An 89834-nucleotide genomic window follows, 5' to 3' on the forward strand; every position below is an offset into this window, starting at 1 on the left:
CTTGTATAAAAAAAGATTGGTTCATACAGTGTGTATGAACCAATCCAGTCAAATGGCTCGATCAGACTTCAAGACTCTCGAGAACGCACTTAATACATCAGGATCTGAGTAGAGTAGTCAGTATTGTCGTAAAGCCAGGCAACATCGGCAGTACGCATATTCACGCAGCCATGGGTACCATTATTAGCACTGGCATTGCCACTCGAGTCATGATGGAAGAACTGAGTATAGGGACCATAATCATTGCGCCAATAAGAGTCGTGAATAAAGTACCCACCAGTGTGATACATAATCGCATAATTGATAGGAGTATCTTCATACCAATAGGGCGATCCTTTGGGATAGGGCGACTTAAAGACGGTCTTGTACTGCCGCCACAACACAGACCAGAGACCTGGAACTGGTGGCAACTCTGGACGACCTGCCGTCACCTGGAAAGAGCGAATCAACTGGCCATTCACATAATAGCGTAGTGCATCCTCAATAAATGAGACAACAATCACATGTGAACCACCAAGCTGATAGTGATCAAGCAAGGCTTTATCGGTTGCATGAGGCTGATCATATGACGTCGAATCACTGGCATCGGTCTCAAATTGCTTCAGATGAAAGATAGCATTCTGGGTATCCGTCAGAACCTGCTGATAATCATCCTCAGTCTGAGCAGCATTGAGCTCGCGATCGATATCTTCACCCAACCCTTTTGTCATATAAGGTCCATCCAGAGGATACGTTATACCATTATAGGGATCAGCATAGGTATGAGCATTCCCCCAATTCGTAACCTCTTGATGATATTGTTGAACAAGAATAATCGTCTGAGCTTTCACAAGATCCAGATGCATATCTAAAACATCCGCATCAACTTTCTTTGAGAAAGCCTGATAGTCCTGTAACGTTTTGACACTGTTTGTCTGGGCTCGATCGGCATCTAATTGTTGCTGATATTTTGTTGCATCAATACCGGCCTGTTTGATCTGATCAACCTTCCCACTCAGTTCATCAACCTTGGCCTGGACAAGTTGGGGAATAAGCTGATTAAAACGCGAAGCAACCTGCTGGCTCTGATCATCAATCTTCTGACTCGCAGCCTCCATATCTTTCGGCTGAGTTGCTTTAGCCACATCGGCTTTATCTGCATCATATTGCTGTTGCAGATCCCCAATATCCTGTTTATTGGTTTGCAAAATTGAAATGATCTGATTTAACGACTGCAATTTTTCGACTGTTGCTGGCAATAGATTGAGCGTAGAGATCGCAGTGTTCACATTAGCACTAATCGTTAGATAGTCTTTCGGAGTCTTCGCATCTTTCAGACTAGCCTGATTTTGTGTGTAGACTTGCGTCAATGTATCAAGAGAAACTTCTGGATTCGCTTTTGTCGCAAGTGAATGTTGTAAGTTCTGAAGATCGGTCTGAGCCTGTTGCTGGGATTGTTCAGTTGCAACTTGAATAATCCCTTTCATTTGTGTCTTCAAAACCCCATAGTTTGTGGCAAGGTTCTGATAATAATCGGTCACGGGCTGCTCATTGAACAATGCTAGAGGAGCATTTGTAGAGCTAAGAACCTGCTTCTGCTTCAGAACCGATTTCAGCAAGGATGAAGGAACGCCAATATCTTGCGCTTGCTTAATAGATTGATTAAGGGCTGACAGATTCTGAGTTGCCGTCTGCTGGACACGTGGATCACCGCCTCCGCAAGCACTCAAAAGAGACAGCATAATACTTAAAACCAGAATGGCAGGGAGAATTCTTCCAGCAACCTGCCATCTGCCATACCTGGATATGTGTTTTCCAGGGAAAGCAGAAGAAGACTTCATTTGCATGTAGCACCTGCTATATATATTTAGATATTCAGATAGAAAGGTTTAGTAGGCGTCTCTATATTTCGCCGCGCAAAACCAGCGTACAGTTAAAGAAAGAACAGCGTATAGATTATAGTCTACCATAAATCTTCAAGTAGTGGGTGTTTTTGCCAAAAGAGTGCCTCAAAATACTATGCAACGCTTTACTCGGACGAGCTGCAGTATTTTCTTCAACGCAGCTCTCCTTCTATCCTACAACGACCGATCCATCAGCTTGCACATGAATCGGAACCGCTTTCAGAGGGGCTGAGGCTGGTCCAGTGACCACAGTTGCCTGATGAGCTGGATCAAAGGTCGCATGATGACGAGGACAGACCAGTTTCTGGCTTTGAGGATCATACTGTACAGCCACTCCCTCGTGAGTACATGCGCTTTCATAAGCATAGAAAGCACCATTTGGTAAGCGAACTAACAAGCTTTCCGCTTTATCGACTGGATTCGTAAACGCCTGGGCACTGTTATTAGAGATGCTCTTTAAGACTGTAGCTGCTTGTTTCTGCTGGTGTATCGGTGTAACCTGGGCCTGAACAGAAGGCTGCCGCAGATAGTGCAGAAGGCCAAAACCACCTATCCCTGCCAGACTGGCTGCGGCAATACTACTAGCAGCTTGTACAAATTTACGTCGCCCCGAAAGAACGGGTTCCTTCGTTACAGGGAGGGGCTGCATTGAAGGGGCGATGGAAGGTTTCACTGTCTTCCACCAGTCAAATGGATCAAACCGCTGCTCCTGCTGGCCAGAGGTTTCTGGGTCAACAGGATCTATCGACGTAGTGAGAGGTGTTCTCTCTGATATGCTGTGAGCGCTCATCTTCTGAGGAAGATTGACAGGGGTTACACTCAGGCTTGCCAGGGAGGCCGTGGCAAAACTCGGGGTGCCAAATGCGTAGGGAGCGACTGATATCTCTTCGACTAACCATTGAGAATCTGAACGCTTCATAACTGGTTGCCACGGCTGGTGTTGGGCAGCTCCTTCCAATATGCTTAACGTTCGCTCAAACAGGTTGACCAACTTGATAGCTGAAGTTAAACGCTGCTCAGGATTACGCTCTAAAGCACGCTGAAGGACAAGATCAAAAGCGGCTGGAACATCCGGATTAATAGTATGAACAGACGGAATACTCTCTTCCACGTGTTGCCGTAGCGTCTCAATCGGATCATCATGTACAAACGGTGGGCGACCAGTTAAAAGTTCAAATAGTATACATCCTAAAGCATATATATCAGCTTTTACATCAATAGGAGCGCCCTGAACAACCTCTGGAGCAATATAAGCGGGATGCGTTAAAAGTGTACCAGCAACACTAAATAAATGATCTGATGACTGCTGCAATGTCCCAATGCCGCTCATCTCAAGCATACGAGTCAAACGAAACCCTGCAATCTGGATCCCTCCATCTGTCCCCAATAGCACAGCCGAAGGCTTCAAACCACCATGAACAACTCCTGATTGGTGAGCATATTCCAGGCCAGCAGCAATCTGGCGTATGATAGCAAGCGCTTGTGCAGGGGTAAAAATCTGCTGCTTCAAAAGGACAGACAGCGATCCACCTTCTCCCAAGGGAGTAACAAGATAAGAAAAGCCAGCATACTCCCCAAAGTCATAAACAGGCACGATATTGGAGTGACTCAATCCAGGCAACGGAGAAGCTTCCGAGATAAAACGGTCCATAAACCGTCTGCGAGCATTTTCCCCACATGCTTCAGGCAAGACAAAGAGCGTCAACATACACTGAAACTTTTGTTCCAATGAATGAGCACTATAAGCGACACTAATACTTCCTTGTCCAAGCAGGGCATCTACATGATATGCCCCAAAGGTCCTACCTACTAACCAATCCATGGTGCCTTGCATAGATTCCATCTCCAGTATTGCTGACAGTCTTATTAAAAGGTAGGACAGCACAAAAACGTCACTCTAAACATTTTGCAAACAAATTTTGTTGCCGCATAGTCCCAAAGGAGCATGGCAGAAGATAAAAAAAGTGGATGTACTAGCAACGAAAGACAATGGCACCTTCTTCTCCAATAATCCCTGTACAGAAGTGTATACAGAAGGCTGGTTCATCGTCAATAGCATTTCTGACAAACCAGGACTTGTGGGTAGGGTGAAACAAAATTTTTTTTGGTCACATATTTATTGTAAGGAATCTGTGAGATTCAACTGTAACCATCTAAAGTTAAGAAGAGACAGTGATAAAATACACTTTAAATCTACTAACACATGCACCTCAGAACAACATTAGCCATCACTAAAAGAACAACTCTCTTCAGCAGAACTATATAGAGCAACCTGTTCTCTCTATGAAAGTGCAGTTATTCGACGATAGTGACGTCCGCAGGTTTGACATCCCCTAGGGATAGTACTAGAATATGAACACACCACAGCAACTATCCCCAAAAATGCTTCTGCTCATAGTCGAAACTTTCCATCATATACAATAGGGTTACCGTTATACAGATACAATTGTTTTTTTACTGCTTTACAAATAGGGAATTGTGTTATACAATATCTACACAAGACGATCCTATGCATTCCTCATTTGGACCACTGCATAACGTTCTCACTTGGTTAAACTCACCAGATTATATGGTGATCTTATATCACAATTTGATAAGGAGTAAAAAAATGAGTGATCTTTTAACTGTATCTGAAGTTGCCGATATTCTTCGTGTTGATGATACCACCGTTCGCCGCTGGGTAAAACAGGGCGCGCTCGAAGCAGTCGTATTGCCTCACGTGAATACCCGCCAGGCCTATCGCATTAAACGCGAGACCCTGAACCGCGTCATCGGAGATACAAACCAGACAGCTGCCAAGTAAAGCTGCTTCTACGCATCAAACATACAAAGCCATCTATGCATAAGTGAGCATAGGTGGCTTTCAAACTGTTAGTGCGCTACTTCTTCTGGTCTTCTTCAACTAACTATGCTATTGTAAGGGTCTATTATTAAGTAACTCCTACTCTATAGATACAGATAAAATAGCTACAAATTTTTCAAACTTATGGTATACTAGCAATGTATCAACGACGACGCACAATGACGCATTCTACTATAGAGCTGACTGGATAAAGTCATCCCCCATTCTTAACTGCTGAGAATTATCCTGAATTCCGCATCATAGATGTGCCTGTTTAAAACAAACACCCTCTCAGAGGCATCCATAGACGAACATGCCAGGCATGTTCAGCTCTTAAAGAGGAAGTTGTTTGAAGTTGTAGACGAAACCACGTAGATTTATAATCGGAACCAAACACATGCCTACTATCCTGAGTAATTTCAAAGCTGCTACTCGTCAGCAAATGAAGACTATTTATGAATTGATACACTTAAGTGTCTCTCTCAATCAAGATGCTTTTTTAAGCGGGTTAAGAATTACACTGATCTCTATCCCACCTCTCCTCCTTGGCCTGATGATGAAACGCCTGGACGTGACTGGAATGGCTTTTCTCGGAGGTCTTTATGCTTGTCTGGCTGATGTAGGAGGGATCTATCGGCAGCGTGCTCTTTCGATGGGCCTGGCGACCATATGTATGGCGCTTGCTGCTTTCATTGCCACACTGGTTGGGGGTATCTTCTGGTTGGCGATACCCCTTATGTTTCTCTGGGCATTCTGTTTCTCGATGCTAAGCGCCTATGGCAATTTGGGGGCGAAAGTCAACTTTGTTGTGATTGGTATTTTTATCATTACACTGGGCCAGCCTGCTCATCTGCTGATGGCTTCAGAGAGGTGTCTGGCATTTCTGACTGGTGGGGCCTGGGCGATGCTCCTTTCATTAGCCTTCTGGCCTTTTCGCCCTTATCAACCAGTCAGACGATCAGTTGCCGATTACTATCGATCTCTGAGTAGCTTTATGCAGCAGGCCTATGATGTAGTAACCAGGCTTGATACACAACAGCGTTGGAGTGAGCTTGTGACATCCGAACGAGCTCTTGTAATGGCCGCCCATGATCAGGCCCATAAGGTGGTTGTGCAATCTCGCGTGCAACAGGAAAGCTCCAGTTCAATCGAACAACATCTTTTGATGTTGACGTTCAATGCTGATCGGCTCTTTGAAGAGACAATCGCTCTGGTGGAAAGTATAGAAGCCGTTACACGTCAGACGAATCTTGCAGATATGCGAAATTTGTTAGCGGATACAGTCCAAAAGATTGCGAAAGAGCTTCTGCATCTCGCAAAATCAATTGACCAGGATATTTTACTGGATCGTGCATCGCTTCAAGAGACATACACCAGTATCGAAACAAGTCAGGATAATCTGCGCATGCACCTGGCACGATTGATGCACCATCCTTCAGCACTTTCAAAGGTTCGTGCCACTATCGTTTCATTGGGCCATCTGAATAATTCGCTCAAAACAATTGCCGCTTCCGTTCAGCAGGCTCATCCATCAACCGTGCCACAAGTAAACACGAAGCAGGCAAAGCAATGGCGTGAAGCGTTTTTGACCTTAAAAAATAATCTGACAGCTCGCTCGCTCGTCTTTCGACACGCGCTTCGTCTGGCGACGGTTACGACCATCAGTGTCGCTATCTATCTCTTTTTTCATCTGCACAATGGTTTCTGGATTCCTCTGACCGCTCTTTTTATCCTCAAGCCAGAGTTTGGAGGCACTCATCAACGAAGCATTCAACGCATCAGCGGCACAGCCTTTGGAGGTATGCTAGGAGGAGCGATTGCATTGACAGTTCACAATGAGCTACTGCTCGTGGCCTGTCTGATTGTCCTGGGCTTTATGGCGTTTGCTCATCTCAAAGGAAACTATGGGATCTTTGTCTTTTTCCTTACCCCCTTTGTCGTTATCATGCTGGATCTCTCTATGCCTGGAAATTGGCAGATCGCTGTCATACGAATTTTTAATACATTTATTGGTGGCTTGCTAGCTTTTCTCACGGGCTATCTCTTCTGGCCACTTTGGGAGCGTGAACGTTTGCCGGAACAGTTAATCAGAACCATTGCAGCTAATCGTGCATTCTTACGAGGGGTCCTCCAAAGCTATCAGGCTACCGCTCTAGCGCCGGATAATGTGCAACGGACAAGCCATGAGGCATATAGAGAGAACGCAAATGCAGCCGCAGCTTTTCAGCGTCTTCTTGGTGAGCCGCTCAATCAACGCGGGAATGTTGAACTCTTCTATGCTCTAGTAACCTATAATCAGCAGTTCTGCGATAGTATTACAACGCTGGCCACTCATATCCGTAGTCTGGATGGAAAGCCATCGACCAGGGATGTGGAAGAATGGATGCGAAGAATAGATACTATGCTACTGTCTATTGAGCGTTCGATACGTTCAGGGTCTTATCTCCATCAGCACAGTCAGCTTGAAGAAAAGCTACAGGATATCCAGATTTCATTACAGCAGCTCATTGAAGTTCCCTGCAGTGCCGCTTTACACTGGGAGGCTGCATTTCCTGCCATCGCCCATCAAAAAATCTAGAGTTGCTGGCTCAGGTCGATCTTACCTTCGGGTTCATCAGTTGCGGAAGGTGTTCAGAGGCAAATTGAAGATAGGCAGGAAATGCAGCTTGAGTTGTAGGAGTAGAAGATGTCCACAAATAATGCATGCGTTTCATAATAGTAATAGCTGTAAAAATATGAAGGCGTTCTTCATAATGGGCTGGTAGAGCACGGATACGTTTGTATCCCTTAAAAAAAGTCTTACGCATGGCCTGCTCGTCTGGTCTCCCGGCGATACCACCTAATGTGATCGCAATGTCAAACAGATAATAATTCCAACAACAATCATTGAAATCAATCGCTCTTACCTCGCCCTGATGGAATAGATAGTTCTCCTGTTGAAGATCAAAATGAATAAGCCCATAATTATCGGGATCGCGAGGAAGCGACTGAAGCTCCTCACGAAGCCATTCACAGGTTGTATGGAGAAGATGTTGAACTTTTGGAGTAATAAGCTTCTGATGAGGGGAATCTATCAACGAAGGTTCAAAAAATATCGCTCTGCCAAAGGTCTGCTCCCATTCCCAACGTGGACGAATAAATCCAGCTGGTGGAGTAAAATAACGGGCATGTTGGTGAAGGCGAGCCATAAAGGTTCCCACTCTTTCCAGCAAAGAAGGAGACAGCCCTCCATCAACAAAACGACCTTCCACCCAACGAAAAAGCATTGCATACCGTACTTCTGACACATCCTCAACCATCACCTTAAAGACCAATTCACCTGTACGTGTAAAAACAGGTTCAGGCACTACTAGCTCGGCCTCTCGTCGCAGTGCAGCCAGCCATATTAGCTCAGATTGCAACATTGGCATTTCCAGACTCGATGGATCACAGAGACGGAGGACAAATCGCCCACTCTCGGGCAGAACACTCTCCTCTCCCTCCTCAAACACTCTCTGCCTGTTCATAGCAGTCACACGAAAAATCGTATTCCCACGGTGGGCCAGTAAGCTCAATCGCACAGTACCAAGATCATAATGTGTCAATGCAGCTTCGGCAAGAATACGCATCTGCCTTAACTGACTGGTATAATTTACCTGTTCCTGGGTATCCATCCATCCAAACCTCTTCTTGATTTAATGACAAAACAGGAGAAAGATCCCACATTCCACAAGAAACTTTTAAGGTAGCATCTCAGACTATTTCGGAATGCAGAGATCACGAGTATCTCCACAATGTGACCTGGCCTGGAGCTTAAATTTAAAACATCAGGTGCGGAATGTTAGAAAGATAACAAGGAAAGTATACAATAGAACATGAAGAAAAGCATCGGCCATTTGGTCGATGCTTCATAAACATATTTAAGTATATTTTCTTGCATAAAAATCTGCTTAAATATCTAACGATGGCAACTGATCACAATGGCGCTCATATCATCATTTTTTGCGCGCAGGCTCCCGCCATTTTCTAATGAGCGCTGAATAGCTTTCATAACCAATTTATAAGCAACACGTGTTCTCGTAGCTGAACGCATGATGGTCTCAATCTCTTCATCTATGAGATTATCATGGATTCCATCCGAACAAATGAGAACACGATCGCCAGGAAAAATCTGTATCTGATCCAGGTGAAGAGCAAGATCTTTATCGCCTAAGGCCTGTGTAATGCCGTTGCGCTTATCAAAATAGCTTCGCTCAATGTGGGTTAACTGGTCAACCGTCAATGCCTGATCAATACGTATAATATCAGCAGGAGTCAGGGCCCCTTCCCTCAATAAGAGAGAGAAATACCCATCGTCCTCAGTCAGACGCAGTAGATGCTCAGTCTCTCGTAGCAGATAGATCCGGCTATCTCCTGCATGGGCATACGTCATTGTATAGCTCTGTTGCCCCGTTTGCGCGCAAAGAGCAATCAGGGCCATTGTTGTAGCAGGGCGTGCTTGCGGACGAGTACCTTTCCCTGCTAACCGATCCCCCTCTAAAATAATCTCCTGGTTTACCTCACTGATCAGCTGTTGTATTACAGAGGAGATCTCAAGCTGCTCACAGGAAAGGCAGGGCAATTGCTCGTCGATGACAAGAGCGTCCAGAACATGCCGCCAACGGCTGCGCAATGTACGAACAGCCAGCCGAGATGCGATCTGTCCCTGATTGGAGCCAACGCCATCAAAGACAGCAGCCAGTCCATGCTTTTCATCCACCAAAAGAGCATCTTCATTGCGCTCACTATGCTGAACATGTGGAACGCTATGACGGGCATAGGTAAAAGCAGTAGAGCTATTATCTGCTGCTCGGCGCGTTGTTTTCTTTCCTGCATCCGCTACCATTGATCAACTCCTTTTGCTACATTGATTTAATACCATATACAATACTACAATATAACGCATAAAGTGATAGTTCGGCAATATGATAATGGCAGTGATATGATCCTCTTCTCATTTTTTTAATAATGCTCTAAACGACAAAACTGCCCCCTTCTTTTGCAATTTTCACGTCTTGTGTGTATAATAAATAAACATTGTTCAGCTGCTGGTATGCCATTTTAATGCTGTTTGCGGAGCCTAATTGGAGACACAAAAGTTAATGGTGAGGAAAATGAATGAACATTGCGGTTCTCGATGATAATGCGGCCATCCTAGACTATGTCGAGACTGTTCTCGTCATGGATAGCCACACAGTCTCCAGACATCTTTCCAGTCAATCCCTATTAGACGCTATCTTTGCACATGTTGATGCAACTGGACAGCTCCCTTATGATCTTGTGGTGCTTGATCTCATGCTTCCAGGAAAGCTTTCTGGAGCCGATGTCTTCATCCGTTTGCGCAAAAATTTCAGCGAAACACAGCTTCCACTTGTAATTATTACTGCAGTTAGCAACGCGACCCTGGAGCAATTTCGTCAGATACTTCCTGATGATGTGGCACTACTTAGAAAACCCTTTAGCCCTCGAGCTCTGCGCCAACTTATTAAGCAATACGAACATCCATCAGGAAGACTTCAACTAAAAATGTGATTATCAACTCATTTTTCAGGCAATGATCGACACCCTCTAGCTGTTCGAATGCACTGAACGGCTAGAGGGATGATAGGCATCACTATCAATGCCCCAACTGGTAATATGCGTGGACGTGATACGCAAGATCTCAGCATCCATCCCTTCCTGCATCGTTTCTTGCAGCGTCTCAGCCCTGGCCAGCCCTCGCACTTCAACTCCCCTGGGCTGCCATGGTGGCAAAACATCATCAACGACAAAAGCTACACGTCCATGTTGCACGGCTTCACGAAATTTCTTGCTCTTAGAGAGGTTAAAACCTCCAATATCAATTGTATCCAGCTCTGCATTAAAGCGAAAACTGACAGGGACAACATGCGGATCTCCCTGCGAATTGACCGTTGCTAGACGTCCAAGCGGCTGGCTCGAAAGATATTTGATCTCGTTTGGTGTGAAATGGCTCATGTTATCCAACCCTCCAATCACTACTTTCAGCCTTGTAAAGCTGACTCTAATGCGCTATTGAACGTATCGACGTCGTAAGAGTCGTCATAAAAAACTCCGTTGATAAAAAACGTTGGGGTCCCCTCAACCCCACTGTTTAAGCCACTCTGCAAATCTTCATGCACACGTTGTCGATAAGTTTGCGACTCCAGATCATGCAGCAATTGCTTCCGATCCAGTCCAATTTCTTCTATATAGGTAGCCAGCTGGTCATCTGAGAGCTCTTGCTGATGGGCAAACAGCTGCTCGTACATCTGCCAGAACTTTCCCTGAGCTCCCGCTGCTTCAGCTGCCTCAGCCGCATGTTGAGCGTGAGGATGAACCGTTGAAAGCGGAAAATTGCGATAAACAAAACGGAGTTTATCCCCAAATTTCTCTTTGATTGCCTTGACAACCTGATAAGCAGCACCACAATCTGGACATTGATAATCCCCATACTCAACTAATGTAAGAGGAGCATCATCTGAGCCCTGAGCATGATCACGCTGGCTCACTGGTAGAACTAGATCTAAAGAGCTCTGTTCTTGCTTCATAATCGTAATCTCTCCGATATAACTCCCATTAACCTGGGAACGAATTTACTCATCAATTCGTACGAATTTCTCTGTACTTAGAATACGAACAGAACTCATTCAGGCAATACAAAGAGCATTACTTTCACTATACTTTGAGGCGACAAACAAAAAACCCACAGGTCATCAAACTGACTGTGGGTTTTAACTTAAAGCAACCAGGTGCGAAAACTACTGGGAAAGCTCATAAGAGCTGATCATAGCGCTAAACCATGAAAGAGAGACCAGAACCAATCATGCTGACTGCTTCATCTCCACGAACAAGCTCTCATTGGTACAACGTTCGTTGAAATAAAACGAGCGTCTGACCAGGTCCATCATAATCTGTTGAAACAGGAATACCACCCAGTTCTTTATCTCCTGGCAAGAGACGAAAGCCCATCTTCTGGTGAAATTGAATTGAACCACTATTCGTTGGTGAAGTCAAAGAATACACTTCATTACACCCCCATTCTCTCATTTGTTTAAAAAAATGTTGATAGAGTTGACGAGCAATTCCTTGACCCCGATAAAGTGGATTGGTAGCGACAAAATGGATATAGGCCTGATTTGCATGGGTCTGTGAACGGAAACCTACAAGAAAGCCAGCAATCTGTCCCTCAATTTCGGCTACAACGCTCCCAGATTGGAAATGAATAAAGAAGAGGCGCGGCAAATGAACTGCCATTGGTTCACCTCCCCACCATTCATCCACAACAGTGATAATTGGTTGATAATCGTTGACGTTAAGTGGACGCAACTTTACACGCATAGATACCTCTTTCTTGCATTCGATTTCACACTCCTCCTCCCCACGCATTATTACTATACCTAATGACAGGATAGACGTCAGATTTCTCCCCCAATTGGCAGGGCGTTCCAATTCTAAACGACATGGCATGTTCCCTTCTGAACCAGAAGAAAAGCCTGGGTAGGGTCCTGCTGAAACCAACGGATTTGGTCGGGAACATTTTTGACCCCCAAGCGATCCATGAGGCTCAGCACACAGGTGTTCAAAAGGGTTAACACATGGGGAACGCTTTGGGTCCGTGACTGACAACCATCTTCCCCCAAGGTCACATCTCGACGCCAGTGCAGTCGATTTTCGATCGCCCAATGCTTTCTCACTACGTCCAACAGACGATCCGCTGACGCGTGTCGCATGGGCACATTGGTGAATCCATAGACCACTTCTTGTCTGCGCTGTCCTGTTTTGCTGATCACCGTGTCACGGGTGAGGCGAAAGACTTGCTCAATGCCACACCAGGTGGCGGCAAACCAGTCATTGAGGTCGGGGCTACAGACGATCTCCCGCCTCTCCACGCGCCCATGACCTTTCTCACACGTCTGGGCTTGCTTCCACCGTCGACGATCAGGGGAGGGATCTTCAAAAAAATCGGCAATATCTTCTCGCAAGGATGGTTGATTGCCTTTGGCTATCAAGACGTAAAACCCACCAGCGTGATGAATCAGGGAACAAAAGTGCCGTTGGGTATGCATCGCATCAGCGCTGACAATGCGTCCTCTAAGTACTGCCGGGTTGAAGAGCGTCTTGGCCGCACTGATCTCATTTTGCTTGTCTCTCACATTGCACTGGGCCAGCATGATCCCTGTGTTGACTTCATACAAGCTCAATTGATGGACCGGGGTCTCTTCTGAGGTCGTTGCCCGAACGGTCTTGCCATCCAGGGCCAGATGGGCATGCTCGTAGGCACCTGCGGGTGTTCGTAAACGACTCGGTTCATCCTGGCAACGACCTTGCGCTTCCCATCGCACAAAGAAATCAGCCAGCAGTTGACTCAACTGTGCAGGATCGACCATGGCCAGGTGATTGCTGTAGGTGGTTTGGCAAGGCATCGTCTTTCGCGTGAGCCCAAAGTGCTGCGCAATGAGCATCCTGCGATAGCGTGCCCATTGAGTGACTCCTTTGAGGGTTTTTTCTCCACAGATCTTGGCGACGACGACCAACGTGAGCACGAAAGCCAGTTCATAGCGTTGTCCCTGACCTCTTCGGGGATCGGGAAGGTGTTGAAAGAGATGATACAAAGAGAGAAAGAGTGCTGGGTTGTTGATTTCTGCCTTCCTCTCGGGAAGGGAAAATGTGGTATAGTCCATGCAGAGTTTTCCTTGAGAGTGTGATTGGTTTTTCTATTCTACAAGGAAAACTCTTCTTTTTCATCTCCATTTTTAGAATTGGAAAGCCCTGCCCAATTGGTCATTCTATACACAGACTCCCCTCTCTTCAGTATTGAAAAGAGGGGAGTCTGTGTAATCTTGAGCTGGCTTATACCACTATTTTACGATTATTCTTTCTGCTAACCACTATTTTACGATTATTCTTTCTGCTAACCACTATTTTACGATTATTTCTCTCTGGTATGAGAGCGACTCATTCTTTCGTTATTTTGTTGGAAGCTGAATAAATGGCACTCCATCTGTTGCGCTCGGCAATTTGCCATCCCATTTTTGAATTGCTAAGAATTGCAGGTACTCAGGCGTAAGACTGCCAGAATCTTTGAGCGCTTTCTGTGCGTCAGCCTGACCCTGAGCCTGAATCAAAGCTGTCTGCGCTTCAATCTGAGCCTTCTCCTTGTTTTGTTCGGCAATAGTTTTTTGCTCAATTGCGGCATTGAATTCTTGTGAGAAGGAGAAGTTCACAATATTCAGATCATCCATAATGATGTCATACTTGCCAAGGCGATTCTTCAGTTCAGTATAGGCAATCTGTTTGACTTCCTCGCGTTTCCCAATTAAATCGGACGCAGTAAATTGCGAGGTGGTCGATTTAAAGGCCTCCTGTGCAGCAGGGGCGATGATCCGATCGACATAATCAGCACCTATATTTTGATAGACATCAACAGCCTTCTCCCCTCTTAAATGATAGTTAAGGGCAATCGTAGATGTGACCTGTTGTAAGTCTTTCGAAGCAGCCAGGGCCTCAACCTGCTCCTTTTGGGTTCTAGTCTCCATAGAATAGACGCTTTCCACAAAAGGTAGTTTGAGAATAAAGCCCGGCGTTACCACACGATTGACAGCACCAAACTTTGTCACAACTCCAACATGACCAGCATCGACGGTGGTCCAGACGCCAATGCCTGGAAGGAGGGCAAAAAAAGCGAAGATTGCTCCCAAAAAGATGAGGATACTTGCTAATCTATGTCTTTGAATAACATTTCTAATCATTACATCCTTCTCCTTTTCAATGCATAAATGTACGTATAATCACCATTGCATACAAAATCATGGATATACACATGATGGATATTGCAGTTAAAAACATCAACGATTTTAGACACAACTACTACGTGTCACAGCAGTAGCTCATTGCTTCTAAAGTACGGTAACAATCTTCCTTCAATAGGTAAGACGTCACTTTTTTACCAAAGTAAAATGAGCCTTCTCTTGATGCACACCCAACTTTTCTTGACAGAGCATCCATTTCATGGGGCCAAATGTGCAGGCTACTTCATAAACACATTCACCAGCAACAAAACGCCACTAAAAAAGAACATAAGAGCTGTTGCCGCCGCCAACCAGGGATCGCGATAACGGCGATATCCATGAAGACGAACACTAACAATAGCAAACGTAAACAGGCAACCCATGATAAAAGTGAGTCCGGCCATCCAGCTAGCATATTCTTTCTGTCTAAAAGAGGGCTGAAAGAGGAGGAATATCAACACCATCACAGCATCACCACCAAACAATAACCAGCGAAAAGTAAGGATCGGATGACGATAAATCGAGCGTCTCAACATTTTTAAAGGGGAGGCAACAAAATCAAGCAGTAATTCCCAGAACATAGCAGTATCCCTTTCAGTTATGCTAAGGATTACAAGCAACTAAATACGCGATCTACTTGCTACACTCATCATAAAAAAGTAGCTAATTCAGGGATAGTACAAAAAACTTTCTTCACACTTATATTACCATAAAATGGCTTGATCTTGCCAGGACTTTTAAACATAATCACTCGTTTATTGTACTGCTTTATCCTGTCATCTTTGCATCTCGCGACACCCTTGACAGTTTATTGACTTTGACGTAAAATAATGACCAATAAGTCATATTCTTACCATCAATTCAACCAAAGTAGCAGCCAGCCATGAATCAGCATTGCAGAAGATGAGAGAGGTACAATAATGCAAGAGGCATATGTCGCACAATCGCTAAAAGAGAAGCATCGTCAGGAGCGAGAGATGTTGATTTTGGAAAAGGCTGAAGAGGTTTTCCTGGAAAAAGGCTACTATGACACCTCGATGGAAGAGATTGCTGCGCGGGTAGGCATTGCAAAAGGCACCATTTACCTGCACTTTGCACGTAAAGATGATCTGGTTGTCGCAATTATCCAAAGGGACCTGGAAATATTTTTAAATACCATTGATGCCCAGATAGCACTGGTACCCACTGCACGCGAAAAACTAGAAGTATTTATCCGTGCCATCTATAGCGGACTTTTCAGTAAACATACATATCTACTCTCCAATATGTATAATGCAATCGATATTAAGAGGATGATAGAAGAGAAACAGGGCTGTCTGCGTGGCCTCTGGGAAGGACTTTCATCACGCGTGACTTACTTACTTGATGAAGGCAAAGAGTGGGGAGAATTTGATAAGCAGATTTCAACTATAACGATGCTGAGAGCTTTTTTTGCCCTCTTTACACCACGGAGCTATATTCACATTTATAAGCAAGAGAATCCCGAAGAAATCGTTACCTCACTCATCCATATATACTTCCGTGGTATTGCAGCTCCATCTCCTTGCTGATAAAGGCACCTCTCCATTTTGTATAAAAAAAGAAGATGAACACTTCTATAAATGAAGCATCCATCTTCTTCAATGCAAAAAAGAAGATTTTAAGCGTGTGTGACTTCCTGATTAATAGTTTCACCCAACATTTTATCAAGGGTCTCACGTTTAATACGATAAGCCTGACGCTCGTTGAGATGAGGTAATACGACTGCATCAAGCACGCCGAGCTTTACCCAACGGCGGACGGTTGTTCCATCAACGCGCAGAATATCAGCAACTTCGGCAACGGTCAATAATTCACTGCTCATAAAATATATACTCCTTTAGAGATAAACTAATCAGATGGCACCATTCTAGAAAGAATCTGCCTACCCACAGAAATTCCAGTAGAACTATCCATGGATGTTTTTGTACTTCTCTATGTAATACGATTTAGAGATCGAGCTAGATACATTATTAATATTTAGTACTATAATCATACTTCATTACCTTCATCAAAATAATCAGACAAAAATAAATTGATAATCAGAGAAGTTCCTCCCTCGGTCTTCTTATACGCATAGAAAAATTCTCATATTAGATAAAGATTTATCGCTTTTTTTAGCAAGCGCAAGAGGAACAAATTTTTTATAGGAAACACATAATAGTGTAGTTAGGTACAGAATAGCATAAGGTCGTGACTCTTTTGCTCTATGGCTGCCTGGTGCTAATGGAATGGATAGAAAGGAAGAAATAGCAGGGTGCCTAGTCTACGCTATTCTGCTCTGATGGCTGTTTGTGGGGAGTTGAAGAGAAAGGAGAAGAGGATTCGGTACTGAGCAGGCGAACTAATACATGCTGCATCACCGATCCACCTACAGAATAAAAAGAATCAGCTATACTAAGGGTGTAAACATCACCATATGGAGCAACACTTTCCACTCGAACGAGGGCACCTGGGATTAATCCTAATGAAGTGAGATAACGCAAAAGTTCCGGGTCATCATCATTGACGCGCTGGACAACAGCTTGTAGTCCAAGCGGCAATTGCGATAATGGCTGCGTTGGTGTAACAACAACGACACCTTTTTTGCTTGGTATAGGGTCACCATGTGGGTCTTCTGTTGGATGCCCTAACATCTCATCCATGCGATCTTCAAAAGCCTCTGAAATAGCATGCTCCAATTGTTCGGCTTCTGCATCTACCTTATCTAAGGGAAAGCCCATAAATTTGACGAGGAAAAGCTCTAACAGTCGATGATGCCGTACTAATTCCGCAGCAGCTAACTCTCCATCGGTCGTCAATGCTACCCCATAATAGGGAGTATGCACGACATAGCCATGTTCAGCCAACCACTTAAACAATTGTGTAATTGTTGCATCGCTCAATTGTCCGGTTGGCTCCAGGGCTTGTAGCCGCTCGCGCACACCCTTTGTCGTAATACGCTCACCGCGCTCGTGGAGTTTATAACAAAGTTTAAGACAATCAACTGCACGAATAGGCAATGTGCGTAATTCAGGTGACATAACTGACTCCTCATTCAACTAATAAATCGGGGCTTTGCTACCTCTAAAAATTAATTATCATAAATCGTGACAGGTGTGTCAACCCTGAATGAGAAGGGATTGCAATGAAGAGGTGAAAAGGGGTCGCAGATTTATTGGAGAGTCAGGTTGGAGAACAAGAAACACCAGCAAAAGCATCTTCCTATTAACATCTCTCTTCACGCATATTCTTGATGGCAAAACTTCCTATCTTGCTCTCTGTCGAATGGCTGCCTCTAGAGATCTGCCTTTACTGGAGTCAATGCTCTGCGACCCATCCTTAGTATAGTAGAGATACGGCATGAATTGGTGTCGAAAAGATCAACAATATCTCAAGATCTTGTTAAGATGCAAGATCTCAGCAAGATCCGCGCAACGAATTGCTGGCTACAACGATTATCTTAATTGAGTGACCTATTTCTAATTAGCATGATCATCAACGACCCTCATCAAACCGATCGTTTGCTTCATTGATATGAAGCGGCTAATTGCTATACGGCAGACTCCTTCTTGTTCTCTAGCTCGTCTGCTATTGCAGGTTCATGTATGACTATGCTTTACAGCTGGCAGGCAATGAGAGAACAAGAGGGGATCACTCCTGTCCTATTGCATGCTCTTTCCTCTCAATACCCTTTGCAGCTTGCTAACAAAAAGGTTGTCAATGGGCTTCCAGCGCCATTTTATACCTGACTTAAATCACTTATGATATAGGCCCCCGTCGCTCAAGCGTGGCCTTATTTCTCTAGTTTGACAGTTAAGGGCTTCAAAACACTGCTTTGAAGCCCTTATTGAAAGAATATCACATCTATTATTCTCCAGATGATAAGGCTCGCTACCCAGACGCCGAGATACAGTCGATTATGAGTGAAAAGTGGTTGCATATCCATGCTCTTTTCCTGGAACCTACTATGAAAAGCTTCGCGAGGTGTGAGACGTGGAGTAACATGCAAGATTCTTCTATCTTACGTGATCCTCCCTGATTCAGGCAAGATATTTTGCAGTGGAAAATCCTGCAAAAAAGAACTTACCAGTAAAAGTCGATACGTTCCTTTTTTGCATTGCCACCATACAAAGTTCTAGTCCGAAAAAAAAATGCTTCAGTACAGTTGCCAAAAAGCAAATGACACCCTTACTGATACAAAGACTTGATTTTTCCACTCGGATAGTGTACTGTATATTATGTACATTCTTTCTATAACTTCCTGCTTGCTTGCTATTTTTGAAAGAAGGTACAATCTAATGCACTGATCACATTTTAACCAGATGCATTGTTGACGGACATATTGATATTCATCAACCAACCCTCCCATCTACTCTACCCGAGGCATCCAGGCGTATACATGCCTTCATGGAAGATATGGGTCAAAGGTTCATTGAGAATAGCTAAATACGTTGCCAGCCAGACGAGGAGCACCCATATGCAAAAAGTTTCTCTGCGCAAGGTGAAAGCCCCAGCTAGCTATCTACAAGACAACGTAGAAGAGGTTCTACACTTCTCATTACAAGGGCTTTTGCCAGCAGGTCATACCCTGGCCTTAAATACGACCATAGGCACGCTCTCTCACCTCACCATTAAACAGGACCGACCACACATGCTGGTAGAACAGCAGTTTACAACCAGCGAGATCTGTGTCCTGCTCCCCCTTCTAGAGGCCTATCCTTACTATTGTCCCTATGAAATACTACTTGCTAGCTTTAATATGGGGCGCGTGAGCGAGAGCGCAGTCGCTCGCAGCCGCCAAAGACTACAAGAAGCTCTTGAGGCTGGTGTCTGGGATCAGGAGATGCGACCAGTGCGCAATGTTCTTTCCCGTACAAGGCTTAAGACACGCGCATTTGGAATTGAGATCTCATCAATCTTAGAGACTGGCTACATTTTAATGTTTATGCCAAACAAATATCGCCAGGATCCAGAGTAGCAGCCATACTTCTTTCAGCAATCTTTTTCTTATGATTATCTTCTCTCCAGCAGAGAAATAATCAGATGGGACTTGCTGCCCTTCAATACCAGACTTCACACCCATTATCTCTGCTTACGCTCTCGTGACTGCATCTTCACTAGTATATGCTTCAAAACAGATGAGAGGGTATGACGTACTTGAAGCTTAACACATTTCACACACTTTGTCCATCCTTGCAAGATTAATTTCGCGTAAAAATTGTTGTGCAATGTGCGACAAAGATAACAAATAGCAAACAACGTCAACCGAAATGTTATGATACGCTCGTATAAGAAATCGCGATATTCTTCAACATTGTTGAAAGATAGTATAAGAAAATTTCTTATACCGTCTTACTCATTTCTCATTTTCTTTTGTGGACAACCCTCTTACTCATCTGTCTTTATCTCCTGGTAATAGGTATTTTCACCTTACTCTTAGATGCTCCTATCTCTCGCTTCAAAGCGCCTGGGTAGCCCGATCAGGCCCATTTCTTACCCTCATGGTGCGTTCCTGCATATCCACATGAAGCGTCTTTCATTTCAAGATAACGATCAGAAGTTATCTGGGAGACTACCGCAAGTTCTTCAACATATACTCCTTACAGTTACTGTGTTTGTAGAAGCAACGCATTGCTTGATCTATGATCGCTCATTTTGTTGAGAGTGTTCTCAGTAAAAACACTATCTAGATACCTTGTAACTGCGTTGGGTCAACAGTTTTGTAAAGGATGGATCTTGTGGGCTACGAAACTGTACCATCGTCTCACGTTCCTAAAACGCGTCCAAAAAGTTCTTCTGGTTATTCTGTGAATGGGCAAAAAAGCTTATCACGCGCAGCTAAACCAAAATCTGTGCCAAGAAAACAAGTAAAACTGTTGATGCGAACAATACAGTCATATGAGGGAACGCCTTCTCAATCCTGGTTGCGTGCTGGACATTCCTCTTATCAGAAGAGCCAACAGGTTCTTCGTCGCCAACAGACGGTTGCGGCACTCAGGATTCTGTTTGGGGTGCTCTGGGCCTGGGATGCCTGGCAAAAATGGCAGTCGCCTTTTGTTGCACATGTGGCCCGCTATCTAACTGAGGAAGCCTACTATGCATCCCCATTCTTTCGTAGCTGGCTTACCTTCTGGGGATCGATTGGAAGGGCACAACCTTCTGGTTTTGCGTACAGTCTGGCTATTGGCGAAGCATGTATTGCTTTTGGATTGATGAGTGGGACGTTGACCAATCTTACCTGTTGCACAGGCATTCTCTTTACACTTGCAGGCTGGTCAACACTCAATCTATTTGGCGGGCTCATTGGGAATAGTGGCAATGACCCTGGGATTATCCTTGTGTATCTGCTGGCTCTCCTGGGCCTCCTGGTAAGCAATGCCGGCAAGACATGGGGAACCGATCGTTATCTTCACGGTCTGCTAGGGCAATGGAATTTTCTAGCGTCTCACGCTAAGCTTCCATTTCAGATCTCTACACCAGCAGATCAGACGGTGAGCAATCGCTTGCCACAACGTTTGCGTTGAGTTCAAGAGGAGCAGTTATGTCTTACAGTGACGCACCGCATTTTTCTGGTCCGCTGGGCCAGCTCAATGTTCCAGCCTTTGGAGCAGATCCATCGAATACAGTGAATACGGTCCCTGACAATCGCTCAAAAAACCCTAGATTGCGTCAGAGTTCATCGACCCAATTCCATGGAGAAGCTCTGGCTCGTGATGCCTGGGGAGAACGTTCAGCTCCCTGGATTGTACTGATCTTTGCCGCTGGTTTCTCTTTGTTTCTGATCTTTATGGTGCTCTTTGGACAGACACCCGGCAAAAGTTTCTTTCTCAAAGGAGCTTCTGATATCTTCCAATTTGTGGGAGAAGGAATGGGCTTCATTTTCTGTACACGTATTGCATTACGATTGAGAACGGTTGCTCTCCAATTACGGCGGGCCTTACTGCAAACAACCAATGAGCGACGTTCTCCCAATGAGATTGCGATAGCCCACGCTGAAGCACAGGCGGCTCAGAGAGCTTTCTATGCCTGGGGAGCTCTAGCGATCGGGATTGCGCTCTACGCCAGCGGCCAGGCGATCTGGACCAGTTATGACATTCGTATGAATAGTGCCGATGTTCCATTCCCTGGTCTCTACGATATCGGTTTTGTTCTTAGTTATCCTTTCTTCTTATTAGGTACGTTGCTCCTTACACGTCGCAACAAGGCTTCTGTTGGACGGGTTCGGCTCTTGCTCGATTCACTCGCTTTTATTGGAGCTGCACTGGCGATCTCCTGGTTCTTCCTGTTAAGCCCATTGATTGCCGGACTGGCTCAAGCACCAAGTACGGGCGCAGCCTTTCTCTCTATCTACTTTCCCACTGGTGATCTGTTCCTGGTTGCAGTTGGTGCCTTCCTGATGTTTAGTCCTCTGGCCAACCGTATGCAGCAATCAGTCTTTATGCTCCTGTGTATGGGATTGTTCTTTCTGGCGATTACCGATAGTCTGCTGGCATTCTATTCGCTGAGTGGGAGCTTTAATACAGGAACGGTTCAGGATGTGTTATGGCCGCTAAGCATGGCCTTAATCGGGCTGGCAGCCATTGAGTATCCACGGAGTATTGCACGCGAACAAGAGCAGGAAGAGCGGACAAAAAATTCTGGACGCACTATTCCATCGCTGATTCTTCCTGGTCGATGGGCGCAGTTTAGCACTACAGCTCAGACGATTGCGCCATTTATCCTTGTCATCGGTACTTGTGCCCTATTGCTGACAAACGTGACCACGCGTGGTGGATCGACAATCATTCAAGCCGATCTGGTTGCTCTGGCACTGATTCTGATTGTTATTGTTCGCCAGGCTCTAACGCTCCTGGAGAACAACCGCTTAACGATGCAGATGCGTGGTGAATTGGTCATCTCGCGCCGAGAGCTACAGGTCACACGCCGTGAAGCAGATGAGGCAACGCGCTCGGCTCAAGAGAAGCAGATTATGGAACAAGGCATTGCTACGCTCCGTGAAGTCCATGCTCGCGTTGCGCGTGGTGATATCTCCGCTCGCGCCCCTACCATTCCTGGCCCATTGCTTCCTATCGCTATCAGCCTCAATCTGATGTTGGATCGCATTAGTGCCCTCTCACAGCGTGGAGCAAAATATGACCAGTTACTTCAAGATAGCAAGATGCTACAAGCAGGCGTAGAACGTCTGGGACAGGGTCAGATCCCCTGGTCGTCTGAACAACAACCACCGAGAAGTGCTGCGGAGCTACACTCTATCTTCATGGGTATTGCGCACTTACACCGTATGCAGACAAGCCAATGGAATCGCTTTGGCGGGGCGATAGAGTATATGCGGAATCTGACACGACGCATTCGTGAATCGCTCTTTGAATTTAAGCAGACTTCAGCGATAACCGATCTTCATCCCGGGAGTTATGAGCGTATGAGTCTGGATCGTATGCTCCGTGAGATTGATCTGTTGCTACAACAACAGCGCAGCGTTCTCTCTCAGGTAACTCAGGTCGCACAGTCTGCTCATTCATCAACCCGCAGTATGACACCGCAAGTAGCTCAGGAGCCATTTCCAGAACAGGCATTTCTGAAATCTCCATCTCAGCATCTACGCTCAGAAGATGCGGAATACATTATGAATGAAATAGATGGCTATCGACCTGAGCCCATTTTTCAACCGATACAGGATCTCGAGCACGATTCATACCGACAACGTATGCATCAAACTCAACGTTCCTATCAACTACCATTTACCGATTAAATCACCCGTGGCTGTGGTGGTATTGAATCACTGGTTCAATGCCACCTGCCCAGGCAAGATACATTGATCATAATTTTATGTACGAAAGAGTGCACAAAGGTTGTAAGAAGTGGGATTTCGGATGGTAGGTGCACAGGAAAGGCAGTAGACAGTGGAAGATACTCACAACAGACAAAGTCAGGAAGGTGCACAAGCGTTTTGTCTGGGACATCCTGCACATCCATTGCAGGCTGGTGAATTGGTCTGCCCTATCTGTGGCACTCTTGCAGCTAGCGCAACGATTGGGATGTATCGCATTCAGCGAAATCTTGGTACTGGAAGAAGCGGACATGCCTATCTGGCCATTCATCAACGTTCTAATCAGCCTGCTGTCATTAAGTTGATTGCAGCAGATAACGCAAGCGTTCATCTCTGGGACGCAGCGCGACGCGAAGTTCGGGTGATTACGACGCTTCGTCATCGCTCAATCCTTCCTGTCTTTAGTTGTTCTACCTGGGTACCTGGTGAAAATGGAAGTATGCAGCCAACATCTGAGATGAATACATTTCATTCTGGACGTGGCACCTATTTGCTGACTCTTTGCCAGTATCTCCCTGCTAATATCAGTACGTTTGCAACCTATTACCAGAAGAAGGAAGTTCAGCAGCAGCTTTTATCTCAAGGAGTGTCTTTATCAGCTCTTTTGATGCATCTGGTTCAGCAGGCGGGTTCAGCCTTAAGTGCGGTCCATGGCCGAGGGCTTGTGCATGGTGCTTTAACGCCTGGCAATATCCTGTTATCACAGCAACATCACCTCTGGCTGGCAGATTTTGGTCTGGCTCGCCTACATCCTCCTACCGCTCCCTATCTGGCACCAGAGCTTTATCAAGCGAATAGCATGAGCATTCAGGCGAATGATATGCGCATCTATTGGAACGCGGCTAAACCTTCTAGCGATCAATATGCTTTGGCTATTATCTGTCAGCAGCTTTTTTCACAGTTATTATCGGCAACTGATTACCAATATCTGCTGCCTGTCTTACAGCGAGCAGCCCAGCAACGACCTGAACAGCGCTATCCAGGTGTGGATCTGTTCGTGCAGGATCTTATGGCTTTAATATCTCGCTCTACGACATCAAGCAGCCAGACTCAGACACGAAATGAAATAAGAGAGCGGTCTGGAGGTGTGCAGAATCCAGTCACGCCACCACCACCTACTGCTCATACTGAGCAGCGATCAACTACAGGTACAGATAGATCATCTCTGTCTGGAATACAGGCAACGCCTATTCCTCATTATCTGTCCGATTCTCAACAGATGACGCCTCCTTTATCTTTGACACCGCTCACTCCACTCTCTAATAACACCGTAGAAGATTGGGAGAAGCGAGGCGATAAATTGTTCACAACCCATGATTACGATGGAGCTCTACAGGCCTATCATCGAGCATTAGAGATCCATGGAAATAAGTCTTCCCTCTGGCTGGCTTTAGGGGATACTTATTTTGCTCTGGAGCGCTACAAAGAGGCCTTAATGGCATATGAACAGGCTATGTATCTCAATCCTAACGACTCTCAAGCCTGGTCGAACAGAGGAACAGTGCTAGATGCCCTTGGGCGCAGGCAAGAAGCAATGGATTGTTACGAGCGTGCTGAACAATTAAGTTAATAAAGTATTGGAGGGTTGCACCAGTATGATTATGTACTATCAAGAGGAATGTTCGCTCTCTTTTACGAGTGGATCGAATATCAGGTATACTGGGGAAGCCAACAGCTATCGAAACAATGGAGAACTTTCAGGTGCTCCATTCTCAAAAAATTTCACACATTCCGATAAATAATACCCCATAATGCTCGTGAAATGTAGTTTATTAGTGTAGGTAGTTTGTTTATTTAGTTTAACATACCACAAGAAAGGTCCAGGCAATTATGGAAGAATCTTTACAATCGACGCCTATTGAACAGAATGAAGTCGTTTCGCCAGCTCTACCTGAATATCCTGATGAGCCACCAGCTATTGAAGGCAATGCTTCAACCAGGATCAACTATACGTTACGCTTTACAGGATGGCCAAACCTGCCACAGCTCGTTGTGATCGCCGCAGCTACGGCTGTTTATACAGTGCTTTCCTATTTCTCGGTTGGTACACTGCCCAGTGTGGCTTCATACGTAGGAACGGTGTTTATCGCGATTGGCTTTGGTATTCCTTTTGCGATCTGGTTCGGGGGCTGGGCCTTCGTTATCGCTTATATTGGTAATTTTGTTGGTGCTGGCCTCTTAACTGGTATGCCAATCGCGGTGGCTATTCCCTTTGGGGCGACTGATTTTATTCAGCTTTGTATACCTATGATCCTTTATCGCGTCTTCGCACCCCGGTTTGGCGTCAGTTCAATTGGCAAAGACGTCTTTACTTTGCGTGGCTTCCTGTTCTTCCTCGTCTGTGCAGTTATTCCAACCAATATTATTGGCGGACTCTATGGTAATTCTATTTTGTTGGCCTTTGGTTTTACAGCACCGAACGTGTATCTGGTGGCCTGGCTCGTCTGGTCGCTAAGCAATATTGTGATTGTTCTCGTGATTAGTTCGATTCTACTGGCAACGTTAGGACCTATTGTAGAACGCTTTGGTCTGACCGTTCGCGACGCCTTAAGCTAATCTACCTGAGCATCACTTACTATCAGAGACTGAGATCCAGAATGGGTCAGTAACAATAAAAGTTACTGGCCCATTCTTCATTCGTGAAGGCCATTAATAATCTCTATTTTTATAGCAATTATCTTCAATTGATTGACAATATTTAACAAAATATGGTACTATATCAATAGGATATACACAAATTCACATTTTTATTGGAGATTATTCACAACACAGGTGCATAATCTGATAGTACCATCAAACATAATGGTTGCCCTGGCTTTGGTTACTGTTTGACTGGTGATAGCTCTACAAATGGAAAAGTGTGTCAAAATGAAGGAGTAAAAGATGCAAACGCTTGTACAAAATCAGACATTTCCAGTTCATTCTCATCCTACAATCCTGGTGAAAAATACTGCGGGTTTTATCCATGTTAGCGTTGGAAGCAATGAATATGTTGAAGTAAAAGCAACTACTCTGGTCAGAAATGATGCTATACCAGAGATTGTCATGCAAAATAATGATAATCGTGTAAGCATTGAGGTGCGGTATCCTTCTTTTTCCCCAACAAAGCATCCATCTACCATCGATTTTGAAATACTTGTTCCCAGATTGGCCAATCTTCAGCTTTACAATACGGCTGGAACAACGCTTATACATGAGGTTACTGGCGAGATAACGGCCCATGCGACAGCTGGTACTATCGAGGCCACTGGGATTACTTTACAGGGTCAGGCAAGTATAGAAGCTAATGCGGGCTCGATTCATTTTACTGGCTCGTTCAATCCAGATGCTCATTATACATTTAAGACAAATGCTGGAAGTATTGATGTAACACTAATAGATACTACTGTGCTGAAAGTCGAGGCAAAAACGAATGTTGGAAACATCTACAACGACTTTCCAGAGATACAACTTCAGCACAAAATGATGAGTTCACAGGGGCGTGGAACCATTGGTGTTGGTGCACCAGCTTATCTTGAACTTGTCAGTAATGTTGGAACCATTTCAATTCACAGAGCTGCTGTTTCTTAAAATGTTCATCATAGTGTCTCCTTTACACCATTTATGATGCGCCCTCGTACATTCTCTGTTGCGTCTCGTAGTAGTAAGAAAAAAGGACGCGATTACCAGACACTCTTTGAGGCAGCCTGGCAATGCGATCAGGGCATGCCAGCTCGCCACATTAAGCAGCGAGGTGGTAGCTGGCATCCCCAACAAGAGGAGTGTAGCTGCATCAGTTCGTAAATGAGAGATAACTCATAAACTACGCAACCCAACCATTTGCGAGAAAAAGTAACGCATGAAAAGTAAAAAGAACGAGGGATGCTCCAATTATTATACTTCTCAACCGTGGATTTTTTTGCGACCAAATTGCAGCAATGATAAATAAAGGAAATATAATCATCATGAACCGGGGCATTGAAGAAAGCGGATATCCAATGCCTTGAATAGGAGTGCTGAGCGAGCACATTAATAGAATTAATGCAAAAAATCTATAATGCCAGGGTAGCGTCTTCCATCCAACGCAGAGAGTGAAAATAGAAAGAATAGTAAAAAACAAGTCCAACAGATTCGACTCAAAATGTTTATCTGGCTTAATAAATGACATAATATCGTTAATGATACCCTTCCAGGGAAAATCTAACATACGACCCCACTGATGTGCTTCCGTGACACTAAATTCAAACGGATTTCCAGTGATAATAGCAAGGTATACCATGTAGATCAAAAGTCCTAAAGGAACCAGGCATAAAGGCAATGTAGCATTGAAAAATAAACGCCAGTGTGCTAATAATGTCCTACGATAAGGCCAGAGATACTGTAGAAGAATAACTAAAAAGGGAATAACAAAGACAATCCCAAGCGCACGAGTTAAGCTTGCACATAGACCACAGGCTCCAGCCAGCCACCAATCCAGCGGTTTTTGACGTTCTAAAAAGAAAAACATCATCATACAGAGGAGAAAAAAAAGGGACTCGCTATAGCCAACAAAGAAAAAAAGGCCATAGGGATTAATAGCCAGTAATAACAACGTATCTCGTGCTATAGCGGATGTAAAATAACGAGAAACATTGTGATAGAGAAAAACTAAACCAAGTATAAAGCAAACATTAGCTACGATTAAACCTGTATAAAAAAGGGCTGTATACGGATGCGGAAAACTACCTCCAAATATATGTACCAGCAGTGGAAATCCTGGGAAAAAGGGAGTAAGAGAATTATCACTCTTCCAATAACCAGCACGGGCAACATCTACAAATACTCCTACATCCCAATGATCCCAAAGTTTTATGCATTGTCTGGCTTGCGAAATGCAGATGAATGGATTTTCCCACCGTTTATCATCACTAGACCAGTAAGCAAAGACACCAGGACCGAGAAACGTACATGCTATTAAAATAAGACGGCTGATCAAAAATACCCAACTAGCTTCTATCCAGGCATTTTTCCAAAGTGAAGACTTCCTTTCTTTAGATGATAGTAAGGCTCCATCCATGGTTTTCGTATCTTTTATAGCGAAATTTTTCATTTTTTCCTTACTTCTGATAAAAATTCTGAAATCTATTACAAATATTGATGATCTTTAATTTAAGAAGATGTAGTTTTTAGCTTTAATTTTCAACCAACAGCAAAAATTTATTAAAAGGTAGATAATACTATCGTTAAATTTTTGCTTACTATTCATGATAGCTAAAGAGTTTTTTTGTTTGTAACGATGAATATATACCTCTCCTAGATTGCAGACTACATGTTCTTACTGTACCTGCATTTAAGTTTTTTTGCAAGCTTTAAGAAGCCTGAATAGTTCGTAATATACCCTTCTCATGCTTGATATGCTGAAAGGGATCATAACCGCACAACATATGCTTTAGACACAGCAACAAGCCGACCTCCTACTTAAAGTATAAATAGGAGGTTGGCTTGTTGCTATCTGGCTTTTTGTCTATCAGGAAGGTACTGAGGCACAATCATAGAGCTGCGTTCCGGATGAGCTTCCTCGGCTCTGGCTCTGCCACTGACTGGCTGGCACAATACGACAATGGCTTGTCACCCAACCAGTCGCAACATTTGTACCAAAGGCTCCAAAATTAAAACCACCGCCTTGATTAGCGTTCTCACCTTCTGGCACCAGATCTGCAATGGCTTGATTGATGCGAGGTGAATTGAGCAAGAAGAAACGAATAGTGTTATCGTGAATCAGATTCTGAAGATCCTCAGTTGTAAGGATTGGATCTGAGCCGCCAAAGCCTCCCAATGCCATCACCGGCTTATTGGCCGTAAGGATAATTGGATCAGCAGTCGCAGAGCTCGGAGTGGCAACTAGAAACTTTGTATTCCCCTGATGAGCTTCCAGGTATGAGATTAAGGCTGGATCCGCCTGGGCTGATCCCCCACCCAGAAAACCACCAAATGCGCCTGCGAATGCGTTCAGGCCAGTTTGCTGATTGCCATCTCCACCACTTCCATTGCGACGACTCAGTCCATCTCCATTCCCGCCCTGACGTCCAAAACCAGCAGCACCAGATCCTCTACCATATTGGTTCCCACCTGAAAAGGCTCGGACACCGACCCCACGAGCCTGATCATTCAACCCATTGGGGCCTGCTGTGGGAGCAGAGTTTTCGGTATTCTGAATCACTGAGTAGCCAGACCAGATGGTAGGTGCCAATAAGAGCATGAAAAAACCTGCACTTACGACTGCGCCAGTCACTCGCAAGGAAGGGCCTGGTCTCGCTGACACCCCTGTTCCTCTCCATGAGAGATCTGGTTTTAGCCGAACAACTATCAGCACGAGGGCTACAATGACGATCACCAGACCTATCAACGGGCTCATCCATTGCGACCAATCGGGAAAACTGGAGAGCAGATAGATCTGTGTTCCAGCCGTTACAATGAATGCCAGAGGTAGCAGCCAACCACGCCACCCAACACGAAGGTAATCCTTCCACAGTACAACGGTTCCAATTCCCACCATTGCGGCCAATCCGGGCGACATTTCAGTCATATAATACTGATGGAAACTGCCATTGAGTGTAAAGAAAATGGTCATAGTAAGCAGCCAGAAACCCCATAATAATAATGCTAGCTGCTGCCTATCTGTCTGAAACCGAGGCCGACGCTGCCAGGCCAGAGCAACGATCGCCAGCAGGCCAAAGGGGAGTAACCAGGCAATCTGAGGGCCCAACGAGGGGCCAAACAGACTAAGAGGACCAGAGGCCCCTCCCTGCATATATTGATTGGCTAATTGTTCAATCTGCTGACGATTGAAGGTTCCACCAGATCCTGAAGGGATATTGTTTGGTTGAACTGTAGCTGCAGGGGTAGGAGTCGCAATTGCCTCTGAAGCAAACTCGGTCGTTCGATTGCCCACCCCACGATTACGGCCACCATACCCGTTGTTTCCTCCAATGTGCAAGCGATTTAAGCCATTATAGCCAAAAGCCAGACTGAGTTCGGAGTTATCCTTCGTCGATCCGACATAAGGGCGCTGACTGGCTGGAATCAGGTCGACTGTAGCCGCCCATGAGAGCGAGAGTAAGAGCAGTACAAGCAGGGCAACGGCAAGATGCCAGACGCGTGTCCAGATCTTTCCTGGCGCACAAAGCAAATAGGTTATGCCAAGTGCGGGAACGACGAGATAAGCCTCAGCCATTTTGATATTAAAACCAAGTCCAACAAATGCCGCACTCAAAAGCAACCAGCGAAGCTTTCCACTTTCAGCAGCTCGAATGACTGCCCAGGCCGCTAAGATCAGAACAAGAGCTAATGTCCCATCAATGGTATTATTGCGATCAGTCACAACACTGATCGGCGTCACAGCTAGCACCAGAGCAGCAATTAAGCCTGCTATCTCTCCAAAGTGACGTCGCACAAGGAAGTAGAGTAACAGAACTGCAAGGAAGCCACAGAGAGCTTGTGGCAAGAAAATGCTAAACGGAGTAAAGCCAAAGATCTTTGTACTAATTGTCTGCAACCAGAAACCAACTGGTGGTTTATCTACAGTTACAAAGCCACCTGGATCAAATGAAACAAAGAAAAAATTATGGAAATTATCGGCCATGCTCCTTACACCAGCAGCATAGTAAAGGTTTCCATAACCGTTCTGTCCCAATTGAAAGAAATTCATAAACAGCGAGAGCAACAAGACTCCCCCTAAAGCAATCCTGCTCCACCAACGTGGGAGTTGTAGCCGAGGCACAGAAGGCAAGCTCGCCGGATTCTCTACAGTTGAAGCATTGACAATATCTGCCATGCTAACCCTCTCCTTATATTAGATCCATATCAAAGTATGAGAAAATTCTATGCAAAGAATTTCCATACAGAATCCTAACTAAAGCTGGCATCGCTTTATACAATACAAACACACCATAAAAACTGCAAAGAAATATGCAATTCCTTTGCAGTGAATGATGTCGTCACTTCTCGTAGCGCTATGTCTGTATACTACAAGCAACTATAACGACCAGACCTCAATAAAAGTACAGACAATTGTAAATAAAGTATGAAGATATCTTTATGCAAACAGCTCTGCTTCGAGAGTAGCTATTCTCAAGCTATAACGGGCCGAGGCTCATTCTGCGATAGATAGATATTGGTAAGAGGGTGCATAATAGATCTATGGGTTCTTACTCAATGGTTCAAAAAGGAAAAAAATTGTGGTGTTGGGGGAGGGATAGGAATAGTAGCATGCTACGTGATATACATACAGCTTTACAAAGGTTATTTTATCAATGTGGAAATATCAGTCCACAAGAAGTCGATATTCGCTTTGATGCCCCGACACGCGAATGCATAGAGCAGCTCACACGTCCGACGATCTATCTCTTCCTGGTAGCATTACAAGAAAATATTGGCCTCCGGCAGCCCAAATTCGAGGCAAATTATCAACACAATCGAACAGAGCGCAGGCCTATGCCCCGCCGTTTCGATCTTCGTTATATGGTCTTTACACTCACTAGAGAGATTGAAGATGATCATCTTCTCCTCTGGAGAGCCTTATTAACGCTCATCCGTAATCCCTATATCCCTTCTGATCTGCTTTCGGACGAGCTGCGTCGCCTGAACCCTCCGCTTGTAACAAGGATCGAACAACGAGATGAGGAGCCGACTTTTTTAAACTTCTGGAATGCTTGTGGAATCCCGCCTCGTCCAGCGCTTTCGTATATCATCACCATTCCTGTCAATAGTGAAGTACTTACTGAAGAGCCGCTAGTCCTTACCCATTCAACGCGCCCCAGTCCTAAATGGGCTGATCGACCACTTCAAGAAATCAAACAGCAGATTGGGGGGATAGTCCATGGTATGGATAGCGCCCCGCTTATGGGTGCCAGAGTAGCGTTAGAAGGGCGTGCCAATGAGAGCTGTATCACTGACCATGAAGGACGATTTAGTCTGCGTCATGTCCCAACCGGGCTGATCCGTCTACGCATCACACTTCCGGACCGAGGTCATAAAATTGTCCTTATTGAAGTACCATCAACCTCTACAGAAGCGCAAGATGGAGAGGTCCTTTATGACATTTTTCTTAAATCCAGTTCAACTCGAGAAGCCTGATATGTTATATCAAGCTCCTTCAAGTTCTGACTTCAAACAGCTTTCACTCGTGAAGACATGTTTTGAAATGTTTCTCTAGCCAAGAGATGCATGCGCCTGGGCCTCTCTTTTTGCATCTTCACTGGCAGGTGCTTTCGGGCGATGTAACAAAAAGGCGATCAAAGCGGCCAGAACACCACTTAGCGCAAAGATTGATGCAGACCACCAGGCGCTCTTAAATGAATTTGTGACCTGATCCAGAAACTCGGCTGAGATCTGATCGCCCAATACCTTGAGATCGCTTCGAATCGCCTCTCTAGTTGCAACTGGGACCTGTGGCGGAAGCTTATCAGCCAGTTTTGTGAGATCAACGCTCTGGGTTGTCGAACCGCTACTTCCAGCTTCAGATGTTTGATTACTGGTCGTATGAGAATTCTGCAATCCTGTGATAATACCGCTGCGAAGCTGCTCAGGCAAGGCAGTATGACTGTTCACAATAGCTACAGAATGCGTCTGAGCTGTCTGTAAATTTGGTGTAAGCGTTCCTGTAAAAACGCTAATCAGAACAGCCACCCCCAGTGTAAAACCAATCTGGCGGAACGTATTAAAAACGCCGCTGGCAACCCCGAGCTTGGCGGGAGGCACTTCGGAAAGTGCAATAGCTGGTTGGCTCTGGAACAGCATGCCCATGCCAAGGCCCAGGAAGATACTGCGCCATGCTACATCAATATAGGCAGTGTCAGAGTTGATAAAGCACAACAAGACAAAGCCAATCGTAATAGCCACCATACCAATAATCCCCATAATGCCAGGATTGACGCGGTGACTCAAACGGCCACTAAGAGCCGACACAACAAATGCAGCCAGTGGGACCGGCAAGAGAGCATAAGCCGCATGTAATTGATCGTATCCACGGGCATTAATAAAATAGAGCACCAGAATTAAAAATGCTCCCTGAATAGCAATGCCAAATAAGAACATTGTCAGATTGGCGCCGGTAAAACTTACAGCCTTAAATAAAGCAAAATCAATCATAGGATCTGCCTGCTTTATCTCCACAATCCCAAAAGCTATCAGAGAGATTACAGTCAGCCCGAAGAGACTTAAAATAGGAAGGGAGGCCCAGCCCCAGGCATTGCCCTCAATAATTGCCAGCACCACACAGAAGATAGCAAGCGAAAGTGTCAATGCCCCAAGAATATCAATGTGCTTGCTCACTCGGATATCGCGCGTCTCTGGTACATTTAACCAGACCATGATCAGGCCTATCAAGCAGAAAGGCAGATTCACAAAGAAGATCCAGCGCCAATCAAAATTCTCTACCAGGAAGCCACCAAGAATAGGGCCAACAGCAGCAGCCAACCCGGAAAGGGCTCCCCAGACACCAATCGCAGCACCCCGTTGCTTCGGAGGAAAGATAGAAATGATGATAGCCAGACTAATTGGATTCAGGCCCGCTGCCCCAATCGCCTGCAAAGCACGAAAAGCAATGAGCCAGTTAATGGCTGGCAGTCCCGTCAGGCTACCAAAGGTCTCTGCTAATGCACAGAGCAACGAACCAATACTAAAGATAATCATACCAATCATAAAAAGGCGTTTACGCCCATATTGATCGGCAAAACGGCCAACAGTTATAAGAAGAACAGCAAAAACCAGGTTATATGCATTTAACGTCCAACTTACTGTAGGGAGATCCGTTTTAAGCGCACTCTGAATCGAAGGAATAGCAATATTAACAATCGTAGCATCTAATAATGCCATAAAAAAACCAAATACGAGAGAGATAAGAACTATCCAGGGTCGTATAGGTCTACCGTGCACCATCAATGCGGAGGAAGAAGCAGTCTGCTTTTGCTCCTGTTGCCCAACCACCTGCTGTATCTCTTGCATGAAGCTTCCTTTTCTGAAGTATGAAAAAAGTAAAACTACTCTATCCTACGCTTCTTGATGTATAACGAAAGGAGAATAGCCATAAGCGGAATCCAAAAAACTCCACAAATGTTATCATACAGGCTAGTAGCAAAGTTAGCAATAGGAGCAAGAAGTTATATTCGTCTTGCCTTTTTGTGCTCTATGTGTACTTTATCCCGGTGTACTTTATCTTGCTCAAACATATGGGGTGGTAAAAGAGCCATTGCAAGCTGATCAACGATAGTTCCAGAGGGATGATATGCAGGGCCCTGGTTTTGATTCTGGATAATCGTATGCAGATTTGTAATAGCTTTTATAACACGCTCATTGTTTTGTTGTAACTCCTGCTGGCGTTGAAGACGGACAAACAGATTGTTCAGAGCACCAGCAACCGGCCAGAGAACATTATTGGAGGTTAAAGGGACGCGAATGTCCATCTCGCCATTAGCGAAACGTGCTTGAGCGTCATTAATGAGTTGAATACTGTAATCAAGCTGTTGTTTCTCACGAGCTTTCGCTTCAGCAACAATAGCTAACTGCCGCTCAAGTTCAGCAATCTCTTCAGCACGATTACGTTGCGCCAAAGCTGTCTGTAATCCATCGACTAACACAAATGAGATGCCAGCAGCCAGAAGCAATACAGAGACCAGAATAAAGAAGTATGAAAATACAGCGAATGATGTAAAGCCAGCAACCGCAGGCTTAAGCTCGATAATTGCTAGCATAAATATGCTATTCAACACGGCTAAAGCTAAAATAGACAGAGCTGGTAATAAAGCAGCAGCCAGAAGTTCTGGAATGATGAGCAACGCAAAAAGTGGAAAGACACCAGTAGAGATATGCTGTACAGGAATGATACTTGCCATAATGCCAGAGGTATATGTCAATGTAACAATAATCCCTGCAAGCAAGACCTTACTCCTACGATTGAAAAAGATTGCAACAACTGTCAAGACAGTCTCAATCCCTAGCACTGAGAGCAGATAGATGCTACCACTGAGAATACCTGATGCTGCATAGAAAATATTATCCAGGAGAAGTAAGAAAACAACCAGGCTAAAAATACGTGTTTTCCTCTCGATTTCTCGATCCGAACTCATCGGAGTGGTAAATTGATACCACCATTTTACAGCCCACAATAATTTCTCTTCTTTCTGGTTCAGCCTTGATGTTGGTTTTAACATACTTATTCCTCACGTCTTCATGCTGCTTACACATCTTTAAGCCTTTTATACTATATCATCCATTGAAACATTTTCATATTAAAATCATGTAAATCCATGTTACACAACTTTTGATCATCATACTTCCCACACTTTGATCTACCTGCTGATCTACCAGAAAAAGAGAGGCCATCAAGCCTTGTGAGGAGCATAGTAAGTCTAGGGCAGCTAAAACGGGCTGCCTTCATAAGTTGATATGGTAAATATAAGACCAGCTCATTGTAAAATAGAAATCAATTAGTAATAATGATAGCTATAGATATCAATTAGTAATAATGATAGCTATAGAAATCAATTAGTAATAATGAATAGAGCAGGTAATGGAACTTGCTCCAACAACGTGCAATCCCTGGCTCCCACCGCCAATATCAGCAATAAAAGTGGCAATTGCTCCTTTCCTGACACGTATTTGAACTCCCCCCTGCTTAAACAGAACTCCCTTCATAATCACACGTCCTGAAATAATAGTAGCCGAACCAACGTCAAAGGCCGCACCCTGTATGAGCAGATTCCCCTCATTTATCTGAACGGCTTCAGGATCTATTCCACCTTGACTATTGAAGCCAAGCACATTAAGCATAGTCAGGTTTCCTCCATGCATCGTAATCTGTGTTCCATAATGGCAGCAGATCTCTGCATTTATAATGGTAATCACTCCCTTTCCAGATCCGATCGTCGTTATAGTATTTCTGCTCATGTCTGCGGCAATATTTTGCGCACTTATATGGGCATTTCCTGAAAAGGTGTAGGCAGCCAGGGAATCATAAATAAAGTTATTTGCTAAAAATGCTTGCTGGATATGATCTCCGATCGTAAAGGCGTGCAAAAAGAGCGATTGGTAGGCTGTAATAACGCGATCGGAAGTTTCTTGTCCGGGTAGACCATACGCACGTTTCCAGAAGTTAAGGTTAAAATGACTATCAAGAAGCCATCCTTCGCCTTCACCTTGCAGATTGATACCTTCATTTAGAGGAGAACCCATTATCTCTTGCAGAGATTGTTGAGCTGCTCCAATGGTGGCAGTTTCAATCGCTTTATAAGCATTTGGTAATGTAATATCATGGAGATAGATCTGACTCCCGAGACCTCGTATGCTCCATGGATACGAAGCAACTGTCTGAACGCTCGTTGGAAGCTGTTCGGGGTAATAGATAGTTATCCCTCTCACTCCTCCACTGACCAGGGTGAGGAAGGCTGGTGCGCTCTGAGGATTCTGCGAATTCCGGCCTTCATAAGCATACAAAATTGTGCCTGTAGTACTGGAGCCATAGATCGCTCCTCGGTGTTGGACATCATCGCTGCCACGTAACATGACGCCAACCGGAATGGTCAGGTGCGATCGTATCGCATAGATAGCAGGAGGCAAATACACTATCCCTCCACCTGCTCTGGCGGCATCATTCAATGCTGACTGTATTGAGATAGTATCATCTGTAATACCATCTCCACTAGCATTATATGGAGCTAACTTTACATTATAAAAGGCTACTGCACTAAAAGTTGCGGCAATACGCTGCGGTAACGAGCTATCTGGACTGGGAGCAAGCAAAGCCTGTTCTGATAATGCAGGGTGACTACTATCAATTTTGACATCAGCCATACTTCGATTATCCACCTGATTACTATCATTTTCTCCAGACGCAAATTGATTGCTGACAATAGCAGCTGAGGAGAGTCCTGGTTGCAGGCCGATAACTCTAACAGTGGAAGACGGTGATCCAAGAAAATGTGAATCCTGCACAATCAGATTCCCCTGTCGAGCAATAATCGCGGCAGAGCTCTTCATGGTCTCGAATGTGCAATTTTGAAAGTTAGCCGTCACGTGACCAGCCAGGACAACTGCCTGACCAGTTCCGCCACCAAGAAGCACCGCATTGAAGAGTACGCTCGGAAAATGTCTGTTGTTGCGCAAACTATTATGGATGAGAATAGCCACAGAGCCGGCCTGCCCATCTGTCTGAATCTGAGAATTTGCGATCATTAAGCCATTGGCATTATTAATATAATCAATCGCCATTCCAATAAAGCTGTTTGTGATTTTGATTCCAATCAGAGCGAGTGATGAACTATTATATGAACCCAATCCTGGACCAAAGGTATGAGCAGGCAAAAATGAAAGAGCAATACGATAATTCGACAACGTAATCTGTGCAAACTGGTCCCAATCCAGTCCGCTGAGCAAAATACCATAACCGTTTGTATGCGTGAAGAGATCAAGATCGGTGCGTGCTGGCCTCTCAGTACTCACCGAGGGGTCTAATTGGGCCCAATATGCATTGCTCAAAGTAATCTGTTCAACTCGTCCAATATCTGTGGCATTCTGAAGCACCAGGCCTTTGTAAAGAACCGTTCCAACGATATTGCGTAGAGTCGCCATCTCCTGACTACCAACCTTACCGACTATAATACCTCGATAAGAATTGAGCATCGTAATATTCTCAATGGTAAAATTCTCAAGTGCAGCATAAGGGGACCCCGCAAAAGCACCCGCAATCTCAAAGGTATAAGGATATGCCTGTACATGGCCTAGCGATTGCTGAGGATAATAGATGGTTAAGCCCTTCACGCCAGAACTCTCCCACAACCGAAAGAGCCCTGGTGCATTATCATCTGCGGAAGGCGCTGGAGAAGCCAGGATTAGTGTGCCATAACCCGCCTGACCAGAAGGTTTCTGCTGATCTGGATCACGGCGGTCTCCACGCAAGGTACAATGCGGCGGAATATCAATACTCTGCGTTACTTTATACCTTCCAGCAGGCAACCAGACAACACCTCCACCATCGGTGTAGCAGTCGCGCAAAGCCTGATTCAGTACCTGTGAGATATCAGTATGTCCGGTAGCATCGGCCATGTACGGACTGGCCGTAAGGACGCGGTTGGCGATCACAATATCCTCAGTTGGGTAAATGGTTGGAACTGGCCGAGCCCAATCAGGTTTTTCAAGCAATGAGAGATCATCAATATAGCCTCGATACCCTCCAAAGAGAGGATGCTGTTGTTCATAGACAAAAGCAATACTATCTACTGTCTTGCCAGCGAGTTTCTGGCCAAGATTGACACTCACATAATTCCAACTGTTCAGTATCAGATGATCGCCTTTGCCCTGCTCTTGTGGACTCAAACGGACGCCATACTGATCAGTCGCGCCAGAATCGCTCAAGGTACTATTATCAGTAAAGTGAAGGTCAATTGCCACTGAACGACTATTCTGTCCGACAATATATTCGCTTCCATTATTCGCTTGTGGATAGATCCAATAAGCAAGCGTTGTGTTGCGATAGATTGGAATATTCACTCTATACAGCAACTGATAGACATATGAATGGAGATTGGCAGTTGGAAATCCCGCATAGACGAGAGCCTGCCGACCTTCATGATGTGGCTCACTCATACCACGTACACCGATTTCAGGGCCAGTTACGCCACAACAGATACCATGAACATGGAAGGTTCTGCTGCTCACAAGCGAATGTGAGTTCATAATTGGAGGATCGCTGGCTTCAAAACCAGTAATCAGATCATTTGTAAACTGAATATTATCTATATATCCACGATAGCCACCTGGTTGAGGTGCAGATTGTGCGTAGCTCACGCTGATTCGATCCACTATTTTTCCGGCAAAGCTTGCTCCTAGCGTCGCACTTACATAATTCCATTGATTCAGCTGTAAGTGTCCGCTGCTCCCCTGAGCCTGAGGGGTAAGCCTGGTTCCATTCTGATCAGTGATACCAGCATCATTCTGACCATCAGTAAAATGCAGATCGAGGACTACATAGCAACTATTCACACCATTCACGAATAGCTGACTGGCGCTCTGAGTTGGATAGATCCAATAGGAGAACGTTGTGCTACTGGTGATAGAGATATGTACACGGTAGATCTGCAAAGATGATTGTGAAGGGATACCAGTCTGAGGCATACCAGAATAGAGTAAGGCTCGCTCTCCTTGAAAATGCGGCTCGTTGCTCCCTCGTAAAGCGACCTGCGGCCCTGTCAACTGACAACAGATTCCTGTTACATTTTTTACTACATTGTTTTGTTGTCCATCTGTATCAGCCTTTACAAGCGGTGGATCAGTAGCCTCGAATCCAGATGAGAACAACAGATATTGAGCCGGTGCAGGCAAAATCTGAGGACTCCCCTTACTAATCTTTTGCGTCACAGCCAGAGGAAAAACAGCAAATATCATAGCGCATGGCACAGCAATAATCATTATCACTGCATAATGAAAGCAAAAAAAGCTCTGTCTCTCCCGCAAGATATGCCCCCTCATAAGTAGAATGTTTTCGCCAGCCCTCTATCACATCTCCTCGACCAAACAGAGCAATACCATAAATGTATATGCACATTCACGCACATTCACACGTACAGGTGCATGAAAAGAAGCGAGCAAAGACAGGTGAACTTGACAATTGCCCGAAGCTGGCTTATACTATGACTCGTAAGTCACAAATAGAAGGGCGTTTACAATACGATTCGCTGTATGTAACTGGTTCAGGAAAGGTTCATAACACATGGGAAACGAGAATGCCCCGCTCTCCTTGCGTGAGAAACAGCGAAAGGAGCGGCTGGAACTGCTATTGCAGGTGGCCGAAGAGGTATTTGTCGAAAAAGGGTATCTGGACACCTCAATGGATGAGATTGCCGCCCGTGTAGGAATTGGAACCGCAACCATTTATTCACACTTTGCGAGTAAAGAAGAACTCATGGTTGCAGCAATCCTCGAACAAAACTTCCAAAAAAATACTCAACGTGTAGTAGAGATCTGCTCAGACGCAGAAGGCAATGCGACAAATAAGCTCACACGCATCTTTCATTTTCTCGTCTCAAGTGACTTTTTTCGTCGCCGCGTCGAGATGCTCTATATTTTACGAGGCAATGCTGAGGCACAGAGAGCCCTTCTCGCTCGTCAAGAAAAGATTACAACATCTGTAGAAACCTTCTCTCAAACGCTAACCGCCTTGATTGAACAGGGGAAGGCTACAGGTGAGCTACAGACCAGCACTCCGACTTCTGCTATGGTCAAGGCCTTTATCGGGCTTATTCGGACCCAGGGCATTACAGATACCCTTATTAGCAAATATTCTGCATCAAATGACGAAATTTTACAGGTTTACTTACACGGAATCGCAACACATGAGCAATAACGCTCTTGATGTCCAGGCTATTTTGAAGTAAGTACGCTGTTTCTCTCAATTACTGTTTTTCTGTATCATCATCTTTTCTTCATCGATTCACCTTTTATTGGAGTCTGAAGCATGGCACAAACGATAACAACAACGAAGGTTGGGCCAAATTATAAATGGGTAGTGCTCTCCAACACGACCCTGGGCATATTGATGGCTACTATCAATACCAACATCGTCTTAATCTCTCTCCCTTCCATCTTTCATGGAATTAACATCAATCCCCTTGATCCGAGTAAGACAAATTATCTGCTCTGGATGTTATTGGGATATATGGTCGTCACAGCAACCCTACTGGTAACATTGGGACGCATCTCCGATATGTTTGGGCGCGTCCGCATGTATAACCTGGGATTTGCAATTTTTACGTTGGGTAGCATCCTGCTTTTCTTTACGCCCGGAACCGGCGATACGGCGGCGATCTCTATGATCTTATTCCGCGTCGTTCAGGCCGTTGGAGCAAGCTTCCTCTTTGCCAATAGTACAGCGATTATTACGGATGCGTTCCCTGCTCACCAGCGCGGTCTGGCTCTAGGTATCAATCAGGTTGCTGGTATTGTTGGCAATGTGCTTGGTCTGATTCTTGGAGGTATCTTAGCGGCGATCAACTGGCGCTATGTCTTCCTGGTAAGCGTCCCTTTCGGACTCTTCGGAACATTCTGGGCCTATTGGAAATTGCGTGAAACCGCTCTTGTCAATCGACATCAAAAGATCGATTGGTTGGGCAATGTTACGTTCTTTGTCGGTCTGATTGTGCTCCTGTTTGGTCTGACCTATGGTATCGAGCCATATGGCGATGCACCAACTGGCTGGGGAAGCCCATTTGTGCTGGGAGCGGTCTTCCTGGGTCTCCTGCTGTTGATCATCTTTGTGATCATTGAGCTCCGAGTTCCTGATCCAATGTTCCGTCTGACACTCTTTAAAATTCGAGCATTCTCGATTGGGAATCTCTCCAATTTCTTGTCAAGCCTGTCACGTGGTGGCTTACAATTTATGCTTATCATCTGGCTACAAGGTATCTGGCTACCGTTACATGGCTACAATTTTGAAGATACTCCGCTATGGGCTGGCATCTATATGTTGCCAATGATGGTTGGAATGATTATTGTCGCTCCATTTAGTGGCTGGTTGTCAGATCGTATTGGCGCAAAAACCCTGGCTACGCTGGGCCTGTTTTTACAGGTGGCAGGCTTCTTATTGCTTACATTCTTGCCTGCTAACTTCGACTATACGGTGTTTGCTCTCTTGCTTGCTCTCATGGGTGTGGCGCAGGGGCTCTTCTCGGTTCCTAATACTGCGGCCTTGATGAATAGTGTTCCAGCCAATCAGCGTGGTGCTGCCTCTGGTATGAACTCGACGGCCACAAATGCTGCATCTGTGATCAGTATGGCAGTCTTCTTCAGCATTGTAACGCTTGGTCTGGCGGCCTCCCTGCCTACTACGCTCACCAATGGTCTGACCGGGGTAGGTCTACCACTTGAAATCGCCACGAAGATTGGTCATTTACCTCCAATTGCTGCCCTCTTTGGAGCCTTCCTGGGCTATAATCCAATGTCAACATTGGTTCAGCCAGCGGCTCTCCAGCAGCTTTCACAGGCAAATCAGAATGTTCTGCTAGGAAAAACCTTCTTCCCGAATCTGATCTCAGATCCCTTTATGGTTGGTCTCCATGCCGCCTTCTATATCTCGGCTGGCCTCTGTCTGATTGCTGCGATTGCTTCGTTCTTCCGTGGCAAGCACTCACCAGCTCTCGCACAGGAACCTGCTGCTGATGAGGCTGTCTACATTCTAGAAGATGAAGCTGTCCTGACCGGCGAAGCGTAAACTATCGTAAACTATTAGGAAGACTCTCTACGGCCATCATGATGATGTGTGTCTAGATAACAAAGGCACACAACCATCATGATGGCCGTGTTGGTAATAGTCATCTTCTCGCGCTCTCTTTGGATCTCGTCTCGAGGCCTACTGGCTGTAACTGTGATGATAGACAAGCAAGCAGTGTCAAATCAGGAAGAGTAAAAAGAGAAAGCAGAAAATTTGGTCAAAATTAGAGCTCGAGATAGTATTCATGTATTTGCATAAATGTTATTATATCTAACAGAGCTTTTACATAGTTGTAACGGTAGGAGAATAGATAGAATGGCTCAATGAGAGGCTAGCAGGACTTTCTGGATGGAGAAAAAATGAGTGATATCGATAATACAATTCATGCGTTACTCGAGGCTCTTCAGTTTAGTCCAACCAATATACGTTTACGTAAACATATTGCTGAAATGTTAATGCAGGCTGGACGCTATTCAGAGGCAATCGAACAGTGGCGTGAGGTGTATCAACAGACTGAAGATCCCGATAGTGCTTTATCGCTAAGTGAGGCATACTATAAAAACAATCAGTTTATAGAGGCAAAGAAGACACTAAAGCCTTTTCTGACCGCAAAATCAACTGCTGATAGCTATCTTCTGTTCTCGCACATTTGCTATGAACTAGGTGATGATCAGGAGGCAGGCGATGCATACCAGAAGGCCATTGAACGCGATCAAGAATTATCAGATCCAGAGTATCTCGTCCAATTACTAGCACGAGGAGCTCAAGTACCGCAAAAAATCCTGGTTGAAGGAGATCATGAAGATTTTATGCCGGAGGATATCGTTGAGCGACCGAAGATTACGTTTCAGCAGGTGGGAGGCTTAGAAGCTGTTAAAGATCAGATCAAGATGAATATTGTCTATCCATTTCAGCAGCCAGCTCTGTTTAAATCATTTGGCAAGAAAGTGGGCGGCGGCCTGCTGATGTATGGCCCTCCTGGCTGTGGAAAGACATATCTGGCTCGTGCGACTGCTGGAGAATGCCAGGCCCACTTTATCAGCATCTCTATTCATGATGTCCTTGACATGTATATCGGCAATAGTGAGAAGAACCTCCACAATATTTTTGAGCTGGCACGACACCATACACCAACGATTATCTTTATTGATGAGCTAGATGCTCTCGGTGCAAGTCGTCAGCAGATGCTTCATCATCATGGGCGTATGCTAACCAACCAATTATTAACTGAGCTGGATGGGATCGATTCAAATAATAGTGAAGTTCTGGTTCTAGGTGCAACGAATAGTCCCTGGTTTGTCGATGCCTCTTTGCGTCGACCCGGACGTTTTGATCGCATACTTTTTGTTCCGCCACCTGATCTTGAAGCTCGCATTGAGATCCTTCAGCTCCATCTACTGGGTAAACCCATTGACGCCATCGATTATGCCAGGGTCGCTCGACCAATGGAACGGTATTCTGGAGCAGATATTCAAGCAGTCTGTTCGATAGCAGCTGAGCGTGTAATCACACAGGTCATGAAAAGTGGGAAGATGCGCCCTATTCGGACAGAAGATCTCCTCGAAGCACTAAAAGTGTGTAAGCCCTCTACACTTGAATGGCTGGCTACTGCAAAAAATTATGCGACATATAGTAATGGTGCTAACGCTTATGATGATATTCTAGCGTACTTAAAGAAAATCAGGTAAAGGTCGTGAATAATGGAACAAAGAGACCTGGATTACGCCTCTATTCTAGATATATTTATGAAGGCTGAGTATGCGATCACTCTCCACAAATATGAGCTCGCTCTTGAACTTGTCCAGATGGCATTGAGCCAGATACCAGAAAGCAGCGTTGCTCATTATACAATGGCAAGAATCCTGCTTCTTCAAAGACGGTTTGAAGCAGCTGAAGTGGCTTTTGTGGAGACACTACGGCTTGATCCCAATAATGATCTTGCACATATGCTCTATGCAACACTCTTGCAAGAGCTTAAACGTGCTTCTCAGGCTGAACAAGAATATAAAATAGCGCTGGAATTGAATCCTCAAAGTGCAGATGCTCACTTTTATTACAGCCAATTCTTGTTGATGTTCCGAAATGCACCTTCCACTGCAAAAATACATTGTCTAAAAGTACTGACGCTAGAACCAATGAACGCCGCCGCTTATGCCGTATTGGGACAGATTGCAACCAGGGAAGATGAGATCCCAGAGGCAGAAGCAGCTTACCTGAAAGCACTCAGTCTCGATCCTGAAAATCCGACAATCCACAATAGTTATGGTGTATTCCTCTGTGATAAAAAACGAAATCCAAAATCTGCGCTCGCGCATTTTCGTATCGCTTTAATGAAAGATCCAAAGGATGAAGGCTATAAGCATAATTTGTTGTTAGCATTAAAGGTCAGCCATTCGTTCTACTGGCTGTTTTGGCGCTTCGCTTCTTTGCGCCATTACAACAAAGGGTTCACCCTTTTCTTTATTCTTACTACGATTATCCTTGTGCGTACCCCCTGGTTCCTGGCCCAAAACGATAGAGTCTGGCTACCAATAGCAGTTGTCTCTATATCTATCTTCATTCTCTTTATGCTCTACATTTTTACGATCAATCCGCTGCTAGACCTGTGCCTCAAAAAAGGTTGGATAAGATAGTTTAGACTTGTTATATTCCCCTCTTTAAAACACATAGCCCATTAGGACTATGTGTCATTGTGTTTCAACATATATCAATCTGAACTGTGTTATGATTGCCCCAACAAGAACGAACGCCTTCCAGTCGGAGAGGACCGGTGACACAATCTTTCGACTACTCAACAGAAGGTGTTCGCGACGAATACTTAACCCGCCTACTTTTTGTTAGCTCAAACCAACAAGTCTGTTGGCTAACAGAAAATACGTTGTCATCCAGACAATATGTAGGTATGCCTATCCTATGTGAGGTCATCCGAATGAGTATGCAGGAACCCAACGCCACCATGAGAGAAATTGAAAATCGTATCTCCGTTCAGAAAAAATCAAGAAAGATGCATCGACATTCTTTGACAGTTACACTGTCTTTGATCGCTCTTTCGCTCGTACTTTTCGCAACCGACTCGCTTGTAGCACATTTTTCAGGTTCTCCGCTGGCTAATGCATCTGCCCATTCTGAGACTAACCTGCCTGTTCATCTCGCCAAACAGAAACACCTTGTCAACCCAACATCCGGTGCACTGACTCCACAAGATCTCTGGAAGATGTACAACCTTCCAGGCCTAAGTGGCGGAGCCGGTCAGACAATCGCTGAGATTATCGATGGCGATCTACCAACCGCAGACGCCGATCTTCAAGCATATAGTAAGCGCTTTGGGCTTCCTCAATGTACTGTCGCTAGCGGTTGCTTGACGATCAAATATCAGGGTGGCCGGAAGGTTCCACCTGCCAGTGATCCGATTGAAGGTCTGCTTGACATAGAAATCATGCATGCTACCGCTCCACAGGCGAAAATCCTGCTCTACATTACCAGCGAGAAAGGGAATGCTCTGGCGGTAGGACCTGGCGATATTCTCAAAACTCCTGGCCTCCGCTCAATCAATATGAGCTATGGCTTTAATGGGACTGGTAAGCAGTTTGAGCATCTCTATGCTGATAATCCCAATCATGTTGCGATGTTTGCAGCTTCGGGCGATAGTGGCAATGGTGTGATTTCACCTCCATCGATCTATCCAGAGGTGATTGCAGTTGGTGGTACTGTCTGGAATGGTAAGACGGAGACTGCCTGGAGCGGTGCTGGCGGTGGTCTGAGCTCACTCTATGCGGAGCCTGCTTATCAGAAGGCTTATGGTATCCCACAGGCACGTGGGCTACGCGGCAATCCCGATATCGCTGCGGTGGCTGGTACTCCGATTGTGACCCGCGAGATGGGCAAATGGAGCAGTGAGACAGGCACCAGTATTGCCTCTCCTATCTGGACTGGTATCGCTGCCCTGGTCAATAAACCAATCACCAATGATATGTTGTACTCTCTGGCTAAAACTCATCCTGATTCGTTCAACGATATCACGGTTGGTACAAATGGTCGTTGTGGCTTCATCTGCACTGCCCATCCAGGCTACGACTACATCACTGGCCTGGGTACACCAAAGAACTTTGTGGCAAATGTCAATGCCATGGGGAAATAAATAGGTGAGGTCTTCACTGTAAAAGATCTTGTAACCCAACAAAAAAGGGAGCCACATATTGAAAGTGGCTCCCTTTTTGTTGGATTTTTTACGCTTAATCCTCAGCATCCACACGATCCAGGCATTGTTGCAGGCGCATAGCCAGACCTGCCACATGAGGATCAGCCATCATGGTAAGATGATCGCCTGTAACTATATAGTTCTCGATTGGTTCAGTGGTAAAAGGGCTCCATGCTTCAATTGGATGGTAGCTTACATCATCTCGTGAGAAAAAGGTGATGCGACCTTGATAGGGCTGTGGCTGGTAGTTCCGACGGCTATTCTCATTGGCCTTGATGACCCGTAAGAAACGCCGAACCTGTGAAGCGTGGGTATCCTGTGGGATTAATGCTGCCTTCAACAGGAGGCTCAGGAGATAACGCCACTGATTATGAGTGGCTTGCTCGCTCAGTTGCTCCTGGAGTGTAGAGGCGATGATATTGGTATAACTCTGGGTGAGGCGCAAGAAGCTAATTCCACTCGTACTCTGCTTGCTTCGTCGATTGATGGTTAGTGAGCGTAGCCAGTGCAAAGGGCCCTGTGGCTGCCGCACATAAGGGATGGCATCAATCATAGCTAATAGATCAACCCTGCATCCCTGTGCCTGCAATTGCTGTGCCATCTCAAACGCTACAATTCCGCCAAACGAGTATCCACCCAGTAGATATGGCCCCTCAGGCTGGATCGCACGTAGCTCCTGAATATAGTAGGCAGCCATCTCTTCAACACTAAGATGAGGGAGCTGACCCCGGTGCAGTCCTTGAGCCTGGATTCCATAGAATGGACGATCATGGGTGAGATATTGAGCCAACTTGAGGTATGTATAGGCCTCACCCGAGACTGGATGAACGCAGAAAAATGGTCGCTTACTACCCATGGATTGAATCGTTACGATTGGCGAGGGCATGAATGACAACTCTTGCTCTTCCTGCTGTAAGAGCTCTGCCTCTTGTGCGATTGTGGGAACCTGGAAAAGTGTGGAAAGCGGCAGGGTGACTCCAAATTGCTGCTTAATCCGATGGAGCAGTTGCATTGCAAGGAGCGAGTGCCCACCGAGCTCAAAGAAATTATCGGTGACGCTGACCTGCTCCAGTCGCAATAGATCGATCCAGATTGCAGCCAGGGTCATCTCAATTGCATTGCGTGGGGCAACTCCTACCTCTTGATGCAGAGCTCGGGCCACTGGAAGGAGGCTGAGCGCTCGTCGATCAACTTTCCCATTTGCATTGAGAGGCAAGGCATCAAGAAAGATCATAGCTGTAGGAATCATGTAAGCAGGAAGATGCTGTGCCAGATAACTTCTCATCTCCTCGCGGGTCAGAGATGCACGAGGCTGAAGTTGAGTATAGGCAACGAGAAATTTCTGCGTGCCTTTCTCTTCTCGCAAGAGCACTACTGCATCCTGTACAAGTGGATGCGATTGGATGACTGCCTCAACCTCGCCCAGTTCAATGCGAAAACCTCGTAGCTTGATCTGCTGATCGATACGGCCCAGATATTCAATCGCTCCATCTGACCGATAGCGCGCAAGATCGCCTGTTCGGTAGATTCTTGCAGCAGGATCAGTATGAAAAGGATCGCGAATAAAACGCTCGGCGGTAAGCTCAGGCCGCTTGAGATACCCACGAGCCAGGCTCCTCCCTCCAATATAGAGCTCGCCTGGGACACCGATGGGGACTGGCTGATGATGAGCATCCAGGATATAGAGCTGCGTATTGGTGATCGGGAAACCGATCGGGACCGTCGTCTCCTGGCTCTCGCGCTGACAGATCCACCACGTGACATCAATGGCTGCCTCTGTTGGACCATAGGTATTATAGAGAGCGGCTGGATGGCTGGCAAAGAAGCGCTGTTGCAGCTCAAAAGGTAGGGCATCGCCGCCACAGATAACCAGACGAAGGGTCTTGCAATGCGCAAAATCCGCTTCCTCTATTAATACTTGAAGGAGCGAAGGGACAACTTCCATTAAGGTCACGCCAGACTCTTGAATGAGATGCACCAGATATGCACTATCTTTGTGCCCTTCAGGTTTTGCAACAACCATGGTTGCACCTACCACTAGAGGTAGAAAAAGCTCCCAGACTGAGACATCAAAGCTCAAAGGGGTCTTCTGCAAGATGCGATCCTGGGGCGTAACCTGATAGGCCTCTTGTTTCCAGAGCAGGTTATTGCAGATCCCTTGATGAGTATTCATCACGCCCTTTGGTCTACCAGTTGAGCCAGAGGTGTAAATCAGATATGCGAGATGGTCCTGCATGACAGCACTGACTGGATTCATCGTTGACTCATTGGCAAAACGTTGTCCGGCAGCATCCAGGTAGAAGACATGCGAAGCTGGCGGACAGCTAGCACGTAGATGCTCCTGAGTGAGAATAAGAGCAGGTTGAGCATCTTCCAGCATAAAGGCCAGGCGCTCAGTTGGGTAGCCTGGATCAAGTGGCATGTAGGCACCGCCTGCTTTCAGGATTCCCAGCAGGGCAATAACGAGCTCAAGCGAGCGCTCCATATAGACGCCAACAATGACATCAGGCCCTACGCCCACACGTTGCAGAACGTGCGCCAACTGATTGGCACGCTGATTGAGCTGTCGATAGCTAAGTGAGCTTTCGCCATACAGGACGGCAGGGGCCAGAGGGGTCCGCTCAGCCTGCTGCTCAATTAATTGGTGCAGGCAGATCTCTGCTGGCTGACTACTGGCGGTCCGATTCCACTCGATGACGACTTGCTGGCGCTCGGCAGGAGTTAAAAGAGGGAGCTCCTCAATTGGTTGCTCAACATCCTGCACAATAGCTTCTAAGAGGACCTGCCAGTGACCAAGCATCCTTTCAATAGTTGCAGCCTCAAACAGACCAGTATTGTACTCTAATTCGGTCTGTAGGCCATTGTTATCCTCGATCAATGTCAGGCTAAGATCAAACTTCGCCGCAGTCTGCTCCACTTCAAGCGGCTGCCAGCTAATCTGATCCAGATCAAGCTGGAGAGAGGGGCCGTTCTGCAGGGTAAAAAACACTTGAAAGAGGGGAGCATAACTCAGTGAACGCTCGATCTGAAGCGACTCTAGCAACTTCTCAAATGGTAAGTCTTGATGCACATATGCTTGAAGAGCCACCTCACGCATGCGCAAGAGGGTCTGGCGAAAGGTTGGATTGCCCGTCAGATCTATTCTCAGAGCCAGTGTATTAATGAACAGGCCCACCAGGTTCTCTATCTCTTTATGGGTGCGATTCGCAATCGGAGCACCAACCACAATATCTCTCTGACCACTATAGCGCATCAGTAGCACTTGAAAGGCTGATAGCAATGTCATAAAGAGAGTGACACCCTCGCGCTGGCTCAACGCTTTCAGGTCTTGTAGCAAAGTTGGGGGCAGTTGAAGAGACTGATGTGCCCCGACATAATGTTGCAGCGCGGGACGTGGGTGATCAGTTGGCAGATCTAACATGGTCGGGGCATGGGCCAATTGCTGCTGCCAATACGTAAGATGGTCTTGCCAGACGCCAGTCTCCCACCATTCCCGTTGCCATAATGCATAATCAGTGTAACGCAAAGGAAGCTCTGTTAACGACAGGGCCTGTTCCAGAATGGAGTCAGACTGAACATCAGCAGCGATTGTTTCTAAACGATCATCACTACGAGTATAGGTATTGTAGAGCGCCGAAAGCTCCTGTAGAAAGATACTCATCGACCAACCATCGATAACAATATGATGGATGGTAAATAAGAAAATATGCTCCTGTTCTGCCAGACGCAGGACTTGAAGTCGCAACAAGGGCCCTTTCGCCAGGTCAAAGGGACGCTCCGCCGCCTGTTTTGCCAGTGTCCGAAGCTGCTGTTGTTGCACGTCAGCAATAAGCGAAGAAAGATCCAGCACCGCTACTGGCAAGGTTAGCTCTGGGGCAACCAATTGATAAGCGAGGCCATCATCTTCATGAAAAGTAGTACGCAATACATCGTGACGTTGCACCAGTGCATTCAGACTCTTCTCAAGAGCTGGCAGCGAGAGGGGACCATACAGACGGCGAAAAATCGGCACATTGCAAGCTGCATTGCTGGGAGCAAACTGATCCAGAAACCATAATCTTTCCTGACCAAAGGATAAAGGCGTTCTCTCTAACCGTTCACGAGGGACGAGGGCTGGCATCTGAACTGCTGTATTTCCGCCTAGCTGCTGCTCAAGCCGTTCAGCCAGAAGAGCCACGGTAGGAGCCTCAAAAAGCCAGCGCAGAGAAATATCTAAAGAGAGTGTCTGGCGTAAGCGTGAAACAAGTTGTGTACCAAGCAACGAGTGTAGGCCCAGATCAAACAGATTCGCATCGACGCTTACCTGCGAAAGATGGAGCAATTCACAGAGCTGCACAGCGATGATCTCTTCCAGCGGAGTCTGGGGAGCCACATGGTCATGGCCCACGGGACAGACCTGAGTCTGAGGTGCAGGGAGAGCTCGTCGATCAATCTTGCCCGACAATGTCAAAGGCATCTCGGCAAGTGTCACCACAACTGCTGGAACCATATATTCAGGAAGGCGCTGGCGCAAATAATCACGCAACTCTGTCTGTGTCAGAGTACTGCCTATCTGGAGGACAACATAGGCCGTCAGGTATTTATCACGCTCAGGCTCTTCGCGCAGAACGACCACACCCAATTGTACCGCCGGATGACTGATCAGAGCCGCCTCAATCTCACCCAGTTCGATACGAAACCCGCGCAGCTTCACTTGTTGATCAATACGCCCCTGATAGTCAAGCAAACCATCCCGACGTCGGCGCATCAGATCACCAGTACGATACAAGCGTGCATCAGCCTGAGCAGCAAAGGGATTGGGCACAAAACGTTCAGCCGTCAATTCTGCCCGCTTCAGATACCCACGTGCCAGCTGAGTCCCGCCAATATACAGCTCACCCACCTCCCCATCAGTCACCAGCTGGCCGCGCTCATCCAACACATACAGATCCACCCCATCAATAGCCTCGCCCAATGGAACCGTCGTCTCCTGACTCTCTTGCTGACAGGTCCAGCACGTCACTTGAATTGCAGCCTCAGTGGGACCATACAGATTATAGAGAGTCGCCGAATGACGAGCAAAGAAGCGAGCCTGCAATTCAGGCGAGAGCGTCTCTCCCCCACAAAGGACCTGGCGCAGACTCGTCAACTGCTTTAGTTCAGGCTCTTCTATAAATGCTTGAAGCATTGAAGGCACAAAAAAGAGAATGGTAACGTGCCATTGGCGAGCCAGCTCTAACAGATAGGCACTATCTTTGTGCCCTTCAGGACGAGCAATAATCATGCGTGCCCCTGCTAAGAGCGGCCAGAATAACTCCCACAATGATGCATCAAAGACAAACGGCGTTTTGTGAATAATGGCATCGCTCTGATCGAGTTGAAACTTTTTCTGCATCCAGAATAAACTATTGCAGATGCTTCGATGAGAGACCATCACTCCCTTTGGCAGGCCCGTTGAACCAGAAGTATAGATCACGTAAGCCAGATGAGCGTCTTGAACAGGGCTCATGGGATTAGATACAGGAAAAGTATTCCAGTATGTCTGCTTGTCGTCAACACTCACATACTGGGCTGCAGAAGATGGCAATCGCTCTAAAAGATGGGCTTGTGTCAGTACAAGAGCAGGCTGAACATCTGTTACCATCCAGGAGAGCCGTTCTTGAGGTGCACCGGGGTCAAGAGGAACGTAGGCGCCACCAGCTTTTAAGATCGCTAGCAGGCTTACCAGCATCTCAAATGAGCGCTCCATGCAGACTCCAACCAGAACATCGGGGCCCACCCCAGACTCAACCAGAAAATGGGCCAGCTGATTTGCTCTGACATTTAAGTCGGCATATGTGAGAGCCTGTCCATCAAAAATCGCAGCAGTCTGTTCAGGCAGGCGTTCAACCTGCTGCTCAATCAAATGATGCAAGCAAAAGGATGGAAAAGAAGGGGGCTCATCTACGAGAACCGAGACGACAGCACGCGGCACAGGGCGCATCGTTGACACCGTATGTTCATTAATAGTCTCCTCGTTATGAGGAGGATGTGATTGTCTTTGCTCGACCATAACAGTATGTGGTATGACCTCTAGCATGTACTTGCCCTTTTCTCGTCTACGTTTCCTGGTGAGAGGTTGCCCATTGCTCTATATACTAGCGAGCTAGCGCTATAAATAATTTCTCTCATTGCTCTCTATCACAGCACAAGGATATATAGAGAAACCATCGAAACATCTGACATAATTCTCTACAGTTGTATACCGAAGGTACCACTAATCATACCCCCAAAACGCAAGTTCTTCGGTGGTTTGGGGAAAAACATGGGAAAAAGAGGCCAGAGCAGGAGGAATAGAATGAAAATAAGATACTTACAAAGGGATATCTTTACGCCTGAAACGCAAACGATTGTGAATTCACTCAATTGTCGAGGTATTATGGGGGCTATACATCTTTTTTTCCATGCTGCCCTTATAGCATAGATGCTATAGCAGTGAGAGAGTATGTTCGATACGGATTGCACTATGAAGAATGGCCTGTTTATGAGCAAATTGAGATGTATTCTTGGATTGTTTTTTGGTATAATGCACACATGAGTTACCAGATTTTGTTATATTACAAATATGTCGAGGTTACTGATCCCACTGCGATCAAGTTGTGGCAGCGAACGCTCTGCCAGCAGCTCGATCTCAAGGGGCGGATTATTGTAGCCCCTGAGGGGATCAACGGCACAGTTGAGGGTCCCATCGACAACATTAATCAGTATGTACGGGCAATGAGAGAGTATCCTCCCTTCAACACTATCAAGTATAAAAGAAGTGAAGGGACAGGAACGGCATTCCCCAATCTCTCTGTGAAGGTGCGCGCCGATATTATTAGCAATAGTGTCGCGGAATGGGATGTCAATCCTGCTCACATGACTGGCAAATATTTAACTGCCGATGAGCTCCATGAGTGGTATGAAAGTGGTAAGAAATTTTATCTCGTTGATATGCGCAATGACTATGAGCACAAAAGTGGTCATTTTGAAAATGCGATCTTGCCCGAGCTGGAGAATTTTCGCGATCTTCCAAAGGTCCTTCCTCAGCTTCAACAGTTAACAGATGCGCCAGTGGTCACGGTCTGTACTGGAGGCGTGCGCTGTGAGAAGGCGACAGGATTTCTGGTAAAACATGGCATGCAGGATGTCTATCAGTTGCAGGATGGAATTGTAACGTACATGGAGAAATATCCCAATCAGCACTTCAAAGGGAAGCTCTATGTCTTTGACGATCGTGTCTTGATGGGATTTGATACAGATTCGCCACAGCATGAGATTGTTGGTCGCTGCTCCGTCTGCCAGAAGCCTTCTGAACAATATGTCAATTGTACCAATGATGAATGCCACCGCCATCTAATCTGCTGTGAAGAATGTCTATCTACTCGCACTCCCTTTACGTGCCCACAGGGTTGTCGCGCTTAGACCTTCGCTCCGCATACTTCACTGAGAACCTTCCTGGCTGTAATATGGCTGGCCCCCTACTGAGTTTGTGGCATACAATGGGCCAGCCAGACTATAGCAAGCTTCTAAGTAGGATTAGACGTGAGCTGGATTGCTCTGACGGCCCATCTCTTCGGATCGCTGCGTAGCACGCTTGACGGCCTGCACAAAATGATTAAGCACATCTCCCTGTTCAAGGACCGAAATACCGGCCATGGTTGTTCCATTCGGAGATGTCACCTGCCTGCGCAGTTCTGCTGGCTCTTTACCAGTTGTTTTGAGCATCTTAGCTGCTCCGTAGACGGTTTGTAGCAGCAATGTGCGACAGGTCTCTTCGGGGAGACCACACTCCAGGCCAGCCTGGATCAGCCCCTCAAACACATAGTAGAAGTAGGCCGGACCTGACCCTGACAGTCCGGTGACGGCATTCATCAGTCCTTCCTTAACGACAACTGAGATGCCAATAGCAGAAAATAGATTCTCGGCCAGAGCAATGTGCTCTTGATCCGCCCAGCGTCCTCCACAGAGGGCGGTGGCTGACTCCTGGACAAAGCTGGACGTATTTGGCATGGCTCGGATCACTGGCACCTGCTCACTAAAACAGGACTCGATATCTTCGGTGGCTATACCTGCCGCAACAGAGATAACCATCTGCCGGGCTGAGATACTTTCTCGCACCTCCTGTAAGGCCGTTGCAACATCAAACGGCTTGACAGCGATAATGATGATATCTGCGGCTTCAATCTCTGCTCGCTTATCCTGGCAGCGATGAATTCCATACGTTGTACTGAGCTCCTGAAGGTGTTCCGTACGTTTGCGGGTACTGACAGAGATCTGTTCTGCTGGCAATAATTGAGCAGCCAGCAGACCTTTAATCATTGCCTCTGCCATCGAACCTGCTCCCAGGAAGAAAAGCCGTTTCTTTGTAAGCATACGTTATCCCTTTCTTCTATCAACCACCATTTGGGCTGGTGACGTTACGCTATCATGCTCTTACTGCACAATCTGTCCATTCCCATATCCAATGTATTTATAGCTGGTCAGCGCCTGAAGGCCCATAGGACCACGAGCGTGCAGTTTCTGGGTGCTAATCCCGATTTCAGCGCCAAAGCCATAGACAAAGCCATCTGTCAGACGGGTCGAGGCGTTATGATAGACGGCAGTGGCATCAATACGCTGTAAAAAGAGGGCTGCTGTCTCTTCGCTGCGTGTTACGATGCTCTCTGTATGCCGCGTTCCGTAGTTGGTTATATGCTCGATAGCTTCTTCGACGTCGGCGACAATCTTCACGGCAAGCTTGAGGTCCAGATATTCGGTGGCCCAATCGTCCTGATTAGCCGGGATGATTGCAAGCTGAGGAGCAAGAGCGCGTGTACGCTCACAGCCATGCAGCTCAACTCCATGCTCATGCAGGTGTGTGAGCATCTGTGGCAGCCAATCAGGAGCAATCTTTTCATGGACTAAGAGCGTCTCGGTGGAATTGCAGACAGAAGGGCGCTGCGTTTTTGCATTCAGGGTAATCCGAGTTGCCATCTCTGGATCAGCCTCGCTATCAACATAGACATGGCAGTTCCCTACACCAGTCTCAATCACTGGAACGGTCGATTTCTGAAGAACTGATTGAATCAGGCCTGCTCCGCCTCGTGGTATGACCAGATCGACGGTCTCGTTCATACGTACAAGATAGTCGACCGCTTCATGTTCGGTAAACTCAACCAGTTGAATGGCATCAATTGGCAGATGACTGTGTTGAAGCGCTTCGCGCAAGGCTTTTGTGATAGCACGATTGGTACGAAGGGCATCCGAGCTGCCCCGTAATACGACGGCATTACCAGTTTTAATCGTTAAGGATGCTGCATCGACGGTGACATTGGGACGGGCTTCGTAGATCATAACTATAACACCTAGAGGAACGCTGCGCTTCTCCATCTGCATACCATTACTCAATTGCCAGCTGGCAAGCGTTACTCCGATTGGATCGGGAAGGGCCACAACGGCCTCAACACCTGCTGCTATGGTCTGGAGCCGCGCTGGTGTGAGCGTTAAACGGTCTAATAGGTTCTGTTTCATCCCTCTCGCAGTGGCCTGTTCAATGTCAAGAGCATTGGCCTCCAGGATGAGTGACTCGTGGCGAAGAAGTTGAATGGCCATCTGCTGCAAGGCTGCGTTTTTACTGTCACTGCTGGCATTGGCGAGGAGACGCGATGCGTGCTGCGCTAAGCGCGTCTGGGCAAAAAGCTGCGCATAGAGCTCGCTATTCTGTGCTGACAGATTGGTCTTCTGCAAGGTCATAGGGCATCCTCCTGAGATAGACTAGCGGAGTGCAATTGTCGATGAATAGAGCGCGAGATCATTGCGATGAACAACTTCAATACTCGCGTTCAAAAGTGTCGGAACAAGTGAGAGAATCTCTTGCGAGTTCTTTCCTTTCAACAAATAGAGATCAGAGGACGTATAATTACTAATGCCTCGACCTAGCTCTTGTCCGTCAGGACCGCAGATCTCGACAACGCTGCCAACAGAAAATTGTCCTTCAATCGCCGTTACACCAGTGGCTAACAGGCTACGATTATCTTGCACAACAGCCTGCACTGCACCTGCATCGATGAGAATACGTCCTTCGACACGCGAGCTAAACGCAATCCAACTCTTTTTACCAGGCAACCGCTCTTTCTGGGCGAGAAAACGTGTTCCCACTCCTGTACCTTGCGCTAGCTCTAACAGAATATTGGGTCGCTCACCATTTCCAATCACCACCTCAATTCCGGCTGCCGTGGCGATTCTCGCGGCTTTGATTTTTGTACGCATTCCACCTGTCGCCCCAACCGAGCCCTTAGCTCCACATAGAGCCTCGATTTCAGATGTAATTGACTCAACGGTAGGGATAAAGGTCGCGTCTTTATGCAAACGTGGATTGGCCGTGTAGAGACCATCGATATCTGAGAGAATGATATAGCGCTCGGCATCAACGGCAGTGGCAACCAGAGCTCCCAGGGTGTCATTATCTCCAACCTTGATACCATCTACTGTGACGGTATCATTTTCGTTCACAATTGGCACCACGCGATTCTGTAGGAGCATCTCTATAGTGTTGCGGATATTCACAAAGCGAGGCCTGACACTAAAATCATCCTGGGTCAGGAGGATCTGAGCCACATGGAGATGATAGCGAGCAAACAGTTGCTGATAGAGATGCATCAGAGCAACCTGTCCTACTGATGCAGCAGCCTGCTTTTCAGGAATTGTCAATGGATAACGAGGCCAGCGCAAGACGCCATAACCAGTAGGGACGGCACCCGAGCTTACGAGAATAGGGGTATATCCCTGTAAGGCTAACTGGGCAATCTCACCTACAAGTATACGTAAACGTTTATGGCGGAGAGCATACTGTGGCGTTGTGAGAGTACTGCCGCCAAGCTTGATGACAATTCTGCGCTGTCTGCCAGACATCTCTTGCTGCCTTTCACTATAAAAAAAACGCTCAATCGCCGTAAAGGACGAATGAACGTAGATTCGTGGTACCACCTTTGTTAGTAGTTCTCAGGCTAGAATAGACAGAGTCCTACCATCTCTTTTCCTGATAACGGAGGAGTACCCGCATGACTTCTCGCCATCTGCTCAAGGGTGGGTTCGGACTCTACTGCGATGGCCTCTTTCAGCTGCTAGAAGACCACTCTCTGTGCACAGCACAAGACGTACTGATCCCTCTCGGTGCATTGCTTATTGTCTGTCAATCACTATTGGCGATTGACACGATGTCTTGTACCTATGATAACAAGCTTAGGCAGTAGCGTCAATAGCCTATGAGGGGTGTACAGCACGCCATTTTAGGATAAAGCCCGGGTATAACAAAATTGTGGGTGATTTCGCCGTAAAACGGTCAGACCCTATAGTGATTTTACACGCTCTATTCCATCTGGCTCAGCCGGGCATCCAGACGGGAAAATACGTGTCCCATCCGCTGCTGTTTGGTAAACAGATACTGAAGATTTGTGCTGGTTGGACGCGTCTCCAGCGCGACACGCTCAATGGTTATGCCACCTTGCTCCAATGCTTGTATTTTCTCAGGGTTGTTGGTCAGTAGACGAGCACTCTTGATGCCCAGATCGAGCAGGATTTCCAGGGCACAGCGATAGTTACGTGCATCGACTGGATAACCAAGCTTCTGATTCGCTTCGATGGTGTCGGCTCCCTGTTCCTGGAGGAGATAGGCCTGTAGCTTACCTGCCAGCCCAATACCACGCCCTTCCTGTGGCAGATAGAGGAAGATGCCACGTCCTTCGTGCGCAATCTCTTGCAGGGCGGTATGCATTTGTGCCTGACAATCACAGCGCTGAGAACCAAAGAGGTCGCCTGTTACACAAGATGAGTGGACCCTCAGCAGAGGGGGATGAGCTGGATCTTGAAGAGCTGAGCTTTCCCCCAATAATAAAGCTAGATATGGCTCCTCGGTTGCTAACTCTTGATAATGGCGAAGACGGAACGTTGCCAACGCTGTAGGAAGCTGAATCTCGGTCAAAAGGCTAACCAGATGCTCCTGACGATAACGCTGAATGCTTTGTACAGAGATAAGCGCGGCCTGTACAGAGTCGCTATTGATCACCTGTCCAACGATCGCTGCTGCTTCCAGTCCTGCAATGCGCAACAGATCCAGCACAGCCTCTGTATATCCTGGCCGCTGCAGGGTTCCGCCAGGATGCGCCCGTAGATAGCGAAAGACTGGCCGCTCGGGTAGATCTTCTGGTTTCGTCGTAGGATCAACCAGGCTACGAGCCGCTTCTGCATAGATTTCAGCCGAAAAATGAGCCTCGAGAGCCTGGGACTCAGTCGATAGCTTGGATTGAAAGGGATCGTAAGAGTCAGGAGTAAGATAGAGGGCATCTAATTTTGCACCAGAGAGCAGAGCATAGAAGCGACCAGTTGTGAGAGCATTTACTACATCCATTTGAGCAGGCAGAGCAAATTGGGCAGCCAGGCAGGCACAGATAAGCTGTGGTTGCTCTTCATTAAAGAGAAAAACAATATGGCCTGCCCGCAATTCTTGACAGGCATCAGAAATAGTCAAAAGAGAAGGAGCGATAAGTTCTTCCATTAAGTTACTCGCTTTGCTAAAGACTTCGTTTGTTGCTAGTGATAAAATTCGCCTTCAAGGAGAATATCCTCATCAAAGAGATGACTTTGTATAGAATGTAGACGCGTGGCATCTTGCATCCATGTCACAGAGGAACCAATCAGAGGCGAAGGAGCTGCGGCATCACCCAAAATTTTGGGGGCGATAAACACTGCCACATGGTCAATAACCTGTTGCCGAAACGCGCTACCTAACAGTTGAGCCCCCCCTTCGATCAGGAGATGCATAATGCCGCGTTGGGCAAGCGTGCTTAAAGCTACCTCGATATCCACCTTCCCCTGCTCATTAAGAGGGACAGGAATTACCGTTACCCCCAGACTGGATAGGACCTGTTGCTGCGTCAGCATACAGGTCTCGCCCACCAGTACCCATGTGCCCGATGCCAGGTCAGGCTGCAACAGACGAAGCGAGGATGGAAGTTCACCATTTGTTGATACCACCACTCTTATCGGTCCAGAGCGAGGCTGGCGGACTAATCCTTGCTCTTCTACAGGGAGTCTTACCGTCAATTGTGGATCATCAACAAGAGCTGTATGGGCTCCAACCATAATCGCATCAACGCGATCACGCAACTGATGTACCCAGAGGCGTGATCGTTCTCCACTAATCCAGCGTGCATCGCCCGACGCTGTCGCAATCTTACCATCCAGCGTCATCGCCCACTTGGCTGTGACATAAGGCCTTCCCTTCTTGATTAGAGTGGCAAAAGGGCGAATAATGTCTGTTGCAACTTCTTCAACCTCAATGAATACCTCAATCCCCGCCTGCCGTAACAGTTCCACTCCCTGTTGATAGACACGAGGATTAGGGTCTAATGCAGCAATAAAAACGCGGCGAATACCTGCTTGAATGATCGCATCAGTACAGGGCGGAGTATGAACAGTAATGCAGCAGGGCTCAAGCGTCACATAAAGATCTGCTCCATAAGCAGCCGATCCAGCAGCATTCAAGGCATGAACTTCTGCATGAGGACCATAGGGAGGTGAAGTTGCTCCAGTCCCCACCACCGTCCCATCCTGCACAACAACAGCCCCAACAGGGGGTCGAGGGCTGGTCCGCCCCTCAACCGAGCGGGCACAGGCAATAGCAAGCTGCATAGCAGCATGATTATCCATTTATTGTGATCCATTCATTGACACAAAGATTTAATTTACGGCCAGACCACAGGGCGTTCCCATTCCTGGTTGGTCCACTCATCTCTCTTGGGCTTTCGAAAGCAGGGCACAGTATTCAGAAAGGGTACATGCTGGATTGTGTTCGTTTCTCGGGCGCGACTGCGGTCTGGCCCGTGTCGTCAGCCACAATGAATTGATCCCTGAACGGCGTCAATTCATTGTCTCCCCGGACACGGACCCGACCGCAGTCGCGTCCGCTGAGCTTGCCCACCTGCCTCTCTCACCCATCCTCACACATGTGCCCACCCAACTCTCTCTCCTTCTTCCCAACATAGAGCCTCAACTCAGGCATGGTTCTTTGCATATCGCTTGCTGGGCGTCAGAATGATAGGCTGAAGATCGGCAGCCTGAAAGGCAGCGGTATGACGCTCATCAGAAGCTGCCTGATAAAGCGTTGTGCGTTGCTGAGGAATGCGTCCAATCGATGTAATCAACGCCTCCATCTGAGCAGGTGGAAGCTCCTGGCCCATCTCCCCACCAGCCGCGCGAGTAATGCTCTCATTCATGAGCGTGCCGCCCATATCATTAGCACCGGCCTGTAACACAAACTTAATGCCTTCCTGACCCAACTTGACCCAGGAGACCTGGATGTTGGTAATATGAGGATAGAGAACCAGACGAGCAACCGCATGCATAAGGACAGCCTCACGGAAAGTTGGTCCTTTCCGAGAACGACCTTTCCAGAAGACAGGGGCCTCCATATGGACAAAAGGCAGAGGAACAAACTCTGTAAAGCCGCCCGTTCGCTCCTGCAAAGCCTTTAAACGCAGCAGATGACGTGCCCAGTGCTTTGGCTCCTCAAGATGCCCATACATAATCGTAGACGTTGTGCGCAGGCCAATACCGTGAGCCTCTTCCATAACTTCCAGCCATTCATCCGTCTTAATCTTATCAGGACAGAGCGTTGCTCGCACCTCATCATCAAGAATCTCTGCTGCCGTCCCTGGTAACGTGCTCAAGCCAGCTTCTTTCAACTGGGCCAGGAAATCGTGCACACTCAGGCCAAGTGTCTGAGCACCTTGCCAGACCTCAAGTGGCGAAAACGCATGAATATGCATCTCTGGCAACACTTTTTTAATCGCGCGGCACATCTGTAGATAAGTCTCACCAGTGTAGTCGGGATGAATGCCTCCCTGCATACAGACCTCGGTTGCGCCCCGCTCCCATGCCTCCTGAACGCGCCGGACCACCTCATCCAATCCCAGATCATAGGGGACGCCGCGCAGGTTCTCGCTCAGTTTCCCTTTAGAAAAGGCACAGAACTGACACTTAAAATAGCAGATGTTTGTGTAGTTAATATTGCGATTCACTACATAGGTAACAACATCACCATTTAAGCGGCGGCGCAATGCATCTGCGGCCTGGCAGACCAGGGTAAACTCCTCACCTCGTGCCTGAAATAAGCGTACAACCTCAGCCTCTGTTAATGGCTCAGCAGCTACAGCTTTATCAATGAGCGCCTGCACTTCGGGATAACGATCAGACTGGACCGGAGTCGTACTTACTGCAATAGGAATGCCGCCCAGTGCTCCTGGCGACCAGGGATCAGTGCGGGCAAACCCCTCGCTATCACAGGCCTGAAGGACATGGGGGATCAGCGGCTTCTCTTGCCAGATCTGAGAATTGAGAGCATAGCGTGGGTAGACAGCGAGACGCTCAACCAGAATCTTCCCAGAATGAAGGGTAAGCTGCTCTAACTCCGTCAAATGAGGCCAGCGCGCCTCTGGATTCACATGATCGGGGGTAACAGGGGAGATACCACCCCAATCGTTCAGGCCAGCTCGAATCAACTGAGGGTAGGTACCAGGACTGAGATTAGGAGGAGCCTGAATATTCATGGCAGATCCAAACATAATCCGCGTCATAGCCAGGGTCCAGAGCAATTCATCGAGATCAGGCTCTGGCGCATTCGCCATCCTGGTATCAGGCTTGGCGCGAAAATTCTGTACAATGATCTCTTGAATATGTCCATAGCGCTGCTGAAGCGAACGGAGGGCCAGTAGCGCCTCTAAATGCTCCTGCCGCGTCTCACCAATGCCAATTAAGATCCCGCTCGTAAAAGGAATCTGGAGCTCACCTGCTAAGCGAATCGTCTCTAATCGAACGGCTGGACGCTTGTCTGGCGAACCATAGTGTGGTCCACCGCGCTCACACAATCTTTCGGAGGCGCTCTCGAGCATAATCCCCTGCGAGACGGAGACTCCACGTAATAGCTTCAAGTCCTCGGCACTCAACACGCCAGGATTCGCATGTGGTAAGAGTCCGGTCTCGCGCAGCACAACCTCAGCCATCTCAGCCAGATAGGAGAGAGTAGTCTCATGACCAAGAGCAGCCAGTTCCTGACGAGCAACTTTATAGCGCAGTTCAGGCTTATCTCCCAGGGTGAAAAGAGCCTCTTTACAGCCAGCCTCGACACCTGCGCGAGCAATCGCCAGCACCTCCTCGCGAGTAAGATAGGCCCGTTGACCGGGCAGAGGTGGTTTGGCGAACGTGCAATAATGGCAGACATCGCGACAGAGTTGAGTGAGGGGAATAAATACTTTACGAGAGTAAGAGATACGATTGAGGTGTCCCTGATCTCGCAGTTGAGACGAAATATCTAATAGAGAAGGAAGAGAAGAGTCCCGACCAAGTGCTAACACCTCATCATCTGAGGGAGTATATCCTTGTAAAATCTGTTGGAGCAGAAAAGGCTTTTCATTCGTCTTCAAACTCTCATCCTTTCGGTTCGAGCAACGCTATCAAAAAACGAAAGATACATCCATAATGATCAATAAGCGCTTCAATACAGCAAGCGCTTCTTTTTCCATTTGATCAGAGTATAGTTGCCAATACCATGTTTGTCAATCACAATAGAAAGGGGGCAACAGGGCGGAGGGGGTTACGGTTGCCATCATGCATCAGAGGGTGGAACATAGAGGAGGGGTCACACGGCCATCATGAATGATGGGCCCCACATGTTTATGCAATAAATCGCTCGTTAATGTTTATTTATGCATGAGAGAGGTGGTCATGAGGAGGAGGTCACCACGGCCATCATGAATGATGGGCCCCACATGTTTATGCGATAAATCGCTCTTTGAGTTCTAATTATGTATAAAAATGGTAAAAATGTGTTATGCGTCAAGATGACCATTATGAATTAGAGGGTGCCACACCGCGCAGGGGGTCATCCATCAAAGGGTGCACCATGGAGGAGGTGGTCACCGCGGCCATCATCCATCAAAGGGTGCACCATGGAGGAATGGGTCACCGCGGCCATCATCCATCAAAGGGTGCACCATGGAGGAATGGGTCACCGCGGCCATCATGAATGATGGGCCCTACGATTTTATGCGATAAATCGCTCTTAAAGGGTTATTTATTGTGTAAAGGGGAAACCATGGTGACATTTGTTTCATTGCCACGCCACACCTTGAGGGGTAACAAAGAAATATGGGAAGGTTCCGCACCCCATCATCTCAGGCCCTTCCACCTCACACAACAAATTGCCCGTATTGAGCGATTTATCGCATAAGATGGTAGGGCCCATCATTCATGATGGCCGTCGTGACCCATTCCTCCATGGTCCACCCATCATTCATGATGGTAATGAAATGTCTCCACCTTTTCTTATCACCTCGAAGGGTAGATAGATTAATCAAAAAAATCCGAGTACCCAATTATCACCCAGGACCATTTTTCAGGCTTCTGCCTAAACAATCGGCCATCCACCATGTTCTTCAATAGTCTCGTCAATCTGTTCCATTAATGTAATTGTTTCTAACAAAGCAGCTATAATACGTTGATAGTGCATAATATCATTAAATTCCAACCGCCGTCCCTTGCGATCTTTCAGCCATTTCTGACAAACCTGATAACCGCCAATGTGGAAATCCCAAACCTCGGGTGGTATACCCTCAAAATACTGCTCTTTGTTGATCCAAACACGACCTTGCTCAGGGGCATCAACAGGTTGAGTATAATCTATTTTCTCAACAATACTGTTACCTGATACTGGATACCTTGCAGTGACCTTACCAGACTTCTCCATCAAGTGTAATTCAACTAATCGCTCACCTAAGTTACAGAGATTGCGAAAGAGCTCAATATTTGAAGTAAGTGGTAAACGTGGAAAATCTATTTTAAGAAATTCTGAATAGCGTTCACGGTATGTAGGTGAATTTAAAATAGCGTATATATAATCAAAAATATCTTCTGGACCATACGAATTTAATAAATCTCCTCTTCCATCTGTAAGGAAATTAAGATTTATATTCGCTTTAATCATTTTTATAAATGCTAATGAAAGATTAGGAAGACGTGCTCCAGGATTACTCGAAAATTCATTATCTGCAAAAAGGCCTTCGTTTTGAGCAGGGTAAAGATAGAGAGGAAAGACAAATCCATTGTTAGAAGTATTCGGTGACATGCAGATTACTTCTGCAATATTTCGAGTAACTTGTACATGTTTGTACTTTTCCCCTTTAGTTAGTCTTGATGTAATTATAGCTAAGTTATTTTTAATCATATGTTGCATTATATCTTTTCGAGGCATACAATGAAAGCCTCTAGAATTACCCGTGTAATATGTATAACGAATATCAAATGGCCGATAAAGGACAGGAAGTAAATTAAATTTAGATGGTCCTGACTCTTTCAAATCTTTTTGTGCCATTTCAACTTTCCAGTCTCTAACATCTTGACCTAATTTATATTTTATTCTTGCATCCTCTGGAGAGAGGGAGAGAAAGTCAAGCACTGTTCTCCATATATCTTCTTTATTCCAATGAATCGTCAGAGCATCTCTTGCCGTAACAATTCCAACACTATTTTTTAATGAAATATCATTTATTTTCACACCTTTTTCATATTCAACTAATACGTCAATATTTTGTGGGGAAAACAAATAAAAAGGAGCCCTTATTTCTAGTTTTGTCCAGTTTGTTGTAACAATATCCTTTTCACCAAGCCAGTGATATTTACCGCCAATGAGCTTTTGCTCACTGCCTATTTTCTCATATACTTCACGTACTCCCCAGAGATGAGAATGATAAACGTTTGCGATGCCGGATAAATTAGTTTTTTTCTGTCTTTTTACAAAAATACCAATTGCGACACCTTGTTGAATATCAAATACATTCTCATCCTTTGATCCATCAGGTGATTTCTCTTTCTTCTTACTATTACCATGTAGATCAAGAATATAGATATCATCAAAACTTTGCATGAGGCTCTGACGCATCCCCCTGAATGTGGGATTGTCGAGGTAGCCATGGTTCGTGACAAAGGCGACTATACCATGCCCAGTCTGTTCAATACGCCACTGTGCAAAACGGATAAATTTTACGTAATCATCATTAAGCCATTTAGGATTACGTTCACCCAGTGGTTGCCCATCAACTTCAAAATAATTTCCTGTTCGTCGTCCAGTCTGGGAATCTATACCATGTAATAGTTCATTAATCCACTTGCCTTTATTAGCCGAGTGACCTGAGTAAGGAGGATTCCCTAGCACAACCATAACTGGATTTTTTTTCTTAATATTTACTGCCTTGTTTGCCTCATCAGAAATATACTTCCCAAAAATCATATCTGATCTTTTAACAGCTTCATCTAAGGTATTGGTCAGATAAATACCAAGCCGCTCATCAGATCCAAATTCAAAGGCCCAGGTTTTTCGATCTACTTCTGGTAGATCAATAGCAGCCAGTTGCATTCCTAATTTGAGATGTGACATTGCATAGGGAGCAACAAGAAGTTCAAAGCCAAAGAGACGAGGTAGGAGGTACTCACGAACATAGCTTGACCACATTCCAGCATTGCCCTTTTGGCGATAGCTTTCACGAATATGTTCAATCACGCTATAGAGGAAGGTTCCTGTACCTGTTGCAGGATCAAGGACAACGACACGAGGAGTTGTCTCGATGAGATCTCTTCCTTCATCATCCTTGTAGCTATATGTTACAGAGGTACTATCAGCCAGGCCTTCTGGGCAATCAAAATGTTCGCGTAACAGATAATCGACAGAGCGGACAATATAGGATACGACCGGCTCAGGAGTATAATATACACCGCGCGTCTCTCGCAATTTTGGATCATATTGTGAAAGAAATGTCTCATAAAAGTGCACAATAGGATCTTCTTGCCTCGTCCGTTTACCGAAGTTTGCGAGTACTGCTCCCATATCAGTGTAGGCCAGGATCTGAGCAAGCTCATTTACAAAACCAATAAATGGTTCATCATCCAGATCAGGACCAGCAATAGTGGTAAACAGCTTTCGTAAGAATGGATTGGTCTTAGAAATCTCCTTAGCAGCATCCTCACGGCTAAATGGTTTTTTACCTTTATGATTATAGCGAGCAGCAAACAAACCATAAGCCATCGTTTGAGCAAACATATCAGCAAAAGATTCTGCATTTAAATCTGGGAGAAGAGTTTCCTGGAAAGCTTTATAGAGATCCTTGAGGCTGTCTGAAGCCTCGTTCTTTTCGAATGCATCAACAATAATATCACGAATCATGTGCGTAAGGCGGGCCATACGTTTGGCGAGTTCCTCTGGTTTATTGATCTGCTCCCCACGGTGCTCGATAAAATAACGGAGTAGCTCTTCACCTAATTTAACGCCATTCTTATCAAGGACAATCTTTTTGTTCTTAATATTACCCAGGCGAGCACACATGCGTTTTTCGCCTTGCACATACCAACGGAACTCTAAATAGTCAGTGAGAATCAGATTATCCAGAGCCCGAAGGTAACGCTTGAGCTGCTCATCCTTCTCTATTTTATCCAGCGGTTCATTAATATCTTTTGCCTCAATATAGCCAACGGTAAGATTATTATGCTCTACAACGTAATCAGGGGCGCCACATTTAATACGTTTGGGCTCATTGGTGGCAGAGATACCTGCGTCAATCTTTTCAAAGAGGGCTTGTAGGGTAGGCCGATAGGTATGCTCTGTTGCATTACCTTTGCCGTATTGTTCACTAAGTTTGTCTAAATAATCCTTTAAAAGTGCTTCAGCAGCCATCATGGCATCTCCTCATATTTATAAATATATAGTGGCAAAATAAGGGCTTTAAATATCGTAACTTATAAATTGAAGAAAAACAATATGGAAATTGTCTTAAGCGGTATCAAAAATCAAACAAAGATACCCAGGATTTAAAATCATAGAATTAAATTGCATAGGTTAGTAGATGATAAGAATCAGAACATCCTGCCATCCAGACTTACATAATACTTAGAGAAGATTCCTGGTATAAGACAATCTGAATCAGCATGCATCAAGATACTCCTCCAGTAACTTTCAAGCCTGAACATAACTTTCGAATTGTCTTACTAATGCTATCGCTTCACAAAAAATCCACTGAATTGCCTTTGAATAAATATATTTATACTTATAATCAATAGCAGTGAAAAAAACAGCCCTCAACCTAATTGCCCCAAAGATAAGAGGAGCCGTTTTCACTCGTTAGCATCACTTTTTTGTGGACATCTCACCTATTTTCAGGAGTTATGCATGAAACGACCAGCACTTACAGCACTGGCCATCCCATTTCTCTTGCTGATCATCTCTGCCTTGACCCCCTTAAGTGCCTCAGCTTCAGCAGGCGCTTCGCAGAATGTGCGCTTCCTTCTCCATAATGGAAGCACCAGATCGGTAACGGTCAACGCGAAATATGCCCCTCTTGCAACCAATTTAACCTATCATGGCGGAGCAGTTGAAGCTGGAACCACTCATACCTACGCTATTTTCTGGCAGCCTACCAACAATGTATCGTCCACTTATCATAGCCTGATTCAGAGATATTTTGGTGATATTGGCGGGAGTGGACTGTACAATAACAACAAGCAGTACAAAAACTCTTCTGGTCAGTATCCAAGCACAACCACATTTGCTGCCGCCTGGACAGATACAAGAAGCTATCCCGAGAGTCCCCTGCTGGATAGCGATATTCAGAATGAAGTCAGCCATGCACAGAGCGTCAATGGCTGGAGCTCAAGCGTGAATAACATCTTCTTTGTCTTCACGCAAGCTGGCGAGGATCTCTGCTTCGACAGCAGCCAGTCACAGTGCGCCTCCAACGCATTTTGCGCCTATCACAGCTACTTCGGCAGCAACACCATCTATGCAGCCATGCCATATGCTTATAGCTTTAGCTGCAATGGTGGCACCGGCCCCAACGGAGATCAGGCCGCTGACGAGACGATCAACGTAACTTCTCACGAGCAGATTGAGGCCGCCACTGATCCCTTGCTCAATGCCTGGTATGATAGCAGCGGCGCAGAGATTGGTGATAAATGTGCCTGGAATTTTGGAAACTCCAGTGGCTCAAATATCACGCTGAATGGACATCCTTACCGCCTGCAAAAAGAATGGGACAACGCTAAACGTGGTTGCGTTCTGACCGGGCCGTAAAAAACATCTCCTCACACTTGATTAGCGCAGGATAAGATCAAGTACCAGGTCTGGCCGCTCAAGCCAGGGGCAATCGAGCGGCCAGATCTCTTTTTTATATCATACCTGTTCTCTCTGGAACGTTCGTTAACCAGAGTATCTTCAAGAGTCTCAAGAAAGAGGAGACTTGCCAGGTAAAGAGATATAAAACGTTGATCCTTTGCCTTCAGTGGATGTAAACCAGATGCGACCTCCCTGGCGTTCAACCAGTTCCTGGCAGAGGTAAAGCCCTAATCCAGTCCCGCCAATTCCATAGGCGCGAGCATTATCGCCACGCTCAAAGCGGCTAAACACACGGCTCCACTGATTCTCAGGGATACCTATCCCATAATCCTGGACAGCAATCAAAGCATCATAATCAGACTCATCTTTAGTGACTCTAATCGAAACCGACTTTTGCCCTGGACTGTACTTAATAGCGTTAGCAATCATATTCGTCAGGATCTGCTCAACACGGCGGGGATCAGCATCGATCACCATGCTCTCAGCATTCTTTTGCAATTGAAGCTGATGAGTTGTTGTCGTCATCTGCATCCGCTTGACCACGCGCTCAACCAGAGCCACGACATCAAATGCTTCTGGACGAAATTTCAACTGGCCTGCTTGTAAACGCGTAATATCCAGAAGATCAGCAATCAATTCAGCCATGCGAGAAGACGATTGCTCAATACCATCCAGCGCCTCATGTTGCCAATCTTCCAGCGGCGGCCCATGGCCACGCGCAGTCTGCACAAGAAGCGTCTGCGCAAAGCCACTTAAGATAGCCAGCGGAGTGCGTAGCTCATGCGCAGCAATAGCAATAAACTCATCCTTTACGCGATCAGCCTCTTTCAAGATAGAGACATCTTGAATCGATATCACAGCCAGTGGCTCATCTTCCTTCAAATCAGGGAGAAGATGTTGCAGGTTCTCCCTGTCGGCTGAGCCAATATTTAAACGAATGGCATGCACCACGACCATCATAGAGGTATCATCTGGATAACGAATATATTCCTGAACATATTGAGCTGACTCATTCCGATTTAAAGCACGAGAAGAGGGGTATTGGTCAGGAGATATCGGGCGGCCATTAACATCAAACAGACGAATACCATTGAGTCGAAGCCAATCCCGGAAGGGCAGACCCTGATCCCAATTACGCCAGAGCTGTTTTGTAGCTTGATTAGAGATCGCCAGACGCGCATCGCACCCACGAACAATATAAACCGGATTGGGAAGCTCATCCAGCATCTGCTGAAAGAGCGTAAGATGAGACACAGCCTGTTCTCTCAGTTGCTGAGTAGCAATGAGTTGATGAGCAGGAGTGACATCATGCCAGACGACAAGGACGGCAGGAACCCGATGGGATTCAAGCACGAGCCTTTCACTCGATGAATCTAAAGATGAATCTAACACTTTATCTGAGGCAATCTTTGAGCAGACACTATTAATATCACACAGTAATGATGAAGTAACTTCATATGTACTCAGCTCTGGTGGATCGCTTAACTCGATTGAAAGAATCTCTTTGCATGGAGCACCTTGTAACGTTTGTTGAACAGGTCTCGCCAAAATCTGTTGCAGGGTCTCCTCACCGTTATCAGCCAGGAGCACACGAGAGCGTACGGCTTTCGCAACATTATTCTCCAATAAAATCTTGCCATCCTGATCTGTCAGGATCACGCCATCAGAGATACCTGTGACGATAGCATCCAGCTCATTCACCCGGCGCTCCATCAAGCGACCGAGACGTACATTTTCAAGCGCGATTGCGGACTGAGAAGCCAGGCCAATTAAAAGATCTTCGTCCCGCCGACTAAATTTCAATGGCTCAGAATGTCCAAGCAGCAGCGTACCAAAGATAACCTTATGGCGATTAAGCAAGGGAGCCCCTAAAAAACTCCGAATAGAAGGATGAGCCTCATCATTAGGAGCGCCAACCCCTTGTAAGAGTTCACCCTTCAATTGCCCATGAATATATGCAAAGGTGTAGCGACGCTTCTCTGTCAGATGAGCAGCTGTATCCTGTGCTGAAGAAAGCTCGCTGGGCAGAGGAATAGAGGCCTGCACATCAGGCAAAAGTATGGTCTGTCCATCTTGAAAGATCGGTTTAAGCAGGCCAAGACCACGCAAAGAAAGGCGTCTTAGTCGCTGCTCCTGCTCTGGAGATACACCAACAACCGTAGCTAAGCGAAACTCCGACTCACCGGGTACCTCTGATAACTGACCATCCTCTCTAATCGGGCGTAGCATAAAGGCCGCAAACTCAGCGCCAGTAATCCTCGCAGCATTCTCAGCAATCAGGCGTAAAAGCTTTCCTTCATCGTTTTCACTCATTAAAGCTACGCCAATCTGGCTCAACATCTCAAAGCGTTCAGAGATTGGGTCACGTTCATAGGTTATTTGTGAATACATAGTAGTAACTCTTTTCTTCCTATCTCTGCCAGATTGGCTCCATTTACAGTGCTCGTTAGCATAATACAACAAAACCCACAATAAAATAAATGTACTATTTATAGCAGAGATAACAACCACCAGCATAAAGAATAAATTCTACAGTAGCTGTTAAACGTAAGCTCTACTATCGACATCATCTTATTTTGAGATATGATGATACTATAAAGACGCAAACCCGTTTATTTTTGAGTCATCTTTGAGAAGACAATGAAGCATAGGCTTCAGATCACGAAGGGGATGATGATTGATGCCAGCTAAAAAAACAACCATTCTTGTGGCAGACGATGATCCGCAACTGGTACGCTTGATGGCACGTAATCTCCAATTTGAAGATTACGACGTGCTGACAGCCAGCGATGGAGAGGAGGCTCTTGAGAAAGTTGAGTCGGAGCTGCCTGATCTCATTGTTCTTGATGTGATGATGCCCAAATTTGATGGTTTTACCGTCTGTAGCCGTGTTCGGGAATTCTCCAATGTACCAATCATCATAGTGACGGCACGAGGTAACGAGCAGGATAGGATTCGTGGCTTAGATCTCGGGGCCGACGACTACCTTACCAAGCCATTCAGCGTTGATGAGCTCCTTGCGCGTGTGAGAGCAGTATTAAGGCGTTCCCAATTTTTGAACAGTGACCAGATCAATGCTTCAACAACGATTGGCACCATCTTTATTGACTATACCCAACACCTGGTCACTATCGCGGGCAAAGAGATCGCATTAACCCCGATCGAATATCGGATTCTATCCTACCTATCGCAGAATCTGGGGAAAGTTGTAACCCAGAATCGTTTACTTGAACATGTATGGGGAGCAGAATATTCAGGCGAAAGCCATATGCTCCACGTCAACATGAATCGCCTCCGCCGCAAGTTAGAGCCAGATACCTCACAACCCAAATACCTGATCACCAAGCCAGGGGTAGGATATATGATGGCAGATCCCGCAACGGCTTGAGCTATATTGCAGCTACATGTGTTTAATTGACATGTTCCAATCTAAATGCTAGATTCAAGATGTGTGTGTTAGCAGGTAAACAGTGGTTTTTTCGTTGTTAACCTGACTACCTCTACCATAACTTCAGCAGGCAAAGATGGTCTCACACCACCTCTTGCATAAAACAGACCAACACGGTAGCTATACCAGGATAGTATCGCGGAACAGGCCGGCTGCAATACAGCTTTGACTTGTTCAGATGGCGGAAGGGCTCTTCCAAAGAAGGAGGATCAAGATGGCAAGCGCGAATAAATGTGTTGTCTATGTGGAACCAGGTAAGGTCAGCGTTGAAACAATCGAATATCCCAAGCTAGAATTACCCGAACAGCACCGCAAGTGTAATCATGGTGTGATCCTGCGCATAGTTGCTACCAATATCTGCGGCAGCGATCAACACATGGTACGTGGCCGCACCACTGCCCCTAAAGGCCAGACCTTAGGCCATGAAATCACAGGCGAAGTTATTGAAGCGGGGCGCGATGTTGAGTTCATTAAGGTCGGAGATCTTGTGTCTGTTCCTTTTAATATCGCCTGCGGACGTTGTCGCATGTGTAAAACAGGCAATACTGGAGTCTGTTTAAATGTGAATCCAGCACGACCAGGAGCAGCCTATGGATATGTAGATATGGGAGGCTGGGTTGGAGGACAGGCAAATTATGTCATGGTCCCATATGCCGACTGGAACCTCCTCAAATTCCCGGACAAAGATCAGGCGATGGAGAAGATCCTGGACCTCACCATGCTCTCAGATATCTTTCCAACAGGCTATCATGGAGCCTTTACTGCTGGCGTAACGACAGGATCGACGGTCTACGTTGCAGGTGCTGGCCCGGTTGGCCTGGCCTGCGCAGCCTCCTGTCAACTCCTCGGAGCCTCGGTAGTGATTGTTGGAGATATGAACAAAGAGCGTCTGCAACAGGCGAAAAGCTTTGGCTGTGAAACGATCGATCTTACAGCTAGCGGAGATCTCCCCGACCAGATTGCTCAGATTCTTGGTGAACCAGTGGTTGATGCCGCCATTGATTGTGTGGGCTTTGAAGCAAAAGGGCATGGGCAAGGAGCAAGCGAGGCCCCCGCAACAGTCCTGAATGATGTCATGTCTATCACACGTGTGGCAGGTAAGGTCGGTATCCCTGGCCTCTATGTGACAGGCGATCCTGGAGGAATCGACGAGAATGCCAAGGTTGGTCAGTTAGGCGTCAAAATGGGACTTGGCTGGGCCAAATCTCTCAGTTTTACCACCGGCCAGACGCCTGTTATGCGCTATCATCGCCAGCTGATGATGGCAATCCTGAACAACAAAATTCATATCGGCAAAGCCGTCAACGCAACGGTCATTCCTCTGGAAGAAGCGCCCAAAGGCTACCAGGATTTTGACAAAGGAGCAGCCAAGAAATTTGTCATCAACCCCAATGGCCTGATCAAGCAGACAACCCCACAGTAACAATAGTCCTCAATAGGAATAAGAGCATCTGGAGATACATCTAGATGCTCTTATTCATTCATATTTATTTGAGCAGCAAATCGTCCCATTCGCCATTTTAAAACACGTGCTCTCTTTATGTTGCATAAAATATAGATTTATCATGTTTAATGGGTTTCGCCAATAGTAAAATTTCCCAATTTCGCTCAACTATCTCATCAATAGTGATCATAGCTATTGGTCAATTTTCCTTGAACTTAGTTTTAACCCTTGACAAACTAAACTCGAGTATGGTATTCTTCCATCGAAGCATCTACTGAAAGAACAGTAAAGTCTTCAAACATCTAACCATGAGCAAAGGAGCATCCTGGTAATGGAAAATCATAATTTTCATCTTACCTTACAAAAAATTCACTCTCACATAGAAAGTATCCTCATTCCGATTTAGTAGGATCACTCCTTCACAGACAAGCTTCCTTTAGCATGCCTTAGCAGCTAAAGATACCCTCATATTAGCGTAAAACCAGTAGATAGTGCGCGAATAATTATGAACGCAGCGAACCCACGAAGGTGTGAGGAGATGCATGGAACAGGCAAGGCAACAGAGACAGCAGAAAGCTCATGCCCACGAGAGCAGAATAGAGCAACAAGGGGCTGACTTTCACCAGGTTCGGGAGTTTAATCGCCTGCTTGTGCTTAACTATATCCGCCAACATGGTCCGACTGCACGCATAACCATCGCTCAACAATTGGGACTCTCTCGTACAACTGTCACCAATATTATGGGTTCATTGCTACAAGAAGGGCTTGTGCGCGAGGGTGAACAACTGGATGCAACGGCTAAAGGGGGGCGGCGAGCAACACTCGTCCATTTTCGAGCTGAAGCTGGCTTCGCACTTGGCATAGATATTGAACATTTACAACTTATTATCGTTGTCACCGATCTTGAGGCTCATGTCGTCATGCAGTGGAGTGGGCCGTTTGACCTGATGTCTCTACTTGGCGAGGGGCCACAGAAGCTGATTGACAGCCTGACAACCTCTCTACAAGAAGTTTTAACGCAGGCGCACATTACATGGGATCAGATCATTGGGATCGGGATCAGTCTACCAGAACAGCCTGAAGCTGGCCCTTCTCAATCAATGCTCCAATGGAATAGTACAACTATTCAGAGATTATTGAGAGAGCATTGGCAGAAGCCTTTGTGCATCGAAAAAAATGCAACGCTCGGGATGTTGGGTGAATATCGCCGTGGAGTTGGACGCAATCATACAACGATGGCATATATTATGCTCGATTTTGAGATTGCTGGCAGTATTCTCATCAATGGGAACATCTATCGTGGCCCTGGTGGGAACGTCATAAAAATCGCTCATCTTATGGTCGATAAAGACGGACCACGCTGCCAATGCGGCAAATATGGCTGTCTCGAAGCAGTTGCGAGCACACAGGCTATTCTCTACGATGCAACTCATGGGCTTTCGCTGGCTCGTAAGTTTGCACAGGATGGACTGAATGCGCCCTCCCTGACGGTGAATGCAACTCAGAAAAAAAACCTTTTCGAAGTTATACAAGCAGCAAAACAAGGCGATCAGGCTAGCCTGGCCGCGATCCACTATGCAGGTACTTGCCTGGGGCAGGCCCTGGGCAGTCTCATCAATCTGCTGAATCCCCTCTTGATTGTACTCAATGGCGAGATTACAAAAGCGGGTGAGCTGTTTTTTCAACCTATGCATAAGGCTGCTGAGGCCGCTAGCCTCTCTTGCGTCTGGCAAGAGACCCGCATTATCGCGGGCGAGCTAGGGGTACTCGCCAATGCACTGGGAGGTGCACTTCTGGTCATTGATACAGCCTTTACCCTATCGACAATCTCATCCACCTTTTCGGTGCACTCTTCCTCATGAAGCATGAGAGCTGTGCACATAAAATGTGGTTTGTGACATAGAAAGTCATAAATATAACAGACGAGATTGATATACCCTAAAATGACGGGGGTACGTAGAAAGGAGTAAATGATAAAGTCATTTACAGAAACACTAGGCATTTTTTACAAAGTTGTATAGAATAAGAATATATCTGTAGTTATTATCTTTCGTCTGCTATTTAGACAACAGATGAAGGATACAATTAAGAAGAAGAAGAAGAGAGGTTCCTTCGATGGAATTCACAAAAAAGCGCCACAGTGGGCGCGCACTCCTGGTAACTGGCGGACTGGTCCTTTCCCTGGCATTGACAGCTTGTGGCAGCGCCAATAATGATAACACCACAACCACGGCCAATACCACACCAGGTAAAGATTGCAAAAAAGTCGGCGTCCTCCTGCCAGAGACTGATAGCTCAGCTCGTTGGGATAGCAAAGACCGCCCTGCCCTGACCGATGGGATCAAAGCCAAATTGCCTGATGCCACCGTGTTGTACAACAATGCACAGGGTAGCGCAACAACCCAGCAGACTCAGGCTGAGGCTGATCTCGCCAATGGTGCCTGTATTCTGGTGGTTGCTCCCGTTGATGGCGATGCATCTGCCGCGATTGTTGCCAGTGCCAAAGCCAAAAATGTGCCTGTTATTGCTTATGATCGCTTGATCTATAGCGATGACCTTAGCTATTATGTCTCATTCGACAACGAGGGCGTTGGCAAGCTCCAGGGTCAGTATATCGCCGAGCACTATAAAGATTTTGTGAAAGGCAACAACAATAATACTGTTATGATCAACGGTGGTCAGACCGACAACAATGCACTGCTCTTTGAGAAGGGTGCTCACGAGACGCTTCAGCCGTTGTTCGACAACAAGTCCTTGAACCTGGTCTACTCGACCTTCACCGATAAGTGGGACAATGCAAAGGCACAGACCGAGATGGAAGGTGCTCTCACTGCTAATGCTAACAATGTCCAGATTGCTTACGTTGCTAACGATGGTATGGCTGGTACTGTTATCGCTGCTTTGAAGGCTCATAACCTGAACGGAAAAGTTCTGGTCACTGGTCAGGACGCGACGGTCTCTGGTATCCAGAATATTCTTACTGGCGATCAGGCCATGACTGTCTACAAAAACATCTCTAAGGAATCATCCAGCACAGCCGATCTGGTCGCTGCTATCAGCAAAGGTACCGATACTGCTTCGATCACCAATGGTCTGACCGTTAAGAATCCAAAGGGTAGCAAGGCTATTGCTTCGGTTCTGGCTCAGGCTGTGATTGTTGATAAGAGCAACATCATCGACACTGTGCTTAAAGATGGCTTCGTTACCAAGGCCGATATCTGTAAAAATCTGCCTGCTGGTACCGATACCAAGGGCATCTGCTCATAAGGATTGCCTGCTAGCTCAGGCTCCCCGCAGCCAGCCGTTCTGATTGGCTGCGGGCTCCCTTGTTCGTATTGGGAAGAGATAAAGTTTGTACCACAATGGAGGGCCAGATGGCCGAAAGTACCTTCTCGTCAGCGTCCGAGAGCACATCTTCTGGGGCTCTCAAAACGGCTGAACCAGTCCTACGCATGGTAGGAATTACAAAAACCTTTGGCGCTGTACGCGCATTGACCGACGTTAGCTTTGAGGTCTACCCAGGTGAGGTCGTTGGCCTGGTTGGTGACAATGGCGCTGGCAAATCGACGTTGGTCAAATCAATCTCTGGTGTTGGGCCTGCTGATAGCGGCGATATCTTTGTCAATGGGCAAGCAGTCAAAATTAGTAGCCCTCAAGTATCTTCTAGCCTGGGCATTGAGACAGTTTATCAGGATCTCGCACTCTGTGATAATCTCGATGTGATCAATAATCTGTTTCTGGGCCATGAGCTACGTACTCCCTTTGGTGCGCTCGACGAGATTGCAATGGAGAAACGAGGCCTGGAGGTGCTCCGTACTCTCGATGTGAAGCTTCCTTCAGCTCGCACCCCTGTTGCTTCCTTGTCTGGTGGACAGCGTCAGTCGATTGCAGTGGCTAAGACAATTCTGCGCAATGCCAAGTTGATTATGCTGGATGAGCCAACGGCAGCCCTGGGTGTTGCTCAGACGCGCCAGGTTCTTAATCTTATCAGACGGCTACGTGAGCAGGGTCTGGCTGTGATTGTGATCTCACACAATATGGCCGATGTTTTTGAGGTCGCTGATCGCGTGGTGGTTATGCGCCTTGGACGTAATGTCGCTTCGTTTGATATCAAAACAACAACTTCGGCTCAAGTTATTGCAGCTATTACAGGAGCCGAGTTTGGGACGCCATTTGAAAAAGCGTCTCAGGTCACGGCTACACCAGGAGGAACTGACGGTGAGTAATACAATTGAAGGGAAAGAGCCAAACACAGAACTGGCCGTTGAGAGTCATCCCGAGTCCAGTAATGCCGTCGAGGTCTCCAGTTATCGCCCCAAACAGACATTTGGTCAGTTGTTACGCAATGATCTGGGCTTTCTTCCTGTCTTGCTAACGCTGATCGCTATTATTATCTTTTTCACGGTTGTCAGTAATGGCGTTTTCCTCCATCCTGAAAACTTCTCCAATCTGATTAATCAGATCCCCACCATTGGTACATTGGGACTGGGTATTATCCTTGTGCTTTTACTGGGTGAGGTTGATCTGTCATCGGCTGCGGTAAGCGTTCTGTGCGCTGTGGTTATGGGTATCTTGAGTGAGCGCATGGGCATGCCCGGTTGGGTCGCAATGCTGGCTGCACTCCTGACTGGTGCGCTGGTTGGTGCCATCAATGGCTTCTTTATCGCCGTCCTTCGCATCCCTTCGTTCATTGTGACTCTTGCCAGCTCTATTGCTTACTCTGGCCTGTTGCTAAAGTTGTTAAATGGTCAGAGCACGTTGATTATTCGTGATCCCTTGATTGTCTCTCTGGCTGGCACATCAAAAAGTTTCTTACCAGATATCTATGGTGTTGGTCTGCCAACGCTGGTTGTCCTACTCTATATTGGTAGCCTGTTCCTGAATTACACAAGGCGCAAAAAGGCTGGATTACGGACGCCTTCGATTGTGCAGCTTACGCTGATTTCGATTGCGGTCATTGCTCTTGTTGGCGGTGCGGTAGCTCTGTTCCAGAGTTATCTAGGTGTGCCTTATTCAACGGCCATTCTGTTTGGACTGATTATTCTTGTCTGGCTCATGCTGACAAAAACCAGCTTTGGCCGCCATATCTATGCAACGGGCGGTAATAACGAGGCTGCACGACGAGCTGGTATCAATGTAATCTTTATTCGCATTGCAGTCTTTACTCTGGCTTCCACACTCGCTGCTGCTGGTGGTATTCTGGCCGCCTCGCATGCTCTCTCGGTTCAAAGTCAGGTCGATTCGTCACTTCAGTTGGATGTAATTGCGGCGGCTGTTATCGGTGGTGTAAGTCTCTTTGGTGGCCGTGGTTCTGCCTGGGCGATTGTGCTGGGTATGATGATCATTGGTAGCCTGGAGAACGGTCTCTCGCTGCAAAGCCAGACCGCTGATGTGAAACAGATCATCGAAGGTATCGTTCTGCTCTTAGCGGTGACTGCGGATGCAGTAGTACGTCGCTTGCAGGCTCGGAGCCGCAGCGGACGATAAAATGTATGGCCTCCACATACAGAGAATAACGAGAACATAAGAAGGAGACAAGCAACTTTCCCTACTTTATAGTGCAAGATATGTTTTTAGCGTGCGATAGATGAAAACAAGTAGGGAAGGTCGCTTGTCTCCTTCCACAATCGTCCCCTTCTATCATGCCAGCCCCTCCATTGCTTCTGTTCCCGTTTCCCGTTTCCAATTTTGTTATGGAGGGGTAAACAGAGTGGTTTCAAATCATCCAGACGTTCTTCTGTATCCAACCTGCTATTTCATTCCATGATGGACGTGTTTCGACACGCAAAAAACGGGCACGCATGTAAAGGACAAGGTGACTGTAAAACCTTTCTTCACAAGGACGGTAGAGATATACTTCCCCAAAACTGGACACATGCAAATGTCTTTGAGGAAGGTAATAAAATGAACATGGAAGAACAGAAAAGTGAAGCGTATCACCGTTTTTTGGTCGATGGAGACAGAAAAAATACGCACCCTCACAAGCGCTCCAGATTGCTGTGGAACTGCTCTCTCCTTGTATGTGTAGCTATAGTTCTTGGAGGCTCTTTCTGGTTCGCTCTCCCTTTTCCACTCCAACCAGATTCTCATACGCTCTACAGTACTGATTGGTCCAGAGATTTCAATGCATGGCAAGGAGCAGGCTGGCAAAAACGTCTGAATGGAGGAGTTCATTCAGATCATGGAGGGCTCTTTCTCTCGCCATATGTCGCTGATGGCACAGCTATTCAAATAGATGTGCAAATGAAACATCTTGGGGTTGATGCCTTCCAAAATGGTACCATATCGTTTGGAATGATGCTGAAAAATGGAGATGCTGACCATACATTTGCCCTTGGAGATATTGACCCTTTAGTTCCCTGGTCAGATACGTATAACGCACTCCTCAATTTTGCCGTAGTGAGTGTGAAAATTCAGAAAGGCACTGTAACTCTGCTTATTAATGGCAAGAGAGTTGCTCAAAAAAGCATCGATTTCCCCATAAAAGGATCCCTCGGATTATTTGCTGGAGGCGATTCAATTGTAGAAGCACGCAGCTTTCGAGTGGATAAGGTTATGTCCTGATGAGGTAGGGCTAGTGATCCTGGCCCTACCTCATCATAGCTCTTTTCTGATCGTGGGGTCCTGAGATCATTGCGTTCCATCATGTGAGTCAGTGTCCCCTCCATAACATCCTTTCCCGTTTCCCGTTTCCAATTTTGTTATGGAGGGGTTCACATGACAGAGTGGGAACAGTGGAAAGAGACAAGCGACTTTCCCTACTTTGCAGTAGTTTATATTTGAAATAGAACAATATATGACAATACCAGTAGGGAAGGTCGCTTGTCTCCTTCCTAAATTTCCCTTTCCACCAATGCCAGCCCCTCCATAACATCCTTTCCCATTTCCCGTTTCCAATTCTGCCATAGAGGGGCTCACAGAGCGGAGTGGGACCAGAGGAAAGAGACAAGCGGCTTTCCCTACTTTACGTCGTTTTATAGGCACAAGATAACAAAACAAGTAGGGAAGGTCGCTTGCCTCCTTCCTAAATTTCCCTTTCCACCAATGCCAGCCCCTCCATAACATCCTTTCCCGTTTCCCGTTTCCAATTCTGTTATGGAGGGGTTCACATGACAGAGTAGGACCAGAGGAAAGAGACAAGCGGCTTTCCCTACTTTACGTCGTTTTATAGGCACAAGATAACAAAACAAGTAGGGAAGGTCGCTTGTCTCCTTCCTAAATTTCCCTTTCCACCAATGCCAGCCCCTCCATAACATCATTTCCCGTTTCCCGTTTCCAATTCTGCCATAGAGAGCTCACATTACAGAGTGGCAACGCAGGAAAAAGGCCCTTACCTGGCCGCATTTACCATGCAGGCTGTCTTTTACAAAGGAGAAGAGAGTTCAGACTCAATAATCTGATAGGTATGGGTCACCTCCGCACCACTTTTACTAAGGACGGCACTGGCACCACAATAGAGCTCTTCAGTCAGTTCCAGCGCCCGTTCAACTGCCGATGGTTTGATTGCTCGGCCAGTTATAAGATGTTGGACATTGATAGTTGTAAAAATCTTTGGCAGTTCTTCACGGCGTTCAGAAGAGATCTGTACCTCATAGCTGGTTACATCTTGTCGCATCTTCCGCAGAATCGAAATGATATCCATGCCAGCGCAGCCAGCCAGGCCTGCAATCAAAAGTTCCATCGGGCGTGCTCCACCATTCTCCCCACCATCGGTTGTGGCAGCATCAACGGAAATACTATGTCCTGATCCTGTCGTAATCGCAAAACGCATACCATGCTGCCATCTGGCACCAACCCTTAGCTCTCCAGCCATAAGTTCGTAACTCTCTTTCTTGCTTTCTTCATATCCCACATATCGAGCAGAATCAGCGCTCACTGCTTTTCTATCTACAGATAGAACTATACCTATAGTATCACAGAGAATAGAGGCTATCCTTCAGCCTTCAAATGCAATTGCTTAATGAGGTAGGCCCGCACATCCTGCACAACCGCCAGTGGATCTTGTTTCAAGTCGAGGCCACTGTAACGCCGAAAATGCCAGCCGAGAGCTTCGATGGTGCGCTGCCTGTAACGATCTTTCTGAATATCCTCCGCACGGCTATGACCAACGAAACCATCAATCTCAATGGCGGTTCTGGTCGCAAGATGAGCGAAATCGACACGATAGGTCTTCTCTGCTGTGCGGATCGGATACTGGTGCACCAGTGGCAGATCGGGATACTTCCAGCAGGCCAGAAACGCTTTCTCAGCGAGGCTATCGTACTGGGAGCGCGGGGCTTCAGCTACAAATAGCGCTTGTGACTTGCCAGAGGCAGGAATGGGGGTCAGATGATGCTTAGCCTGCTGAATAAGAGCTAGCATATAGGCTTGAACGATCTCCGCATCAGCATCCAACAGCGTATAGATCCCTTCTCCAGCGCTTTGCACCATGCGTAAATGGATACCATTCACTGAGACAAGGACTGGCTGCAACACATTACGCCACTTAATCATTAATCCGCGAGCAGTCTCAGGTTTAAAATACAGATGACGATTGGCCAGAAGTAAGATCCCATAGACTGGCTGAGGAGGCTGACGAGAACGTTGTTCGGTGGCAAGATACGAGACGGCGACGCGGCAATAGACCTGCTCGTCTCGATCAAGCAGTTCATTGACAACGATCGGCTCAAAATCACCCTGACGAATAGCAATTAACTTGCGCAAACGTTGAAGGCGAGCTAACGAGGGGGCCAGATCCTCAGAGCGCAGCGCCAGGGCACTTTGCAAAAATTGTAAATAAGCTTCATCTTTGGCGCTAATTTTGCCTGTCTGCTCAAGTGCGACAATCGTACGATCAAAGAGCTCAATGGCAGAGGAACGTAAACGCCCATGAACAAGTTCCATCTCTAGCTGACGCTGCTTCGAAATAGTCACCAGATCATGCCAGACACCTGGAGTTAAATAACCATCGGTTGTCATCGCCTGAAAGAGAGCCAGAATATCTTGTAGCTGTCGATGAGTCTCCTTACGACAGGGGCGACAGTAATCCTCCTGTCCTCCTCCCATAAAGCGATCGAGAAAGCTACACTCTTTTCCACAGCGACGACACTGAGATAGAGGCATAGATAGTCCCCTCCTACAAACAGAGAACCTCAACGCATACAACACTACAACTTTTGTTTGGGGCCAGAAGAATCCTTAGAACAAGTATATCATAAAAATAAAAGCAATGAGTTTAAGAATACAAAACAAGCTGGACATACTAAAGTGTGTCAGGGTGGTGCGTATTTTTTAGCATTTCTTGATGTTACATTTCGCTCTCTTGAGCCAATGTTGACCATGACAGATTTATACTAAGGGGGTACAAAGAGGGAATGGTAAGGAAAGTACGGTTGCTCTCTTGTCAGAAAGATATGAGATAGGAATATTCCCATGAATAATTTACGTCTGCTTCTACCATTTACACATGGAATCGATGCTCCCGCATTGGATCAGGCGCTCAGTCTGGCTCGCCAGCAACACGCGACACTGGTCCTGCTGGCACTTCTGCCTGAGATCAAAGGCCAGCATATACGCTTAGAAGCTCTACAGCAGTTGCAAGATCTGAGGATCTATGCGCAGCAGCGAGCACTCAGGTACCATCTAAAGCTAGAATATATTCAAGCCCATACACAGAATAGCAACCGTACGATTATTTATACGTACCAGGAGCAGATGTGTAGTGCTATTCTTTTATTCATGCGGTCGGGCCAGGGGGTTCTACTGAAAAATGAGGAATTGCAGGACTTGATTACGCAACGTCAGGCGCATTTTTATCTGTTCCGTTTGCCAGAAGGAGCCGTAAAAACGTTTATGCAACGACTGCAAGGTCGCATCAAAGGCGTAACGACCTCGCAAGTCAATATGCTGCAAATTGAGATTCTGATGCCTCTTCAACAACGTGAACGGCAGATTCAAGAGATTTAGAGCCGACTAGCTCTCCAGCTGCTGTAAGTGGTGAAGCGTAAGGTCGCGTACAAGTTCCAGAATCGGGACATCGCCAACGAACTTTGCGCCTGCGGCCTCATACAGCTGTGGTACACTCCGAGTGGCACCAAGCGAAAGAGCATGGCGATACTGTTGCAGCGCCTGCTCAGGATTATGCAGGTAGTTATTCCAGACTTGATAGGCACCAATAGCAGCAAAGGCATATTCAATATAATAAAATGGTTCGTCAAAGAAGTGGCTAATCCAGAGCCACCCCATGCCCATCTCTTCCTCTAAACCGCTCCAGTCAATTGCTGGTTGATAAAGTTTTGTGAGTTCAATCCATTTTTGAGCGCATAGGGCAGGGTCGAGGGCTTGCTCAAGGTTCTCATACGCCCAATGCTGGAAAGCGTCGCCGCGAATAATTGTTGGCAGATAACTGGCAAGCATGCGCTCAAGATGTTGAATACGTAGCAAACGAGCCTCTTCCTGTGAGCAGAGCCCCGTCTGATGGAGATACATGGAGCCAATAAATTCCATGCTGGTAGAAGCAACTTCAGCAAATTCTATCGGCACAGCCCCTTCCTGGCGCTGCTGAATATACGGAAGTGGATTGGTTTCAAAGACGTGAAAGGCATGACCAGCCTCATGGCAGACAAGCGTAATGAGCTCTGAAAGTAGGTCGAGATGACCAAAGATAAAGGCGCGGCGCTTGACTTCCAGAGGAAGGTTATACCCCATATGGGCTTTGTTTGGCCGCTCCTCCAGATCGACGAAGTTCTCCTGGAGCAATGTCTGGAGATAGCGGCCCAGATCCGGGTGGATCAATTCGAAGAGCTGCACGCATTGTTGCAATACGCCTTCAACGTCAGTGATGGCGCGAGGGGCAACGCTTGAGCGTGGATCAACGCCCACATCCCAGGGTCGCGTTGTCTCAATATTCAATAACTGACGGCGTTTCTCAAAGATCTGGTTAGCGGCTGGTACGATCACCTTCTCTACTGCTTGATGAAAGATCTTACAATCAGCCGGGGTATAATCAAAGCGGAGCAGCTTCTGCCAGCGATATTCTCGGTAGCTCTCTAAGCCTGCATTCTCTGCGATACGTTGACGCAGACGCATTTTTTTGATCCAGAGCTCTTCCAGCTTCTTGCGATCAAGCAGACGACGTTGTGCAATCGTACGCCATGCCTGCTCGCGACGTGAGCGCACTGTATCGGCCATGGGGGCTTGTAGGGATATAATTGAAACCTCTTTCCCTTCCCATGAGACCATCTGCGCTCCGCCAATCTGGAAATATTCATCGCTAAGAGCTTTGTCTTCATTCAGCAGGGCAAGATTCTCTTCACGATAAAGTTGCGCTTCTGCCCGCATATTACGTAAAGGGATTGCGAAGTTCTCTGGCTCCAGGCCACTTGCCAGTAATCGCTCTTTTAACGGCTGTGCCTGGGTCTGCGCAGGTGCATAGATATGTTGAAGAAACTGTAGCTTGCGGCGGGCAATATCTTCATCAGAGGTATTCTGGGTACTTGCTACTTCAAAACGAACCATCGTTTCATCAAGAAGCGCGCTAAGATCGGACCATTGTTTCAGCCATGTTGATAAGAACTCTGGCGTTAAAGGAGCCTGTAACAGCTCGTGGTACCATGGCTTGATCTGCTCCCACTCTAACAATTCAAATTCTTCACTGGTGCGCGGCAGTGGACTAAACATAACAATGCCTTTCCCATTGAGAATAGGTAAAAATAAACGCTCCATTCATCCATACTACTCTCATTGCAGCCTATACATAATATTTTTGTCTTATTCGATTATAAGAATTCTTCTATGATAATGCAATAGCATTTTATTTCCATATCCCATAGAGCAAGATCCACAGCCATCATGAGGGTTCCTCATGATGGCCATAGCCACCTCTATTGAGCCTTCAAGTGAACAACGCAGCTTGCATATGAGCTATTGCCCAATGGCAATTGAAGGCCATAGTGCATTAAAGAGGCACCTGACCGTATCTCTTCCTGAGCTTGCTGACCATTGTTGATATGATAGAGTGTCTCAGGACGCAACCCCTGCAGGCGTAGACGAGGAGACTCTTCCTGGAAAGGGTTCATTCGTCGATAGGCAAAGACGACGGCCTCGCTGGCATCAGGTGCGACACATTCAACCGCTCCCAATACTCCTTCGGTTGCAGTCGGAGAGAGAAGCCAGTACTGATCCCCATCCTGAACGAGATGACGGATCTGCTTATAGAGGGCAATCCAATGTGCAGCTTCGGTAAGGTCTTCATCACTCCAGTGCAGCAGGTGTCCTCCTATACCAAGCATCCCCATCATAGCAACATGGAAACGGAAGGAGAGAGGAATCTCATTCACACGACGATCGTTGGGAGAGTCAGTTACCCAATCGCTCATGACACGGCCCGGCAGGATCAACGAGCTTCCTTCTTGAATAAAAAGTCGGGCATCAGGATGGGTATTATCGCTTGTCCAGACCTGATCTGTACGGCGCAGGATGCCAAGATCAGCACGATGACCGCCACTGGCACATGACTCTATGGCCAGCTGAGGATGTCGTTGGCGAAGGCCATCCATAATAGCATACACGCCCTCTACATGCCGCACCCAGAGCTCACGCGCATCGCCTCCCTGGGCAACATATTCAGGCCAGCCGGGCTCAGAGATTGGACGATTCATGTCCCACTTAATAAAATCAATCCCATTCTCAGCTACTAACCTGGAAAGAATATCCAACAGATAAGCCTGCACATCAGCACGTCCAACATTTAAGACCAACTGTTGACGCGACTCATTCCTTGGTCGCAGGGGGAAATGATAGACCCAATCGGGATGCGCACGATAGAGATCGCTATCTGGATTAACCATCTCTGGCTCAACCCAGATCCCAAATTGCATGCCTAAAGCTTTCACACGCTCAACAAGCGGCAGCAGACCATTGGGGAACTTCACAGGATCTACGCGCCAATCACCAAGCCCCGCATTGTCGGTAATACGAGCAGGAAACCAGCCATCATCCATGACAAAGAGCTCAACACCCATTTTCGCCGCTCGCTCGGCAAGCGCAATCTGTCCCTCTTCATTCACATCGAACAGAGTGGCTTCCCAGGAATTATAGAGTACTGGCCGTGGCTGTCGTGCCTGCTCAGCAGGAAGAACGTGCTGACGAATATAGCGATGTAAGCGGTGGCGCGAGCCATTGAAACCGTCGTTGGCGAAGCCTGCAACAAATTCTGGTGTGGTAAAGCTCTCACCTGACTGAAGCTGCCAGGCAAAATCAAAATCATGGATACCGCCTGTAATCGCCGTTGCCCCCCAGATCGAGGTGTTGATATGCAAGGTCCAGTTTCCACTCCAGGCCAATGTACCAAAATAAAGTTCGGAGGCATACTCGGTGCCGGGAGCATCAATGGCAAACCAGGGAATGCTCGCGCCTGAGATCCCACGCAGATTCTCCAGTACAACACTCCCTGGAACCAGCTTTCGCTCCTGAAGCCTGGTCTCGCTCAACCACTTGCCCGCCAGCGACGTAATGCGGCGCGGCTCAAACTGACGAGGCAGATGCCAGGCAGCAGAAAAAGCTCGCTCAAGCGTGATCCGTTCGGCTCCTTTGTTGCTAAAGCTTGCAGAACGAATAATCAGATCATTGGCAGTATCAACACGATATGTTAATAAAACTTCGAGAGGGTATACAGCATCATGCAGGATAATGTGTAGTTCTGGTAGACCTTCAATCTCAGTAATTTGATAGGTAGAGAAACGCAGATCGAGATCACGTGTGCCATCGGAGAAAGTCGCCTTCGCCACAGTCTCTCCATAGCGCAAGCCACCAAATGGCGGATACTCTTCCATCGTCAGAGTCAGGCCAGGGTCCTGGGAGCCATGTTCACGATGAACCTGTGGCAGTGGAAGATCGGTTGCACTGGCAAGGCGTCTCCCCCAATATTGATGTACCAGGATTCCTTCGGGCGAGATCCCCAAAGCATACGTACTCTCTTCTGTCGTCAGCAACCAACTTTTCTGCTCGGCGGCATAAAAAATACCAGTCGCCAGCCATTGCGACTGTAAAGAAGATTTATGAGAAGACATAGATAATGACCCTTTCAAAATACATCAGCGTTTATATATTGAGCGGACTTCCATCTTACCTTACCGTTTCTATAGAACTCTGTCAACGGGTAAAACCACACACAAAATAGCCTTCCTGGTAGTGGAATAAAGGAAGTCAGGTTCTCAAAGTTTCCGGAGGGAATCAAAAAAGTAGGGCTTTAATTCAATTGGCACTCTTTGCAGCGACCAAAAAAGGTCAGTGTATGACCCTCAATCGCAAAATCCGTCTGATTACTGATCGTCGCAATCTGTTCTGGGGAGAGGCAAAGATCGACTTCAACAACGCGATGACATTGTGAACAGGTGAGATGATGATGATGATGGGAACCACCACAGACGCGATAGTGGTGTGAGCCATCTGCAAACTCAATGCGATTAAGCAAGCCTACATCTACAAGCTTCTCTACAGAACGAAAGACCGTTGCACGTCCAATGCGTGGATCCTCCTGACGCAAAGTCTGCCAGAGATCATCTGTAGTGAAATCTGAACCAGCCAGGGCCAGTTTAATCAAATGTTCGGCAATGAGTTGACGCGGACGTGTATTGCGCTGGCTCAGTTCATTGAACGCGGCATAAATTTTATCCGCAATACCCTCAGACACGTCATTTCTCCCATTTATCGTTACGAATGCAAAAGAAAAAGAAAGTGGAAAAACGCTATTTTAATCTCATCCTTAATCTAGCAACAAACAGAGAAGAAGAAAACTTCTTCCCATTATTTTACCACAAGAGCAAGCCCTTCACCAGAGACAGGCCCCCCATCGCGCGCGCATCCACAAGAATCTAGCACAGCTTCGAGAGATTCTGGTCAGCACAATCATTACAATGAGAAGATGCAACAGCGCGGTGTGGAGCACGAAAACGGCGTATCACTACAGCGACAAAATACGAACAGGCAGAGAGCGTTGCAATATAGAAGCCCGCAGGTAGCTGGCGACCTGTCCCCATAAAGGTTAAGATGAGCCCTCCCCAGGTAAAAAATAGGCTTAAGCAGACCGATACAAGCAGCGTCGTACGTGGACGATGCGTTATATAGATCGCAGTTGCAGCCGGAGCAACCAGTAAAGCAAAGACGAGCAAAACACCAATCACCAGTACCGACTCGGCTGTCGTGATCGCCAATAACACTAAAAAGATTATTGAGAGCAGACGTACAGGTACACCACGAGTCTCAGCGACTACTGGATCAATCGAAGCAAATAACAAGGGACGGAACAGACAGGCCAGAATGAGCAGAATCAAACAGCTACAGATGAGAGAGATCCAAAGATCTGCACGTGTCACAGCCAGAATCGAGCCAAACAAAATATTCATACCAGCAGAAGAATGGGAAGCACTACTCTGCGCATAAAGCGTCAAAAACAGTACACCCAGACCAAGAGCAAACGAGAGGACCATGCCAATTTCAACATCGCGTCCCCGCAACCGATCACCCAGAGCCCCCATACCCAGAGCCGATAAAAAAGTCAGCAGCAGCATTCCAACCAGAGAGCTCAGCCCCAGGAGAGCGCCAGCCGTTGCACCCGCAAACCCAATATCAGTCAACGCTTCAGTGGCAAACGACTGAGCTCGAAGGACGACAAAATAGCCCATCAGGCCAGCAACGACCGCGACAATACCACCGCCAATAAAAGCATTTTGCACAAATTCTTGCTGAAATAGATTCCACATATTTTTTCACTCTTACTCTCCCTCAAAGCGCTAGCCTGAGATAGTTTCTATCTGTACTTCATGTGCTTCTGAAGGCTTCCGAGCTCCATATTTTCTCCGACCAATCCAGAGTGGAGACAGCAGACGCACCGGAAGATAGACACCAAATGAGATCGTCGCAATATAAAAACTGGTTGGTAGTTCACCATTAGCCGCCGCCAGCAATACACCTGACCAGACAAAACACACACCCAGGAGAGCT

At 46.6% G+C, this 89834-nt stretch carries 58 protein-coding genes and 1 pseudogene; 26 read left to right on the plus strand and 33 right to left on the minus strand.

Features of this window, described 5'->3' with window-relative positions:
* Window positions 1-89: 89 nt before the first annotated feature.
* Both EL628_RS29350 and EL628_RS29355 read right to left on the minus strand, forming a co-directional pair.
* The gene (locus tag EL628_RS29350) at window positions 90-1721 is read right to left on the minus strand and encodes a L,D-transpeptidase (RefSeq protein WP_161975868.1); all 1632 of its coding nucleotides are present in this window, start codon (window positions 1719-1721) and stop codon (window positions 90-92) included.
* Between the two features lie 331 nt (window positions 1722-2052).
* The gene (locus EL628_RS29355; RefSeq protein ID WP_161975869.1) at window positions 2053-3717 is read right to left on the minus strand and encodes a protein kinase domain-containing protein; all 1665 of its coding nucleotides are present in this window, start codon (window positions 3715-3717) and stop codon (window positions 2053-2055) included.
* A 774-nt stretch (window positions 3718-4491) separates the two neighbouring features.
* On the opposite strand from EL628_RS29355, the gene EL628_RS29360 reads away from it, so the two are divergent.
* Together EL628_RS29360 and EL628_RS29365 are read left to right on the plus strand one after the other, a co-directional pair.
* A complete protein-coding gene (locus EL628_RS29360) occupies window positions 4492-4686 on the plus strand; it encodes a helix-turn-helix domain-containing protein (protein WP_126583524.1) in 195 nt (64 codons plus the stop codon).
* A gap of 436 nt (window positions 4687-5122) precedes the next feature.
* A complete protein-coding gene (locus EL628_RS29365) occupies window positions 5123-7303 on the plus strand; it encodes an FUSC family protein (protein WP_126583525.1) in 2181 nt (726 codons plus the stop codon).
* A gap of 10 nt (window positions 7304-7313) precedes the next feature.
* Here EL628_RS29365 and EL628_RS29370 read toward each other — a convergent pair whose 3' ends face one another.
* Together EL628_RS29370 and EL628_RS29375 are read right to left on the minus strand one after the other, a co-directional pair.
* Window positions 7314-8378, minus strand: a complete 1065-nt coding sequence (locus EL628_RS29370; protein WP_126583526.1) for a phosphotransferase enzyme family protein — start codon at window positions 8376-8378, stop codon at window positions 7314-7316.
* 284 nt (window positions 8379-8662) lie between these two features.
* Complete coding sequence (locus EL628_RS29375; protein WP_126583527.1) at window positions 8663-9589, minus strand: PP2C family protein-serine/threonine phosphatase; 927 nt, start codon at window positions 9587-9589, stop codon at window positions 8663-8665.
* A gap of 272 nt (window positions 9590-9861) precedes the next feature.
* Between EL628_RS29375 and EL628_RS29380 the strand changes: the two genes are divergently transcribed.
* Window positions 9862-10275, plus strand: coding sequence for a response regulator (locus EL628_RS29380; protein WP_126583528.1), 414 nt, complete (start codon window positions 9862-9864; stop codon window positions 10273-10275).
* Between the two features lie 36 nt (window positions 10276-10311).
* Here the strand turns inward: EL628_RS29380 and EL628_RS29385 are convergent, their stop codons facing one another.
* The 6 genes from EL628_RS29385 to EL628_RS29410 form a co-directional block, all read right to left on the minus strand.
* Window positions 10312-10719: a PPOX class F420-dependent oxidoreductase gene (locus EL628_RS29385; RefSeq protein WP_126583529.1), complete on the minus strand. Its 408-nt coding sequence runs from the start codon at window positions 10717-10719 to the stop codon at window positions 10312-10314.
* 26 nt (window positions 10720-10745) lie between these two features.
* Window positions 10746-11291, minus strand: a complete 546-nt coding sequence (locus EL628_RS29390; protein ID WP_126583530.1) for a DsbA family protein — start codon at window positions 11289-11291, stop codon at window positions 10746-10748.
* A gap of 307 nt (window positions 11292-11598) precedes the next feature.
* Complete coding sequence (locus tag EL628_RS29395; RefSeq protein ID WP_126583531.1) at window positions 11599-12081, minus strand: GNAT family N-acetyltransferase; 483 nt, start codon at window positions 12079-12081, stop codon at window positions 11599-11601.
* 113 nt (window positions 12082-12194) lie between these two features.
* Window positions 12195-13424, minus strand: a complete 1230-nt coding sequence (locus EL628_RS29400) for an ISAs1 family transposase (RefSeq protein ID WP_126581053.1) — start codon at window positions 13422-13424, stop codon at window positions 12195-12197.
* Between the two features lie 285 nt (window positions 13425-13709).
* Window positions 13710-14492, minus strand: coding sequence for a prohibitin family protein (locus tag EL628_RS29405; RefSeq protein WP_126583532.1), 783 nt, complete (start codon window positions 14490-14492; stop codon window positions 13710-13712).
* Window positions 14493-14770: 278 nt separating this feature from the next.
* Window positions 14771-15112, minus strand: coding sequence for a hypothetical protein (locus EL628_RS29410; protein WP_126583533.1), 342 nt, complete (start codon window positions 15110-15112; stop codon window positions 14771-14773).
* A 396-nt stretch (window positions 15113-15508) separates the two neighbouring features.
* Between EL628_RS29410 and EL628_RS29415 the strand changes: the two genes are divergently transcribed.
* The gene (locus tag EL628_RS29415) at window positions 15509-16081 is read left to right on the plus strand and encodes a TetR/AcrR family transcriptional regulator (RefSeq protein ID WP_161975870.1); all 573 of its coding nucleotides are present in this window, start codon (window positions 15509-15511) and stop codon (window positions 16079-16081) included.
* 89 nt (window positions 16082-16170) lie between these two features.
* On the opposite strand, the gene EL628_RS29420 is transcribed toward EL628_RS29415, so the two are convergent.
* The gene (locus tag EL628_RS29420) at window positions 16171-16374 is read right to left on the minus strand and encodes a helix-turn-helix domain-containing protein (RefSeq protein WP_126583535.1); all 204 of its coding nucleotides are present in this window, start codon (window positions 16372-16374) and stop codon (window positions 16171-16173) included.
* A 436-nt stretch (window positions 16375-16810) separates the two neighbouring features.
* Window positions 16811-17572, minus strand: coding sequence for a metal-dependent transcriptional regulator (locus tag EL628_RS29425; protein ID WP_126583536.1), 762 nt, complete (start codon window positions 17570-17572; stop codon window positions 16811-16813).
* A 1436-nt stretch (window positions 17573-19008) separates the two neighbouring features.
* On the opposite strand from EL628_RS29425, the gene EL628_RS29430 reads away from it, so the two are divergent.
* The 6 genes from EL628_RS29430 (at window position 19009) to EL628_RS29455 (ending at window position 26928) form a co-directional block, all read left to right on the plus strand.
* Entirely contained in the window at window positions 19009-19509 is a 501-nt protein-coding gene (locus EL628_RS29430) for a hypothetical protein (RefSeq protein WP_126583537.1), read from the plus strand.
* Between the two features lie 901 nt (window positions 19510-20410).
* The gene (locus tag EL628_RS29435) at window positions 20411-21055 is read left to right on the plus strand and encodes a DoxX family membrane protein (protein ID WP_161975871.1); all 645 of its coding nucleotides are present in this window, start codon (window positions 20411-20413) and stop codon (window positions 21053-21055) included.
* Window positions 21056-21072: 17 nt separating this feature from the next.
* Complete coding sequence (locus tag EL628_RS29440) at window positions 21073-23280, plus strand: hypothetical protein (protein WP_126583539.1); 2208 nt, start codon at window positions 21073-21075, stop codon at window positions 23278-23280.
* A gap of 151 nt (window positions 23281-23431) precedes the next feature.
* On the plus strand, window positions 23432-24928 hold the full coding sequence (locus tag EL628_RS29445; RefSeq protein ID WP_126583540.1) for a protein kinase family protein: 1497 nt from the start codon (window positions 23432-23434) through the stop codon (window positions 24926-24928).
* Window positions 24929-25188: 260 nt separating this feature from the next.
* Complete coding sequence (locus EL628_RS29450; protein WP_126583541.1) at window positions 25189-25914, plus strand: hypothetical protein; 726 nt, start codon at window positions 25189-25191, stop codon at window positions 25912-25914.
* A gap of 327 nt (window positions 25915-26241) precedes the next feature.
* The gene (locus EL628_RS29455) at window positions 26242-26928 is read left to right on the plus strand and encodes a DUF4097 family beta strand repeat-containing protein (RefSeq protein WP_126583542.1); all 687 of its coding nucleotides are present in this window, start codon (window positions 26242-26244) and stop codon (window positions 26926-26928) included.
* Between the two features lie 232 nt (window positions 26929-27160).
* On the opposite strand, the gene EL628_RS29460 is transcribed toward EL628_RS29455, so the two are convergent.
* Both EL628_RS29460 and EL628_RS29465 read right to left on the minus strand, forming a co-directional pair.
* Window positions 27161-28426: a glycosyltransferase family protein gene (locus tag EL628_RS29460; protein WP_126583543.1), complete on the minus strand. Its 1266-nt coding sequence runs from the start codon at window positions 28424-28426 to the stop codon at window positions 27161-27163.
* 417 nt (window positions 28427-28843) lie between these two features.
* Window positions 28844-31150: a glycosyltransferase family 39 protein gene (locus EL628_RS29465; RefSeq protein ID WP_126583544.1), complete on the minus strand. Its 2307-nt coding sequence runs from the start codon at window positions 31148-31150 to the stop codon at window positions 28844-28846.
* A 434-nt stretch (window positions 31151-31584) separates the two neighbouring features.
* On the opposite strand from EL628_RS29465, the gene EL628_RS29470 reads away from it, so the two are divergent.
* Complete coding sequence (locus tag EL628_RS29470) at window positions 31585-32451, plus strand: Pvc16 family protein (RefSeq protein WP_161975872.1); 867 nt, start codon at window positions 31585-31587, stop codon at window positions 32449-32451.
* A 75-nt stretch (window positions 32452-32526) separates the two neighbouring features.
* On the opposite strand, the gene EL628_RS29475 is transcribed toward EL628_RS29470, so the two are convergent.
* The 3 genes from EL628_RS29475 to EL628_RS29485 form a co-directional block, all read right to left on the minus strand.
* Complete coding sequence (locus EL628_RS29475) at window positions 32527-34320, minus strand: MFS transporter (protein WP_126583546.1); 1794 nt, start codon at window positions 34318-34320, stop codon at window positions 32527-32529.
* A 155-nt stretch (window positions 34321-34475) separates the two neighbouring features.
* Window positions 34476-35525 (minus strand): hypothetical protein, encoded by a 1050-nt coding sequence (locus EL628_RS29480; protein ID WP_126583547.1) that lies wholly within the window; start codon window positions 35523-35525, stop codon window positions 34476-34478.
* A gap of 334 nt (window positions 35526-35859) precedes the next feature.
* Window positions 35860-39690: a glycosyl hydrolase family 28-related protein gene (locus tag EL628_RS29485; RefSeq protein ID WP_161975873.1), complete on the minus strand. Its 3831-nt coding sequence runs from the start codon at window positions 39688-39690 to the stop codon at window positions 35860-35862.
* A 388-nt stretch (window positions 39691-40078) separates the two neighbouring features.
* On the opposite strand from EL628_RS29485, the gene EL628_RS29490 reads away from it, so the two are divergent.
* The 5 genes from EL628_RS29490 (at window position 40079) to EL628_RS29510 (ending at window position 46712) form a co-directional block, all read left to right on the plus strand.
* Complete coding sequence (locus EL628_RS29490) at window positions 40079-40711, plus strand: TetR/AcrR family transcriptional regulator (protein ID WP_126583549.1); 633 nt, start codon at window positions 40079-40081, stop codon at window positions 40709-40711.
* Between the two features lie 111 nt (window positions 40712-40822).
* Window positions 40823-42574: an MFS transporter gene (locus EL628_RS29495; RefSeq protein ID WP_126583550.1), complete on the plus strand. Its 1752-nt coding sequence runs from the start codon at window positions 40823-40825 to the stop codon at window positions 42572-42574.
* Window positions 42575-42933: 359 nt separating this feature from the next.
* The gene (locus tag EL628_RS29500; protein WP_126583551.1) at window positions 42934-44262 is read left to right on the plus strand and encodes an AAA family ATPase; all 1329 of its coding nucleotides are present in this window, start codon (window positions 42934-42936) and stop codon (window positions 44260-44262) included.
* A 57-nt stretch (window positions 44263-44319) separates the two neighbouring features.
* Window positions 44320-45207: a tetratricopeptide repeat protein gene (locus EL628_RS29505; protein WP_245994567.1), complete on the plus strand. Its 888-nt coding sequence runs from the start codon at window positions 44320-44322 to the stop codon at window positions 45205-45207.
* A gap of 386 nt (window positions 45208-45593) precedes the next feature.
* A complete protein-coding gene (locus EL628_RS29510) occupies window positions 45594-46712 on the plus strand; it encodes a S53 family peptidase (RefSeq protein ID WP_161975874.1) in 1119 nt (372 codons plus the stop codon).
* Window positions 46713-46806: 94 nt separating this feature from the next.
* Here the strand turns inward: EL628_RS29510 and EL628_RS29515 are convergent, their stop codons facing one another.
* A complete protein-coding gene (locus EL628_RS29515; RefSeq protein ID WP_126583554.1) occupies window positions 46807-52830 on the minus strand; it encodes a non-ribosomal peptide synthetase in 6024 nt (2007 codons plus the stop codon).
* 494 nt (window positions 52831-53324) lie between these two features.
* On the opposite strand from EL628_RS29515, the gene trhO reads away from it, so the two are divergent.
* Window positions 53325-54194 (plus strand): oxygen-dependent tRNA uridine(34) hydroxylase TrhO, encoded by an 870-nt coding sequence (gene trhO, locus EL628_RS29520; RefSeq protein ID WP_161975875.1) that lies wholly within the window; start codon window positions 53325-53327, stop codon window positions 54192-54194.
* Between the two features lie 114 nt (window positions 54195-54308).
* Here trhO and proC read toward each other — a convergent pair whose 3' ends face one another.
* From proC to EL628_RS29555, 7 genes are all read right to left on the minus strand, one after another.
* Window positions 54309-55145, minus strand: coding sequence for a pyrroline-5-carboxylate reductase (proC, locus tag EL628_RS29525; RefSeq protein WP_126583556.1), 837 nt, complete (start codon window positions 55143-55145; stop codon window positions 54309-54311).
* A gap of 60 nt (window positions 55146-55205) precedes the next feature.
* Window positions 55206-56504, minus strand: coding sequence for a glutamate-5-semialdehyde dehydrogenase (locus EL628_RS29530; protein ID WP_126583557.1), 1299 nt, complete (start codon window positions 56502-56504; stop codon window positions 55206-55208).
* 21 nt (window positions 56505-56525) lie between these two features.
* The gene (gene proB, locus EL628_RS29535; protein ID WP_126583558.1) at window positions 56526-57662 is read right to left on the minus strand and encodes a glutamate 5-kinase; all 1137 of its coding nucleotides are present in this window, start codon (window positions 57660-57662) and stop codon (window positions 56526-56528) included.
* A 457-nt stretch (window positions 57663-58119) separates the two neighbouring features.
* Window positions 58120-59304 carry a GTP cyclohydrolase II gene (ribA, locus tag EL628_RS29540; protein WP_126583559.1) on the minus strand — a complete coding sequence of 395 codons (1185 nt, stop codon included), beginning with the start codon at window positions 59302-59304 and terminating at the stop codon, window positions 58120-58122.
* Between the two features lie 35 nt (window positions 59305-59339).
* Window positions 59340-60458 (minus strand): bifunctional diaminohydroxyphosphoribosylaminopyrimidine deaminase/5-amino-6-(5-phosphoribosylamino)uracil reductase RibD, encoded by a 1119-nt coding sequence (ribD, locus tag EL628_RS29545; RefSeq protein ID WP_126583560.1) that lies wholly within the window; start codon window positions 60456-60458, stop codon window positions 59340-59342.
* A gap of 344 nt (window positions 60459-60802) precedes the next feature.
* Window positions 60803-63229, minus strand: coding sequence for a 5-amino-6-(D-ribitylamino)uracil--L-tyrosine 4-hydroxyphenyl transferase CofH (gene cofH, locus EL628_RS29550; RefSeq protein WP_218029023.1), 2427 nt, complete (start codon window positions 63227-63229; stop codon window positions 60803-60805).
* 983 nt (window positions 63230-64212) lie between these two features.
* Window positions 64213-67530 (minus strand): type ISP restriction/modification enzyme, encoded by a 3318-nt coding sequence (locus tag EL628_RS29555; protein WP_218029024.1) that lies wholly within the window; start codon window positions 67528-67530, stop codon window positions 64213-64215.
* Window positions 67531-68019: 489 nt separating this feature from the next.
* Here EL628_RS29555 and EL628_RS29560 point away from each other — a divergent pair, with 489 nt between their 5' ends.
* On the plus strand, window positions 68020-68919 hold the full coding sequence (locus EL628_RS29560) for a hypothetical protein (protein ID WP_126583561.1): 900 nt from the start codon (window positions 68020-68022) through the stop codon (window positions 68917-68919).
* A 150-nt stretch (window positions 68920-69069) separates the two neighbouring features.
* Here the strand turns inward: EL628_RS29560 and EL628_RS29565 are convergent, their stop codons facing one another.
* Window positions 69070-71352 (minus strand): GAF domain-containing sensor histidine kinase, encoded by a 2283-nt coding sequence (locus EL628_RS29565; RefSeq protein WP_161975876.1) that lies wholly within the window; start codon window positions 71350-71352, stop codon window positions 69070-69072.
* 289 nt (window positions 71353-71641) lie between these two features.
* Between EL628_RS29565 and EL628_RS29570 the strand changes: the two genes are divergently transcribed.
* The 7 genes from EL628_RS29570 to EL628_RS29600 all read left to right on the plus strand — a co-directional run bounded on the left by EL628_RS29570 (window position 71642) and on the right by EL628_RS29600 (window position 80417).
* Window positions 71642-72349, plus strand: coding sequence for a response regulator transcription factor (locus tag EL628_RS29570; RefSeq protein ID WP_126583563.1), 708 nt, complete (start codon window positions 71642-71644; stop codon window positions 72347-72349).
* Between the two features lie 274 nt (window positions 72350-72623).
* Window positions 72624-73832, plus strand: coding sequence for a formaldehyde dehydrogenase, glutathione-independent (gene fdhA / locus EL628_RS29575; RefSeq protein WP_126583564.1), 1209 nt, complete (start codon window positions 72624-72626; stop codon window positions 73830-73832).
* A 563-nt stretch (window positions 73833-74395) separates the two neighbouring features.
* Entirely contained in the window at window positions 74396-75715 is a 1320-nt protein-coding gene (locus EL628_RS29580) for an ROK family transcriptional regulator (RefSeq protein WP_126583565.1), read from the plus strand.
* Window positions 75716-75968: 253 nt separating this feature from the next.
* On the plus strand, window positions 75969-77120 hold the full coding sequence (locus EL628_RS29585) for an ABC transporter substrate-binding protein (protein WP_126583566.1): 1152 nt from the start codon (window positions 75969-75971) through the stop codon (window positions 77118-77120).
* Window positions 77121-77227: 107 nt separating this feature from the next.
* A complete protein-coding gene (locus EL628_RS29590) occupies window positions 77228-78079 on the plus strand; it encodes an ATP-binding cassette domain-containing protein (protein ID WP_126583567.1) in 852 nt (283 codons plus the stop codon).
* Complete coding sequence (locus EL628_RS29595) at window positions 78072-79340, plus strand: sugar ABC transporter permease (RefSeq protein ID WP_170211160.1); 1269 nt, start codon at window positions 78072-78074, stop codon at window positions 79338-79340. The genes EL628_RS29590 and EL628_RS29595 overlap by 8 nt, the downstream gene beginning before the upstream one ends.
* 285 nt (window positions 79341-79625) lie before the next feature.
* On the plus strand, window positions 79626-80417 hold the full coding sequence (locus EL628_RS29600; RefSeq protein ID WP_126583568.1) for a hypothetical protein: 792 nt from the start codon (window positions 79626-79628) through the stop codon (window positions 80415-80417).
* A gap of 799 nt (window positions 80418-81216) precedes the next feature.
* Here EL628_RS29600 and EL628_RS29605 read toward each other — a convergent pair.
* Both EL628_RS29605 and EL628_RS29610 read right to left on the minus strand, forming a co-directional pair.
* Window positions 81217-81666 (minus strand): OsmC family protein, encoded by a 450-nt coding sequence (locus tag EL628_RS29605; protein ID WP_126583569.1) that lies wholly within the window; start codon window positions 81664-81666, stop codon window positions 81217-81219.
* 116 nt (window positions 81667-81782) lie between these two features.
* Complete coding sequence (locus EL628_RS29610) at window positions 81783-82955, minus strand: endonuclease domain-containing protein (protein WP_126583570.1); 1173 nt, start codon at window positions 82953-82955, stop codon at window positions 81783-81785.
* A 309-nt stretch (window positions 82956-83264) separates the two neighbouring features.
* Between EL628_RS29610 and EL628_RS29615 the strand changes: the two genes are divergently transcribed.
* Entirely contained in the window at window positions 83265-83798 is a 534-nt protein-coding gene (locus tag EL628_RS29615) for a hypothetical protein (RefSeq protein WP_126583571.1), read from the plus strand.
* A 6-nt stretch (window positions 83799-83804) separates the two neighbouring features.
* Here EL628_RS29615 and EL628_RS29620 read toward each other — a convergent pair whose 3' ends face one another.
* The 5 genes and pseudogenes from EL628_RS29620 to EL628_RS30050 form a co-directional block, all read right to left on the minus strand.
* Complete coding sequence (locus EL628_RS29620) at window positions 83805-85556, minus strand: M3 family oligoendopeptidase (RefSeq protein ID WP_245994536.1); 1752 nt, start codon at window positions 85554-85556, stop codon at window positions 83805-83807.
* 158 nt (window positions 85557-85714) lie between these two features.
* Window positions 85715-87901 (minus strand): alpha-galactosidase, encoded by a 2187-nt coding sequence (locus tag EL628_RS29625; RefSeq protein ID WP_126583572.1) that lies wholly within the window; start codon window positions 87899-87901, stop codon window positions 85715-85717.
* 179 nt (window positions 87902-88080) lie between these two features.
* Window positions 88081-88524 (minus strand): Fur family transcriptional regulator, encoded by a 444-nt coding sequence (locus tag EL628_RS29630; protein ID WP_245994538.1) that lies wholly within the window; start codon window positions 88522-88524, stop codon window positions 88081-88083.
* Between the two features lie 181 nt (window positions 88525-88705).
* A complete protein-coding gene (locus EL628_RS29635) occupies window positions 88706-89593 on the minus strand; it encodes a metal ABC transporter permease (RefSeq protein WP_126583573.1) in 888 nt (295 codons plus the stop codon).
* 30 nt (window positions 89594-89623) lie between these two features.
* A pseudogene (locus tag EL628_RS30050) lies at window positions 89624-89834 on the minus strand (hypothetical protein); the annotation flags it as partial.

Origin of the sequence: Tengunoibacter tsumagoiensis (assembly GCF_003967535.1) — a bacterium.
Classification (GTDB): Bacteria; Chloroflexota; Ktedonobacteria; order Ktedonobacterales; family Ktedonobacteraceae; genus Tengunoibacter; species Tengunoibacter tsumagoiensis.

Bases quoted from the DNA above. Each gene is read 5' to 3' on its own strand.
- EL628_RS29405 (WP_126583532.1), bottom strand. From the start codon at position 14,492: ATGATTAGAAATGTTATTCAAAGACATAGATTAGCAAGTATCCTCATC.
- EL628_RS29470 (WP_161975872.1), top strand. From the start codon at position 31,585: ATGCTACGTGATATACATACAGCTTTACAAAGGTTATTTTATCAATGT.
- EL628_RS29625 (WP_126583572.1), bottom strand. From the start codon at position 87,901: ATGTCTTCTCATAAATCTTCTTTACAGTCGCAATGGCTGGCGACTGGT.
- proB (WP_126583558.1), bottom strand. From the start codon at position 57,662: ATGTCTGGCAGACAGCGCAGAATTGTCATCAAGCTTGGCGGCAGTACT.
- EL628_RS29580 (WP_126583565.1), top strand. From the start codon at position 74,396: ATGGAACAGGCAAGGCAACAGAGACAGCAGAAAGCTCATGCCCACGAG.
- EL628_RS29440 (WP_126583539.1), top strand. From the start codon at position 21,073: ATGTCTTACAGTGACGCACCGCATTTTTCTGGTCCGCTGGGCCAGCTC.
- EL628_RS29480 (WP_126583547.1), bottom strand. From the start codon at position 35,525: ATGTTAAAACCAACATCAAGGCTGAACCAGAAAGAAGAGAAATTATTG.
- EL628_RS29430 (WP_126583537.1), top strand. From the start codon at position 19,009: ATGCAAAAAGTTTCTCTGCGCAAGGTGAAAGCCCCAGCTAGCTATCTA.
- EL628_RS29420 (WP_126583535.1), bottom strand. From the start codon at position 16,374: ATGAGCAGTGAATTATTGACCGTTGCCGAAGTTGCTGATATTCTGCGC.
- EL628_RS29365 (WP_126583525.1), top strand. From the start codon at position 5,123: ATGCCTACTATCCTGAGTAATTTCAAAGCTGCTACTCGTCAGCAAATG.
- EL628_RS29350 (WP_161975868.1), bottom strand. From the start codon at position 1,721: ATGCTGTCTCTTTTGAGTGCTTGCGGAGGCGGTGATCCACGTGTCCAG.
- EL628_RS29475 (WP_126583546.1), bottom strand. From the start codon at position 34,320: ATGCAAGAGATACAGCAGGTGGTTGGGCAACAGGAGCAAAAGCAGACT.
- EL628_RS29515 (WP_126583554.1), bottom strand. From the start codon at position 52,830: ATGCTAGAGGTCATACCACATACTGTTATGGTCGAGCAAAGACAATCA.
- EL628_RS29400 (WP_126581053.1), bottom strand. From the start codon at position 13,424: ATGGACTATACCACATTTTCCCTTCCCGAGAGGAAGGCAGAAATCAAC.
- EL628_RS29570 (WP_126583563.1), top strand. From the start codon at position 71,642: ATGCCAGCTAAAAAAACAACCATTCTTGTGGCAGACGATGATCCGCAA.
- EL628_RS29450 (WP_126583541.1), top strand. From the start codon at position 25,189: ATGGAAGAATCTTTACAATCGACGCCTATTGAACAGAATGAAGTCGTT.
- EL628_RS29590 (WP_126583567.1), top strand. From the start codon at position 77,228: ATGGCCGAAAGTACCTTCTCGTCAGCGTCCGAGAGCACATCTTCTGGG.
- fdhA (WP_126583564.1), top strand. From the start codon at position 72,624: ATGGCAAGCGCGAATAAATGTGTTGTCTATGTGGAACCAGGTAAGGTC.
- EL628_RS29500 (WP_126583551.1), top strand. From the start codon at position 42,934: ATGAGTGATATCGATAATACAATTCATGCGTTACTCGAGGCTCTTCAG.
- EL628_RS29490 (WP_126583549.1), top strand. From the start codon at position 40,079: ATGGGAAACGAGAATGCCCCGCTCTCCTTGCGTGAGAAACAGCGAAAG.
- EL628_RS29385 (WP_126583529.1), bottom strand. From the start codon at position 10,719: ATGAGCCATTTCACACCAAACGAGATCAAATATCTTTCGAGCCAGCCG.
- EL628_RS29375 (WP_126583527.1), bottom strand. From the start codon at position 9,589: ATGGTAGCGGATGCAGGAAAGAAAACAACGCGCCGAGCAGCAGATAAT.
- EL628_RS29460 (WP_126583543.1), bottom strand. From the start codon at position 28,426: ATGAAAAATTTCGCTATAAAAGATACGAAAACCATGGATGGAGCCTTA.
- EL628_RS29615 (WP_126583571.1), top strand. From the start codon at position 83,265: ATGAATAATTTACGTCTGCTTCTACCATTTACACATGGAATCGATGCT.
- EL628_RS29390 (WP_126583530.1), bottom strand. From the start codon at position 11,291: ATGAAGCAAGAACAGAGCTCTTTAGATCTAGTTCTACCAGTGAGCCAG.
- EL628_RS29415 (WP_161975870.1), top strand. From the start codon at position 15,509: ATGTTGATTTTGGAAAAGGCTGAAGAGGTTTTCCTGGAAAAAGGCTAC.
- EL628_RS29465 (WP_126583544.1), bottom strand. From the start codon at position 31,150: ATGGCAGATATTGTCAATGCTTCAACTGTAGAGAATCCGGCGAGCTTG.
- EL628_RS29360 (WP_126583524.1), top strand. From the start codon at position 4,492: ATGAGTGATCTTTTAACTGTATCTGAAGTTGCCGATATTCTTCGTGTT.
- EL628_RS29560 (WP_126583561.1), top strand. From the start codon at position 68,020: ATGAAACGACCAGCACTTACAGCACTGGCCATCCCATTTCTCTTGCTG.
- EL628_RS29435 (WP_161975871.1), top strand. From the start codon at position 20,411: ATGCGAACAATACAGTCATATGAGGGAACGCCTTCTCAATCCTGGTTG.
- EL628_RS29455 (WP_126583542.1), top strand. From the start codon at position 26,242: ATGCAAACGCTTGTACAAAATCAGACATTTCCAGTTCATTCTCATCCT.
- EL628_RS29425 (WP_126583536.1), bottom strand. From the start codon at position 17,572: ATGTCACCTGAATTACGCACATTGCCTATTCGTGCAGTTGATTGTCTT.
- EL628_RS29605 (WP_126583569.1), bottom strand. From the start codon at position 81,666: ATGGCTGGAGAGCTAAGGGTTGGTGCCAGATGGCAGCATGGTATGCGT.
- EL628_RS29395 (WP_126583531.1), bottom strand. From the start codon at position 12,081: ATGCGTGTAAAGTTGCGTCCACTTAACGTCAACGATTATCAACCAATT.
- EL628_RS29410 (WP_126583533.1), bottom strand. From the start codon at position 15,112: ATGTTCTGGGAATTACTGCTTGATTTTGTTGCCTCCCCTTTAAAAATG.
- ribD (WP_126583560.1), bottom strand. From the start codon at position 60,458: ATGGATAATCATGCTGCTATGCAGCTTGCTATTGCCTGTGCCCGCTCG.
- ribA (WP_126583559.1), bottom strand. From the start codon at position 59,304: ATGGAAGAACTTATCGCTCCTTCTCTTTTGACTATTTCTGATGCCTGT.
- EL628_RS29530 (WP_126583557.1), bottom strand. From the start codon at position 56,504: ATGACCTTGCAGAAGACCAATCTGTCAGCACAGAATAGCGAGCTCTAT.
- EL628_RS29585 (WP_126583566.1), top strand. From the start codon at position 75,969: ATGGAATTCACAAAAAAGCGCCACAGTGGGCGCGCACTCCTGGTAACT.
- EL628_RS29555 (WP_218029024.1), bottom strand. From the start codon at position 67,530: ATGATGGCTGCTGAAGCACTTTTAAAGGATTATTTAGACAAACTTAGT.
- EL628_RS29505 (WP_245994567.1), top strand. From the start codon at position 44,320: ATGAAGGCTGAGTATGCGATCACTCTCCACAAATATGAGCTCGCTCTT.
- proC (WP_126583556.1), bottom strand. From the start codon at position 55,145: ATGCTTACAAAGAAACGGCTTTTCTTCCTGGGAGCAGGTTCGATGGCA.
- trhO (WP_161975875.1), top strand. From the start codon at position 53,325: ATGAGTTACCAGATTTTGTTATATTACAAATATGTCGAGGTTACTGAT.
- EL628_RS29635 (WP_126583573.1), bottom strand. From the start codon at position 89,593: ATGTGGAATCTATTTCAGCAAGAATTTGTGCAAAATGCTTTTATTGGC.
- EL628_RS29620 (WP_245994536.1), bottom strand. From the start codon at position 85,556: ATGGAGCGTTTATTTTTACCTATTCTCAATGGGAAAGGCATTGTTATG.
- EL628_RS29355 (WP_161975869.1), bottom strand. From the start codon at position 3,717: ATGCAAGGCACCATGGATTGGTTAGTAGGTAGGACCTTTGGGGCATAT.
- EL628_RS29565 (WP_161975876.1), bottom strand. From the start codon at position 71,352: ATGTATTCACAAATAACCTATGAACGTGACCCAATCTCTGAACGCTTT.
- EL628_RS29370 (WP_126583526.1), bottom strand. From the start codon at position 8,378: ATGGATACCCAGGAACAGGTAAATTATACCAGTCAGTTAAGGCAGATG.
- EL628_RS29610 (WP_126583570.1), bottom strand. From the start codon at position 82,955: ATGCCTCTATCTCAGTGTCGTCGCTGTGGAAAAGAGTGTAGCTTTCTC.
- EL628_RS29495 (WP_126583550.1), top strand. From the start codon at position 40,823: ATGGCACAAACGATAACAACAACGAAGGTTGGGCCAAATTATAAATGG.
- EL628_RS29380 (WP_126583528.1), top strand. From the start codon at position 9,862: ATGAACATTGCGGTTCTCGATGATAATGCGGCCATCCTAGACTATGTC.